The organism is Streptomyces bacillaris (assembly GCF_003268675.1).
In the GTDB taxonomy this organism is placed as follows: domain Bacteria; phylum Actinomycetota; class Actinomycetes; order Streptomycetales; family Streptomycetaceae; genus Streptomyces; species Streptomyces bacillaris.
In genome coordinates this window covers 6,935,540-7,047,777 of record NZ_CP029378.1, presented here as the reverse complement: position 1 = coordinate 7,047,777, position 112,238 = coordinate 6,935,540, and the positions used below count along the sequence as shown (strand labels likewise).

Genomic DNA, 112,238 nt, shown 5'->3' with positions numbered 1-112,238 from the left:
GGCGGCGGGGCGGCGGAGGTTGATGTCGTCGACGACCTCGCGGACCGTCGCCGGTCTGTCCCAGGTCCACAGACGGTCCATGATCTCGGCCTCAAGCTCTCCGAGCCGTCGCATGTCCCGTCCCTACTTCCGTCCCCGCGCCCTCTTCCGATGCGCCCGCGTTCACATTCTAGGTTCGCGCGGCAGCTTCGGGAGTACGCGTCGGACGGGTGCACGCGACGGTCGTCACCGGCGCGCGAGCCGCTTCTCGATGAGCGCGCGGAACTCCTCGTACGAGGCGGGGTTGGGGATCCTGAGCCCGTCGACGAAGAACGTGGGCGTGCCCTGGACCCCGAGGCCGAGGCCGTCGCGCTGGTCGGCCTCGATCCGCTCGGTGGTGGCCGGGTCGTTCAGCGCGGCGGTGAACTTCTCCATGTCGAGGCCGAGTTCGCGGGCGTACTCGCGGAAGAGGGCTTCCTTGGACTCGGTGGCCTCGCCCCACTGGGCCTGGGTGGTGAAGAGCTTGCCGTACATCTCCTCGAACTTGCCCTGCTGGGCGGCCGCCTCGACCGTACGGGCGGCGAGCAGGGCGTTCTTGTGGCCCGGCATCGGGAAGTAGCGGGCGATGAAGGTGACCCGGTCCCCGTACTCCGCGCGCAGCTTCTCCACGGCCGGGTAGACCGCCCCGCACGCCTCGCACTCGAAGTCCAGGAACTCCACCACCGTCAGCTCGCTCCGCTCCGGAGAGGTGAGCCGGTGGCTGGTTTCCCGTACGGGCTGGGCGTGGGCGGCGGCTTCGACCTCCACCATCCCCCGGTCGCGGTCCTCGGGTGCCAGCAGCAGGAAGGAGCCGAGGCCTGCGGCGAAGGCCGCCAGGATCACTGCGGCGATGATCAGATGCTTCTTCACGGTGCGTCCGTCCTCACGGAACTGGCCGGGCACGGCGGTGGTGTTCAGGTGCCCGGCGGGGCAGGACGGGCCCCGTGGGACCCGTCAGGGCAGGCAGAGGCCGCCGACCGGAGCCGGTCCGGTGCGGAAGGGCGGCGCGAGGACGGTGGGCGGCGGGGCCCGCCCCGACCGCAGCCGTGCGAGGACGGCCGACTTCGGGCGCCGGGTGCGCCCCCGGTGCCTGCCGTGCGGCCACGGGACGCGGGGGTCGGAGGCCAGGGGCCGTACGAGGGTGAGGAGGCGGCCGACCGCAGCCAGCAGGGGCCGCCCCCGGCCGAGCAGCAATTGCGTCAGGCCCAGGGCGCGGGCCGCGACGAGCAGGGCGACCAACTGCCCGGAGAGCAGCACGCCCGAGGGGACATGGGTGGTCGCGCCGTGCCCGGTCCAGAGCGGCACCCCTGCCGTACCCACCGCACGGCAGACACCGGGCAGCGCGTACGCGAGGTGGTAGGCCAGCTGGGAGGCGGCGAGGACCCCCACGACCTGGGTGTCCGACAGCCGCCGCCGGGTCAGCACCACCGCCGCCGGGCCCGCGACCATCCCGGCCATCGCGACGAGCACCCACGCGGGAGCCTCGCAGCGGGCGAGCAGATGGGCGGCCAGCGGCAGCGACACGCACAGCACCGCGAGCGCCCCCGCCCGCACCCCGCGCACGACGCCGGCCGCCGGGGAGGCGGGGCCGGGCGGGCGGAGCGGCGGCATACCAGGGCTTTCGGAGAAGTCGGAGAAGTCGGGGGGCGGGGCGACCGAGCCTGCGCCCGCACGGCCGCGCACGCACCGGCAGCGTACTCGCTGCCTCTCCCCCGCCCGTCGACGGGTCGCGGGACCGCCGACCGGTCGGCGGTCCCCAATGTCGGCGGTCTCTAATAGGGATGCGGGGCCGATCGGCCGAATGATCGAATCGTCCGATGCACAGAGATGACGACGGTACGGCCGAGATCCTGGACCGCGGGCGCTTCCCGGACGCCCGGACCCCCTGGGACGACCCGGACCGCCGGGCGGAGGCCCTGGACTGGGTGACGGGGCGGCTGGCGGAGCGCGGGCTGCGCGAGTCCGGCCCCCGGGAGGTGCGGCTGCGCCCCTGGTCGGTGCTCGTGCGGTTCTCCGTCGCCGGTGGCCCCGGTGACCGGCCGGTGTGGTTCAAGGCCGTGCCCCCGGCCGCCGCCTTCGAGGCGTCTCTCGCGGCCGCCCTGGCCGACTGGGTGCCGGACCACGTCCTGGCTCCGCTCGCCGTCGACGCGGAGCGCGGCTGGTGCCTGCTGCCGGACGGCGGGCCGCTGCTGCGGCGGGTGCTGGACGAGGGCGCGGGCACGCTCGCGGACTGGGAGGACGCCCTGCGGAGTTACGCGGTGATGCAGCGGGCGCTCGTCCCGTACGCGGAGAAGGTGGCGGGTCTCGGGGTGCCGAGCGCCCGCCCGGACGAACTGCCGGGCCTCTTCGACACGCTGGTGGCGGAGAACGCGGCGCTGACCGGGGAGGAGCGGGTGGCGCTGGAGGCGCTGCGGCCCCGGCTGGTGGAGTGGTGCGAGGAGCTGGCATCGGTGGGTGTGGCCGCTTCGCTGGACCATGCCGATCTCCACGACAGCCAGCTCTTCCGGCCCGCCCCCGGCCGGTTCGCCTTCTTCGACTGGGGCGACGCCCTGGTCGGCCACCCGTTCTCCAGTCTGCTGGTCCCGGCGCGGTCGGCCGAGGACCGGTTCGGCCCCGCGGCCCTGCCCCGGCTGCGGGACGCCTATCTGGAGCCGTGGACGGGCGACGGGGTGACGGCGGGTGAGCTGCGGCGGGCGGTGAGCCTGGCGTGGCGGCTGGCGGCGCTGGGGCGGGCCGCCTCGTGGGGCCGGATGTTCCCCGTTCCCGGCGCCCAGGCCGCCCCCGGAGGTGCCGAGACGGCCCACTGGCTGCGCGAGCTGCACACCGAGCCGCCCCTGTGATCCCGGCCGCCGCACGTCCACCGTGCGGCGGCCCGTTCACCCCCGCCGGGAGGCGGAGCGGGGTGCATCCGGTGAGGATGAGGAGTGCATCGGCCGGTATACGGGGCAGGCGAGCGCAGAACCACGCAAGCCCGAGAAGGGACGCAGACCGTGGCACCACCCAGGATTCTCGTCGTCGGCGCCGGCTTCGCAGGTGTCGAATGTGTACAACGGCTGGAGCGCAGGCTCGCTCCGGGCGAGGCCGAGATCGCGCTCGTCACGCCGTTCTCGTACCAGCTCTATCTGCCGCTGCTGCCCCAGGTGGCCTCCGGCGTGCTCACCCCCCAGTCGGTGGCGGTCTCGCTGCGCCGCAGCCGCCGCCACCGCACCCGGATCATCCCCGGCGGCGCGATCGGCGTGGACACCAAGGCCAAGGTCTGTGTCATCCGGAAGATCACGGACGAGATCGTCACCGAGCCGTACGACTACATCGTGCTGGCGGCCGGCAGTGTGACCCGGACCTTCGACATCCCCGGGCTGCTGGACCACGCGCGCGGGATGAAGACGCTCGCGGAGGCGGCGTACGTACGCGACCACGTCATCGCCCAGCTCGATCTGGCCGACGCCAGCCAGGACGAGGCGGAGCGGGCGTCCCGGCTCCAGTTCGTCGTGGTCGGCGGCGGTTACGCGGGCACGGAGACGGCCGCCTGCCTCCAGCGCCTGACCACCAACGCGATCCGGCACTATCCGCGGCTGGACCCGAAGCTGATCAAGTGGCATCTGATCGACATCGCGCCCAAGCTCATGCCGGAGCTGGGCGACAAGCTGGGGCGCGCCGCCCTGGACGTGCTGCGCAGGCGGAACATCGAGGTGTCGCTCGGCGTCTCGATCGCCAAGGCCGCCGCCGAGGAGGTCACGTTCACCGACGGCCGGGTGCTGCCCTGCCGGACGCTGATCTGGACCGCGGGGGTGGCCGCCAGCCCGCTGATCGCCACGCTGGGCGCGGAGACCGTACGCGGCCGGCTGGCCGTGACCCCGCAGCTGCGGCTGCCGGGGGCGGACGGGGTGTTCGCGCTCGGGGACGCGGCGGCGGTGCCCGACCTGGCGAAGGGCGACGGGGCGGTCTGCCCGCCGACCGCTCAGCACGCCATGCGCCAGGGCAAGGTGATGGCGGACAACCTGATCGCCTCGCTGCGCCGTCAGCCGCTCAAGGACTACGTCCACAAGGACCTGGGGCTCGTCGTGGACCTCGGCGGCAAGGACGCGGTCTCCAAGCCGCTCGGCGTCGAGCTGCACGGGCTGCCCGCGCAGGCGGTGGCGCGCGGCTACCACTGGTCGGCGCTGCGGACGAACGTGGCGAAGACCCGGGTCATGACGAACTGGCTGCTCAACGCGGTCGCCGGGGACGACTTCGTACGGACCGGGTTCCAGTCGCGCAAACCGGCGACGCTGCGGGACTTCGAGTACACGGACGCCTATCTGACGCCCGAGCAGATCAAGGAGCACACGCAGTCGTCGGTCATCAAGCACTGAGCACACTGAGCACCGGCGTCCGAGCCGCGCCCCCGCTGTCCCGGGGGGCGCGGTTCAGCGCTGCTGCGAGAGGACCGTCTCCACGGTGTCGGCCTCCTGCGCGGTCTTGTCCTCGCGGTAGCGCAGGACGCGGGCGAAGCGGAGGGTGACACCGGCCGGGTAGCGGGTGGAGCGCTGGAGCCCGTCGTGGGCGATCTCCACGACGAGTTCGGGGCGTACGGTCACGACGTGTCCGTCCTCGCCGGTCGCCAGCTCCCGCAGCTTCTCGGTCTGCCACTCCAGCAGGGCGTCGGTGAGCCCCTTGAAGGTCTTGCCGAGCATCGCGAAGGAGCCGTCGGGGCGGCGGGCGCCCAGGTGGAGGTTGGAGAGCTTGCCGGTGCGCCGCCCGCTCCCCCATTCGGCGGCGAGCACCACCAGGTCCAGGGTGTGCACCGGCTTGACCTTCAGCCAGGAGGCGCCTCTGCGGCCCGCGCTGTAGGCGGCGGCCAGGTCCTTGACGACGACGCCCTCGTGGCCGCGTTCCAGGGTCTCGACGAGGAACGCCTCGGCGGCCCGGCGCGCCTCCGCGTCCGCCGGGTCGGGCACGAGCGTGCGCCGGACCCGCAGGGGCTCGGGGACCAGCCGGGCCAGGGCGGCGTGGCGCTCGGCGAAGGAGAGGTCGAGCAGGTCGTCGCCGTCGGCGGAGAGGGCGTCGAAGAAGACGGGCACGATCGGTACGCCGGCGGCAGCGGCGGCCACGTCCCGGCGCGAGCCCACCCGGGAGGCGGTCTCCTGGAAGGGGCGCGGCCTGCCGTCCTCGCCCAGGGCGATCACCTCGCCGTCCAGGATGAACCTCCCGGCCTCCAGCGCGGCGACGGCGGTGACGAGTTCGGGCAGCCGGTCGGTGATGTCGTCGAGGGTCCGGGTGTAGGCGCGGACCCGGTCGCCGTCCCGGTGGACCTGGACCCGGATGCCGTCGAGCTTCTCCTCCACCGCGCAGGGGCCGAGCCTCTCGACCGCCTCGGTCACCGAGGCGGCGGTGTGGGCCAGCATCGGCTGGACGGGCCGCCCCACGGTGAGCCGGAAGGCGGCGAGCGCGCCGGGGCCTTCCGCGAGGAGGGGCCGGGCCACCTCCGGGAGCGATCCGGCGAGCATCACGGCCCGGCGGACGTCGGCGGGCGGGGCCTCGGCGGCCCTGGCCAGCGCGTCGGCGGCGACGGCGTCCAGGGCGCCCTGGCGGACCTCCCCGGTGAGCAGGGCCTTCAGGAAGTGCTGCTCGTCGGCGGTGGCGGCGGCGAACAGGGCCCGCAGCCGTTCGCGCCGCAGCGCCTGGGAGCCGGGGCCGGAGACGGCGGCCAGCGCGGTCAGCTCGGCGTCGACCCCGGTGACGGTGAGGGTGGGCTCGGCGGCCGGTTCGACGGGGTCGCCGAGGGAGCGCCAGCCGACGCCGATCCGCCCCTGGGGCAGCCGCCCGGCGAGGTACGGGATGACGACGGGGACGTCGTCGGGTCCGGCGTCCCGGAAGAGCGCGGCGAGGAGCGCCACCTTGCGGGACCGGGCGGAGGTGGCGGCGACCTCCAGGGAGACCTGGGCGAGCTCGGCGAGCAGCATGCGGCCATGGTGCTACGGGCGGGGGCGGACCGCCCGCCGAAGAGGCATGGGGCGGACCGCGCGCCGGTCGTCCCTATGGCGCCGATTCCGTCATATGAAGTTGAGGGCGGCCGCCGCCCCCACTCCCCCGAGCACCATGAACGCGGGCATCAGGACCTTCATCTCCACCCAGCTGCCGGCCCGGAACCGCATGGCCTTCGGCGGTCCGATCGGGTACCAGCGCTTGCGGCCGATCGGGATGGGCCAGAGGACCGGGCAGCCCGAGACGGTGAGCGCGTCCCCGATGTCGTGGACGAGGGCGCCGAGCACGATGGGCAGGCCGAGCCACAGGTACTCCTGGCCCGGGGCGTCGAAGAGCCAGTTCGCCCCGTGGCCGGGCTGGTCCAGGACGCCCGCGAGGATCCAGGCGCTGGTGGCGCCGAGCAGCCAGACCAGGATGTCGCTGGAGACCCGGGCGGCCCGCCAGAGCAGGCCCTCGACGGCCAGTACGAGGTGGACGAAGAGGATGGCGAGGACGGCCCAGCGGCCGCCGAAGATCGCGGCGGCGGAGCAGCCGGCGCCGACGAGGACGGCCCAGAGCCAGGTGTGGGTCAGGGTGCGGTGGCCGCCGGTGCGGCGGGGGTCGGCCTTGCTCTTCGTGGCCTTGTAGACGGCGAAGGAGAGCTTGTCGACGATCTCGCAGAGGGTCTTGGAGATGGGTCCGAAGGCGCGCGAGATGGTCGCGGACTTGTGGTCCAGGTCGGGGGCGAGGGCGGCGCCCGCGCAGATCAGCGCTCCGACGACCAGGACCGGCCAGGGCATCGTGTGGCCCGCGGCGGCCGCCGCCGCACCCACCCCCAGCCAGGCGGCTGCCCCTGACAGAGAGTGTGCCGGTCCCATCATGGTCGCTTCCGCCCCCAGTTCGTCATGGGCCCATCACCGGTACGGCGTGGGCTGGTTGAGTGCGCAGCGTATCGTCCATGATCTTCGTGGTGTCCGCCGGTTCCCTCATCCGGGCGGAAGACAGGCAAGATGGGGGCGTGACCCTCATCGACCAGCTGCCGCAGACCGCCGACCCGGACGCCCTTTTCGAGGCCTTCTCGTCATGGACCGAGAGCCAGGGCATCACGATGTACCCGGCTCAGGAGGAGGCGCTGATCGAGGTGGTCTCCGGGGCGAACGTGATCCTGTCCACCCCGACCGGCTCGGGCAAGAGCCTGGTGGCGGCGGGGGCACACTTCACCGCGCTGGCCCAGGACAAGGTGACCTTCTACACCGCGCCGATCAAGGCGCTGGTCTCGGAGAAGTTCTTCGACCTGTGCAAGCTCTTCGGCACCGAGAACGTCGGGATGCTGACCGGTGACGCCTCGGTCAACGCGGACGCCCCGGTGATCTGCTGTACGGCCGAGGTGCTGGCCTCCATCGCGCTGCGCGACGGGAAGTACGCCGACATCGGCCAGGTCGTGATGGACGAGTTCCACTTCTACGCCGAGCCGGACCGGGGCTGGGCGTGGCAGATCCCGCTGCTGGAGCTGCCGCAGGCCCAGTTCGTGCTGATGTCCGCGACGCTCGGTGACGTCTCGATGTTCGAGAAGGATCTGACCCGGCGCACCGGCCGCCCGACCTCGGTGGTGCGCTCCGCGACCCGCCCGGTGCCGCTGAGCTACGAGTACCGCTTCACGCCGATCACCGAGACGCTGACCGAGCTGCTGGACACCCGGCAGTCCCCGGTCTACATCGTGCACTTCACGCAGGCGGCGGCCGTCGAGCGGGCGCAGTCGCTGATGAGCATCAACATGTGCACGAAGGAGGAGAAGGAGAAGATCGCCGATCTGATCGGCAGCTTCCGCTTCACCACCAAGTTCGGCCAGAACCTCTCCCGTTACGTCCGCCACGGCATCGGGGTGCACCACGCGGGGATGCTGCCCAAGTACCGCCGCCTGGTGGAGAAGCTGGCCCAGGCGGGGCTGCTGAAGGTGATCTGCGGTACGGACACGCTGGGCGTGGGCGTCAACGTCCCCATCCGTACGGTGCTGTTCACGGCGCTCACGAAGTACGACGGGAACCGGGTGCGGACCCTGCGGGCGCGGGAGTTCCACCAGATCGCGGGCCGCGCCGGGCGGGCCGGGTTCGACACGGCCGGGTTCGTGGTGGCGCAGGCCCCCGAGCACGTCATCGAGAACGAGAAGGCGCTGAAGAAGGCGGGCGACGACCCGAAGAAGAAGCGCAAGGTGGTCCGTAAGAAGGCGCCGGAGGGGTTCGTCGCCTGGTCGGAGACCACGTTCGACAAGCTGATCCAGTCCGAGCCGGAGCCGCTGACCTCGCGGTTCCGGGTCACCCACACGATGCTGCTCGCGGTGATCGCGCGCCCGGGGAACGCCTTCGAGGCGATGCGGAGCCTGCTGGAGGACAACCACGAGCCGCGTCGGGCGCAGTTGCGGCACATCCGGCGGGCCATCGCGATCTACCGTTCGCTGCTGGACGGCGGGGTGGTGGAGCAGTTGGAGACCCCGGACGCGGAGGGGCGGATCGTCCGGCTCACGGTCGATCTCCAGCAGGACTTCGCGCTGAACCAGCCGCTGTCGACGTTCGCACTGGCCGCCTTCGACCTGCTGGACCCCGATTCGCCGTCGTACGCCCTGGACATGGTCTCGGTCGTCGAGTCGACGCTCGACGACCCGCGGCAGATCCTGGCGGCCCAGCAGAACAAGGCGCGCGGCGAGGCCGTGGGCCAGATGAAGGCCGACGGGGTGGAGTACGAGGAGCGGATGGAGCGGCTCCAGGAGGTCACGTACCCCAAGCCGCTGAGCGAGCTGCTGTGGCACGCCTACGACGTGTACCGCCGGAGCCACCCGTGGGTGAGCGACCACCCGGTCTCGCCGAAGTCGGTGATCCGGGACATGTTCGAACGGGCCATGACCTTCACGGAGTTCACCTCGCACTACGAGCTGGCCCGGACCGAGGGCATCGTGCTGCGGTATCTGGCGAGCGCGTACAAGGCACTGGAGCACACGATCCCGGACGACCTGAAGTCGGAGGACCTGGAGGACCTGATCTCCTGGCTGGGCGAGATGGTCCGCCAGGTGGACTCCAGCCTGCTGGACGAGTGGGAGCAGCTGGCCAACCCGGAGGTGGAGACCGCCGAGGAGGCCCAGGAGAAGGCGGACGAGGTCAAGCCGGTCACGGCCAACCCGCGCGCCTTCCGGGTGCTGGTGCGCAACGCGATGTTCCGCCGCGTGGAGCTGGCCGCGCTGGACCGGGTACGGGACCTGGGCGAGCTGGACGGCGACTCCGGGTGGGACGAGGACGCGTGGGGCGACGCCCTGGACGCGTACTGGGACGCGCACGAGGAGATCGGCACCGGCCCGGACGCGCGCGGCCCGAAGCTGATGAAGATCGAGGAGGACCCGGCGCACGGGCTGTGGCGGGTCTGGCAGGCGTTCGCGGACCCGGCGGGCGACCACGACTGGGGCATCCAGGCCGAGGTGGACCTGGCGGCGTCCGACGAGGAGGGCCGGGCGGTCGTCCGGGTCACGAAGGTCGGCCAGCTGTAGGGCACCCCCAACCGGCACGTGGAGAGGCAGCACATGACGAATCCGGCCGAGCGCCTGGTGGACCTTCTCGACCTGGAGCGGATCGAGGTCGACATCTTCCGCGGCCGCAGCCCCGAGGAGTCCCTGCAACGGGTCTTCGGCGGGCAGGTCGCGGGCCAGGCGCTGGTGGCGGCGGGCCGCACCACCGACGGGGAGCGCCCGGTGCACTCGCTGCACGCCTACTTCCTGCGCCCGGGGCGCCCCGGCGTACCGATCGTCTACCAGGTGGAGCGGGTGCGCGACGGCCGCTCCTTCACCACCCGCCGGGTGACGGCCGTCCAGGAGGGCCGGACGATCTTCAACCTGACGGCCTCCTTCCACCGCCCCGAGGAGGCCGGCTTCGAGCACCAGCTGCCGCCCGCCAGGACCGTCCCGGACCCGGAGGAGCTGCCGACGGTCGCCGACGAGGTCCGTGAACACCTGGGCGCGCTGCCGGAGGCCCTGGAGCGGATGGCCCGCCGCCAGCCCTTCGACATCCGGTACGTCGACCGGCTGCGCTGGACCCACGAGGAGATCAAGGACGCCGATCCGCGCAGCGCGGTGTGGATGCGCGCGGTCGGCCCGCTGGGCGACGACCCCCTGGTGCACACCTGCGCGCTGACGTACGCGAGCGACATGACGCTCCTGGACGCGGTCCGCATCCCGGTGGAGCCGCTGTGGGGCCCGCGCGGCTTCGACATGGCGTCCCTGGACCACGCGATGTGGTTCCACCGGCCGTTCCGGGCGGACGAGTGGTTCCTGTACGACCAGGAGTCCCCGATCGCGACGGGCGGGCGCGGTCTGGCCCGTGGCCGGATCTACGACCGGTCGGGGCAGCTGCTGGTGTCGGTGGTGCAGGAGGGGCTGTTCCGGCGGCTGGACGGCAGGTAGCCGCCTCTCCGCGCCTGCCTCTCCGCACCCCCGCCTCTACGTCCCCGGCAGCGGGTCCTGGTCGACCTCGTGGCGGCGGGTGCGGATGTCCGGGGACGGCGGGTGCAGTTTGGCGTCGCAGGACGGGCCGAGGCCGGTGCGGCGGGAGTCGGCGCCGGTGAGCGGGCGGCCGCAGAGGCGGCAGCGGATCAGGCGGCGGGACGGGGTGTCACCGGAATGCTCCTCGCGGTCGAGTGCGGGCAGCGGTTCGGGGAAGGGTTCGGAAGACTGCACGGGGGAGATCCTTCCTCATCGGGGGCCGTACCGGCCCGGCCGGTGTGGCCGTTCCCTGTGACTGTTCCGCTCGAAAGGACCCCGTACCCCATGACCGAGATCGTCCACGTGAGCGCCCCCGAGCTGGTCACGTACGCCGATGAGATGGCCGAGCTGCTGGTGGAGACCGTCGAGGAGGGTTCCTCGGTGGGGTTCCTGGCGCCACTGGACCGGGAGACCGCGGCCGTCTGGTGGCGGGCGCGCGCGGCGGCCGTGGAGAGCGGGGAGGTCTCCATCTGGATCGCCCGCGAGGGGTGCCGGGTCGCCGGGACGATCGCCCTGGTCCGGGCGCCGCTGCCGAACGCCCGCCACCGGGCGGAGGTCGCCAAGCTGATGGTGCGGCCCTCGGCCCGGGGGCAGGGGCTCGGGCGGGCGCTGCTGGCGGCGGTGGAGGCGTACGCGGAGGTGGAGGGCATCACGCTGCTGATCCTGGACACCGAGAGCGGCAGCCTGGCCGAGCAGGTGTACTGCAAGGCGGGGTGGACGGAGGTCGGCTCCGTACCGGGATACGCGGCCGATCCGGCGGGCAGCCTCAAGCCGACCACCTTCTACTACAAGGAGCTCACCGGGCCGTGAGCGGCAGCCGGGGAGCGGCACAATGAGCACCACACGCGATGATCAGGGAGAGAGCTTCATGACGCTGCACGACATTCCGCTGCGCACCCTCACCGGCGAACCGACCACCCTGGGCGCCTGGAGCGGCCGGGCCGTCCTGCTGGTGAACGTGGCGTCCAAGTGCGGGCTCACCCCGCAGTACGAGGGCCTGGAGCGGTTGCAGCAGACGTACGGCGACCGGGGGCTGACCGTGCTCGGCGTGCCCTGCAACCAGTTCGCGGGCCAGGAGCCGGGGAGCGCGGAGGAGATCCAGACCTTCTGCTCGACGACGTACGGGGTCACCTTCCCGCTCCTGGAGAAGGTCGACGTCAACGGGGCCGACCGGCACCCGCTGTACGCCGAGCTGACGAAGCTGGCCGACGCGGACGGGGAGGCCGGGGACGTCCAGTGGAACTTCGAGAAGTTCGTGATCTCCCCGGACGGTGAGCCGGTGGCCCGGATCCGCCCGCGCAGCGAGCCGGAGTCGACGGAGGTCGTGGCGGCGATCGAGGCACAGCTGCCCGGCTGAGCGATGGCGTGAAGGAAGGGGGCCGTCCTGGACGGCCCCCTTCTTTCTTCGACCGATCCGCCAGCGGATCGGCTCTTCTCGGCCTGTCCGCTAGCGGATCGGCATGCCCGAGAGCGTGCGGGCGATCACCAGGCGCTGGATCTCGCTGGTGCCCTCGAAGATGGTGTAGATCGCCGCGTCCCGGTGCATCCGCTCGACCGGGTACTCCCGGGTGAAGCCGTTGCCGCCCAGGATCTGGATCGCCTGGGCCGTGACGCTCTTGGCGGTCTCGCTGGCGTAGAGCTTGGACATGGAGCCCTCGGCCGAGGTGAACGGCTTGCCGGTGGTGGCCATCCAGGAGGCGCGCCAGACCAGTAGCCGGGCCGCGTCGATGCGCGTGCGCATGTCGGCGAGCTGGAAGGCGATGCCCTGGTTGTCGATGATCGGGCGGCCGAACTGGCTGCGGGTCTTGGCGTAGTCGAGGGCGACCTCGTAGGCGGCGCGGGCGGTGCCCACCGCCATGGCTCCGACGGCCGGGCGGGAGGCCTCGAAGGTGGCCATCGCCGCGTTCTTGACGCGCTCGCCGCCCGCCTTGGCGCGCTCCCGGGCGCGGGCGAGGCGCTCCTCGAGCTTCTCCTTGCCGCCGAGCAGGCAGTGGCCGGGGACGCGGACGTCTTCCAGGACCACCTCGGCGGTGTGCGAGGCGCGGATGCCGTGCTTCTTGAACTTCTGGCCCTGGGAGAGGCCGGGGGTGGCGGGCGGCACGATGAAGGAGGCGTGGCCCTTGGAGCCGAGGCCGGGGTCGACGACGGCGACGACCACGTGGACGTTGGCTATGCCGCCGTTGGTCGCCCAGGTCTTGGTGCCGTTGAGGACCCACTCGTCCTTGGCCTCGTCGTAGACGGCGCGGGTGCGCATCGAGGCGACGTCGGAGCCGGCGTCGGGCTCGGAGGAGCAGAAGGCGGCGACCTTCACGTCGTTCGCGTCGCCGTACATCTGCGGGATCCAGGTGCCGATCTGCTCCTCGGTGCCGTTGGCGAGGACGCCGACGGCCGCCAGGCCCGTACCGACGATGGAGAGGGCGATGCCCGCGTCGCCCCAGAACAGCTCTTCCATGGCCATGGGGATGCCGAGCCCCGTAGGGTCGAAGAACTGCTGTGCGTAGAAGTCGAGGGAGTAGATGCCGACCTTGGCCGCCTCCTGGATGACGGGCCAGGGCGTCTCCTCACGCTCGTCCCACTCCGAGGCCGCGGGGCGGATCACGTCCGCCGCGAAGCCGTGAAGCCAGTCACGGACCTGCTTCTGGTCGTCGTTGAGATCGAGCGTGAACTCGGCCATGTTCCCCTCCATGCACTGCCGTGAAAACCATGCGTTACTTGCGGTAACAGCAGTCTGTTACCGGACAGTAGCCGCTGTCAACCGCCCCGGTGCTGATCGACAAGGGCGCCGGGCGTGGTGTTACGTTGCGCAGGCGCGAAGAAGCAGACGTGAAGAAATTGCACGGCCAGGGGCGGGAGAGACGACATGGAGACCACGCGGAGCGCCGAACGACAGCGGACCGCGGCCGAGGCGCGCCGCCGGGAGCTGCTCGAAGCGGCGGACCGGGTGGTGCTCAGGGACGGCCCGCAGGCCTCGATGAACGCGATCGCGGCCGAGGCCGGCATCACCAAGCCCATCCTCTACCGCCACTTCGGGGACAAGGGCGGCCTCTACCGCGCGCTGGCCACCCGCCACACCGACGCCCTCCTCAGCGCCCTGCGCGCGGCCCTGGACGCCCCCGCCGAGCGCCGCGCCCGGGTCGAGTCCACGCTCGACACCTATCTCGCCGCGATCGAGGCCCGCCCCCAGGTCTACCGCTTCCTGATGCACCCCTCCGACGACGGCGCCGACACCGCTCCCGCCCCCGAGCAGGGCTTCGACGTCGGCCGCCACTCCGCCCCGCTGCTGCGCCGCCTCGGCGAGGAGCTGGGCCAGGTGATCGTCGAGCGCGTGGACCTCGGGCCCGAGGGCGAGCAGATGGCGCGCATCTGGGGCCACGGCATCGTCGGCATGATGCACGCGGCGGGCGACTGGTGGCTCGCGGACCGGCCCTGCTCCCGCGAGCGGCTGGTGCGCAGCCTGGCGGACCTGCTGTGGGGGCGGCTGACGGAGGCGGGCGACCGGGACGTGAAGGGCGGTCCGGGGTTCTGACCCGCCCGCGTCCCGTACGGTGATCCGCTCCGTCTTCCGTACGGGGGCGGCCCGGGGCTCCGAGGGCCGGAGCCTCAGTCCTCAGCCCTCAGTCCTTACGGGCCCACGGCGCCCGGCGGGCCGCGCGCAGCGCCCGGGACCGGCGCAGCCCGGTCAGCCGGTCGGTGTAGACCGTCCCCTCCAGGTGGTCGCACTCGTGCTGGAGGCACCGGGCGAACCACCCCGTCCCCGCGATCCGCACCGGCTCCCCCGTCATCGTCAGCCCCTCGACCACCGCGTGGTCGAAGCGTTCCGTGCCCGCTTCCAGACCCGGAAGTGACAGACAGCCTTCCGGTCCGCGTACCGTAAGACCGTCCGCCTCGACCAGTTCGGGGTTGACGACGTGGCCCAGGTGACGGACATCGTCGTCGTCCGGGCAGTCGTAGACGAACACCCTGAGCGGGACGCCGATCTGGTTGGCGGCGAGCCCGACACCCTGTGCGGCGTACATCGTGGCGAACATGTCCTCGACCAGCCGCGCGAGCGACGGGCCGAAATCCGTGACGTCCTCACAGGCGCGGTGGAGCAACGGGTCGCCGAGCAGACTCATCTCACGGACGAGTCCGGAACTGCCGGGGATCGGGCGGTTTCGCATGCGGGCAAGCGTACGTTCCGCCGTCACCGGGGAGTTCCCGTGGTGCCGCGGTGCGGTCGCCGCGGCGGACATCGATAGGCTGGGCGCGGACCGATGCAAGGAGGATCTAGGACGATGGCAGGCAACACGGAGCCGTTGTCGCCGCGGGCCAAGCTGGCCGTGACGGCGGGCAAGGCCGCGGCGGCGGTGTCACGCGCCGCGGGGCGGGGCAGCGGATCGGTGATCGGCGGCCGGGTGGCGCTCAAACTCGACCCCGACCTGCTGGGGCGGCTGGCGCAGCACCTGGACGTGATCCTCGTGTCGGCGACGAACGGCAAGACGACCACCACACGGCTGATCGCGGAGGCGCTGCGGGCCGCCGGGCCCGTCGTGTCGAACGCGCTCGGCGCCAACATGCCCGCGGGCATCACCTCGGCGCTGGCCGGCGGCTCGGACGCGAAGTTCGGGGTGATCGAGGTCGACGAGAAGTATCTGGCCGGGGTCGCCCGGGACACCACCCCCAAGGCGATCGCGCTGCTCAACCTCTCCCGCGACCAGCTGGACCGCGCGGCCGAGACCCGGATGATGGCCGAGCACTGGCGCGAGGGCCTCTCCGGCTCCAAGGCCGTGGTCATCGCCAACGCGGACGACCCGCTGGTCGTCTGGGCGGCCTCCTCCTCGCCCAACGTGGTGTGGGTGGCGGCCGGTCAGGCGTGGAAGGACGACGCCTGGTCCTGCCCGTCCTGCGGCGGTGTGATGCAGCGCCCCGGCGACGACTGGTTCTGCGGGCAGTGCGGCTTCCGCCGTCCCGCCCCGAGCTGGGCGCTCAACGGCGACTACGTCCTGGACCCGCACGGTTCGGCCTGGCCGATCCACCTCCAGCTGCCCGGCCGCGCCAACAAGGCCAACGCCGCCAGCTCGGCCGCCGTCGCCGCCGTCTTCGGTGTGCCGCCGCAGGTCGCGCTGGAGCGGATGTACCAGGTGCAGGCGGTCGCGGGGCGTTACGACGTCGTGAACTTCCAGAACCGTGAGCTGCGGCTGCTGCTGGCGAAGAACCCGGCCGGCTGGCTGGAGACCTTCTCGCTGATCGACCCGCCGCCGACGCCGGTGATCCTCTCCGTCAACGCCCGTGGCGCGGACGGCACCGACACCTCCTGGCTCTGGGACGTGGACTACACCCAGCTCGCCGGTCACCCGATCTTCGTGCTCGGTGACCGCAAGCTCGACCTCGCGGTCCGCCTGGAGGTCGCGGGGCTGGACTTCCGGGTCTGCGAGAACCTCGACGAGGCCGTGCAGTACGCCCCGCCCGGCCGTATCGAGGTCATCGCCAACTACACCGCCTTCCAGGATCTGCGCCGTCGTGTCGGCAACTGACCCCGGCCCCGGCCACCTCCGGAGAGGACGAAGCATGAGCAACAACGGTCTGCGTCTGGTCTGGGTCTACCCCGACCTGCTGAGCACCTACGGCGACCAGGGCAACGCCCTGGTCGTGGAGCGGCGGGCCCGGCAGCGCGGTCTGGACGTGCAGCGCGTCGACGTGCGCAGCGACCAGCCGGTGCCGACGTCCGGCGACATCTATCTGATCGGCGGCGGCGAGGACCGGCCGCAGCGCCTCGCGGCGGAGCGGCTGCGCCGCGACGGCGGGCTGAGCCGGGCCGCCTCCAACGGCGCGATCATCTTCTCGGTCTGCGCGGGGTACCAGATCCTCGGCCACGAGTTCATCAACGACCTCGGTGAGCGCGAGCCGGGTCTCGGACTGCTCGACGTGGTCTCGACCCGGGGCGAGGGTGCCCGGTGCGTCGGTGACGTACTGGCGGACATCGACCCGCAGCTCGGCCTGGAGCCGCTGACCGGGTTCGAGAACCACCAGGGCGTCACCCATCTCGGCCCGACGGCACGGCCGTTCGCCCGGGTGCGGTTCGGCCGGGGCAACGGCACGGGGGACGGCACGGAGGGCGCGTACAACGACACGGTCTTCGGCACGTACATGCACGGTCCCGTGATGGCCCGCAACCCGCAGATCGCGGACCACCTGCTGAAGCTGGCCCTCGATGTGAACGCGCTGCCGCCGACCGACGACCGCTGGTACGAGGCGCTGCGCTCCGAGCGGATCGCCGCCGCGACGCAGCCCGCGTGACGACCGCCTGATGAGGCGTCCTCCGCTCGGTTGAGCGGTGTCCGCCTGAGGGGTTTTCCGCTCGATCGAGCGGAGTCCAGCAGGCGGACGGCCGGTTCGGTCCCGCCACCCTGCGCCGGTAGGGTGGCGGGGATCCAACCGGACGACGTGGTCCGGTCGTCGACTTCACGTTGCAAAGGTTTCCGGGCCATGCGCATTGGCGTACTCACCTCCGGCGGCGACTGCCCCGGCCTCAACGCCGTCATCCGTTCCGTCGTGCACCGCGCGGTGGTGGACCACGGCGACGAGGTCATCGGCTTCCACGACGGTTGGAAGGGCCTGCTGGAGGCCGACTACCGCAAGCTCGACCTCGACGCGGTGAGCGGCATCCTGGCTCTCGGCGGCACGATCCTCGGCTCCTCCCGGGTCCAGCCCGCGCATCTGCGCGACGGTGTGGAGCGGGCCCGGGGCCATGTCGCGGACCTCGGGCTGGACGCCATCATCCCGATCGGCGGCGAGGGCACCCTCAAGGCCGCCAACCTCCTCTCCGAGGCCGGGCTGCCCATCGTCGGCGTCCCCAAGACCATCGACAACGACATCGCCTCCACCGACGTCACCTTCGGTTTCGACACCGCCGTCGGGGTCGCCACCGAGGCGCTCGACCGGCTGAAGACCACCGCCGAATCGCACCAGCGCGTGCTGATCGTCGAGGTCATGGGCCGCCACACCGGCTGGATCGCCCTGCACTCCGGGATGGCCGCCGGTGCCCACGCCATCGTCGTGCCGGAGCGCCCCTTCGACATCGACGAGCTGACCAAGCTGGTCGGCAAGCGGTTCCAGGCGGGCAAGAAGTTCGCCATCGTGGTGGTCGCCGAGGGCGCCAAGCCACGTGAGGGCTCCATGCAGTTCGAGCAGGGCGCCAAGGACATCTACGGCCACGAGCGGTTCGCCGGGGTGGCCACGCAGCTCGCCGGCGAGCTGGAGCAGCGGCTCAGCAAGGAGGCCCGCCCGGTCATCCTCGGCCACGTCCAGCGCGGCGGCACCCCGACCGCGTACGACCGCGTCCTGGCGACCCGGTTCGGCTGGCACGCGGTGGAGGCGGCGCACCGGGGCGAGTTCGGGATGATGACCGCGCTGCGCGGCACCGACATCGCGATGGTCCCGCTGGCGGAGGCGGTCGAGACGCTGAAGACCGTTCCGGCCGACCGGTACGCCGAGGCGGAGTGCGTGCTCTGACGTCCCACGCTCCGAGAACTGCCCCCGCCCGCAACCGCGGTCGGGGGCAGTTCTACGCTGTACCGGACAACCGGCACGAAACGGGGACGTGTCCCCATCGGGAGTGGACAGATGGATCACAGCGGGCACGGCATGAACATGGATCTGCCGCCGTTCACGCTGGGACGGGGGCTGGAGCTCTCCGTGGAGCCGTTCTTCCTGACCGGCAGCCTCCTGGCGCTCGCCCTGTACGGGTACGGCGTGGTGCGGCTGCGCAGGCGCGGGGACGGCTGGCCGGTCGGCCGGATCATCGCCTTCACCGTGGGTGTGCTGAGCATCCTCCTGGTGATGTGCACCAAGCTGAACGACTACGGCATGGTCATGTTCAGCGTGCACATGGTGCAGCACATGGTGATCAGCATGCTCTCCCCCATCCTGCTGCTGCTCGGCGCCCCGGTGACGCTGGCGCTGCGCGCGCTGCCGCCGGCCGGGCGGGGGCGGATCGGGCCGCGTGAGCTGCTGCTGAAGCTGCTGCACAGCCGGTACATCAAGATCGTCACGCATCCGGCGTTCACGATCCCGATCTTCATCGCCAGCCTCTACGCGCTGTACTTCACGCCGCTCTTCGACCTCCTGATGGGCTCCAAGGCCGGTCACCTCGGGATGATGGTGCACTTCCTCGCCGTCGGCCTGGTCTTCTTCTGGCCGATCATGGGCGTCGACCCCGGCCCGCACCGCCCCGGCTATGTGATGCGGATGCTGGAGCTGTTCGCCGGGATGCCGTTCCACGCGTTCTTCGGGATCGCGCTGATGATGGCGACCACGCCGATGGTGGAGACGTACAGCAATCCCCCGGCCTCGCTCGGCATCGACGCGCTCAGCGACCAGAACTGGGCGGGCGGTATCGCCTGGGCCTTCAGCGAGATCCCCTCCGTGCTGGTGCTGATCGCGCTGGTCTACCAGTGGTACCACTCCGAGCAGCGGGCCGCCCGCCGCTCGGACCGGGCCGCCGACCGCGACGGCGACAAGGAGCTGGAGGCGTACAACGCCTATCTCGCGTCATTGCAGGCGCGACAGTAGCGCGAGGGGCGCCCGCGGGGTGACCATGGAGTGAACGGCCGCGCGGCCGACGAGGAGGGTACGCGCATGTCCGGATCGACGAAGACCATGGGATATCTGACCGTCGGGGCCCTGGTGACGGTGACGGCGTACACGGTGGCACTGGGCAGCAGTGGCTGGCTCTGGTTCGGCTGGGTGGTGCTCGGTCTCTGCACCCTCGGCATGCTGGCCACGCAGGACACCTGACCGCGCGCTGCGCGGGCGGGCGGCCGGGGCCTGTACTGTACGCAGCCCCGACGTCGGCCCGGCAGAGCGAGGTGGACGCACACGGTGTTTTATTACGTCCTGAAGTATGTCGTGCTGGGGCCGTTGCTGAGGGTGCTGTTCCGCCCCCGTATCGAGGGGCTGGAGAACATTCCGGAGGAGGGCGCGGCGATCGTCGCGGGCAACCATCTCTCCTTCTCGGACCACTTCCTCATGCCCGCCATCCTCAAGCGACGTATCACCTTCCTGGCCAAGGCCGAGTACTTCACGGGCCCCGGCATCAAGGGCCGGCTGACCGCCTTCTTCTTCCGCAGCGCGGGCCAGATCCCGGTGGACCGCTCCGGCAAGGACGCCGGGCAGGCGGCGATCCGCGAGGGGCTGGGGGTGCTGGGCAAGGGCGAGCTGCTGGGGATCTACCCGGAGGGCACCCGCTCGCACGACGGACGGCTCTACAAGGGCAAGGTCGGGGTGGCGGTCATGGCGATCACCGCGCAGGTGCCGGTGATCCCGTGCGCGATGGTCGGTACGTTCGAGATCCAGCCGCCCGGCCAGGTCGTCCCGAAGATCAAGCGGGTCACGATCCGCTTCGGTGAGCCGCTGGACTTCTCCCGCTACGCGGGCATGGAGAACCAGAAGGCCGCGATCCGGGCCGTGACGGACGAGATCATGTACGCGATCCTCGGACTCTCCGGCCAGGAGTACGTGGACGAGTACGCGGCCAAGGTGAAGGCCGCCGAGCAGGAGGCCGTGCCGCCCAAGAAGTTCCGCAAACTGCGACGCTGACGGCGGATTCGTCGACGGCAGAGCGGCCTGGTCCGGCCGGTCCCGCTCCCCCTAGCTTCGAATCCATGAGCCAGGGACACGCATGGGTGCTGGGAGCGACCGGACAGCTCGGGCGGGCGGCGGTGCGCGCGCTCGCCGGGGACGGCTGGGAGGTGACCGCCGTATCGCGGGGCGGCGGGCGGGACGGACGGTGGGACGACGGGGTGCGGGCGGTGGCGCTCGACCGGGACGAGGAAGGGGCGCTGGAGAGCGCGCTCGGTGAGGGCTGTGACGTCCTGGTCGACATGGTGGCGTTCGGTCCCGCGCACGCGCGGCAGCTGAGATCCCTCTCCGGACGGGTCGGCTCGGCGGTGGTGATCTCCAGCGGTGCGGTGTACGAGGACGACCGGGGCCGCAGCTTCGACACCCAGGGCGAACCGGACGGCTTCCCGCGCTACCCGGTGCCGCTGCCGGAGACCCAGCGCACGGTGGCGGCCGGGGACGCGACGTACGGCACCCGGAAGGTGGCGCTGGAGCGGGAGCTGCCGGCGGCGGGGGAAGCGCTGCCGGTGACGCTGCTGCGGGCGGGCGCGATCCACGGCCCGTACTGCCGCACACCACGTGAGCTGTATTTCGTGAAGCGGCTGCTGGACGGGCGACGGCGGCGGGTCCTCGCGTACGGGGGCGGGTCCCGCTTCCACCCGCTCCATGTGGCGAACGCGGCCGAGCTGATCCGGCTGGCCGCCCGCGGGCCCGGCTCCCGGGTGCTCAACGCGGCGGACCCGGAGGCGCCCACGGTCGCGGAGATCGGGGCGGCGATCGACGCGGTGCTCGGCCGGGCGGCGGAGACGGAGACGGTCCTGCTGGACGGCCCGAGCCCGGGTGGAGGTGTGGGTGACACCCCGTGGAGCGGGGCCCACCCGGTGGTGTACGACATGGCGGCGGCGGAACGGGAGTTGGGGTACCGGCCGGTGACGGGGTACGTGGAGTCGCTGCCGGGGACGGTGGAGTGGCTGGCCGGGGAGCTGGCGGGGCGGGACTGGCGGGAGGCGTTCCCGAAGATGGCGCGGAACTACGGGGAGGCGCTGTTCGACTATGCGGCGGAGGACGCGTGGCTGGCGGCGTACGACCGGGGGCGTGGAGCGTGAGGCGGGCGGCGGGGGCGTACGGGCGGGGTCTCCGCCACGGCTGAGCAGCGGCGGGGCACGACCGGGACCGCCACGCGCGTGAGCTGGGCGGCGGCCCCGGTCGTCCGGTTCACCGGTCGGGCGTCGGGTTCAGCGATCCGTTACGGCTTGGGGGTGGCGTGCGGGGCGCAGGTCACGTCCCGGCGGTCGGTCTTCCCGGTGAGCAGGTAGGTGTCCACCCGGTCGTTGACGCACGGGTTGACGATGCCGGTGACGCCGTGGGAGCCGGCGCCCTTCTCGGTGATGAGCCGGGAGCCCTTGAACCGCCGCTGCAGCTCGACGGCGCCCTCGTACGGGGTGGCGGCGTCGCGCTCGGCCTGCACGATGAGGACCGGCGGGAGGCCCTTGCCGGACTTCACGTTCAGCGATGTCTGCTGCTTGGTGGGCCAGGTGGCGCAGGGCAGGTTCATCCAGGCGTTGGACCAGGTCATGAACGGGTGGTCGCGGTGGAGCCGGGTGTGGTCCCGGTCCCAGGTGCGCCAGTTGGTGGGCCACTTGGCGTCGGCGCACTCGACGGCGGTGTAGACGGCGTTGCCGTTCTCGGCCGACGCGTTGCCCGCCAGGTCGTCCATGTCGGGGGCGGCGGCGTCGATCAGCGCCTGGGTGTCACCGGCCCGGTAGGCGCTCCAGATCTTGGCGGTGGGCGCCCAGGCGGAGTCGTAGTACGGGGCGCTCTGGAAGAAGCCGATCAGCTCGGCGGGGCCGACGACTCCGCCGATGGGCTCCTTCTTGGCGGCCGCGCGGAGCTTGAGCCACTCCTGCTCGACCTTCTGCGGGGTGTCGCCGATGCCGTAGACGGAGTCGTGCTGCGCGACCCAGGCCTTCCAGTCGTCCCAGCGCAGCTGGAAGGCGACGTTCTGGTTGAGGTTGGCCCGGTACCAGATGTTCTCCCGCGCCGGGTTGACCACGCTGTCGACGACCATGCGCCGTACGTGGGTGGGGAAGAGCGTGCCGTAGACGGCGCCCAGGTAGGTGCCGTAGGAGACGCCGAGGAAGTTGAGCTTCTTCTCCCCGAGCGCGGCCCGGATGACGTCGAGGTCGCGGGCGGTGTTGGGCGTGGTCATGTGCGGCAGCATCCAGCCGCTGCGCTCGGCGCACCCCTCGGCGTAGTCGCGGGCCAGCTTCCGCTGGGCGCGCTTGTCGGCCTCGCTGTCCGGCACCGGGTCGGCCTTGGGCGCCTTGACGAACTCCTGCGGGTCGACACAGGAGATGGGCGCCGAGCGGCCCACCCCGCGCGGGTCGAAGCCGACGAAGTCGTAGGCCTTGGCGGTCTTCGTCCAGAGCGGGTTCTTGTTGGTGACCCGGGTGGGGAAGCGCATCCCCGAACCGCCGGGCCCGCCCGGGTTGTAGACCAGGGCACCCTGGCGCTCGCCCTTGGTGCCGGTGCTGACGTGCCGGTCGACGGCCAGCTCGATCTTCCTGCCGTACGGCTTCGCGTAGTCGAGCGGTACGGTCACCCAGCCGCACTGGATGGGGGCGGGCAGCCCCCAGTCCTTCGGGCAGTCCTTCCAGGCGATGCGGGTCCTGGCCGCCCGCTCGGCGGCGATCCTGACCCCGTACGCCTCGGCGCCCGCCCGGTCGTGGTGGCGGCTGTCGGCGCGTGCTGCCCTCGCCTCCGCGGCGGGCGCGGTGACCGTGCCCGCGATGAGTGTGCCCGCTATCAGCGCCCCGGCCGCGCCGAGCACTGCTGTGCGTCCCACGTGGAACCTCCCCCATCGTCGTCCGATGCGCCGCCGGTGGCGGCGTGGTCTCCATCGGAGCGTTCCGGGGATCCTTTCGCCTGTGGGGTTCCCGATGCCAGGGCGTACACCTGTTTCTTTACCGAACCCATAACCGGTGAAGAACGTCCGCTCAGCGGACCCGGTCGCTGTCGGCGCCCTCCTTCAGCCCGTCCAGCAGCTCGCGCAGGGCGTCATCCAGGATCGTGCGCAGCAGGCGCGCGTCGGGGGCCACGGCGGTCACCAGGACGGCGGGGCCGGCGAGCGGGGTGAGGGCGGCGGTGGGGCCGAGGAGACGGGCGGGGTGCGGAGCGCCCTCGAAGGACGGGTCGGCCAGGAGGAGTTGGCCGACCGCGCGGTGGCCGCCGAGGACGGCGGGGCCGTCCCAGCCGCCGGGTGCGCCGGGGCCGTAGGCGAGTTGCTGGTCCAGGAGCGGGCGGCCGGCGCGGTGGACGGTGAGCCGGGTGGTGAGGGCGCCGGTGGGTTCGCCGTGGCGGCCGAGGATCTGTTCCTCGCGCAGCAACAGCCGTGCAGTGGGGGCCAGTTCGACACGGGTGGTCTGGTGGAGGTCGCTGCCGTGGGCGGAGACGAGCTGTTCGGGGAGCCAGTGCAGGGTGGCCCGCTCCCCCACGGTCAGGTGAATGTCGTACGTGGACGGCTCGCCGTCGGGCCGCGCGCCCGGGAGCGCCACGGTGGCCGCCGCCGCGTCGACGGTGAGGCGGGCGCCGTCCGCCACCTCGGCCCCGATCGCCAGCCGGTCGCCGTTGAGCGGGGCGCTCATGGCTCCGACGACGGTGACCCGGGCGCGTTCGGGGAGCGGTGAGCGGGTGCGGCGGAGCGCCAGGGGTCCGGCGCTCTCCAGGAGCGGCAGGGCGGTGGCGCCCCGGCCGTCGGGTTCGGCGCGGAGGCGGGCGGTGGCGTGGACGCTCATGCGGTCCAGGCGGCGAGCTGCGCCCGTACCCAGTCGGCGACCAGCCCAACACCTTCGGCTGAGGTCAACGAGGTGAAGAGGACCGGGAGTTCACCGCGCTGCTCCTTGGCGTCACGGGCCATGCGCTGGAGGTCGGAGCCGACGTGGGGGGCGAGGTCGGTCTTGTTGATCACGAGGAGGTCGGCGGTGGTGACGCCGGGGCCGCCCTTGCGCGGGATGTCGTCGCCGCCCGCCACGTCGATGACGAAGATCTGGGCGTCGACGAGCCCCTTGGAGAAGGTGGCGGTGAGGTTGTCGCCGCCGGACTCGACGAGGATCAGGTCGAGCGGGCCGACCGCGTCCTCCAGGTCCTCGACGGCTTCGAGGTTGGCGGAGATGTCGTCGCGGATCGCGGTGTGCGGGCAGGCGCCGGTCTCCACGGCCTGGATGCGCTCGGGCGGCAGGACGGCGTTGCGGAGGAGGAATTCGGCGTCCTCGCGGGTGTAGATGTCGTTGGTGACGACGGCGATGGAGAGCCGGTCGCGCAGGGCGCGGCAGAGGGCGGCGACGGTGGCCGTCTTGCCGGAGCCGACGGGTCCGCCGAGGCCGATGCGCAGCGCGCGCCGGGTGCCGTCGGGGCGGGTGGCGTCGGCGCTGACGGCTGCGGGGGCATCGTGGGTGTGGCCGAGGTGCATGAGGACTCCAGTGGGTGCGGGTTACGACGCGAAGAGGCGTACGGGCCAGGCGGCGTGGGCCTCGGCGGTGATGTCGAGGAGGGGGGCGGAAGCGGCGGGCAAGGCATCGATGCCGCGCCGGGCGGCCTCCGCGGCCTGCGCGGCGATCCGGTCCAACTCCGGTGCGAGACGGGCGAGTACGGCGGTGGCGTGGAAGGGGTCGAGGGAGAGGAGCCGGACCACGGCGGTGGCCGGGCCGCTGACGGTCTCGTACGCGGCACAGTGCGCCGCGTCCTCGGGCCCGAGCCCGGCCGCCCGTGCGGTGAGGCCGAGGACGACGGGCTGATGGGCGCCGCGCGGCCGGGCCGTGGCGAGGGCGTCGAGTTCGGGGCTCGGCCAGGTGGCGCGGGCGGCCCGCATCAGCTGGCGGCCCAGCCTGCGGGCGGTGGCCCGCAGGGCGGGTGAGGGGGTACGGGCGTCGGCGGCCTCGTCCAGGGCGAGCGGGTCGAGGCCGTGGGCCGCCGCCGCGGCGAGGGCGGCGGCGGTGAGCCCGGTGGTGTGCAGGCGGCCCCGGCAGAAGGCGGCGAGGTCGTCGGCGGTGCGGATGCGCCCCTGGGTGACGGCCGGTTCGGCACCACCGGAGTGGGCGTGGCCTCCGGCGGGGAACCGGCCGTCGGCGAGGACGAGGAGGGCTGCGCGTGACATGACGGGCCCCGGCTCAGAAGAGGAAGTAGCGCTGGGCCATGGGCAGTTCGGCCGCCGGTGCGGGTTCGACCGGTTCGCCGTCGATGGTGACGGCGAAGCTGTCCGGGTCGACCTGGACGTGCGGCATGGCACCGTTCTCCCGCATGTCCGCCTTGGTGACCGTCCGGGTGCTGGTGATGGCCCTGAACTCCTTCTCCAGGCACAGCCGTTCGGGCAGCCCGTCCTCGATCGCCGTACCGGTGACGAAGTTGTACGAGCCGCGCGCCGCCGCCCGGCCCAGCGCGCCGAACATCGGCCGGGGCATGACCGGTTGGGGTGTCGGGATGGAAGCGTTGGCGTCGCCCATCTGCGCGTACGCGATCTGGCCGCCCTTGATGACGGTCTGCGGCTTCACCCCGAAGAACGCCGGGTCCCAGAGCACGAGGTCCGCGAGCTTTCCGCTCTCCACCGAGCCGATCTCCCGGTCCAGGCCCTGCGCGACGGCCGGGTTGATGGTGTATTTGGCGACATAGCGACGGACCCGGTGGTTGTCGGCGCGCCCGTCCCCGGGCAGGGCACCGCGCCGCACCTTCATGACGTGGGCGGTCTGCCAGGTCCGCAGGATCACCTCTCCGATGCGGCCCATCGCCTGGGAGTCCGAGGAGATGATCGAGATGGCACCGAGGTCGTGGAGGATGTCCTCGGCCGCGATGGTGGAGGGCCGGATACGGGACTCCGCGAAGGCGAGGTCCTCGGGGACGGCCGGGTTGAGGTGGTGGCAGACCATCAGCATGTCGAGGTGCTCCTCGATGGTGTTGACGGTGTGCGGCCGGGTCGGGTTGGTCGAGCTGGGCAGGACGTACGGCTCGGAGACGACCGTGATGATGTCGGGTGCGTGGCCGCCGCCCGCGCCCTCGGTGTGGTAGGCGTGGATGGTGCGTCCGGCGATGGCGGCGAGGGTGTCCGCGACGAACCCGGCCTCGTTGAGGGTGTCGGTGTGGATGGCGAGCTGGGCGCCGCTCTCCTCGCAGACGGTGAGGCAGGCGTCGATGGCGGCCGGGGTGGCGCCCCAGTCCTCATGGATCTTGAACCCCAGTGCTCCGCCCCGCAGTTGGGAGTACAGGGCGTCACGGGACATGGTGTTGCCCTTGCCCAGCAGCCCGATGTTGACGGGGAAGGTCTCCAGGGCCTCGAACATCCGGGCAAGGTGCCAGGGGCCGGGGGTGATGGTGGTGGCCTTGGTGCCCTCGGCGGGGCCGGTGCCCCCGCCGACGAGGGTGGTGATGCCGCTGGAGAGCGCCTGGTCGACGAGGGTGGGGGTGATGAAGTGGACGTGCGCGTCGACCGCTCCGGCCGTGAGCAGCTTCCCGTTGCCCGCGATGATCTCGGTCTCGGGGCCGATCACCAGGTCCGGGTGGACTCCGTCCATGGTGTCCGGGTTGCCCGCCTTGCCGATGCCGGTGATCCGGCCGTCGCGGATGCCGATGTCGGCCTTGACGATGCCCCAGTGGTCGATGACGACCGCGCCGGTGATGACGGTGTCGGGGGCGCCCTCGGCCCGGGTGGCGCGGGCCTGGCCCATGGACTCGCGGATCACCTTGCCGCCGCCGAAGACCGCCTCGTCGCCCGCGTGTCCGGGGCCGCCCGAGCGGTCCTCCTCGATCTCGACCAGCAGGCCGGTGTCGGCGAGGCGGATGCGGTCGCCGGTGGTGGGCCCGAACAGGTCGGCGTACACAGCCCTGTCGAGGTCAGGCATCGAGGGGACCTCCGGTCTCGCCGCGCAGGCCGGGGACGATGCGGCGGCCGGCGAGGGGGACGAGTTCGACGTCGACGGGGATGCCGGGCTCGAAGCGGACCGCCGTACCGGCGGCGATGTGCAGCCGCAGCCCGTGGGCGGCCTCCCGGTCGAAGCGGAGCCCGGGGTTGGCCTCCGCGAAGTGGTAGTGGGAGCCGACCTGGACGGGGCGGTCGGCGCCGTTGAGGACGGTGAGGCGGGTGACGGGGCGCCCTTCGTTGAGGGCGATGTCACCGGCCCCGTACAGGATCTCGCCGGGGACGACGGGGGACATCGGCGCCGCCCCGTCAGACGATCGGGTCGTGGACGGTGACGAGCTTGGTGCCGTCCGGGAAGGTGGCCTCGACCTGGACGTCGTGGAGCATCTCGGGGATGCCGTCCATGACCTCGCCCCGGGTGAGCACCGTGCGGCCGGACGCCATGAGTTCGGAGACCGTACGGCCGTCGCGGGCGCCCTCCAGGAGGTGGGCGGTGATGAGGGCGACGGCCTCGGGGTGGTTGAGCCTCAGCCCGCGCGCCCGGCGCTTCTCGGCCACGTCGGCGGCCACATGGATGAGCAGGCGTTCCTGCTCGTGCGGGGTCAGTTGCACGCTTCCACCTCATCGTCTCCCGCCCGGCACCGGCCTCCGGGCGCAGCGGGACCCTATCCCCGTTCAACAGTTCGTTGAACGGCGAACCCGGCTCCCGCGACCAGGCATTGCACGTTAGGGCGGAAGTTTTTCCGTTGCGTTAACTGGCCTTTTGCGGACCCATGGACATCAGCCCGCGCAGGCCGTTCTCCGGAACGTCCGGGCGCACATCGCCGAAGAGCGCCTCCTGCACGATGAAGCCCTGGGCGGTCGCGATCATCGTCCGCGCCACATGGTCGGCCACCACGTCCCCGGAGAGGATCCCGGCGCTCCGGTAGGCCCCGACCAACTCCACCCAGACGCTCCGCATGGTGGCGTACCCCTCGTCGAGCCGTGCGGCGAGCCGCGCGTCGCGCAGGGTCTCGGACCAGAGCTGGACGGCCAGGGCGGCGAAGGTGCGGCGCTCCAGCCCGTACAACTGCTCACCGAGCACGCGGGTGAGCATCCGGCTCAGCAGCACGTCCGGGGTGGGCCCACTCCCCCGAACCGCCGCGCGGTGGCGGTCGTCCTGCTGATACCCGTGGTGGTGACGCTCGCCCTCTGGGCCTTCGCCTGGCCCGCCGCCCGGAGCGCCCCCCGTGACCTGCCGGTGGGCGTGGCCCGTGCCGGTCCGGCGGCCGAGCAGCTGGAGCGGGGGTTCGAGCAGCGGACGGGCGCCTTCGAGGCGCACCGGTTCGACGACGAGGCGGCGGCCCGGGAGGCGATCGAGGACCGGACCGTATACGGAGCCGTGGTCGCCGGATCGGAGGGCCCGCACGTGCTCACGGCGTCGGCCGCGAGCCCCGTCGTCGCCCAGCTTCTGCGGGACGCGGTGACGGCGGCGGCCCCGGAGGGCGCCCAGGTCCGGACCACCGATGTGGTGGCCGCACCTCCCGGGGACCCGCGCGGCAGCGCACTCGGCGCGAGCGTGCTGCCGCTGGCCCTGGCGGGGATGGGCGCGGGCTCGGCCGTCACCCTGCTCGGGCTGCGCGGGACACGGGCGGCGCTGACGCTGACGGGTTCGGCCGCGCTGGTGGGCCTCGCCGCCACGGCAGTGGCGCACAGCCGGCTCGGCGTGATCACGGGTGACTGGTGGACGGAGGCGGGCGTACTCGCCCTGACCGTCCTGGCGATCGGCTCGGCGGTCGCCGGACTCGCCGCCCTGCTCGGCCCGCACGGTCTCGGCCTGGGTGCGCTGCTGATGATCCTGCTGGGCAACTCCTTCTCCGGCGTCACCAGCGCGCCCCAGCTGCCCCCCGAACCGGTCGGCATGATCTGCCAGTGGCTGCCGCCGGGCGCGGGCGGATCCCTGCTGCGCTCGGTCGCCTTCCTCGACGGCAGCGCGGCGGGAGGCCCCGCCCTGACCCTCGCCCTCTGGTCGGCCCTGGGGCTGGCGGCGGTCCTGCTCGCGGGGCGACACGGGACCTCCACCGAGGACGCCCCGACGGCCGCGGCCCCGGCCACGCGGGAGGGGGCGCTGACGGGTTGAGGGCGCGAGGGCGTGAGGGCGGGGCCCCACTCCCCCGCCGCCGGGGTGCTGCTCCTGCTCGGCATCGGGATCGGCACCGCCGGTGAGCAGCCGGAGACCGTGCGGACGGCTACGGCGAAGGCGGTCGCTCCACGCCGGGGGGGCGGACGGCCTGAGGGCGGAGAAGGCCACGGTCACGGCCGGTCCGGAGCCCGCGCCCCCAGCCGCCGGAGCCCGAGGCCCGCGACATGCCCCGGCTCGCGGACGGGTAGTCATCCGGTGACGCCGGTGGACCACGCTGCGGAGAGCCGCACGCCCTCCCGGCCGCCGCATGACGCGAGGTGAACCGCCTATGGAGCCAACGGAGTTCCCGCCCCTGCCCGCGCTGACCCGTGCCGAGGGCGAGTTCATCGACTGTTATCTGGCCGTCCTCGACCAGGTGGGACGCATCAACCCGGCACGCGGCAGCGACACCTACAGCGCCCTCAGGGCCGCCCAGGCCCTGGCCTCCGGGGCGGCGGCCCTGCGCGACGCGCTGGCCCTGATGCACGAGCGAGGCGAGCGGCAGATCCACGCGACAACGCTCGCGCGGGCCCTGCGGGTGCTGGACGGCGAGCGGCGGGCGGGGCGGGTCGCCATGCCGCCGGCCCCGAACTGAGCCGCTGCGTACGCCGGGAGCGCATTACGGGAGCGGGACGCTCGGGGCGGTTGCGACACGCCCGGTCCCGCGATCAATTTTCCTCGCTCGTTCGGCGTAGGCGATCACCCTCACGAGCGATGGCTCAACTTGCGCTCGGCGCGCGGCCCGTACTCGAAATGCCCACTTTCGTCGCTGGTACGAGGGCGTGCGCCCGGCTCGTCGGCGGGGGCGAATCCGCCCTGTCCACCTGAATGGATCAGTGGTGAGGAGACTCACAAATCCCTGTTTCGGCTCGGAAATCCGGCACCGAGTAGGTCAAGATCCCTGGGACGACAAGCCCCCGCCACCCGCGGCGGGGCGGTCCGGGTGGACGCCGAGTCCTGCCGCCTCCCGGATGACTGGTCGACAGGAAGTGGATCGGCAGGAGTGGAGGACCCGAGCAGTACGGGCCGACCGGGAGACCGGGAAGGCCCTCGGGGTGAAGCCGCATCGCGCGGCCGGGCAACTTCGCCAGCCCGAACCCGACAGGTCATCCTTCACAGGCGGCTGACGAAGGGTTGCGCATGTCTGCGCAGGTTCATGTCCCGTCTCTGCTCGCCCGGGTCGGTACGGCCTCGGTCCTCACCTTTGCCGTGACGACCACGATGATGGCACCAGGTCTCGTCAACGACGCCGAGGCCGCCACCGCCCACTCGACGAAGGCGCTCAAGGTCGCCGCGTCGAAGAAGGGGGCTCCCTACAAGTACGGCGCCGCCGGTCCCAGCCGTTTCGACTGCTCGGGGCTGACTGTCTACTCGTTCAAGAAGGCCGGGAAGAAGCTCCCCCGCACGGCACAGCAGCAGTACAACAAGACCAGCAAGGTCGCGAAGTCGAAGCGGAAGCAGGGCGACCTCGTCTTCTTCCACTCCGGCCGGAGCGTCTACCACGTGGGCATCTACGCCGGGAACGGCAAGATCTGGCACAGCCCCAAGTCCGGGGACGTGGTGCGGCTCGCGAAGATCTGGTCCAAGAGCGTCTCGTACGGACGCGTCCGCTGATCCCCTGGCCGGGTGTCCGCTGACCTGCCCGGTCGGACGCTCTCCCCTGTGGATCACATGGGCCCTCCCGCGCCGGCGCGGGAGGGCCCCGGGGACCCGGAACCCCGGAGACCCGGTATGGCCCCTCCGAACCGTTTCGTCAGCCCTGGACCGGTGCCGCCCAGGGCAGCGAGATCCAGACCGTCTTCCCGCCCTCGGCCGTCGGGACGACCGTGAGCCGCCCGCCGTACTCATGGGCCAGCGACCGGATGATCACCATGCCCCGCCCGTTGTCCTGCCGTACGGCGGCAGGCAGCCGCTGGGGCCACCGGGGGTGACTGTCCGTCACTCCCAGGCGCAGTTCCTCGTCACGTTCGAGGCGCAGCTCCACGGTGAAGGTGGGTGACTGGCCGAAGGTGTGCTGCACGGCGTTGGTGGCCAGTTCGGAGATGATCAGCCGGACGGTGTCGGCCAGCTCCGACTCCTCGGAGAGGCCCCATTCGGCCAATGTCCTGGCCACATGTCTGCGGGCCGAGGAGACCGAGACCGGATCGCTCGGCAGGGTGACGGTTGCTTCCTGATGGTCTGCCATGGCGACGCCGTCCCTTTCGCGCCCTGGCCGACCGGCGGCCGGCCAGGATGGTGCTTCGCGCCAGACTGCCACTGTTGAAGCTCCCTGTAACGACGTTCGACCAAGATATGCATATATCTGTCGCTCGAAGCGGTGAATTCGGGTCACGTACGGGCGGGGCGGCGGGCACACTGGCCCCTCTGCGGGCCCGGACCTTGCGGTGCGTACCGGTCCCGTTCCGTTCCGCACAGCGCGAGGAGACCCGGATGCTGCACGCCCCCGTCGTCCGACGGCGGAAGCTCGGCGAGGAGTTACGGAGCCTGCGGCACGCCGCCGGACTGACCAGCCGGGACGCGGCGCGCCTGCTCGGCTGGCACCAGTCGAAGGTGAGCCGCATCGAGACGGGCGCCAGCGGGGTCAGCCCCGGCGACGTGACGCGTCTGCTCGACGTCTACGCCGTGTGCGACACGCAGTTGCGCGCCCTGCTCGAAGTCCTCGCGGGGTCGGCGGGCGGCGGGGGCGCGGGGTGGTGGCACGCCTACCGGGGGCTGATCCCGCCGCAGTACCGTGACTTCATCAGCCTGGAGTCCCAGGCCGCCACGGTGCGGACCCTGGAGACCTCGGTGGTGCCGGGGCTCCTCCAGACCGCCGGTTACGCCCGTGCGGTGACCCGGGCGTCGATCGACGGGTTACCGGCGGAACATCTCGACGCCCTGGTCGAGGTGCGGCTCACCCGCCAGCAGGTGCTGCGCACGCATCCGCCGCTGAGGTTCACCGCCGTACTGGACGAGGCGGTGCTGCACCGGGAGGTGGGTGGGCCCGAGGTGATGCGGGATCAGCTGGACCATCTGACGCAGGTGGCTCAGCTCCCCCACGTACGGCTCCAGTTGCTGCCGTTCTCGGTCGGCGGGTATGTCGGGCTCACCTCCCCTTTCGTCATCTTCTCCTTTCCGAACATCGCGGATCTGGATGTGGTCGTCCTCGACCACCTGACGAGTAGCGTCTATCTGGAGCGGAAAGAAGACCTCGAGGCGTACGGCTCGGCCTTCCGCACCCTCCAGACGCACGCACTGACGCCGGACCGGTCGCTCGAACTCGTCGCCGCGATCCGCCGCGGCTTCCGCTAGCACGGTGATCCGCCGACTCGCCAGGACGTCCGACTGCCCGAGGGGGGCATCATGTCCGACCGTCTCGCACCGCCCGTACCGCGTCCCGCCGCCGAGCCACCGCTCTGGCGCCGCAGCAGCCGCTCCACCGGGATGAACAACTGCGTGGAGGCCGCGCGAATCGGCCACCGCCCGGACTCCGGCGGCGGCCCGCGCACCGGCGGCGCGCGCCTCGCCGTACGCGACTCCAAGGATGTGGAACGGCCGCCGCTCACCTTCTCCGCGACGGCCTGGACCACCTTCGTGGCGGGGCTGGAGCCGCCCCGGTCCGGCTGAGCCCTCGGCCGAACCCTCAGCCGAGCGGAGTGACGGCCTCCCGGGGAGCGGTCGCCGCGATCGTGGCCACCGCGGCGGTGATCTGCTCCTCGGTCAGGTCCGCCCGCGCGGTCAGCCGCAGCCGGGAGATGCCGTCCGGCACGGACGGCGGCCGGAAGCACCCGACCCCCACCCCGTTCGCACGGCAGTCGGCCGCCCACTTCACCGCCGCGTCCGCGGAGGGGGCCCGGACGGAGACGACCGCCGCGTCCGGGCGGACCGCGGTCAGCCCGGCGGCGGTGAGCCGCCCGTACAGCTCGGTGGCGACCTCACCGGCCCTGGCCGCGCGTTCGGGTTCCCGGCGCAGCAGCCGGAGTGCGCCCAGCGCCCCGCCCGCCGCCGCGGGGGCGAGGCCGGTGTCGAAGATGAACGTACGGGCCGTGTTGACCAGATGGTCGATGACCCGGGCCGGTCCGAGGACCGCGCCGCCCTGGCTGCCCAGCGACTTGGAGAGGGTGAGGGTGGCGACCACTCCCGCACCGCCCGCCAGACCCGCCGCCGCAAGCGCGCCGCGTCCGCCCTCGCCGAGCACGCCCAGGCCGTGGGCGTCGTCCACGACGAGGGCCGCGTTCGCTCCGCGGCAGACCTCGGCCAGGGCGGTGAGCGGGGCCGCGTCCCCGTCGACCGAGAAGACCGAGTCGGTGACGGCGAGCGCCCGCCCGTCGTGGGCCGCCAGCGCCTTGGCGACGGCCTCCGGGTCGGCGTGCGGGACGACGGCGGTCTCGGCGCGGGAGAGCCGGCAGCCGTCCACGATGGAGGCGTGGTTCCCGGCGTCGGAGACGATGAGCGAACCGCGCCCGGAGAGTGCGGTGAGGGCCGCCAGATTGGCCGCGTAGCCGGAGGAGAGGACGAGGGCCGCCTCGAAGCCGCAGAAGTCGGCCAGTTCCCGTTCGAGTTCGGCGTGGAGCGTGGTGGTGCCGGTGACGAGCCGCGATCCGGTGGCGCCCGCGCCCCAGCGGTGGGCGGCACCGGCGGCGGCCGCGGTGACCTCCGGGTGCCGGGTGAGGCCCAGGTAGTCGTTGCTCGCGAGGTCGAGGAGGCCGGCTTCCGCGCTCCGGGGACGGAGGGCCCGGACGAGTCCGGCCTCGGCCCGGCGGCGGGCCTCGTCGTCGATCCAGTCGAACGGGGCGGAGGGCGGGGCGAAGGACATAGGGCGGTCCCTTTTGTAGGCAGCTCACAGACCCTAGCGGGGTGCGCAGCAGGTCAGGGTGTGGCAATACACACACCCTCCCCCTCGTCTCCTGTCCGGTTCCTCCTTGGCTGGAGGCGGTGGCGTAAGCCAGGATCATCTTTCATGGACCTGCTGAACACGCTGGTGGACAAGGGGCTGCGGCGCGAACTGCCGACCCGCGAAGAAGCGCTCGCCGTGCTGGCGACCTCCGACGACGATCTGCTCGACGTGGTGGCCGCCGCGGGCAAGGTGCGCCGCCAGTGGTTCGGGCGGCGCGTCAAACTCAACTACCTGGTCAACCTGAAATCGGGGCTCTGCCCCGAGGACTGCTCGTACTGCTCCCAGCGGCTCGGCTCCAAGGCCGGGATCCTCAAGTACACCTGGCTGAAGCCGGACGAGGCGTCGAAGGCCGCCGCCGCCGGGGTGGCGGGCGGGGCCAAGCGGGTCTGTCTGGTGGCGAGCGGGCGCGGGCCGACCGACCGGGACGTCGACCGGGTCTCCAAGACCATCGAGGCGATCAAGGAACAGAACGAGGGCGTCGAGGTCTGCGCCTGCCTGGGTCTGCTCTCCGAGGGCCAGGCCGGCCGGCTGCGCGAGGCGGGCGCCGACGCGTACAACCACAACCTCAACACGTCCGAGGAGACGTACGGGGCCATCACGACCACCCACACCTACGCGGACCGGGTGGAGACCGTGCAGCAGGCCCAGGCCGCCGGGCTCTCCGCGTGCTCCGGGCTGATCGCGGGGATGGGCGAGAGCGACAAGGACCTGGTCGACGTGGTCTTCGCGCTGCGCGACCTGGACCCGGACTCGGTGCCGGTCAACTTCCTGATCCCGTTCGAGGGCACCCCGCTCGCCAAGGAGTGGAACCTCACCCCGCAGCGCTGCCTGCGCATCCTCGCGATGGTCCGCTTCGTCTGCCCGGACGTGGAGGTCCGGCTCGCGGGCGGGCGCGAGGTGCATCTGCGCTCGATGCAGCCGCTGGCGCTGCACCTGGTGAACTCGATCTTCCTGGGCGACTATCTGACGAGTGAGGGGCAGGCCGGTCAGGCCGACCTGGACATGATCGCGGACGCCGGGTTCGAGGTGGAGGGCGCGGGCACGACGACGCTCCCCCGCCACCGGGCCGACGCGCTGACCGGCGGCGGTTGCGGTTCGCAGGCGACCGCGCCGGAGCAGGCGGGCGGCTGCGGGTCGCACGAGGCGTCCGGGGGCGGCGGTTGCGGGTCGCACGGTGGTGGCGGTGGCTGCGGTCCGTGCGGTGGTCATGCGGCGGTCGCGGGCGGCGAGGAGAGTGCTCCTGTCACGGAGACCGTCGGCGCTCCGGCCGCGCCTGCGGGCGGGCCCGCGCGTACGGATCTGGTGGCCGTGCGCCGGCGCGGGGCGGGGACGGATCTCGCGCCCAATGCCTGAGCCGTACGCCCCCGCACTCCCCCGGCCCGCCGAGCCGAAGCCGTACGCCCCCCATGAGCTGCGGGCCCTGGACCGCGCCCACGTCTGGCACCCCTACGGCCCGATGCCGGGCCGGCAGGAGCCGCTGGTCGTGGAGTCGGCCTCCGGGGTACGGCTGCGGCTCGCCGAACCCGTCGAGGGGCAGCGCGAGTTGGTGGACGGCATGTCGTCCTGGTGGTCGGCGGTGCACGGTTACAACCACCCGGTCCTCAACGAGGCCGCGCGCGGCCAGCTGGACCGGATGAGCCATGTGATGTTCGGCGGGCTCACCCATGAGCCCGCCGTCCGGCTGGCGGCCCGGCTGGTGGAGATCACGCCGGAGCCGCTCCAGCACGTCTTCCTGGCCGACTCGGGGTCCGTATCGGTCGAGGTCGCGGTCAAGATGTGTCTGCAGTACTGGCGTTCGGCGGGCCGAACGGAGAAGCACCGCCTGCTGACCTGGCGCGGCGGCTACCACGGGGACACCTGGCAGCCGATGTCGGTGTGCGATCCGGAGGGCGGGATGCACGAGCTGTGGTCCGGCTCGCTGCCCCGCCAGGTCTTCGCCGACGCGCCCCCGGACGGCTTCGACGCGGAGCCGGACCCGGCCTACACCGCCCGGCTGCGGGAGCTGATCGCCCGTCACGCGCACGAGGTGGCCGCCGTGATCGTGGAGCCGGTGGTGCAGGGGGCGGGCGGGATGCGGTTCCACTCCCCCGGCTATCTGCGGGTCCTGCGCGAGGCGTGCGACGAGCTGGACGTGCTGCTGGTGTTCGACGAGATCGCCACCGGTTTCGGGCGGACGGGCGAGCTGTTCGCCGCCGGGCATGCCGGGGTCTCACCGGATGTGATGTGCGTGGGCAAGGCGCTGACCGGCGGATATCTGACGATGGCGGCCACGCTCTGCACCTCGCGGGTGGCCGAGGGCATCTCGCGCGGTGAGGTGCCGGTGCTGGCGCACGGCCCGACGTTCATGGGCAACCCGCTGGCCGCCGCCATCGCCTCGGCCTCCGTGGACCTGCTGCTCGGGCAGGACTGGGCGGGCGAGGTGGCGCGGATCGGCGCGGGGCTGCGCTCCGGTCTGGCGGAGGCGGCGGAACTCCCCGGGGTCGCGGACGTACGCGTCCTGGGAGCGATCGGGGTCGTCCAGCTCGACCACGAGGTGGACATGGCGGCGGCGACCCGGGCGGCCGTGCGCGAGGGCGTGTGGCTGCGGCCGTTCCGCGATCTCGTGTACACGATGCCGCCCTATGTCACCGGGGACGACGACGTACGAAGGATCTGCCGGGCCGTGTGTGCCGCGGCGCGGGAGGGCTGACCCATGGCTGTTGTTCGCGTGGTGCTGTGTGCGGGAGGACCGGCGTGACCGTCCTGGTGGTGTCCGGTACGGGCACGGAGATCGGCAAGACGGTGGTGACCGCCGCCGTGGCGGCCGCCGCGCGGGGGCGCCGGGTCGCGGTGCTGAAGCCCGCGCAGACCGGGCTCGCGCCCGGGGAGCCGGGCGACGCGGCGGAGGTGGCCCGGCTGGCCGGTGCCCATGTGACCCCGGTCGAACTGGCCCGGTTCCCCGAGCCGTTGGCCCCCGCCACCGCGGCCCGGCGGGCGGGGCTGGACCCGGTGCGGCCGTACGAGGTGGCCGAGGCGGCGCAGAAGCTGGCCACCGAGCACGACCTGGTGCTGGTGGAGGGGGCGGGCGGGCTGCTCGTGCGCTTCGACGACGAGGGCGCCACGCTCGCGGACGCCGCCCGGCTGCTGGCCGCCCCGGTGCTGGTGGTGGCGCCCGCCGGGCTCGGCACGCTGAACGCCACGGCGCTCACGGCCGAGGCGCTGCGCACCCGTGGGCTGGAGTGCCGGGGCGTGGTGGTGGGCTCCCTGCCGGACCGGCCCGACCTGGCGTCCCGCTGCAACATCGAGGACCTGCCGGTGGCGGCGGGCGCCCCGCTGCTCGGGGCCGTACCGGCCGGTGCTGGGGCGCTGCCCGCCGCCGATTTCGCGGCACGGGCGGCCGGATGGCTGGCGCCGGAGCTGGGCGGGGCGTGGCGGGTGCCGTCGCTGTGAGGTGAGGGGCCGCGCGTCGGTCCCGTACCCGTACGGAGACATGCCTGTACCGCTCCGTACGGGGGAGAATCGTCGAGGAGAGCCGTACGCCCTCTCCTCCCGGAGGTCCGCCATGCAGCTGCGCAGCAGGAAGCTCCCCCGCGACGCCGTCCACCATCCGGTCTTCGCCCGCGTCTACGCCCGGATGAGCGTGACGGCCGACCTCAGGGGCGGCGTCGCCGCGTACCGCGAGGAGCTGCTCGCGGGGCTCTCCGGCCGGGTCATCGAGATCGGTGCGGGCAACGGGCTGAACTTCCCGCACTACCCGCGCGCCGTCTCGGAGGTCGTGGCGCTGGAGCCCGAGCGTTCGCTGCGGCAGCTCGCCGTCCGCGCGGGGCTGCGCGCCGAGGTGCCGGTGGACGTGGTGCCGGGGGCGGCGGAGGCGCTGCCGGTGAAGAGCGAGGCGTTCGACGCGGCGGTGGCGTCGCTGGTGCTGTGCACGGTACGGGAGTTGCCGAAGGCGCTCGCCGAGATCATGCGGGTCCTGCGCCCGGGCGGTGAGCTGCGGTTCTTCGAACACGGGCGGGCGCCGGGCAGGGCCCTGGCAGCCGTCCAGCGCACGGCGGACCGGACGGTGTGGCCGCTCCTCTTCGGCGGCTGTCATACGGCGCGGGACCCGCTGGCCGCGATCGAGGCGGCGGGCTTCGAGCTGGGGACGTACCGCAGGCTGCGGATCCCGGAGAAGGGGGTGCAGTTCCCTTCGTCGCCGTGTGTGCTGGGCGTGGCCCGTAAGCCGTTCACGGCGGAGTGAGCGGGCCGCGTCCCCTCCGTTCCACCTGCACGGAAAGCGGTCGACCTGCCGCTCTGGCGGGTGGTGGGATGGCCGCCATGAACGATCTCTCGACACGGTCCGCGACCGCGGCCGATCTGGACCGGGTGCTCGCCTTCTGGAAGGTGTCCGCGGAGGGCACCAGCATCAGCGACGACGGCGACGGGGTCGCACGCCTGGTGGAACGGGACCCGGACGCCCTGATCCTGGCGGAGCGGGACGGGGAGCTGGTGGGCACGGTGATCGCGGGCTTCGACGGCTGGCGCTGTCACCTCTACCGGCTGGCGGTCCATCCGGAGCAGCGCCGCCAGGGCGTGGGCGGCGCCCTTCTCGCGGCGGCGGAGGAACGGTTCGCCACGCTCGGCGGCCGCCGGGCGGACGCCATGGTGCTGGACCGCAACGACCTGGCCCACCGTGCCTGGCGCGCGGCGGGGTACGGGCCCGAGCCGCAGTGGAGCCGGTGGGTGAAGCACCTCTGAGGCGGTCCGGGCGGTAGAGGCGGGCCCGGCCGGGCAGACGCTCCACGGTGAGATCCGATTCCGCTTGCTCGATTACTCCCGGCCCACGATGCCGCGCGCTCCCGCCGCCCCTGCCCGATCATGGGACGGAGGTGAACCGATGACCGAAGTGCTTCTGCTGCTCGTCGCCCTGCTGCTCTGTGTCGCGTGCGGTGCCTTCGTCGCGGCGGAGTTCTCGCTGACCACGGTGGAGCGCGGCGAGCTGGAACGGGCCGTCGAGCGCGGCGACCGGGGTGCGTCCAGCGCCTTGAAGGCCGTACGGAGCCTGACGTTCCAGCTCTCGGGCGCGCAGCTCGGCATCACCGTCACCAACCTGGTGATCGGCATGCTCGCGGAACCGTCGATCGCCCGGCTGATCCGGAGCCCGGTGGAGGCTGCGGGGCTCCATCCCGCCGCCGCGTCCACGCTGGCCCTGGTCATCGGTACGGCCCTGTCCACGGTGGTCCTGATGGTGGTCGGGGAGCTGGTGCCGAAGAACTGGGCGATCTCCTCGCCGCTGACCGTGGCCCGGGCGGTCGCCACCCCGCAGCGGGTGTTCACCGCCGTGTTCCGGCCCTTCATCAGCCATCTCAACAACACGGCCAACCGGATCGTGCGCCGTCTCGGACTGGAGCCGACCGAGGAGCTGGCCTCCGCGCGCAGCCCGCAGGAGCTGGTCGCGCTGGCCCGGCACTCCGCGAAGGAGGGGGCGCTGGAGGCGGACACCGCCGAACTCTTCGTCCGCACCCTGAACCTGGCGGAGCTGACCGCGGAGAACGTGATGACCCCTCGGGTGCAGGTGACGGCCCTCGACGTACGGGCCACCGCCGAGGACGTGGCGAACGCGACCCGGGCCACCGGGCTCTCCCGCTTCCCGGTCTACCGCGGCAGCCTGGACACCGTGGTCGGGGTCGCCCACATCAAGGACGTGCTGGCGGTCCCGGCCGACGAGCGCCCCCGTAAGAGGGTCTCGGAGATGCTGCGCGAACCCCTGCTCGTACCGGAGACGCTCACCGTCGACCGGCTGCTGGACCAGCTCTCGGGCAAGCTCGCGATGGCGGTGGTGATCGACGAGTACGGCGGTACGGCGGGGGTCGTGACGCTGGAGGACATCGTGGAGGAGGTCGTCGGGGAGGTCCGCGACGAGCACGATCCGCACGAGACGCCCGATCTGGCGGCGGCCGGTGAGGACGCGGACGGCCGCACCCTGTGGTCGGCGGACGGGGCCGCCCGTACCGACCAGCTGAGCCGGATCGGGCTGCGGGTGCCCGAGGGGCCGTACGAGACGCTGGCCGGGCTGATCGCGGCGGAGCTGGGGCGGATCCCGACGGTGGACGACACGGTCGAGCTGGCGGGGTGGCGGATCGAGGTGGTGGACGCGACGGGCCGGAGGGCGGCACGGGCGCTGCTGCACGCACCGCTGCCCGGTGGCGACGAGCGAGAGGAGGGGGCACGGTGACTGCCCTTCAGCTCTTCATCGGCCTGCTGATGGTGCTGGTGAACGCCTTCTTCGTAGGCGCCGAGTTCGCTCTGATCTCTGTCCGGCGCAGTCAGATCGAGCCCGAGGCCGAAGCCGGAAGCGGGCGGGCCAGGAGCGTCATCTGGGGCTTGGAGCACGTCTCGGCTCTGCTGGCGGCAGCCCAGCTCGGCATCACTCTGAGCACTCTGGTGCTGGGCGTCGTGGCCGAACCCGCCATCGCCCATCTGCTGGAGCCGGTCTTCGAGGCAGTCGGGGTGCCACACGCGCTGGTGCACCCGATCTCCTTCGTGATCGCGCTGACCGTCGCGACCTATCTGCACATGCTGCTGGGCGAGATGGTGCCGAAGAACATCGCGCTCGCGGAACCGGCTCGCAGCGCGCTGCTCCTGGGGCCGCCGCTGGTCGCTCTGGCCCGGGCGCTGCGTCCGGTGATCTTCGCGGTCAACTCCTTCGCCAACGCGCTGCTGAAACTGCTGCGGGTGGAGACGAAGGACGAGGTCTCGGCGACGTTCTCGGACGACCAGCTTGCGCGGCTGGTCGAGGACGCAGGGGACGCGGGGCTGGTCGACGACCGCTCGGCCGAGCGGCTGCACCACGCCCTGGAGCTGGGCCGCCGGCCCGTACGGGATGTGGTCATGCCGGTGGACCGGGTGCTGTTCACCCGGGTCGGCACCACCCCCGAGGAGCTGGAGCGGCTCTCGCACGAGTCGGGGTTCTCCCGCTTCCCGGTGATGGACAGCGAGGGCCGCATCCTGGGCTATCTCCATGTGAAGGACGCCCTGGACGCCACGCCCCGGGACGCTCCCTTCCCGGTGACGGCGCTGCGCCCGATCGCCCGGGTCCGCGCGGCGACCCCGCTCGACGACGTACTGACCGCGATGCGGCGCAGCCGGACCCATCTGGCGGCGGTCCTCGACGAGGGAGACGGACTGGTCGGCATGGTCACGATGGAGGACGTCCTGCGGGAACTGGTCGGCCGCGCGCAGCCGCGCTGACCAGCGTGAGCGGCCCCCGGGAGCCGGGGCCGCCACGGTAGGATCGGCGGGCCATGGAATTGAATGCCTCATACACCAGTCTCGTCGCGGTGGGCGACTCGTTCACCGAGGGCATGTCTGATCTGCTGCCCGACGGTACGTACCGGGGCTGGGCCGATGTCCTGGCCACCCGGCTCGCGGGCCGCTCCCCCGGCTTCCGGTACGCCAACCTCGCCGTGCGCGGCAAGCTCATCGGCCAGATCGTCGACGAGCAGGTGGCCGCGGCGGCGGCGATGCAGGCGGATGTGGTGACCCTCGTCGGCGGGCTCAACGACACGCTGCGCCCGAAGTGCGACATGGGCATGGTCCGGGGGCGGCTGGAGGAGGCGGTGGAGCGGCTCGCACCGTCCTGCAAGCAGCTGGTGCTGATGCGCAGCCCCGGGCGGAGCGGCCCGGTGTTCGACCGGTTCCGCCCCCGGGTGGAGGCGCTGTTCGCCCTGATCGAGGAGCTGGCCGACCGGCACGGCGCCTCGGTGGTCGACCTCTACTCCGCGCCCTCGCTCGGTGACCCCCGCATGTGGGACGCCGACCGGCTGCACCTGACGGCCGAGGGGCACCGGCGGGTGGCCGAGGCGGTCTGGCAGACCCTGGGGCTCCCGCCCGAGCTGGACTGGCGGGCACCGGTCCCCGCCTCCCCGCCGCCGCGCTGGGCGGACCGGCGGATCGAGGACATCCGCTTCGCCCGCCGCCACCTGGGCCCCTGGATCGGCCGCCGGCTCACCGGCCGGTCCTCCGGGGACGGCCGCTGGGGCGCCCAGTTCGACGCGGCGACCTCCTCGGCCTTCTGGATCACCCCCGCGGACGCCACGGCCCCGGGCCCGGTGACGGGGTGGCGCCGGGCCGCCGCCGGGGAGGGCAGGGACCCGGGGGTGCGGTAGCCGTACGTACCGTTGCGGATGCTCGGGGCCGGGGGCGTACGAAGGGGGTCGTCGGGGCCGCGCCCCGCGTGGCCGGTTCTGTTCGCCGCCGGGACGGCCCGCCGCCGGGCTCTCGTAGCAAGCCACAAACCGGACCGCGGCGCTGGCCTGCAGAAACCGACAGTAGAATCTGTGCACGTGACTGCTGTGTCTGCGAAGCCTCGCATCCCCAATGTCCTGGCCGGCCGCTACGCCTCCACGGAGCTGGCCGTCCTCTGGTCCCCCGAGCAGAAGGTGAAGCTGGAGCGTCAGCTGTGGCTGGCGGTGCTGCGCGCTCAGAAGGACCTCGGGATCGAGGTGCCGGACGAGGCGCTGGCCGATTACGAGCGGGTGCTCGACCAGGTCGACCTGGCGTCGATCGCCGAGCGCGAGAAGATCACCCGGCACGACGTGAAGGCCCGGATCGAGGAGTTCAACGCCCTCGCCGGTCATGAGCAGGTCCACAAGGGCATGACCTCCCGGGACCTGACGGAGAACGTCGAGCAGCTCCAGATCCGCCTCTCGCTGGAGCTGATGCGCGACCGCACCGTGGCCGTGCTGGCCCGGCTCGGCAAGCTCGCCGCGGAGTACCGCGAGCTGGTGCTCGCCGGCCGCTCGCACAACGTCGCCGCGCAGGCCACGACGCTCGGCAAGCGCTTCGCGACGGCGGCCGACGAACTTCTGGTGGCCTACGGGCGGCTGGAGGACCTGCTCTCGCGCTATCCGCTGCGCGGGATCAAGGGCCCGGTCGGCACGGCCCAGGACATGCTGGACCTGCTGGGCGGCGACGCGGACAAGCTCGCCGACCTGGAACAGCGCATCGCCGCCCACCTCGGCTTCGCCGAGGCCTTCACCTCGGTCGGCCAGGTCTACCCCCGCTCGCTCGACTACGACGTGGTGACCGCCCTGGTGCAGCTCGCCGCGGCGCCCTCCTCGGTGGCGAAGACCATCCGACTGATGGCCGGCCACGAGCTGGTGACCGAGGGCTTCAAGCCCGGCCAGGTCGGCTCGTCCGCGATGCCGCACAAGATGAACACGCGCTCCTGCGAGCGGGTCAACGGTCTGATGGTGATCCTGCGGGGCTACGCCTCGATGACCGGTGAGCTGGCGGGCGACCAGTGGAACGAGGGCGACGTGTCCTGCTCCGTGGTCCGCCGGGTGGCGCTGCCGGACGCGTTCTTCGCGTTCGACGGGCTGCTGGAGACCTTCCTGACGGTGCTGGACGAGTTCGGCGCGTTCCCCGCCGTCGTGGCGCGCGAGCTGGACCGCTACCTGCCGTTCCTGGCCACCACCAAGGTCCTCATGGGGGCCGTACGGGCCGGGGTCGGCCGCGAGCTGGCCCACGAGGCGATCAAGGAGAACGCGGTCGCCTCCGCGCTGGCGATGCGGGAGCAGGGGGCCGAGCGCAACGAGCTGCTCGACAAGCTCGCCGCCGACGAGCGCATCCCGCTGGACCGTGCGCAGTTGGACGCCCTGATGGCAGACAAGCTCTCCTTCACGGGCGCGGCGGGCGACCAGGTGACGGCGCTGGTCTCGCGGATCGAGGAAATCACCAAGCAGCACCCGCAGGCCGCGGCCTACACCCCCGGCTCGATCCTCTGACCGGCGGCCCTCCGCACCGTATGACGCCCGAGGAGCTGAACGCCGCCCGCGACCGCACCGTTCCGGATGTGGCCGCGGGCGGCCTCCGCGTGCTCTTCTGCGGGATCAACCCGAGCCTGACGACCGCCGCCACGGGCCATCACTTCGCCCACCCGGGCAACCGCTTCTGGCCGGTCCTCCACCGCTCGGGCTTCACGCCCCGCAGGCTCCTCCCCTCGGAACAGTCCGAACTGCTGTCCCTCGGCCTCGGCATCACCAATGTGGTGGCCCGGGCGACGGCGCGGGCGGACGAGGTGGACGCCGAGGAGTTCCGGACGGGCGGGGTGGCCCTCACCGAGCGGGTCGAACGCCTGTCACCGGCATGGCTCGCGGTCGTCGGCATCACCGCGTACCGCACGGCCTTCGGGGAGCCGCGGGCCCGGATCGGCCGTCAGGAACGCACGATCGGCGGGGCGCGGGTGTGGGGGCTGCCCAACCCCAGTGGGCTCAACGCCCATTGGACGATCGAGACGATGGCCGAGGAGTACGCCCGGCTGCGCGAGGCGGCCTCGGAAACGGCGTAGAGCCCTCCCAGACGTTGTCGCCTCCCCTCCGGGCCGCCACTCCCTCCTGCCCTCCCGGCCGCCGTGCCACCTTCGCCTCCTGCTGCGGCCGGAGCGGTCTGCCGGTCGGACGGGGCTCCCGGTCAGGGTGGGTCGACGACCGTCACCAGCACCGTCAGTTCGCAGCCCGGTCCCCCGTCCTCCAGGACCAGCCCGACCGCGATCCACCGCTCCTCGACCCGCCACAGCCGCAGGAACTCGCATCCGGCCACCGGATCCGCCCAGGGGTCGGCCACCATTTCGCCCGCCGTCATCCGCTCCTGCGCACTCCACAGACTCATCACCTGCGGTTCGCCCCAGCGGGCGGCGAGGAGGGTGAGCAGCGCGTCGTGCTCCGCCAGACACTGCGCCCGGTGCTCGGGGGCGGACGGCTCGTCGTCGCCCCACGGTTGGTGGTCGGCGCGCAGGAACGCCGTGTGGTAGCCGGGTCCGCTGACTCCCCAGTCCGACGGCGTGCGCTCCAGGGGGAAGTCCCTGGTGCGCATCCCGTCGATGAGGCGGAGATGGTGTGCGGTCGTCATGACGTCAGTAAACCGTCCGCCACCGACAGCGGAAGGTGCGGGTGCGTGGTGAACCGGGGGCGTCCGGACGCCGTGGCCATGGATGTACGGGTGCCGTCGACGGACCGGCGGGGCAGCGGCGGAAATGCTCCGGTTGGCGGTCCGGGGGACCGTCGGACGCGGAGATCGAGCCGCGCCGGACGTCGGTATCGAGACAGCGGGGCCCATGTCAGTTCGATTCCGGTGCAGTTGGGGGCGGGACCCCGTACACGGGCGGTCGGCGGGGTGCGCTCGTCCGGTTCCGTGGCTCCGAGAAGGCGCAGGTTGCGGCTCGATACCGGCTTGCGGTGCTGCTCGCAGGGCCTGCGAGCAGCGAGTACGATCCGGCAGACATGCGCAAGAGCTGGGAGGACGCACCGTGAGCCGGCTGACCGGGGGAGATCCGTCGCTGCTGCGGCGGATCAATTCAGCGGTGGTACTGCACGCCCTGCGAGGTGCCGGCTCGCCGACGCTGACGGACCTGACCCGGATCACGGGTCTCTCCCGGCCGACGGTGGAGGGCGTGGTCGAGGGGCTGTTCGAGGCCGGTCTGGTGGTCGAGGCCCACCCCGACGAGAGCGAGGCGCGGCGCCAGGGCCGGCCCGCCCGCCGATTCCGCTTCCGGGCGGAGGCGGGGTATCTGCTGGGCGTCGAGATCGGCCCGCACCGGGTGTCGGCGCTTCTGTCGGGGCTGGACGGCCGGGTGACCGGGGCGGGTTCCCGTACGGTGTCGGAGACGGCCGAGGCGGACGAGCGGCTCGACCAGGTGAGGGCCGTGATCGCGGATCTCCTGCGCCGCAGCGGGGTGGCCCGGAGCAGTCTGCGGGCCGTCGGTGTCGGCAGCCCGGGCATCGTGGAGGCCGACGGGACCGTACGGCTGGGGACGGCGCTGCCGGGGTGGACGGGGCTCCCCCTGGGGGAGCGGCTGCGGCGTTCGTTCCGCTGCCCGGTCCTCGTGGAGAACGACGCCAACGCCGCCGCCGTCGCCGAGCACTGGAAGGGCGCGGCCACCGAGTCCGACGACATCGTGTTCGTCCTGGCGGGGCTGAGCCCGGGGGCGGGTTCGCTGATCGGCGGGCGGCTGCACCGGGGGTTCGGCGGGGCGGCCGGGGAGATCGGCGCCCTGCATCTGCTGGGCAGGGACGTGACTCCGGAGCATCTGCTGTCGACCACGGGGACCCCGCTGGAGCCGCTGGACGAGCAGGCGGTGGCCGTGGTGTTCGCCAAGGCCCGGCAGGGTGACGCGGAGGCGCGGGCGGCCGTCGAGCGGTTCCTCCAGCGGCTGGTGCACGATGTGGCGGCGCTGGCGCTGGCGCTCGACCCGGAGCTGGTGGTGGTCGGTGGCTGGGCCGCCGGTCTGGACGGGGTGCTGGAGCCGCTGCGCAGGGAGCTGGCCCGCTACTGTCTGCGCCCGCCGCGGGTGACGCTGTCCCTGCTCGGTGAGGCCGCCGTCGCGACGGGGGCCCTGCGGCTGGCGCTGGACCACGTCGAGGAGCAGCTGTTCGCCGTGGAGGGCGCGGTGACGACCCGGCGCTGAGCACGGGCGTTACGGGGCCGGGGGCCCGGGGCGCGGGGCGCGGGACGTCTCGGGACCCGGGACCCGGGGCGCGGATGGCACGGGACCTGACGGGGCCCGGGGCGCGGGTCGGCCGTACGGAATGACGGCGGCCGGGCCGGGCGGCGCTCGCCGCGAGATAGGCGCGCTCCGGCCGGGAAACGCGCCGATGGCGGCCCGGCCGGTTTCCGGCGGACCGCCATCGGGTGAGGCGTAGGACGGTGGACGTCCGTGCGTGAACCGTCCGTCCTGCGCCGGTGGGTCCCGTGTCAGGAGGCCCGGCGCCGGCAGACCCGGCCTCAGGAAGCCTGGCGCTGCTGCTGCTCGTCGTGGCTGATCTCCAGCGCGCCGGAGTCCCCGAAGGTGAGCCGGCAGGTGTCCGCCCGGTAGGTGGCGACGGAGACGGCCGCCGTGCCGCCCGAGGCGAAGTAGCGGGTGGTGACCACGAGGACGGGGGCGCCGGGGAGCCGGTCCAGCTCCTTGGCGTCGTCCGCGCGCGCCGAGCCCAGCTCCACGGAACGGTCCTGGCCCTCCACGCCCAGCCGGTGCAGCTCGCGCAGCACGGCGCGGGCGCGCACGGTGCCGGAGGGCGCGTCGATCGCGGAGAGGTCGGGGACCGAGGAGGCGGGCACGTAGAGCAGTTCGGCCGCCACCGCCTGGCCGTGGGTGTCGCGGATGCGGCGCACCACGTGGACGGGCTCGGTGCCGGTGCCGAGCATGGCGGCGACGGCGCCCGGGGCCGCCTCGCTGACGCAGTCGACCGGCTGCCAGGCCTCGCCGGCCACTCCGCCCTCCCACTCGTGCTGGGAGGTGGAGACGGCCACACCGACGCGCGGCGGGGCCACCGTCGTACCGACGCCTCGGCGGCGCTGCAGCCTGCCTTCGAGTTCGAGCTGCTCCAGAGCCTGCCGGAGCGTGGCGCGCGCGACTCCGAACCGTGCCGCGAGGTCCCGCTCGTTGGGCAGGATCTCACCCACCGCGAAGTCCGAGTCGAGCGCCTCACTGAGCACGGTCTTGAGGTGCCAGTACTTCGGCTCCTGTACCGATTCGAGCTGCGTGGTCCCCACCACTGTCCTCCGCAATCGCCCAGCGACTTCCACGACGCTATTTATTAAAGGTTCCTGTCTTAAGTTGAGACCCTAGGGCGGCGCACCCCCTTGGTCAAGACCAATCCTTATTCCGTAACGGAACGAAACGGGACTTTGGCGCAGAGCGTTCACAAGACGTTCGTGGTGCCGTGAGCCGCGCGCAGCATGAAGCCCCACCACCAGGGTGGTGACGGGGTTGTGGGCAGGCGGTCGCGGCGCGGCAGCAGCCGGATTCCAGTTGGCTTGAAAGCGCTCCCAGCCGGAGAACGACTAGAGATCGAATAGCGCGGACAGACCGGAGAGCTTGTCCGGATTACGAACGATATAGATGCATTGAATGACACCGTCCCGGACTTCGAGCTGGAGAAATGTGTCCGGCTTTCCTCCGACAAAGCACGCCACAGCGGGTCCCCCGTTGAACTCCGCGACCCGCATGTCCCAGTCGGGCCCCACCTCCTGGGCCACCGCGGCGAGGAACCGGCCGACCTTGTCGGCGGACTCGATGGTCCGCAGCGCCGCCTTCGCCTTCCCGCCCGCGTCACTGACGAGCCGGACGTCCGGCGCCAGGAGGGCCATCAGCTCCCCGATGGAGCCGCCGGACGCGGCGGCCAGGAACCGTTCGGTGAGGTCCCGGCGCTCGGCCGGGTCCACGTCGTAGCGCGGCCTGCGCTCCTCCACATGGCGCCTGGCGCGCCCGGCGAGCTGCCGGACGGCCGGCTCGGTCCGGTCGAGGGCGGCGGCGATGTCGGCGTACGGGAATCCGAAGGCCTCCCGCAGCACGAAGACGGCGCGCTCCAGCGGGGAGAGCGATTCGAGGACGACCAGCACGGCGAAGGAGACGGAGTCGGCCAGGACCGCCCGCTCGGCGGCGTCCGGGACGGGCGGCGTCCCGACGGCTTCCTCCGTGGTCAGCGGTTCGGGCAGCCAGGGGCCCACGTACGCCTCCCGGCGCGAGCGCAGGTGGCGCAGCCGGTCGACGGCCAGCCGGGTGGTGATCCGTACCAGGTACGCCCTCGGCTCGCGGACCTCCTCCCGGTCCGCGGACGACCACCGCAGCCACGCCTCCTGCACCACGTCCTCGGCGTCGGTGATCCGGCCGAGCATGCGGTAGGCGACACCGGTGAGGACGGGGCGGTGCTCTTCGAAGACGTCGGTCGCGGGGTCGGCGTTCACCGGCCCATCCCAGCCGGTGCGCCCGGCGGTGTCCAGCGGGAATCGCCCCAGCCCTTGAACTCCAAGCTACCGGGCGGTAATTGTTGTTGACGCGATGTCTACCCACTTCAGGGAGCGGCTCCATGGCCACCACGGTCTCCTTCACCGTCGATACGGCGCACGGCCCCCGTCCGGTCTCGGTGGAGTACGAACGGACCGGTACGGGAGAGCCGCTGGTGCTGCTCCACGGCATCGGCCACCACCACCAGGCCTGGGAGCCGGTGACGCGGATCCTGGCCGCCGAGCGGGAGGTGATAGCCGTCGACCTGCCCGGCTTCGGTGCGTCCCCGGGGCTGCCGAACGGAGTCGCGTACAGCCTGGAGACGGTCCCCGCGATCTTCGGGGCCCTCTTCGGGACGCTGGGCCTGGACCGCCCGCATGTGGCCGGGAACTCCCTCGGGGGCCTGTTCGCCCTGGAGTTGGGGCGGACGGAGCTGGTCCGCTCGGTGACCGCCCTCTCCCCCGCGGGCTTCTGGAACGAGCCCGAGCGCCGTTACGCCTTCGCCACCCTGCGGGCGATGCGCCGCGCCGCGCTGGCCCTGCCGGTGCCGGCGATCGAGCGGCTCTCCCGCAGCACGGCCGGGCGTACGGCGCTGACCAGCACCATCTACGCCCGGCCCGGCCGCCGTTCGCCCGAGGCCGTCGTGGCCGAGACCCTGGCCCTGCGCGGAGCGACCGGCTTCCACCAGACGCTGGCCGCCGGCGGGAACGTCCTCTTCACCGACGATGTGAAGGGCGTCCCCGTCACCGTCGCCTGGGGCACCCGCGACCGCATCCTGCTGCGCCGGCAGGGGATCCGCGCCAAGCATGTGATCCCGGACGCGCGGCTGGTGCGACTGCCCGGCTGCGGGCACGTCCCGATGAACGACGACCCGGCTCTGGTGGCCCGCGTCATCCTCGACACCAGCCGCTGAGGGGGCGCGGGCGCGTTCCAGGGGCGTGGGGACGGACTCCCGTAGTCCGGGCACGGGTTGCGGTGGCGCGGGTTCCGGGGCCCTGGGGCGGGTTCCGCGGCACAGGGGCAGGTTCCGGTGCCTGCGGGTGCCACTGTCGGGCCCCGTTCACCTGGGGTTGGGGCGGCGGCTTCCACCGGCCACTAGGCATGGACACGGGGACCGGCACGGCCCTGCGGAGAAGCGCGGGTGGACCGGCCGGCGTCCGCCCGTCCGTTCGCCCACCGCCCTGCCCTGGAGGCGCCCCGATGCCGCACCGCCCGCGTATCCCCTCGCCCGGCCGCCGTACCGTTCTGCGCGGCTCGCTGCTCGTCCCCGTGGCGGCCGCCGTGCCCGTGGCCCTCGGCGTGGCTCCGGCCCTGGCGCTGGCGGGGCGGCCTGAGGCGGCGTGGGGGGTGCAGGTGGGGAGCGTCACCGCCTCCTCGGCGCTGGTGTGGGTGCGTTCCGACCGGCCCGCCCGGATGCTGGTGGAGACCTCCGCGACCGAGTCCTTCCGCCGGACCCGGCGCTGGTACGGGCCGCTGGTCGGCCCGGGGACGGACTTCACCGCCACCACGCCCCTGTACGGCCTTCCGGCGGGCGAGCAGGTGCACTACCGGGTCACCCTGGCCGACCCGTACGACCCCCGCCGTACCGGAAAACCGGTGTACGGAACGTTCCGTACCGCTCCGGCCCGGCGGCGCGACGGGGTGCGCTTCCTGTGGTCCGGGGACATCGCGGGACAGGGCTGGGGCATCAACCCGGACATCGGCGGCTACCGGGTCTACGAGGAGATGCGCCGCCTCGACCCGGACTTCTTCCTGTGCAGCGGTGACACCGTCTACGCGGACGGGCCGCTCCAGCCGAGCGTGCCCCTGCCCGACGGCCGGATCTGGCGCAACGTCATGACCGAGGAGAAGGCCAAGGTCGCGGAGACGCTGGACGAGTACCGGGGGAACTTCCGCTACAACCTGCTCGACCGGAACGTGCGCCGCTTCAACGCCCAGGTCCCCTCCGTCGTCCAGTGGGACGACCACGAGGTGCGCAACAACTGGTACCCGGGCCAGATCCTCGACGACCCGCGCTACACCGAGAAGAACGTCGACCTGCTCGCCGCCCGCTCCGCGCGCGCCTTCCAGGAGTACTTCCCGGTCTCGGCGCCGCACGGCCCGTTCGGCTCCTCCGGGCGGCCGTCCCGGATGTACCGCACCGTCCACCACGGGCCGCTGCTGGACGTCTTCGTGCTCGACATGCGCTCGCACCGCAACCGGAACTCCCCCAACCGGCAGGCCGACGACACCACCGGCATCCTCGGGGCCGAGCAGCTGCGGTGGCTCAAACGCGCCCTCGCGCAGTCCCGTGCGGTGTGGAAGGTGATCGCGGCCGACATGCCGCTCGGCCTGGTGGTCCCGGACGGGGCGACGGACTTCGAGGCGGTGGCCCAGGGCGACCCGGGCGCCCCGCTCGGCCGTGAGCTGCAGATCGCGGAGTTGCTGCGGTTCATCAAGCACCGCAAGGTGACCGGCACGCTCTGGCTGACGGCCGACGTGCACTACACCTCGGCACAGCACTACGCCCCCGAGCGGGCGGCGTTCAAGGACTTCGCACCGTTCTGGGAGTTCGTCTCCGGCCCGCTGGCCGCAGGGGGATTTCCGGCCAACGCGCTGGACGGCACGTTCGGACCCGACCGGGTCTTCGTCCGGGCGCCGGACCGGGCCAATGTGTCGCCGATGGAGTCGCCCCAGTTCTTTGGGGAGGTCGCGATCGACGGCGACAGTGCGGAGCTGACGGTCCGTCTGCGGGCGGAGGGCGGCGGGGTGCTGTTCACCAAGGTGCTGCGGCCGGGGCGCGTCGGCCAGTGAGCGCGTGCGCCCGGGCCGGGCGGGTGGAGAGCCCCGAGGTACGCCTCTGACCTGCAAGGACGGCTGCGCGAGGGGCCGTTGTCAGTGGTGGGTCCTACCGTTTTCTCCATGACCCGATCCGTTCAGGCCTTGGCCTACGCACGCCCGTCCGCCCTGGAGTCCTCGCAGGTGGGAGCCTCCCTGGGGCTGGAGACCGCGGGCGGTCTCACCCCGCGCGGGGCGGAGGCGCATCCGCGGTTCTTCGCCGGATTCCTCTCCGCCCCGCGCATAGCCGCCCGTGGACTGCTGGCGGTGGCCGACGTGGCCGCCGCCCGCTACTACCAGCGCACTCTGGCCTCCTCCCTCGACCCGGTGGTGACGGGGAACGGGGACCGGCTCCGCTTCGAGTCGTTCTCCGGCTGCTGCGGGGTGTACGCCCGCCTCGATGTGCTCCAGGAAGGGTTGGAGGGCGAGCGGACGGGCCACGGCACGACCAATGTGGACGTCAACAATCCGCTCCGGGACGCCCTGTCCCGGATCACGGCGGACGACCCGCTGCATCTGCGGGTGGGCCCCGAGGAACTGGCGGTCACGACGGTGGACGGGCCGCTGGTGGAGAAGAAGGTTCCGCTGCCGGACCGGTGGCTGCGGGGGTTCGCGGAGGCACAGGTGGCCTCGGCGGGGTTCGATCTGCGGGCCGAGCTGTCGGCGGCGCAGGCGGTGGCGTTCCTGCGCTCGCTGCCCCGCCGTTCGGGGAACGCGGCGCGGGGCGCCCAGTGGGTGGTGGCCTCCGGCTCCGCCCTGCGGCCGACGACCCGGCCGGCGCCGGGCGCGGTCTGTCTGCCGGGGCCGGAGCGGCTGGTGGCCCTGGAGCGGGTGCTGCGCCATGCGACGGCCCTGCGGGTGTACGGGCCTCCGGTGGCCGACGGGGCCCCGGTGGCGAGCGCCTGGGAGGTGGTGCTGCCGGGGATGCGGCTCACGCTGACGCTGTCGCCTGACGCGGCGCGCGGGTTCTCGGGCGAGGGCGGTGTCCTGGAGGCGCTGGCCACGGACGAGGCGGCGGCCGACGCCGAGCTGGTCTCCGTACTCCTCGCGTGGGAGCCCACGATCGAACCGGCCTCGCTGGCCGAGCAGTCGGGGCTGAGCGTCGAGCGCGTACGGGCCGCGCTCACCCGGCTCGGTACGGCGGGCCGGGTCGGCTACGACCTGGCGGACGCGGCGTACTTCCACCGTGAGCTGCCGTACGACGCGGACCGGGCCGAGCGGCACAACCCGCGGCTGGTGGCGGCCCGTGAGCTGGCCGGTGCGGGGGTGGTCTCGCTGGACGGCGCGGTGGCCTCCGTGGCCTCGGGCGACCGGCGGTATCAGGTGCGCGAGAGCGACGGAAGACTCACCTGCACCTGTCAGTGGTGGGCGGACTACCGGGGGAAGCGGGGCCCGTGCAAGCACGCCCTGGCCGTGACGATGGTCCGGCGCGGCGCGACGGTCGCCGGGGGTGTGCGATGAACGACCTTCTCACCGCTGTACGCGCGGGAGCGCACCGCGACGTCCCCGCCCTGGTGCTCGGGCTGGACCCGGCCGGGCGCAAGGCGGCGCTGGCCGAACTGAAGGAGCTGCGCAAGGAGGTCCGGGGCTGGGACTGGCAGCGCCAGGACAGGATCCGCAAGGCGCTCCACGTGGCCGGGGCCGGGTGCCACACGGGGGCGGCGGGCTGCGCCACCTGGATCGGCGGCCGGGATCTGCGCGGCTGGTCCCGGTCCCCGTATCCGCTGATCCTGGTGGCGCTGGGGGACCGCGATCCGGCCTGGCTCGGTGACCTCGCCCGGCGGCTGGCGGCGAAGTCGCTCAACTCCGAGGCGGAGTTCACGTTCATCAGCGAGCTGGCCCGGATGGCCGGCAGCCCGATCCCGGTGACGGACAGTATCGTCGAGGGCTGGGTGGAGCGGATCGGCACGGCGCGGTGGCACGGCAGATCCGGCCGGACCCCCCTGATCGGCATCCTCCGCTCCGACCCGCATGTCGCGGTGCTCGCGCCCCGGCTGTTCGAGATGGCGGAGCTTCCGGGGCAGGTCAGCTGGTACGAGACGGCGGACTCGACGGACCACTGGCCGGGCGCGCTCCGCACCCTGGCGGAGGAGGGGGTGCTCGACCGGTCGCGGCTGGCCGAGCGGTGCGTGACGCGGCTGGTGCGCGGGGGCAAGACGGGTGACCAGCGGTTCTTCCTCACCGTGCTCCAGCAGTTGGGCATCACGGAGGCCGAGGAGCGCGAGCACCTCCGCGACTGGATGGGGATGGCGGCGGACGGCATCTCGGTGGTCGCCGGCCACGCCCAGGACGTGCTGACGCGGCTGGACGCCCGGGGCGAGCTGTCCACCCGGGACCTGGCGGAGGCGTCGGGCGCGGTGCTCTTCCGTCGGGAGAAGAAGCTGGTGCGCGGCCAGTTGATCCTGCTGGGCAAGGTGCTGGGCCGGGACGCCTCGACGGCGGGTGAGCTGCTGCCGGTGGTCGCGGAGGCGTTCGGGAACGAGGACGTCGCGCTTCAGGAGCGGGCCCTCAAGCTGATCGCCCGCCACCTTCCGGCCGACGACGCCGCGCTGCGGGAGGAGCTGTCCTTCGCGGCCCAGCAGTTGGGGCCGATCCACCGGGAGGCGGTCACCGCGCTCTTCGGGGCGGTGGACGAGGGCGATGCGGTGGAGGGACCGTACGAGGAGCTGCTGCCGCCGGTGCCGGAGCCGGTCCGCCTCGATCCGGCGCCGGGGAGCGTGGCAGAGCTGGTCGAGGAGGTGTCGGCCCAGCTCAAGTCCCGCTCCTGGCAGGGGACCACGCCCGGCGCCCTGGCCGCCGCGTCCGGGATCTCTCCCTTCGAGCGCGCTCTGGATGGACTCGTCCGGGTGGCCCGCACCGACCGGGCCGAGCTGACGGAGGCCATGCGGGAGGCCCTGGCCGGTACGTGGTACGCCGAGCACGGCATCGACCAGCAGCCGGAACCGGCGTACATGACGACGGACCACGCGCTCGCCCTGGTGGTGGGCTCGCTGCTGGGCCGGGTGTCGTACCAGTCCGTGGTCGAGGGGAAGAGCCGCTGGACCGGCACCGGCACGTGTGCCCACGCGGCGCTGAACGGGGTGCTGCTCGCCCGCGCCTGGGAGGCGGCCGGCGACGTGGCGACCGACCGGGTCCCCTTCCTGCTCGCCACCCCCACCTGGCACACCGGATCGCTGGACCCGGCGGAGCTGGTCGAGCGGCTGCGGACGTACCAGCGGCTCGGGATCACCCCGGGGCCCGCCGACTTCTCCCAGGCCCTGCTGCGGGTGCGCCGGAGCGGCGCGGAGGAGGCCGCCGATGCCGCCGCGGCGCTCGGCACACCGGAGGGCGACCGGCTGGCCGCGTGGATACGGGCCGACGAGCCGCTGGTGCCCGTCCTGCGCCACGGGCTGACCAGCGACCGGCCCTCGGCGGGCAACTGGTGGCAGCGGTCCGCGTCCGGGGTGCGGCAGGTGCTGCTCGCCACCAAGGAACGGCCGCTGATCGAGCGGGAGTTCCCGCGCTCCTTCCACTGGCTGGGCCGCCCGCACATCCCCAGCTCCCGGGACTGCTACCACTGGGGCGCGGACCAGAGCCCGCACTGGACCGCGACGCTGCCCGTGGACGGGGAGACCCTGGCGGCCTGGCTGATGCCGGATCTGCTGCGCACCGCCGACGAGGGGCCCCGGGGCAGTGCCTGGTGCCTGCCACGGCTGGTGGAGGCGGGCGGCGAGGCCGGTGTCGCCCTGCACCTCGCCCTGGCGTACGGGCTGGGCGCGCGCCACCCCGAGGACCGGATATCCGCCGTGGACGCGCTCCTCGTGCTGGCCGCCCAGGGGCGGCTGGACACCGTACTGCTCGGCCGGGAGCTGGGGGTCCTCGTGGACCACGATCTGGTCAAGGTCAACCGGCTGGCCGACTCCGCCCGGACGGCCGCCGCCACCGGTGCGTACCGGACCGTGCTCGGCGTGCTGGCCCGGGTGCTGCCCACCCTGCTGGCGTACGAGAAGGCGCCCCGCGGCATCGGGGACCTGCTGGCCGTGGCGGCGGAGTGCGCCGAGCGCTGCGGTACGGAGGGGATCGAGCCGATCGCCGGGCTGGCCGCGACGGCCGGGCGCAAGGGGTCCTCGCAGACCGTCCGGCAGGCCGTCCGCCTGGCGAAGACCTTCAAGGAGTGACGGCTTTCAAGGGGTGATGACCTTCAAGAGGCGATGACCTCGAGGAGTGCAGAATACGGCCGAAAACCGACGATAGGCGATCAGATCCACACTTAACCCATCAGTCACAAGGTGTTCGTGATCAGGCAACACCAGGCGTTCACAGTAAGGATATGACTGATGTGACGGATGCGATGACCACCCTGTTCGGGCACCGGCCCGACGGAAGCCACCTGCTCCTGGCCGCCCTGATCCTGGCGTCGACCGTGGCCCTGGTGGCCATGGCCGCGTTCCACACCTGGAGGGCCAGGCGCCACAGCAACGATCCCCCGCCCAAGGATCCGGGCAGCTCCGATCCGACGCCGGACGGGGCCACCGGTTCGGCGGACGGCGCCGAGGCCGGGGGCGGGTCCGGCGGCGGGGAGACCGTGCTGTGGCGGATGCGGACGACCGTGCGGGACGCCCCGGGCAGTCTGGCCGCGCTGTGCCTGGTGATCGCCCGGTTCCGTATCGACATCCTGACGCTCCAGACCCACCCGCTGGCGGAGGGGACGGTCGACGAGTTCCTGCTGCGGGCGCCCGCCTCGCTCCCGTCGCAGGAGCTGACCGGGCAGATCGAGGCCGCGGGCGGCACGGCCACCTGGATCGAGCGGGCGGACACCCACGATCTGGTCGACACCCCGACCCGGGTGCTCTCCCTGGCCACCCGCACGGCACTGGACGCGGCGGAACTGCCCCTGGCCCTGCGCCAGTTGCTGGGCCGCTGCACCATCCACTCGCTGCCCGCCGTCTCCGTCACCGGCCGCCCGACCGGGCAGAGCGCCCCGGTCGAAGGCGTCCTGGAGGAGACCGTCATGCGGCTGCGCGACCCGTCCGGCGGGGTCATCTCCGTCGAGCGGCCCTATCTGCCGTTCACGCCGACCGAGTTCGCCCGGGCCCGCGCCCTGGTGGAGCTGGACGCCCGGCTCGGCCCGCGGGTGCCCCGGAGCACCGACATCCTCACCCTCCCCGAGGGCAACGAGATCACCGTGCGCCGCGCGGACCGCAGCGACCTCGCCGCGGCCCGCGCCATGCACGACCGGTGCTCCCCCGACACCCTGGGGCTGCGCTACCACGGCCCGGTGGGCGACGCCGACCGCTATCTCAACCACCTGCTGAGCCCGCGGTTCGGCCGCACCCTGGCCGTCCAGACCGCCTCCGGCAAGCTGGTGGCGCTGGGCCACCTGCTCTGGGACGGCGACGAGACCGAGGTGGCCCTCCTCGTCGAGGACGACTGGCAGCGCCGGGGCATCGGCTCGGAGCTGCTCGGCCGGCTGGTGCAGCTCGCGGAGGAGGCGGGGTGCGACAGCGTGTACGCCGTCACCCAGTCCCGTAACACCGGCATGGTCGCCGCGATGCGCGCCCTGGGGCTCCCCCTCGACTACCAGATCGAGGAGGGCACCCTCGTCATCACGGCACGGCTGAGCGCCACTGCGGCGGAGCCGACGGGCACTACGGGCGAACGGACTGCCCGGCCGTCGGACGAGCGGATCGTTCGGCCGTCCGGGCCTGCGGAAGGGGCCCGTCGCTGAGCGCCTGACACAGGTCGGCCCACAGGTCCTCGACGTCCTCCAGGCCCACCGACATCCGCAGCAGCCGGTCACCGACCCCGGCCGCCTGCCGGTCGCCCTCGTCCACGATGCGGTGGCTGATGGAGGCCGGGTGCTGGATCAGCGAGTCCACGCTGCCCAGGCTGACGGCGGGCGTGATGAGCCGGACGCCCGCGATCACGGCGTGGGGGTCCCCGTACACCTCGAAGGAGACCATCGCCCCGCCGATCTCCGGGTAGTGCACCCGGGCGATCCGCGGGTCGGCGGTGAGCCGGCGGGAGAGTTCGGCGGCGGAGGCGGACGCGGCCCGGACGCGTACCGGAAGGGTGGACAGCCCCCGCAGCAGCAGATATCCGGCCAGCGGGTGCAGCACCCCGCCGGTGGCGAACCGCACCTGGCGGAGCGTGGCGGCGAACTCCTCGTCGCAGGCGACGACCCCGCCCATCACATCGCCGTGGCCGCCGAGGTACTTGGTGGCGCTGTGCAGGACGATCCGGGCGCCGTGTTCGACGGGCCGCTGGAGCACGGGGGTGGCGAAGGTGTTGTCGACGAGCAGCGGCACGGAGCCGCAGGAGTGGGCGACGGCCCGGATGTCGATCTCGGCGAGGGTGGGGTTGGCCGGGGTCTCGACCATGACCAGGCCGGTGTCCGGGCGGATCGCGTCCGCGATGCCCGCCGGGTCGGTCCAGGTGACCTCGGTGCCGAGCAGCCCGGCGCCCAGGAGGTGGTCGCTGCACCCGTAGAGGGGGCGAACGGCGACGACATGGCGCAGCCCCATGCTCGCGCGGGCCAGCAGGACGGCGGTGAGGGCCGCCATGCCGCTGGCGAACGCGACGGCGCTGTCGGTCCCCTCCAGCCGGGCGAGCGCGGTCTCGAAGCGGCCGGTGGTCGGGTTGTCGAGCCGCGCGTAGACGGGCGGGCCGTCCGGGCGGGCGCCCGTGGTGGCGAAGGCGTCGATGCGCTCGGCCTCGGCCCGCGAGTCGTAGGAGGGGTAGGTGGTGGACAGGTCGAGCGGAGGGGCGTGCAGGCCGAGGGAGGCGAGGTCGTCGCGTCCGGCGTGCACGGCTTCGGTGGCCAGCGCCCTGGCCGGGGTGGGGGCAGGGGGCGTCATCGAGACTTCGTTGTCCATGACAACAGGCTGAACAGTTACCGGCTCGTAGCGGAAAAAGACCGTGCTACGTTCGCCGTATGGCTGATTCTGTCGCTCTGGATCCGGTGGATCTGCACATTCTGCGGCTGCTGCAGAACGACGCACGGACCACCTACCGGGAGCTGGCCGCCGAGGTCGGGGTGGCTCCCTCGACCTGTCTGGACCGGGTGACCCGGCTCCGCCGCTCCGGGGTCATCCTCGGTGATCAGCTGCGGCTGGATCCGGCGAAGCTCGGCCGGGGGCTCCAGGCGCTGCTCCTGGTGCAGGTCCGGCCGCACCGCCGGGAGCTGATCGGCCCGTTCGTCGACCGGGTCCGGGCGCTGCCGGAGTCGCGGGCGCTCTTCCACCTCACCGGGCCGGACGACTATCTGGTGCAGGTGGCGGTGGCGGACACGGCTGATCTGCAGCGGCTGGTGCTGGACGAGTTCACCTCGCGCCGGGAGGTGGCCCGGGTGGAGACCCGGCTGATCTTCCAGCAGTGGGAGTGCGGGCCCCTGCTGCCACCGGGGGACCCGGCCCGCGCCTGACCGTCGCGCGAAGCCCCGGGCCCGTGATCGTCTTTCGGACGCGGCCGCCGTATCGGTGGTGACGGAGAGGGGCCCTCCGTTGGAGGATGTCCGCATGTCAGACACTTCGAGCAGTGCGCTGCCCCGTCAGATCGCCGACGCCTACGTCGACGCCCTCATCGAACTCGACCCCATCACCGGCACCTATCTGGGGGTCCCGGAAAGCTCGCGCCGCCTGCCCGATCTCTCACCGGCGGGCCAGGACGCCTCCGCCGGCCTCATCCGCGCCACGCTGCTGAAGCTGGACGACGCGGAGCGGCTGCCGGGCGCCGACAGCGACGAGGAGCGGCGGTGCGCACGGCTCCTGCGGGAACGGCTGACGGCGGAACTCGCCGTGCACGAGGCGGAGGAGGGGTTGCGGGCCGTCTCCAACCTCCACTCGCCCGCCCACAGCCTCGTCCAGGTCTTCACGCTCACGCCCACCGCGACGGAGGAGGACTGGGCGGCGGTGCTGGAACGGCTGGGCGCCGTCCCGGCCGCCGTCGAGGGGTACCGGGCCTCGCTCGGCCTCGGCCTGGAGCGCAAGCTGTACGCCGGTCCCCGTGCGACCGCCACCTTCATCGGGCAGCTCACCGAGTGGAGCGGTGAGGGCGGGAGCGCGGCGTTCTTCGCGGACCTCGTCGGCCCGGCACCGGAGGCGCTGCGTCCGCGACTGACCGAGGCGGCCCGGCTCGCGACGGAGTCCCTCGCCTCCCTGCGCGACTGGGTGCGAGACGTCTACGCCCCGGCGATCGAGGGCGCGCCCGACACCGTGGGCCGGGAGCGGTACGCCCGCTGGTCGCGCTACTACAACGGTACGGATCTGGATCTCGACGAGGCCTACGCGTACGGGTGGTCGGAGTACCACCGTCTGCTGGCCGAGATGAAGGCCGAGGCGGCGAAGATCCTTCCCGGCGCGAGCCCCTGGGAGGCGCTCGCCCACCTCGATGTGCACGGCAAGCACATCGAAGGAGTGGACGAGGTACGCGAGTGGCTCCAGGGCCTGATGGACGAGGCGATCGAGAAGCTGGACGGCACCCACTTCGACCTGGCCGAGCGGGTCCGCAAGGTGGAGTCGCACATCGCCCCGCCCGGCGGTGCGGCGGCCCCGTACTACACGGGCCCCTCCGAGGACTTCTCGCGCCCCGGCCGCACCTGGCTGCCCACCATGGGCGAGACCCGTTTCCCCGTGTACGACCTGGTCTCGACCTGGTACCACGAGGGCGTGCCCGGCCACCACCTCCAGATCGCGCAGTGGACGCACGTCGCGGACAGCCTCTCCCGCTACCAGGCGTCGGTCGGCATGGTCAGCGCCAACGCGGAGGGGTGGGCGCTCTACGCGGAGCGGCTCATGGACGAGCTGGGCTTCCTCTCCGACGCGGAACGGCGCCTGGGCTATCTCGACGCGCAGATGATGCGGGCCTGCAGGGTCATCGTGGACATCGGTATGCACCTGGAGCTGGAGATCCCGGCGGACTCTCCGTTCCACCCGGGCGAGCGCTGGACGCCCGCCCTGGCGCAGGAGTTCTTCGGCAACCACAGCGGGCGGCCGGCGGACTTCGTGGAGAGCGAGCTGACCCGCTACCTCTCGATGCCGGGCCAGGCCATCGGCTACAAGCTGGGCGAGCGCGCCTGGCTGCTCGGCCGGGAGAACGCGCGGGCCGCCCACGGTGATGCGTTCGACCTCAAGTCCTGGCACATGGCGGCGCTTTCGCAGGGTTCGCTGGGCCTGGACGACCTGGTGGACGAGCTGTCCCGGCTCTGACCCGGCCCGGCGCCCCGGCCGGCCCGCTTCCTCCGAGCGGATGCCCACAGGGGCACCGGGCCCGGAGAGAGGAGCTGCGGCAACCACGGTCGGCGGTGCCGACCGGCGCGGTGGGAGGGTAGAGGGCGCGCTGCTCGTCGCCACGGGCGTCGTCCGCCCCTCCTCCGCGCGCCCTGCCGGGGAAGTAATATACGCGGTTTGAACTCTTCCCTATCGAGGCGGATGAATGAGACAGGCGATAAGCCGCTTTACCGTGCTGCTTTCCGTGCTGTTCACGGTGATGGCGATGTCCACCGTGCAGTCGCACGCGGCGGAGGCACGCCCGGTGCCCGTCACCGCGAGCGACAAGTACGCCCTCAGGGCCGTGAGCAACGGCCTCTACGTATCGACGGAGGTCAACACCGGCGGCGCCCGGCAGGCCATGCTCCGGGCCCGCGCGGCCGCCCCGACCCACCGGGATCTGGGCTCCTGGGAGAAGTTCACGCTGCACACCGGTGACAAGGGGTGGACCACCACCCTCCGTTCGGAGGCGAACGGGAACTACGTCACGACCGAGCGGAACTACACCGGCAGCCACGAGAATCTACTCCGGGCCCGCGGCACTAGCGTCGGCGAGTGGGAGAAGCTTCAGCTCGAGAAGCAGCCGGACAACACGTACGCCATCAAGGCCTGGACGAACAACGGCTACAAGTACGTGACCGCCGAGGTGCAGGACGCCGGAAGCGACAACGGTCTGCTGCGGGCACGGGCGGACGCGGTGGGGTCCTGGCAGAAGTTCGAGCTCGTCTTCCTCGGTGAGGAGAACGCGAGCGACGAGGGCGGGCGCCCCGCACCCGCGTCTCCCGCCCCGGCGGCGGACTTCCGTGTGATGTCGTGGAACGTCTGCGCCAACAACAACAGCGGGTGCCGCAATCACCTGGTGGGAGGCCCCTCCCTGGGCGCCCAGGTCACCGCCCGGATGGGCAATCAGGCGTCGGAGTACCGTGCCGTGTTCCTCCAGGAACTCTGCGAGTCGCACGCCAAGGAGATCGAGAAGGCCTTGGAGGTCATCACGGGCACCGGATGGGACGTGCGCTTCGCCCCCATCAAATACACCGTCGACGGGTCCTCCGTGAAGGCCGCCAAGTCGTGTGACAGGGCCGGATCGGCCGCATCCGGCTGGCAGGACCGGGGCGCCTACGGCGTCGCCCTGGCCCTGCCCGACTCCAACGTCTGGTACACCTCGTACGATCTGCCCTCGCCGCAGAACCGGACCATCGGCAGCACCTGGGTGCGCATGGAGCAGCGGACCGCCCTGTGTGCCGTTCTCCCGGCCCAGGCCCTGCAGTTCTGCACGTCCCACTTCAGCGCCGGCATCACCAACGACGACCCTGACGGAACGAAGCGCAAGGAGCAGGCCGCGAAGCTCCAGGAGATCGTCCGCTCGTACACCCCGGCCGGATACCGGACCGTGTACGGCGGCGACTTCAACGCAACCCCCCCGGACTCCGCCTCGGAGGAGGACAAACCCAAGGACGTCCTGACGGCCGCCTATCTGGCGGACACGGAGTGCGACGAGGGGCGGTGGAGCGCACGGCCGCATGACGGCCGGGCAACGAAGCCGCTGAGCAACCGCAGCATCAAGATCGACTACCTGTTCGCGCCGTCCTCCGCGACCGTCGAGTCGTGCGACGTGCCGACCGACACGGGGCCGTCGGACCACTATCCGATCAAGGGGCGCTTCCGCTTCTGAGCCGACCCGGAGCCTGGCCCTCAGCCGGACCGCCATGACATTGGCGGTCGGGCCTGCCCGGCACGGCACAGGGCCGTGCCGGGCTCACAGCCGGTGGTGGACCGTCGAGCCGTGCCGTTCCTTGACCACTTCGAGCCGGGCGGGGATGCGGCGGCGGAGATCGGCCACGTGGCTGACGATCCCGACGCTGCGGTCCCGCTCCCGCAGCGAGTCCAGCACGTCGAGCACCTCGTCCAGGGTCTGGTCGTCCAGGCTGCCGAAGCCCTCGTCGATGAAGAGGGTGTCCAGGCGCACGCCCCCCGCCTCCTCGGTGACGACATCCGCGAGCCCGAGCGCCAGGGCCAGCGAGGCGAAGAACGTCTCGCCGCCGGAGAGCGTGGCCGTGTCCCGTTCGCTGCCGGTCCAGGCGTCCACGACATGGAGTCCGAGCCCGGCCCGGCGGCCGCCCGTGCGGGCGTCGGAGTGGACGAGGGTGTAGCGGCCCGCGGACATCCGCTGCAGCCGGGCGGTGGCCGCGGCCGCCACCTGCTCCAGGCGGGCGGCGAGGACGTACGCCTCCAGGCGCATCTTTCGCTCGTTGTCGGCCGAGGTCCCGGCGGTCAGTCCGGCGAGCCGGGCGACCCGCTCGTACTCCTCGCGCACCGGTCCCAGCCGCCGTACCTCTTCCGCAACTCGCCTGGAGAGCCGGTCGAGTTCGGCGCAGCGCTCGCGGGCGGTCGCGTGGGCCGACGCGGCCTCGCGCAGCAGCCACTCCGCCGTGTCGTGGGCGCTCGACGCCTCCGCGGGCCGGGCGGGCGGGCGTTCGGCGGCCTCCCGCGCGTCCTGCTCGGCGCGGCGGTCCGCGACGGCCGCCGCCTCCGCCTGCCAGGCGTCGATGCGGTGCTGGAGGTCGCGCTGGGCGGCCGCGTCGAGGAGCGTGGCGGCAGCGGCCTGCGGGGTGTCGAACCCGGCCCTGAACGCCGCGTCGGAGAGCCGGTCGTCGGCCTCCTTCCGGCGCAGGGCCGCGTCCTGTTCGGCGCGTACGGCCTCGGCGGCGCCCGCGAGGAGCGCCACCCGGCGGGTGAGCCGTTCGGCGTGCGCGGCGACGGACGCCGACTCGCCCCGGGCGGCGGCGATCTGCTCCGCCAGCCGGGCCTGATCACTGTCGAGCGCCTCACGCGCGGCGGTACGGGCGGCGATCCGCTCGCCGGCCTCCTGGCGCTGCGCCAGCCGCCCGGCGTACTCGCCCTCGGCCATGGCGAACGCTTCCCGCGCGGCATGCGTCCCCGCGGCGAGGCGGTGGGCCTCGGCGTGTTCGTCGGTCAACCGGTCGACGAGGGTGCGGAGTTCGGTCACGGTGGGCGCCTCGGCCTCGGAGGCGGGCTCGTCGCCCAGCGCCTCCGTCTCCGCCGCCGCGTACCGTTCGCGTACGAGACCGAGCTGCTGTTCCGTCCGGGCGCGGGTCTCCTCGGCGGACCGCTGGGCGGCGAGGGCCTGCTCCTCCGTGGCCCGGTCCACATGGCCGTCGCCGGGGCTGGCGGGGGCCGGGTGTTCGGCCGAGCCGCAGACCGTGCAGGGCTCACCGGCGACCAGACCGGCGGCCAGCTCGGCGGCGATGCCCCGTAGTCGGCGCTCCTTCAGTTCGAGCCAGAACTCACGCGCGGCCAGGGCCTGTTCGTGTGCGGCGGTGAGCTGCCGCTCGGCCTGCTGTACGTCGGTGGCGAGGGCGTCACGGCGGCGGGCGGCGTCCAGTCGGCGGCGGGCCGGGGCGAGGAGTCCGGCGAGCTGCTCGGCGCGGGTGGCGGCCTCCTGAGCCGCGTCGATGCGCGCCTTCAGGGCCGTACGGGTGGCGTCCCAGTCGGCCAGCCACGCGTCCGCGTCCCGGATCAGCTCCTCGTCGGCCCGCGCCTCCCGGTCGAGCAGGTCGCGCTCCTCGTCGATCCGCGCACTGCGTTCCTCGGCCGCGCGGGCCGCTTCGAGCGCGTACAGCTCCTGCTGGAACCGCCGCTCCAGCTCGGCCAGTTGGTCGGCACCCGCGTCGGAGAGGTCCCGGGGCAGCAGCGCCCGGGCCCGGTTCAGGCCGTCGCTCGCGGCCCGGTAGGCCCGCTCGGCCTCCTCGCGCAGCTCCAGCGCCGGGGCCACCCGGTCCGCCTTGCGGGCGCGCTCCAACCGCTCCTGGCAGGCGTCGTGTTCGGGGCGCCGTTCCTCCAACTCCTCGGCGCGCCGCCGGGTCTCGGCGTACCGCTGCTGGAGGCGGGCCAGTTCACGTTCGGCCTCCAGGGCGCGGGCGGCGGCGAGTTGGCGGCCCTCGGCGGCCGCGACCACCGCACCGGCGATGTCGAGCCGTTCCCGGGCGGCGCTGCGGGCGAGGGCGGCCCACTCCAGGACCGCTTCGGCCAGGCCCGGTTCGCCCGCCCGGACCGTGGGCTGCGAGGCCTCGGCGGCCGCCGGGCCGCCCGCCTGGGCGATGCGCTGGGCGAGAGCGAGGATCTCCTCGTCGCCCGCCTTCACCCGAGCCTCGGCCCCCCGGCGCAGCTCCGCGAGGCGTTCCTCCACGGCGGCGAACCGGCGGGTGTCGAAGAGCCGGCCGAGCAGCTTGCCGCGCGCCTCGGCATCGGCGCGCAGGAAGCGGGCGAAGTCGCCCTGGGGCAACAGCACGACCTGGCAGAACTGCTCCCGGCTCATCCCGATGAGCTGGACCAGCTCCTCACCGATCTCCTGGTGCGACTTGCTGAGCGCCTTCCAGGCGCCCTCGGGGTCGCGCTCGCGCAGCCGGCTCTGGGCCTTCTCCTGGGTGAAGCCGTCGCCGCGCCTCTTGGGCCGGGGCTGGGCGGGGCTGCGGGTGACTTCGAGGCGCCGGCCGCCGACCGTCAGCTCCAGCTGCACCTCGGTGGGCAGGCCGGCGGGGGCGTGGTCGCTGCGCAGGGTGGCGCCGGGGCTCTGGCGGGCGCCGGGGACGGCTCCGTACAGCGCGTAGCAGACGGCGTCCAGGACGGAGGTCTTCCCGGCGCCGGTCGGGCCGTGGAGCAGGAAGAGCCCGGCGGAGGAGAGGCCGTCGAAGTCGACTTCCTGGGTGGCGCCGAAGGGCCCGAAGGCGGTGAGGGTGAGGCGGTGCAGTCTCATCGGGACACCTCGCGCACGCCCTCGTCCACCCGTACGTCGTCGAACGCGGCGCGCAGCACGGTGCGTTCGGGGTCGCTGGGGCCGCTGCCGCCGCGCACATGGGCCACGAAGTCCTCCGCGATCTGGTGGTCGTCGCGGCCCCGGAGGCGCTGGGCGTAGGAGGCCAGCGGGTCCTCGGGCGGCCGCTCGGGGTCGAAGACCAGGCTCAGGGTGTGCGGGAAGCGGGCGGCGAGGCGGGCCATGGGGTCGGCGGGGCGGACCGGGTCGGTGAGGGTGGCCTCCACCCAGGCCTGCTCGTGACGGTCCAGGGCCGGGTCCTCCAGGAGGGTGTCGAGGCGGCCCCGGAGCCGGGCGAGGGGACGTTCGACCGGGCAGTCGATCCGCTCGTCGGCGGTGATGGCGCCGCTGCCGTCCAGCTCGATCAGCCACATGGTCTTGCGGTGGTCGGCCTCGGAGAAGGAGTAGGCGAGCGGGGAGCCGGAGTAGCGGACGCGTTCGGTGACCCGCTGGGAGCCGTGGAGGTGGCCGAGGGCGACGTAGTCGACGCCGTCGAAGACCCCGGCCGGGACGGCGGAGACCCCGCCGACGGTGATGTCCCGTTCGCTGTCGCTGGGTTCGCCGCCCGCCACGAAGGCGTGGGCGAGGACGACGGAGCGGGTGGTGGCGGGGCGGGCGGCGAGGTCGGCGCGGACCCGGTCCATGGCGGCGGTGAGCACCGCCTCGTGCCCGGCCTTGGCGGCGCGGAGGGTGTCCTTGACCAGGGCCGGTTCCAGATACGGGAGGCCGTAGAGGGCGACGTCGCCATGGGCGTCGGTGAGGACGACGGGGGTGGCGCAGCTCTCGGGGTCGGTACGGAGGTGGATGCCCGAGCGTTCGAAGAGGCCCGCGCCGACGCCGAGCCGGCGGGCCGAGTCGTGGTTGCCGGAGATCATGACGGTCGGGACGCCGACGGCGGCGAGCCGGTGCAGCGCCCGGTCGAAGAGTTCGACGGCGGCGAGCGGCGGGACGGCCCGGTCGTAGACGTCACCGGAGACGAGGACGGCGTCCACCTCGCGGGCCTCGACGGTGGCCACCAGGTGGTCGAGGAAGGCGGCCTGGGCGTCCAGCAGGGGGACGCGGTGGAAGGACCGGCCCAGGTGCCAGTCCGAGGTGTGCAGCAGCTTCACGCGACCGCTCCGCCGGTGGGACGGGTGGTGCGCCGCGCCCGCCCGGGCGCCCCGCGCGGCGTGCGCCGTGTGTACGTGGCTCCGCGCCCTGTGCGCTGCATGTCTACGTCGTCCTCCACCCCGTGGGCCGCACCGGGCGGCCCGTGATCCCGCGACCGGCTCGGACCACGCTAACGCCGCCGGGCCGCCGATCCCGCATCGATCAGGAATTCGCCACCCGTGGGATTCCCCTCACCGCAGGCGGCCGTCACACGTCTCCGTACGCCTCGCCGCCCAGCTCCAGCGTCGCGGACCCGGCGGTGGCGTCGGCCAGCCAGGCGGTGAAGGCGGGGACATCGGCGTCCGGCAGCCCGATCTCGATGGTCACGGCCTCCGCGTACCGCACCTCGCGCACGTCCCGCCCGGTAGCCCGCAGGTCGTTCTCCAGCTTGCCCGCCCGCTGGTGGTCGACGCGGACGGTGGCCAGCCGGAACCGCTGCCGGGTGATGGTGCCCAGCGCGTCCAGGGCTTCGCCGACCACTCCCCCGTACGCACGGATCAGTCCGCCCGCCCCGAGCTTGACCCCGCCGTAGTAGCGGGTGACGACCGCCGCGACGTACCGCACCTCCCGGCGCATCAGCATCTGGAGCATCGGGACACCGGCGGTGCCGCCCGGTTCACCGTCGTCGCTGGCCTTCTGTACGGCGGCGTCGGCGCCGATCACGTACGCGAAGCAGTTGTGGGTGGCGGTGGGATGCTCCTTGCGGACGCGTGCGACGAAGTCCTGCGCCTCCTGTTCGGTGGCGGCGGGGGCGAGCGAGCAGAGGAAGCGCGATCGGTTGATCTCGCTCTCGTGCACGCCCGCGCGGGCGACGGTCCGGTACTGCTCCTGCATCCGTCCACCCTATGCGCCGCGTCGTCCGTGGGTTCCGGCGGGAATGACGGGACCGGAACCGGCGGTTGTCCCGGCATGGACAACGAGACAGAGACGATCCGGCGGATTCTCCAGGAGACGGGCGGCACCTGGGCGGTGGTGGGCCTCTCCACCAACCGCGCCCGCGCCGCCTACGGGGTGGCGGAGGTCCTCCAGCGGTTCGGCAAGCGGGTCGTACCGGTGCACCCCAAGGCCGAGCCGGTGCACGGGGAGCAGGGGTACGCCTCGCTGGCGGAGATCCCGTTCCCGGTGGACGTGGTGGACGTGTTCGTCAACAGCGAGCTGGCGGGCGGGGTCGCGGACGAGGCGGTGGCGGTGGGGGCGAAGGCGGTCTGGTTCCAGCTCGGCGTGGTGGACGAGGAGGCGTACGAGCGGACGCGGGCGGCCGGGCTGGAGATGGTGATGGACCGGTGCCCGGCGATCGAGATCCCACGGCTGGGGTGAGGGGGGCGCGGCCGGGGGTGAGGGTGTGCGGGCCGCCCGCATGGGGGCCGCCCGGCATGGGCAGGGATCCCCGCCGTGAGCGCCCCTCCTGACGCGGTCCCTCCCGACAGCCTCCCTCTCGACGGTGAGCGGCTGACCGCCGCACTGTCCGCGCTGGGCGTGCGCCCCGGCGACATCCTGCTGGTGCACGCCTCCCTGCGGACGGTCGGGCCGACAGCGGGCGGGCCCGCCACCGTGGTGGCTGCCCTGCGCCGGGCGGTGGGACGGGACGGGGCGCTGGTGGTCCCCTCCTTCACCCCGGAGAACTCGGACACCTCACCGCAGTACCGCGCCCGGGTGCGGGGCCTGGACGCGGCGGCGCGCGAGGCGGTCCGCTCGTCGATGGAGCCGTTCGACCCGGCGCTCACCCCGGCCCCCTCGGTGGGCGCCCTGGCGGAGACCGTACGGAGAACGGCGGGCGCGGAGCGCAGCGCCCATCCCCAGACCTCCTTCGCCGCCCTCGGCCCCGCGGCCGGAAAGCTGCTCACCGGGCACCGGCCGGACTGCCACCTCGGCGAGGACTCCCCGCTCGCCCGGCTGTACGAGGCCGACGCCCGGGTCCTCCTCCTCGGCACCGGCTACGCCACCTGCACCGCCTTCCACCTGGCCGAGTACCGCACCCCCGCCCCTCCCCGCCGCACCTACCGCTGTGTGGTGGCGCCGGGGGGTGTGCGGCAGTGGTGGGAGTACGAGGATGTCGCCCTGGACGACAGCGACTTCGCGGCCCTGGGCGCGGCGTTCGAGGAGACCGCCGCCCCCGGTGACGTACGGCAGGCGCTCGTCGGTTCGGCCCCGTGCAGGCTGCTCCGGCTGCGGGCGGCCGTCGACTTCGCCACCGGGTGGCTCACGGCCCACCGGTAGCCTTCTCAGCCCCCCGACCGCCTCAGACCCCCAGCCCCTCCACGACCACCGCGCCCGGGAGGGCGGCGAGTGCCTTGCCGGGCACGATGAGCTTGCCCCGGCGGCTGCCGCTGCCGATCAGGACCCACTCCTCGTCCACCACGGCGGGGTCGAGGAGGAGGGGCCAGGCGGCGGGCAGGCCGATGGGCGTGATGCCGCCGTACTCCATGCCGGTCTCGCCGACCGCCGTGTCCATCGCGGCGAAGGACGCCTTGCGGGCGCCCAGGTGCTTGCGCACGGCGCCGTTGACGTCGACCCGGGTGCGGGAGAGCACCACGCACGCGGCCAGGGCGGTCTCGCCGCCGCGCTTGCCCGCCACGACGACGCAGTTGGCCGAGGTGTCCAGCAGGTCCCGCCCGTGGTGCTCGACGAAGACGGCGGTGTCGGCCACGGCCGGGTCGGTGTCGACGTGGATGATCCGGTCGGCGGTGATGTCGCCCCACCCGGCGGCGAGGGCCGTCGCGACGGGGGCGGGGAGCAGGTCGAGCCGTTCGGAGGCCGGGGAGGCGTCCTCGAAGGTGCCGATGGGTGCGCGCATACGGCCTACCGTATCGGCGGCGTCCCTTCCCCCGGCGGGGCCTCGGGGCCTGGACCCGCTGTCACGGGGCGTCCGGTCCCGCCTCGCCCTCCAGTTCGGCCAGGGCCAGCAGTTGTTCCGGGGTGACGCCCTTGGGGATCGGGACGGGAGCGGGCGTGCGCAGGGGCGGCTGCCAGCCGCGTTCCGGGTCCCAGCTCCGTACGACACGGGCGGGCGCCCCCGCGACCACCGCGTGGTCGGGGACCTCGCCGCGCACCACCGCGCCCGCCGCGACCACCACGTTCCGGCCGAGCCGGGCGCCGGGCAGGATCACCGCGCCGGTGCCGATCCAGCAGCCGGGGCCGATCTCGACCGGCTCCATGCGGGGCCACTGCTTGCCGACGGGCTCGTGCGGGTCGTCGTAGCTGTGGTTGGTCGAGGTGATGTAGACGTACGGACCGCAGTACGTGTCCGAGCCGATGGTCACCGTCGTGTCCGCGATCACATGGCTGCCGCGCCCCAGCACCACCCCGTCGCCCAGCGTGAGGATCGGGTCGGGCCCCAGGTCCAGGTCCGGCATCATCCCGGCGGTCAGGGTCACCTGCTCCGCGATGATGCAGTGGCCGCCCAGTTCGATCCACGGCTCCCCGAACACGGTGCCCTGCGGGAACGCCAGCCGGGTCCCCTCCCCGATCGCGCCGAAGCGCAGCCGGCCGGGGTGCTCGGCGGTGACGGCACCCGCCTGCCGCGCCCACTCCCAGCCGCGGTGGACCAGCCAGGAGGCGGCGCTGCGGCCCCGGCGGGCGAGGAAGGAGAACGTGTTGCGGTTTTTCGGCACGGGCTCACGGTAGTCGGCGCGGCGGGCGGCGCTCCGTGCGGTGACCTGTGATGTTCACCCCACCGCCGGGCAGGTGCGGGGAGCCGTCGCCTACCGTGTCAGACGGCCCGATCCCGATCGAAGGCCCCAGCGCAACACCATCAGGAGCACCACCCCCGAGCAGTACCCCGAGCAGCACCGGACCACCGAGGAGCAGGCCATGGCGGAGCAGGCGTTGATCACGGGCATGGGCGGCAAGGAGCCGGTCATCGACGCGGACGCGTTCGTGGCCCCGACCTCCGTGGTCATCGGAGAGGTCACCCTGGCTCCCGGTTCCAGCGTCTGGTACCAGGCCGTGCTGCGCGCCGACTGCGGCCCGATCTCCCTCGGCCCGGACAGCAACATCCAGGACAACTGCAGCGTCCACACCGACCCCGGCTTCCCGCTCACCGTGGGCGCACGGGTCTCGGTGGGCCACAACGCGGTCCTGCACGGCTGTGTCATCGAGGACGACGTGCTGGTGGGGATGGGCGCCACGGTGCTCAACGGCGCGCACATCGGCGCCGGCTCCCTGGTGGCGGCGCAGGCGCTCGTACCGCAGGGGATGCAGGTGCCGCCCGGGTCGCTGGTCGCGGGCGTGCCCGCCAAGGTCAAGCGGCCGCTGACGGCCGAGGAGCTGGAGGGCATCCGGTTCAACGCGGCCGGTTACGTGGAGCTGGCCAAGGCCCACCGCGCGGCACACGAGGGCTGAGCCCCGCCCGACCCCGCGCATACCGGAGGCCGCCGCTCCCTCCCCGACCGGAGGGGGCGGCGGCCCCGGGAACGTACGCCCGCGGGCGTCAGCTGTTGGGGCGCAGGGTCCAGACGACGGTCATCTCGCCGGTGACCGCGCCGTCCGCGCGCCGGATCTCGATGGCGACCGGGAACTCGGGGCGCTCCCCGGCATCCAGCTCGGCCACGACGTCCGCGATCGGGCGGCCGAGGGTGGCGGTCGCGGTGACCTCGCCCATGGCCAGCTTCTTGTAGCCGATCTCGGCCCTGACGGCGAGCGGCACGGCGCGGGACATCTGGTCCCCGAAGGCGGCGATGACGATGGCGCCACTGGCGGACTCGGCGAGCGTGAACATCGCTCCGGCGTGCGGTCCGCCGACGTGGTTGTGGTAGTCCGCCTGGTCCGGCAGCCGGACGACGGCCCGCTCGGGGGTCGTCTCCAGGAATTCGAGGTTGAGGGTCCGGGCCATCGGAACGGTCGCGACGAGCATCTCGCCCACGGTCATCTGTTCAGCGCTCATGGACCGAAGGTTACTCATGAGTAGCGAGGTTTGACCATCCCCCTGTTACGGCACCGGGACAGCACTGGGACAGGGGCGGGCGTGGCAGTGCACACGCCACCCATCTATGGTTACTGGCCATGTGGCCAGGACAGCAGCCGCCCGGGGGCGAGCAGAACCCGCAGGACCCGAATCAGAACCCGTACCAGCAGCCGGGGTACCAGCAGCCGAATCCCTATCAGCAACCGGGATATCCGCAGCAGGGCCAGCAGCCCGGTCAGCAACCGGGGCAGTCCGGCGCGCCCGGATACCCGCCGGGGCAGCCCGGTCAGCCGCCGACCCAGCCCGGCTACGGACAGCCGGGATACGGCCAGCCCCCGTACGGGCAGCCGGGGTACGGCCAGCCCAACCCGTACCAGCAGCCGACCGTTCCGCAGTACGCCGTCGGGGGCCCGCCCGGCGCACCGAAGCCGGACGGCGACAAGAAGAAGACGACCGTCATCGCCATCGTGGCGGCGACCGCCGTCGTGATCGCCGCGGTCGTCACCGGCGTCGTCCTGCTGACCGGCAACGACGACGACAAGAGCAAGGACGTCGCGGACGACAAGAAGTCCGCCTCCCCCAGCGCGAAGCCGAGCACCTCGGAGGAGCCCAGCTCCGCACCGGCGGAGAACCCGCGCGGCTCCGAGAACGACCCCAAGCCCCTCATCCCGGGGTGGAAGGTCGTCACCAACCCCAAGTGGGGCACGCAGTTCGACGTACCCGGTGACTGGGAGGTCTCCAGCTCGGGTGTGTTCGCCGGCTTCGAGGACGCCAAGGACCCCACGGGCAAGCCCGTCGCCGGTTTCTCGGCGCCCGCGTACTACAAGAGCAAGTGGTGCGTCGACGACTCCGACAAGGACGGCCGCGACGAGGAGACCGAGCTGGCGGGCGTCGGTACGAAGGGTGCGCGCGGGGCGAAGAACTCCGACGAGGCCGCCAAGGCCGAGGCGGGCACCTGGGTGTGGGCCGCGTACGCCCAGACCGACTCGAAGGACAAGGTCAAGGTCGGTGACCCCAAGCCGTTCACCACGAAGTCGGGTCTCTCCGGCAGCGTCGTGACGGCCACCGCGACCGGTCTGGCCAAGAAGGAGAAGTGCGACACCGACGGCAAGTCGATCGCGTTCTCCTTCAAGAACGGCAACGACGAGTTCTCGACCTGGATCCTCTACGGCCCCAAGGGCGTCGACGGCGAGCTGCCGGACACCACCATCCAGCAGATCCTGAGCACGGTCCGCCTCTCGGCCGACAAGCCGACCGGCTGACACTCCCTCACACCCTCGTACCCTCATGTTCGCGATACCGCCGACGCCCGTGCGGCCCGCTCCGGGAACGCTGTCCCCCGGAACGGGCCGCGCGGCTTTCGTATGACCGTCCGCCTGTGGGTGCTCAGCCGATGGTGAAGGCCCCGTCCGGCGGTTCCGGCGAGGCGACGGCGTCCGCGTCCGGCACCGGACGCGCCCCGGCGATGAGCCGCACCAGCGCGTCCCCGTCGGTGACCCGGGCCGGAAAGGCGTCGGCGGCGCAGCGGCGGGTGAGCGGGGCCGTGTCGACCGGGGCGTGCGAGGCGAGCAGCACGACGTTGCCGAAGCGCCGACCGCGCAGCACGGCCGGTTCACCGATCAGGGCGAGCCCGGCGAAGACGGCGGCGAAGTTGGCCAGTTGGGACCGGAGGAAGGCGAAGGGCGCGCTGTCCGCCAGGTTGGCGGCGTAGATCCCGTCGGGCCGCAGCGCCCGCGCGGCGGCCCGCGCGTACTCCACGGATGTGAGGTGGGCCGGGACCCGGGAGCCGCCGAAGACATCCGCGACGACGAGGTCGGCCGACGCGGGCGGGGCCGCCTCCAGCCGTTCCCGGGCGTCGGCGGCGTGCACGGTGATGCCGCTGTCGTCGGGCAGCGGCAGCTGGTCCCGTACCAGCCGCAGCAGCCCCCTGTCCGCCTCGATCACCTCCTGCCGTGAGCCGGGGCGGGTGGCGGCGACATACCGGGGCAGGGTGAGCGCCCCGCCGCCCAGGTGCAGGACGTCCAGCGGGGCGCCGTCGGGTGCCGCGCAGTCCAGGACGTGCGCGAGGCGCCGTACGTACTCGAATTCCAGGTACGTCGGATCGTCGAGGTCCACATAGGACTGGGGTGCGTCGTCGACCGTGAGCAGCCAGGCCCGGTCGCGGTCCACATCGGGCAGCAGCCGGGCGGTGCCGCAGTCGACGTCGCGGATGACGGGTATCGGCTCGTTCACCCCTCCATTCTCGTTCACCTCGCCATGGTCGCCGCCGCCGCTGCCCGCCACCCCCCGGACCGAGGGGTGGCGGGCGGCGGGCGGTACTCAGAGCAGGCCGGTGACCGTGCCCGCGCCGACCGTGCGGCCGCCCTCGCGGATCGCGAAGCCGAGGCCGGACTCCAGCGGGACGTCACGGCCCAGCTCCACGGTCATGGTGACCGTGTCCCCGGGGCGCGCGACGGCGGTCTCCCCGAGGTCGACGTCACCGACGACGTCCGCCGTACGGATGTAGAACTGCGGCCGGTAGCCGGTGGTGACCGGGGTCGACCGGCCGCCCTCCTTCGCCGACAGCACGTACACCTGCGCGGTGAACCGACGGCTCGGCGTGACGCTGCCGGGCGCGGCCACGACATGGCCGCGGCGGACGCGGTCGCGCTCCACCCCGCGCAGCAGCAGCGCCACGTTGTCCCCGGCCTCGGCGGACTCCATCGGCTTGCCGAAGGTCTCCAGACCGGTGACGACCGTCTCGATGTCCGCGCCCAGCACCTGGACCTTGTCGCCCACGCGGACGGTGCCGCGCTCGACGGCGCCGGTGACGACCGTGCCCCGGCCGGTGATGGTCAGGACGTTCTCCACGGAGAGCAGGAACGGCGCGTCGGTGTAGCGCACCGGCATCGGTACGTACGTGTCGACGGCGTCCAGCAGCCCCTCGATCGCCGCCGTCCACCGTGGGTCGCCCTCCAGCGCCCTGAGCCCGGAGACCCGGACCACGGGGACGGAGTCACCGCCGTACCCGTGCGCGGAGAGCAGCTCACGGACCTCCAGCTCGACCAGGTCGGTCAGCTCGGGGTCGCCCGCGTCGGCCTTGTTGAGCGCCACGACGATGTGGTCGACGCCCACCTGACGGGCCAGCAGGACGTGCTCGGCGGTCTGCGGCATGATCCCGTCGAGCGCGGAGACGACGAGGATCGCCCCGTCGAGCTGCGCCGCGCCCGTCACCATGTTCTTGATGTAGTCGGCGTGGCCGGGCATGTCGACGTGCGCGTAGTGGCGGGTGTCGGTCTCGTACTCGACGTGCGCGATGTTGATGGTGATCCCGCGCTGGGCCTCCTCGGGGGCCCGGTCGATCCGGTCGAAGGACACGTAGGAGGTGGAGCTGCCCCCGCGCTCGCTGAGGACCTTGGTGATGGCGGCGGTGAGGGTGGTCTTGCCGTGGTCGACGTGGCCCATGGTGCCGATGTTGAGGTGCGGCTTGGTGCGTACGTATGCCGTCTTGGACATGGCGCGTTCCTTTGAGAACTCGAAGCCGGGCACAGCCTCGAAGCCGGGAAGAGGGCTCGAAGCCGGGAAGAGGGCTCGAAGCTGAGAAGAGAGAAGACCCCAGGGCCCTGCCGACCCTCCCCTTGCGGGGTCCGCCGGACTGTCGGGGGAGGGTCAGCTTCGGGCGCCGCCGAGGGGCGCTGCGGCAGCGACGAAGGCTGCGGTGGTGGCTGCGACGGCGGCTGCGGCCATGTCGTTCACGGCAGCCTTCGGCGCGTCCGCGACTGCGGACGGCGCTGCGAGGAAGGCGTACCGGAACATGCCTCTGATCATGGCGGGGCGGGACGGCCGCGTCGAATGGTTTTCGGCGGGCCCCGCCCTGCGGGCTCAGAGGTTCGGGCTCAGAGGTTCTTGAGCGCCTCGCGCACGGAGAGCGGGGAGAGCCGGGCCCGCGCGCCCTCGACGAAGTCGCGTACGGCGGCGGGGTCGGTCTTGGCGTACTCCCGCAGCGCCCAGCCGATCGCCTTGCGGATGAAGAAGTCCGGGTGGTCCGCGCGGCGCAGGCAGTAGCCGAAGAGCCGGTCGGTGTCGGTGGCTTCCTTGTAGCGCAGCTGGTGGAGCAAGGCGGTACGGGCGACCCACAGGTCGTCGTCGTCGATCCACCGGTCCATGGCGCGGGCGAGCGCCGGATCGGCGGTGACCAGCGGCCCCGCGACATGCGCGGCGAGCGCGTCGATCGTGTCCCACCAGGGGACGGTGGTGACCAGGTGGCGCAGGACGGGCAGGAAGCCGGAGGAGCAGGAGGAGACGTACCGGCGGAGGTAGTCGACGGCGAAGTAGTGGTACTCGCGCTCGGGCAGCTGCCAGCAGCGCAGCGCGATCGCGGTGCAGTCCCGCTCGTCCGGCCGCCCGGTGCCCGCCAGCACGGTCCTCGCCAGGGCCCGGCGCTCGGGAGTGGGGATGCCGAGGAACGGGGCGATGTGCTTCATGTACGCGGCGGCGCCCTCGGCCCGTTCGGGGTCGGCGGCCGGGGCGTACACCTCGGTCAGCCGCGCGAGGACGGTGTCGGCGAGCGGACTGTCCGGTACGGCGGGGGCGCCCGGTACGGCGTCGGGAGGCGGGCCGTCCGGTTCGGCGGGGGCGGAGGCTGCTGCGGGGTCCACGCGACGCACATTACGGCGATCACACACCGTTTTCGGTTAGTCTCCCCGAATGTTCGACCCCGTCCCCACCGCCCGGCCCGCCGGCGCCACGGCCCTCCGCCGCTCCAAGGCACTGCTCTCCCCCTGGTCCCGGTTCTCGCTGCTGGTCGCGGTGCTGCTGGCCGCCGCGTCGACGATGCTGCTGTTCGAACCACAGCGGCTGCTGGCGTCGGGCTGGCCGGAGCAGCTGACGGGCGGCGGTGCGGCGATGCTGTTCGGGCTCGCGTACGGGGCGCTCACCGTGGCGTTCGTGCCGCGCCCGCTCCTCAACCTGGCGGCGGGGGCCCTCTTCGGTACGCAGACGGGGCTGGCGGCGGCCCTGGCGGGCACGGTCCTCGGCGCGGGCGTGTCGTTCATGCTGGGCCGGGTCCTGGGCCAGGACGCGCTGCGCACGCTGCTGCGCGGCAAGGTGCTGACGGCCGCCGACGGGGTGCTGAGCCGGCACGGCTTCCGCTCGGTGCTGGCGCTCCGGCTCTTCCCCGGCATCCCGTTCGCCGCCGCCAACTACTGCGCGGCGACCTCACGGATGGGCTATCCGCCCTTTCTCCTGGCCACCGGGATCGGCTCCATCCCCAACACGGCGGCGTACGTCATAGCGGGCAGCGAGGCCGCCTCACCGACCTCGCCCCTCTTCCTGGCGGCGACGGGATTCATCGTGGTGTCCGGTATCGGCGGCGCGCTGGTCGCCTGGCGCAAGCGCCACCGGCTCGGCCGGGACACGCCGGACAACTGAGCGCACGGCGGCACGTGGATGACCCTCGCGGTCATCCTTACGTTCACTTTCGGGCGATACGCTGCCCGCGATCTTCTTCTCGTCGATCCCCCGACTCCCCGCCCCTTTCTCTGCTCCTCTGTTTCTCTGCTCCTCTGTTCCCCTGTTCCTTGACCGCACTCCGCACGCAGCCGACGGGCCCCGTGTCCACGGCCGATGCACGATCACCCTCGGGATGGCCAAAGCCCCATGAGCTGGTTCGAATCATTCGTCCTGGGACTCGTTCAGGGACTGACCGAGTTCCTGCCGATCTCCTCCAGCGCCCATCTGCGGCTGACCGCCGCGTTCGCCGGCTGGCACGACCCGGGGGCCGCCTTCACCGCCATCAGCCAGATCGGCACGGAGGCCGCGGTGCTGATCTACTTCCGCAAGGACATCGCGCGGATCCTGTCGGCCTGGTTCCGCTCGCTGACGAACAAGGAGATGCGGAGCGACCACGACGCCCAGATGGGGTGGCTGGTCATCGTGGGCTCGATCCCCATCGGGGTGCTCGGTATCACGCTCAAGGACCAGATCGAGGGCCCGTTCCGGGACCTGCGGCTGATCGCGACGACGCTGATCGTCATGGGCATCGTCCTCGGCATCGCGGACCGCCTCGCCGCGCGCGACGAGGCGGGCGGCAAGCACCGCGCGGTGAAGGAGCGCAAGACGCTCAAGGACCTCGGCGTCCGGGACGGCCTGATCTACGGCTTCTGCCAGGCGATGGCGCTGGTCCCCGGCGTCTCCCGCTCGGGCGCGACCATCAGCGGCGGTCTGCTGATGGGCTACACCCGCGAGTCGGCCGCCCGCTACTCCTTCCTCCTGGCGATCCCCGCAGTGCTCGCCTCGGGTGTGTACGAGCTCAAGGACGTGGGCGAGGGTCATGTCTCCTGGGGGCCGACGATCTTCGCGACGCTGGTCGCCTTCTTCGTCGGCTACGCCGTCATCGCCTGGTTCATGAAGTTCATCACCACGAAGTCCTTCATGCCCTTCGTCATCTACCGGGTGGCGCTCGGCATTCTCATCTTCATCCTCGTCTCGGCCGGTGTCCTGAGCCCTCACGCGGGTGAGTCCGCGGGCTGACCCCTCGGTTGTGCGGCCCTGCCCGGCGGACAGCCGGGCAGGGCCCGATCCAGCAGCGCAGCAGCCAGCAGCGCGGATAGATGTCACCACCGTAGAGCGAGGGTCTGACAACGCCGGTCCGGCGGACCGTTCCCCGCAGGTCGTTCCCGGTGCAGCGGGCTCAGTGAGGCGGGCTGAGCGAGTCATTCTCAGCGGACCGCTTCAGCAGGCCGTGAGCCCCGTCGCCGCCAGGACCGCGTCCACCGTCTCCGCCACCGTCAGCTCGGCGTTGTCGATCCAGACGCCCTCACCGGCCAGTTCGGTCCGCATTGCCGTGTCCAGGAACGACCAGTCCGTCGTCAGGGTCTTGTCCCGGGCGAGGTTGCGCTCCCCCGCCTTCGCCGCGCCCGGGGCGAGGACCACGAAGTGCAGCGGCCCGCCGGCGATCTGCCGCCGGTAGAAGGCGAGGTGGGCCCGGCGGACGACCACGTCGTCGACGACCGGCAGGAACCCCGCGCCGACGAAGCTGTCGGCCAGCAGGCAGGCGTTGCGGGCCCGCAGGAAGATCTGCCGGTCCGCCTCCGCGTCCCGCTCCGGGGAGGGCCATCGCCCGCCCCGGACGATCAGTTCCTGGAGGGCGTCGACCTCGATGTGTGCCGAGGCGGCGAACCGGGCCGCCAGCGCGGCGGCCACCGTGGACTTGCCGCTGCCGGGGATACCGCTCAGCAGAACGGCCCCCGCCGCCGGTTCGGTGTCCACCGGCACCTCGCTCCAGGTCATGGTCTCCCGCTCCCTCTCCGGTCACGCCGGGCCATCCGGTCTCCTCCGGCCGTCGGCCGTCCGGCCGCCCGCCGGTGATCGTAGGTCAACGCCGGTGCCGGGAACTTCCCGGCACCGGCCCCCGACTACCTGGAGAACAGCCCCGGCGACCGACACCGACACGGCACAGCACGGCGGCCCCACGAGGGCCGGGAGGAGACCGAGAAGCATGCACTGGTACGAGGACGACGCGCTCTGGTCCGATTTCGCCCCGACGATGTTCCCGCCCGCCCGGGCGCAGTCAGCCGCCGCCCTCGTCGCCTCCTCGCCCCTGCTGGACTTCCCACCGGGATCACGGGTGCTGGACCTGGCCTGCGGGCCGGGGCTGTTCGTGGTGCCGCTGGCGGCGCGCGGATACGCGGTGACGGGCGTCGACCTCTCGCCGACGATGCTGGAGCGGGCCCGCGGCGCGTGCGAGGCGGCGGGGGCCGAGGTCCGGCTGGAGCGGGCCGACATGCTCACGTACACCGAGCCCGGCGCCTTCGACGTGATCCTCAACGTCTTCACCTCGTTCGGCTACTTCGAGGCCGCCGAGGACAACCTCCAGGTGCTCCGCAACGCCTGCGAGAGCCTCGCGCCGGGCGGGCAGCTGGTGGTGGACGTGATGGGCAAGGAGGTGCTGGCGGGCTGGATCGGCCGGCCCAAGGCCGTGGACCTGCCGGACGGTTCGTACGTCGTCCAGCGCGACACCGTCCTCGACAGCTGGCGGCGGCTGCGCACCGACTGGACACTGGTGCGCGGGGACACGGCCCGTACGGCCTCCATCCACTCCTGGCTCTACTCCGCCGCCGAACTGCACGCCCTCTTCGAGGAGGCGGGCCTCACCGACGTGGAGTGCTTCGGCGGCTTCGACGGCTCGGGCTACGACCAGCACTCCGACCGGCTCATCGTCCGCGGGCGGCGCAAGTGAGGGCGGGGGCGCGGCAGTCGGCCGCCGCCGCGACCGTGCACGAGCACATCACCGACGCCGTGAAGGCCCCGGACCTGATCAGGCTGGACGGTGACCTGGTGCTCGCGCGGTTCGAGACGATGAAGGTGTACGCGGCGCTCGGCGCGGTCCGTACGCTGCTGCGCCGGGGTCGGGTGGTGCCGGGGCAGACCCTGGTCGACAGCTCCAGCGGCATCTACGCGGTGGCGCTGGCGATGGCCTGCCACCGTTACGGGCTGCGCTGCCACATCGTGGCGTCCACCACCGTCGACGCCACGATGCTCGCCCAGTTGGAGGTGCTGGGCGCGACCGTCGACCGGATGCCGCCCTCCCAGAGCCTCCGCCTGGACCAGGAGCTGCGCGTCCGGCACGTCCGGCAACTCCTCGCGGACCGGCCGGACTTCCACTGGATGCGGCAGTACCACGACGCCGTGCACCACGAGGGGTACCGGGAGTTCGCCGACCTGCTGACCGCCTCGCTGCCCGAGGGCCCGCTGACCGTGGTGGGCGCGGTCGGCACAGGGGCGTCCACCGGTGGACTGGCCCGTGCGCTACGGGAGTCGGGGCGGGCGGTGCGACTGGTGGGGATCCAGCCGTTCGGCAGCGTCACCTTCGGCAGCGAGCAGTTCAGCGACCCGGAGGCGATCATCGCGGGCATCGGCAGCTCGATCCCGTTCGGCAACGTCCACCACGAGCTGTACGACACCGTGCACTGGCTGGACTTCCGCCACGCGATGGCCGGTGCGGTCGGACTGCTGCGCCGGCACGCGGTGTTCGCCGGGCTCTCCACCGGAGCGGCCCATCTGGCGGCCTCCTGGGAGGCGGCGCGCGATCCCGGCCGACTGCATCTGGTGCTGGGCGCCGACACCGGACACCGTTACGCCGAGCGGGTGTTCGCCCGCCACGCCGAGGCCCTGGACCCGGCCGGCCTGCGGCCCCGGCCGATCACGTCCCTGGAGGCCCTGCGGCCGCCGTGGTCGGTGATGGAGTGGGGGCGGCGCGCCGCGCCCGCGGCCGCCCGCCTGCCCGAACAGGGCGGTGCCCCCGCCCCCGTACCGACCGTGGAGATGCAGCCGTGACGATCGCCGCCCTGGAGTCCCTGTCCTTCGGGCTCGGCCGGATGGCCGAGGCCGCCGAGGAGTCCGGTCACCGGCTCTGCCTGCTGACCGGTGACCGCTCGGTGTACCGGCACGAGCTGGCCACCCTGCCGCCCGACGCGCTGGACGTGGTGGACGTCGATACGGACGACCCGGCGGCGGTCCGCCGGGCGCTGGCCGCGCTCCCCTCGCTCGCCGGGCTCATCAACACCACCGACACCTGGAGCGTCCCGGCCGCCGGACTCGCCGCCGAACTGGGGCTCCCGGGTCCGGATCCGGCGGCGGTCCGGCTGCTGCGGGACAAGCGCCGGGTCCGGGAGGCGCTGCACGCGCGAGGGCTGAGCCGGTCGACCGCCGTGGCCGTACCGCCCGGTCCGGAGGGCGTGGAGACGGTCCTGCGGACGGTCGACCTGCCCGCCGTCCTCAAGGACTCGTCGGGCACCTCGTCGCGCTCGGTCTGGATCGCGCACGACGAGGAGGCGCTGCACCGGGCGCTGGCGGAGGCGGCTCAACAGCCTTTGACGGGCGAGCTGTTCGCGGAGGCGTTCCTCGCCGGCCCGCTGTACAGCGCGGAGACCCTGAGCTGGGAGGGGAGCACCCGGCTGCTCGGGGTGCTGAGCCGTCAGACGTCCCGGACGGCGGTGGTGCGGGAGGAGGTCGCGGCCTTCCCGGTGGCGCTGCCGGACGGGGAGCGGGCCGCGATCGAGGCGTGGGTGGGGCGCGTGCTCGAAGTGGCCGGTCACCGAAGGGGGTTCGCCCATGTGGAGTTCATTCTGACCGCCGGGGGGCCGGAGTTGGTGGAGATCAACCGGCGGATCGGGGGCGCGCTGGTGGGTGAGGTGCTCTGCCGGTCGCTGGGCACCAATGTGTACACGGCGATGATGGACGAGGCGCTCGGCCGCCGCCCCGCGCTGCTGGACGCCCCGCTCGACGGCGGTCGGGGCCCCGCGTACGGCTTCGTCCTCGTCTACGCCGACCGGCCCGGGGTGCTGAAGGGCTGGCACGGTCTCGGTGAACTCGCCGCCTTCCCGGGGTCAGTGGAGTGGTTCCCCGTACGCGTACCGGGCGAGCACCTGGCGCACGTGGGCGATCAGCGCGGGTGCACGGGGATGGTGCTGGCCCAGGCGCCGACGGCGGAGCTGGCGCAGCACCGGGCGTGGAGTGCGGCGGTCCGGGTGCGTCCGGTGATCGCGGACACGCCGTGAGGCGAGCCGGGTGAGCACCGAACGGACCGCTGTGCGGGGGCGGTTCACCGGTCCGCAGGGGTTCCTGCTGGCGGGCTCGTTCCTCATCACGCTCGGCAGCTTCGCCGTGCTGCCGTACATGTCGGTCCTGCTCCACCAGCGGCTCGGCCTCGGGCTGGGGACGGTCGGCACCGTGCTGGCCGTGGCCTCGCTGATCCAGTTCGCCGGGGGCGTGGTCGCGGGACCGGTGGCCGCGCGGATCGGACTGCGGCGGTCGATGCTGCTGGCGCTGGGGTTACGGACGGCCGGATTCGCCGCGTTCGTACCGGGGTTGACCAGCCCCGTCCTGGCCATCGGCGCGCTGCTGCTGGTGTCGGCGGGCGCGGCGCTCTACCTCCCGGCCAACAAGGCCTATCTGGTGGACGGTTCGCCGGAGACGGACCGTCCACGGCTGCTGGCGGCGAGCAGTTCGGCGTTCAACGCGGGGATGGCGCTGGGCCCACCGGCGGCGGCCCCGCTGGTGATGGGCTCCCCCGGGGTCCTGTTCACGTGCGTGGCCGGGCTGTTCGCGGTGGTCGGGGTGGGACACGCCTTCCTGCCGCGCGACGCGGTACGGCCGGAGGCGGCCGAGGCGCCACCGCCCGCGACCGGCGAACGGCGCTCCGGACTCTCGCCGTTCCTGGTCACGGTGGCGAGCGTCTACGCGTTCATGTTCTTCCAGCACTACCTGGCGCTGTACGCGGTCCCCCGGACCTCGGCCGGGTTCTACGGCGTGGTCCTGATGGGGTACGCGGCCCTCCTCGTCGTCGCCCAGCCGCTGCTGGCGGAGCGGGTCGCCGCCCTGAGCTATCCGGCGGCGCTGCGGTGGGGGTTCGGGGCCATGGCGGCGGGCATGGCGGCCATCGCCGGGGGCGGGCACACGGGGATCGCGGCGGGCGGGGTGCTGATCTGTCTGGGCGAGATCGTGCTCTTCCTCAAGAACGACCTGGAGGCGCTGGCCCGCAGCTCCGCACCCCCGGCCACCGTGTTCGGCAGGCAGCGGCTGGCGGCGGGCATCGGGGCGTTCGCCAGCGGGGTGGTGGGCGGTCAGCTGTACGCGGCGGCCGAATCGGCGGGTTCGGCGCGGGCGTTCTGGGTGACCGTCGTCCTCCAGTGCGTGCTGCTCCCGGTGCTCCTGCTGAGCCTGGGCCGCCGTACCGCCCGGGGCCGGTCGGAGCCCCGGGCGGAGACGACTGCCGGCTAGACCCCGGCCGGCACGGCGGTGACGGGTACGGCAGTGCGGGATGCGGCGGGGGCGGAGGCGGAGGTGCCGGACACGGCGGTGCGCGACGCGGCAGTACGGGAGGTGGCGGGGGCCGGGGCGCTCACCGGCCCACCCGGCCCGCCCCGCTCCCCCGGCTCCGTACGCCACTGCCCCGCCAGCTCCCGGCGGGCGCGCGCCACCCGGGAGCGGACCGTACCGACGGGGCAGCCCGCGGCGTCCGCGGCCTCCTCGTAGGAGAGCCCCACCACCTGGGTGAGGACGAAGGCCTGGCGGCGCGCCGGGTCCAGGTGGCGCAGGGCGTCGAAGACCGCGACCGACTCGTCGAAACCGGGGAGGTGGCGCGGCTGGGCCCGCTCCGCCGCACCCTGCCAGTCGGCGGTGTCGGCGGTCCGGGGGCGTACGGCGGCCGTGCGGTGGCGGTCGATGACCACGCGCCGGGCGATGGAGAGGAGCCAGGTGCGGGCGCAGGAGCGTCCGGCGAAGCGGGCGAGGCCGCTCATGGCCCGTACATAGGTCTCCTGGGCGAGGTCGTCGGCGCCGGGGAGATCGGCGCTGAGGTAGGCGACGAACCTCCGGACGTCCTCGTAGGTCGCCCGGACGAACCGGTCGGCGGCCTCCAGGTCACCGCCGCCGGCGGCCAGGGCCCAGTCGGTGATCTGCCCGTCGTTCTGCCGGGCGGCGTACACCCGGGGCCGGGGCGCGGGGACGGTCGGCGGCGGTGCGGGGAGGCCCGATCCGGCGAGACCCGGTGCGGGGGCGGGGGGCAGTGAGGGGGTGGCAGTTGGGGTCACAGCTGTCCTTCGCGTCCTGGCGGAGCCGTGGTGCGGTCGTCGCCCGGCTCCGCGTGGCCGGCCGTCCGGGGCCCTGGGGCGGTCCGGCGGCAACGGCATGCCTGTCACGGGTGTGGGCGCGGGAGCGCACACCCGTAGCGCCCCCGGCGGGTCGCAGAGGACCGGCCGGGCGGCTGGGGATCACAGGGAGGGGACGGGAAGCGGCGGACCGCGCCGGGAGAGGACGTGCGGGGCGAGCAGCCCCTGGGGGCGGCGGCCCGGCCTGCGGCGGGCGCGCGGCCGGACGGGCCGCCCGGTGGCGGGCGGTGCCGCCGACCAGAGGCGCCAGGCCGTCCGCAGCGGCGCCCGTACGAAGAGGGCGAGGCTGCGGCCCAGCCGGGCGAGGGCGACCTCGCCGCGCCAGAGCCACCAGCCGCAGATCACCCCGGCGAGGGCGTGGGCGGCGGCCATGGGACCGGTGAACACCGAGCTGCTGAAGGCCCCGAGAAGCTCCGTCAGCAAGGAGGTGTCGGCGACCGGATGCGGAACGGGAGCGTGGGGCAGCTCGTGCGCGTGGTGCACATGCTCCGCCGCAGCCGTCGGCGCGCCGGTCGCGGAGTCCGCCGACGGGTGGGCCCCCGTCACGGCGAAGTAGGCGTGCAGCCCCAACTGGCCCAGGACATGGGCCGCGACGGTGACCGGGGCGCCCCGTGCGCGGCGGCCGAGCCACCAGCCCGCACCGGCGACGGGCACGAGGACGGCCGCCAGGGGCAGGAGCGGCAGAGGGCCGCCGGACATCAGGGCATGGCCGAGCCCGGACACGGCGACGCACACGACCGCGAACAGCGCGGTGCGGGCGAGGCGGAGTGCGGTTCCGGCTCCCATGGCGGCCATCGTGCCAGCCGTACCCGCCCCGTGGAGAAGACCAGCAGATGCGGAAACAACAGGAGTTCACCCCGTTTGCCCCACGCGTTACCCCTGTGATTCATGTCACACGTCATTCGCGGGAACTTCCCCCTCTCTCCCACCGACTGCTCCAACAGCACGCCTGCACACGCCTCGTGGCCCGGGGCCGACGCAGCCGCCCCGCCAGCCGACGCCCCCACGAAGAGGCCGCATGACGAACCAGCCCCCCGCACCCGAACCGGCAGCGGCCGCCGAACTCCCCATCGACTCCACCGAGATCACCGGGACCGACGCCCAACTGCCCAGCACGGAAAAGCCCCGTACCGCCAAACGCATCACCCTCCGGTCCGATCTGCGGGCCTCCTGGCTCGACGGACTGGTGGCGCTCCTGGTGACGGCGGCGGTCTTCGTCCTCCTCTACATACGCATCCGCAACAAGACCTCCTCCACGGTCTCCGTGATGCCGTTCATGGCCGACGTGGGCGGCTTCTGGATGTACTTCCTCAGCCAGGCGTTCGGCTGGTCCGCACTGTTCTGGGCCTGGGGCACGGTCGTCCTCGGGCTCCTGCTCTCCGGCTCCCGCCCGCGGTGGCTGCGGATATCCGGCCCGCGCCTCGAGCGGCTGCACCGCACCACGAGCCTCAACACCATCGCGCTGATCTTCGCCCACGCGCTCTTCTTCGGCGCCGAGCTGTTCCGGCACGACACGGCGGCCTGGAACTCCGCGCTGGCCACCGCCTTCGTCGAGACGTTCGTGCCGGGCGGCTACACCTCGGGGACCGGGCAGATCGCCATCCCGATCGGCCAGGCGGCCCTGTACCTCGCGATCCCGCTCGGCCTGCTCTTCTACGTACGCCACCGCTTCGGCCCGAGGACCTGGCGGGTCCTGCACCGCTTCGTGATCGTCGTGTACGTGCTGAGCGTCTGGCACACCCTGCTGTACGGGACGAACGTCTGGTACGACGGCTGGTTCCGCACCAGCATCTGGCTGCTCCAGCTGCCGATCGCCGCCCTGCTCCTCGTCCGGCTGCTGCGCCCGGCCCGCCGCTCCGAGAAGCTGCCCCTCTCGCCGGGCGCCGCCCCCTCCCGGACCGGCTGGGGCCTGCGGCTGGCGGGCCGGCTGGCGGTGGTGGGCGTCATGGTGGCGCTGGTCGTGGTGGTGGTCAGCGGAAGCGACGGCGGCCGGACGGTACCGCCGGACGACACCTCGTCGACGCACAACCACGACTGACGGGCACGGCCGGCCCAGGGCGTGGGGCGCGGGGGCATGAAGTCCGGCGGCGGGGGTCCGGCACCGTACGCTCGGGTCCATGACCACCCATGATCTTCCCGTGATCGCCGCCGTCGACGGTTCCACGCACAGTTGGCAGGCGCTCGACTGGGCCACCCACGAGGCCGTACGGCGCCGCCTTCCGCTGCTGATCGTCCACGTCAGGCCGCTCACCCGGACCGCCGACGAGGAGACCCGGCTGCGGGAGGCGGACGAGCTGCTCGCCGAGGCCGTGCGCCGGAGCGGGGCGCTCGCTCCGGCGCTGAACCCGTCGACGCTGGCCCCGCTGGACTTCCCGGCGGCCGCCCTGGTCTCGCTCGGCCGCGACGCGTCGATGGTCGTGGTCGGCTCGCGCGGACTCGGCGGTTTCCGCTCGCTGCTGATCGGCTCCAACAGCCTGGCCACCGCGTCGATGGCGAGCTGCCCGGTCGTCGTCGTGCAGGACGCCGGCCCCGACGAGGACGACCAGCCGGAGGAGGCCGGGACCTCCTCCGACATCGTGGCGGGGGTGGCCGCCGACGAGAGCAGCGAGGCGGTCCTGGAGTTCGCCTTCGCCACCGCGGCCACCCGGCCCGGGGCGCGGCTGCGGATCGTGCACGGCTGGACGATGTTCTCGTCCATGCTCGCCGGCGGGCCGGTCTTCGACCGGGAGACCGCTGCGGACTCGGCCCGGCGCGGGCTGGCCGAGCTGACGTCGGGGTGGCAGGAGCGGTATCCGCAGGTGGAGGTCGTACGGGAGCCGGTCAACGGCTCCGCCTCGCGCACCCTGGTGACAGCCTCCGCCACGGCGGCGCTGACCGTGATCGGCCGCCGCAGGGGCGGGGAGTCGCTCGGCCTGGGCCTCTCCCCGGTGGCGCAGACGACGCTCACGCACGCACTGGGACCGGTCGCCGTCGTGCCCTGCTGAAGGTCCCGCGCCCGTCAACCTCCCTGCCGTGCAGCCCTCTTGGCGGGACGGGCGGCTTGGCCGAGACTTGACCGATGACACAGCGTGTGGCACTCGCGACCGTGATGGACCGGCTCGCCATCGATGATGTGATCACCGGGTACGCCGTGACCGTGGACGACGGCGACTGGAGCGCGTACGAGGCCCTGTTCACCCCGGACGGCCGCGCGGACTACACGGGCGCGGGCGGGGTGGAGGGCCCGGCGGGCGAGATCGCGCGGTGGCTCACCGGGACGATGCGCCTCTTCCCGGTCCGCCAGCACCTGATCGTCAACCGCCGCATCGACCTGGAGGACCTGGGCGGCTACCCGGGCGACCGGGCGCGGGTGCGGGCCGACTACCTCAACCCGATGCGCCTGGCCCGGGAGGGCGAGACCGCGGGGACCGGTGACACGGCCCCCGACTTCGTCTCCGGCGGGCGGTACGTCTTCGAGCTGGACCGTACGGAGCCGGGCTGGCGGATCCGTACGGTCACCGTCCACGAGAAGTGGCGCCGCACCCCCGGCCCGGCCTGATCCGCACGCCTCGGGTGAGCCTCGGCCACGTCCCGCCTCCGGTGGGGATCACCTCCCCCACACTGGGTACAGAGAGCTGACCCGGCAGGTCACGCGGCTGCTCACCCGCGCGGGACGAGGAGGCACGGCATGCGGAGGTGGTGGGCCGGAGAGCGCCCCGCGTCCGGCGGACGGACGGGGAGCGGGCCCGCGGAGGACGGGACTCCAGCAGGCGCGCCACCGCTGGGCAGGGCGTCGGAAGACGGGCCTCCGCCGGACGGGTCCGACGGGTGGGAGGAGAACGGGACGACCGGGGCGCCACCACCGAGCGAGCCTCCGCCGTACGGAACACCACCGGACGGGACACCAGCAGGCGCGCCATCCCCGGACAGGTCCCCTGAAGAGGGACCACCCCTCGGCGCCTCCACCCACAGGGCCCTCCCCGCCTCCGGCTGGGCCCGTTGGGTGGCCGCCCTGCTCGCCGGGGCGCTGCCCGCGCTCACGTTCCCCGCGCCCTCGCTCTGGTGGCTGGCCTACGTCGCGCTCGTCCCCTGGCTGCTGCTGATCCGCTCGGCGGGCACCGTGCGGCGGGCGGCGCTGGACGGCTGGATCGGCGGGATCGGCTTCGTCGTCGCCGTGCACCACTGGCTGATGCCGAGCCTGCACGTCTTCATCGTGCTCCTGGGTGCGCTGCTCGGGCTGCTGTGGGCCCCTTGGGGCGTCTTGGCCTGGCGGCTGCTCGGGGGCAGGCCCTCGGCGCGGCGGGCCGCCGCCGCGGTGGTGGCCGTGCCCTCGGGGTGGCTGGCGATCGAACTGGTCCGCTCCTGGGAGGGGCTCGGCGGGCCCTGGGGGCTGCTCGGGGCGAGCCAGTGGGAGGTCGCCCCGGCGCTGCGGGTGGCGTCGGTGGGCGGGGTGTGGCTGGTGAGCCTGCTGGTGGTGGCGGTCAACACCGCGCTCGTCCTGCTGGCGACCGCGCGGACCGGCGCCCGGACGGCGGCCGGGGTGCTGCTGGTCGCGTGTGCCCTGGCCGTGACCGGAGTGTGGGCCTGGGCCCCGCAGCCGGTGACCACGGGGACGGCCAGGATCGCCGTTGTACAGCCGGGTGTCATCGCGGGCCCGGACAGCGTCGAGCGGCGTCTCGCCCGGGGCGAGGAGCTGACCCGTACGGTCGCGGGCCGGGATGTGGACCTCGTCGTCTGGGGCGAGAGCAGCATCGGGGCGGGCGCCTGGCAGGACCCGGGGACCGCCCGGCGGCTCGCGGTGCTCTCCCGGGAGACCGGGGCCGACCTGCTGGTCAATGTGGACGCCCGGCAGACGGACGGCTCGGGCCGGAGCGGGATCTTCAAGTCGGCGGTGCTCGTGGGGCCGGACGGACCGACCGGGGACCGGTACGACAAGATGCGCCTGGTGCCGTTCGGTGAGTACGTCCCGGCGCGCGCCCTGCTCGGCTGGGCGACCTCCGTGGGCAGGGCGGCGGGCGAGGACCGGCTGCGCGGCGACCGGCAGGTGGTGATGGTCCTGCCCGACGGCGACCGGGGGCTGCGGATCGGCCCGCTGGTCTGCTTCGAGTCGGCGTTCCCCGACATGAGCAGGCGGCTGGTCCGGGACGGCGCCCAGGTGCTCGTCGCCCAGTCCGCCACCTCCACCTTCCAGGAGAGCTGGGCCCCCGCCCAGCACGCCTCCCTGGGCGCCCTGCGCGCCGCCGAGAACGGGCGCCCCATGGTGCATGCGACGCTCACCGGCATCAGCGCCGTCTACGGGCCGCGCGGGGAGCGGATCGGTGAGCCGCTCGGTACGGAGGCGAGCACGGCGGCCGTGTACGACGTACCGCTGACGCGCGGCACCACGCTCTACGGCCGCTTCGGCGACTGGGCGGTGTACGGGGCGCTGGCGGCGCTGGCCGCCCTGTGCGCGGCCGAGGGGCTGCGGGCGCTCAGGAGGAGGCCTGCTCCAGGGCGTCCCTGACGATCCGCTCGCACAGCTCGTGGGTGGCCAGGGCGTCCCGGGCGCTGAGCACTTCGCCCGCGCGGACCGCGTCCAGGAAGGCGTGGACGCACGCCTCGATGCCGCGCTGGCGGGCCACCGGCACCCAGTCGCCGCGCCGGCGCACGCTGGGCTGGCCCTTGTGGTCGACGATGTCGGCCAGGTTGAGGACCTGGCGCTTGGTGTCGCGGCCGGAGACCTCGAGGATCTCCTCGGTGGAGCCGTTCAGCCGGTTCATCATCCCGATCGCGGTGAAGCCGTCGCCGGAGAGCTGGAGCACGACGTGGTGCATCAGCCCGTCGACGATCCGGGCGCGGACGCTGGTGTGGTCGACGGGCCCGGGGACCAGGAAGCGCAGGGTGTCGACGACATGGATGAAGTCGTCGAGCACCAGGGCGCGGGGGTCCTCGGGCAGCCCGACCCGGTTCTTCTGCATGAGGATCAGCTCGCGCGGGTGCTCGGCGCACTGGGCGTAGCTCGGCGCGAAGCGGCGGTTGAAGCCGACGGCGAGGCCGGCCCCGCGCTCCTCGGCGAGGTTCACCAGCCGCTCGGACTCGGCGTACTCGTACGCGATCGGCTTGTCGACATAGGTGGCGACCCCGGCGTCGAGGAGCCGCTCCACGATCTCCGGGTGCACGGCGGTCGGGGCGTGCACGAAGGCCGCGTCCAGCCCCTGGGCGAGCAGCGAGTCCAGGGTGGTGTGGCGGGCACCCTCCGGGATGCGGTGGGTGTCACCGACCGCGTCGAGCGTGGCGGGCGTACGGGTCTGGAGGTGCAGCTCGACCCCCGGGACGGCCGTCAGCACCGGCAGATACGCCTTCTGCGCGATGTCGCCGAGCCCGATGCAACCGACCTTCACAGGGGTCTCCCTCTCGCCGTGCCGAAGTTCCGGAGGTGCGTTTCCCGGCAGCATACGGGGCGGCCGGCGGCCCTCTCCCGGCGGCCGTCCTGCGAGGAAATACCTGGCCAGGATCGTGATCATGATCCAGGATGACCGGCATGACTCCCGCAGAACGCTCCGAACCCGCCATCGACGCCGCCGAACGCCCCATGCTGGAAGGGTGGCTGGACTACCACCGCGAGACGCTCGCCACGAAGTGCGCGGGGCTGACGGACGCGCAACTGCGCGAGGCGTCGGTCCCGCCCTCCCCGTTCACCCTGCTCGGTCTCGTACGGCACCTGGCCGAGGTGGAGCGCTTCTGGTTCCGGGAGATACTGGCGGGCGAGGAGCTGCCGGACCTCTACTGCACGGAGGAGGACCCGGACGGGGACTTCACCGTGACGGAGTCCGACACCTGGGCCGTGACCGAGTCCGTCTGGCGGGCGGAGATGGCCGCGGCCCGGAAGGTGGCGGCCGGCTACCGGCTGGACGACCTCTCCCAGGGCGTCGGCTCGGCGGGCAAGCCGTTCAACCTGCGCTGGATCTACACGCACATGATCGAGGAGTACGCCCGGCACAACGGCCACGCGGACCTCGTACGGGAGCGCGTCGACGGCGCCACGGGCGTCTGACCGTTTCCGGCGGCCCGGCGCGTTCCAGGCCGCCCAGCCCATTTGCGGCGGCCCGGGTCCGGAGCGTGGCGCCGTGCTGACCGGGTCACTCGTGCGGGCCATTCCTCGCCCTCGGGCTGCCCGAGTGGCTGCCCGCACCGCAGAGTTGCCCGTGTGCAGCGAACCAGATTCACCACGAGTCTCCTGGTCGGGGTGGCCGTGGCCGCCGCCTCCGGGTGTGTGTCGGTCGATCCGCAGCCGGGGCCTTCGCGTCCGCCGCGGGCGGAGAGCGGCGGACCGGCGCAGGACGTGATCCCGCAGATCGTGCAGCCGCCCGGCCGCGAGGCGCTGGAGACCATCGTGGAGCCGAGCCCGTCGCCCGGCAGGCCCGCCCGGCCCGCGCCGCCCTCCGGGGCCGCTTCGGAGGCCCGGCGTGCGGGGCCCCCGTCGGCGCCCCGGTCACCGGAGCGGGCGGCACCGCCACCACGCCGGACACCGTCCCCCCGGGTCCCGGGCCTCACTCCGCCTCTCCTCGCCCCGTCCGGCGTCCTCCCGGCCCTCCCCCGGGCCCGCGGCGGTCTGCACGACGTGTGCGCGCTGGGCCGGGGGTACGGGGGCTGGCCCGCGGGCTCCCGGGAGAACCGGATCTGCGAGAAGACGTACGGCCGCTGAGGGACGTACGAGGCGTACGGGACGGCCGACGGCCCCGTCCGGAACCGGCGTCACATCTCCCGCATCCGCAGCTCCAACTGCTCGATGGCGGCCCGGACACCCTCGCCGTGCCCCTCATGACCGGCACCGCCGCCGTCCTCGTCCAGCGCGTCCGCCGCGTCGCGGGCCTGGCGGAGGTGGATACGGGCCGCGTCGGGGCGCTGGAGCTTCAGATAGTCCGCCGCCAGATTGAGGTGCAGCGAGGGGGTGAAGGCCCTTACCGCCAGGGCGTCCGGGTGGTCGGCGGGCCGCTCGCCCCGCAGCGCCTCGGCGGCCGTCAGGGCCCGCAGGTCCCAGGCCAGCTCGTCGCCGGGGTCGTCCTGGGTGTCGGCCAGGTAGTGCGCGAGGGTGCAGCGGTGCAGGGCGTCGCCGTCGGCGCCCAGCTCCGTCCAGAGGAGGCCGAAGCGGTTGCGGGCCTCCTCCCGGTCGCCGCCGTGGAGCAGCATGACCGCCTGGCCGATCCTGGTCATGACGGCGTCCTCGGACGCCTCCTGCTGCTCCACCACTGCGGTCTCCTCTGGCCCGTCCAGGTCGCGGTCCTTCGACGCTAGCGCCGGTGGTCCGCAATCCCGCTCAGACACGGGCGGTACGGCCCGGCCCGTCGCGCCGGTCCGATCCGCACCGCCCCCGTGACTCGGCCCGCTCAGCCGCTCAGCCCGCCGAGCCGAGGTTCGGGATGCGCCAGTCGATCGGCTGGTGCCCCTGGGCGGCGACGGCCTCGTTGATCTGGGTGAAGGGCTGGGAGCCGAAGAACTTCTTCGCGGAGAGCGGCGAGGGGTGGGCGCCCTTCACCACGACGTGGCGCTCCTCGTCGATCAGGGGGAGCTTCTTCTGGGCGTAGTTCCCCCAGAGCACGAAGACGGCGGGGTCGGGCCGCTCGGCGACGGCGCGGATCACCGCGTCGGTGATCTTCTCCCAGCCCTTGCCCTTGTGGGAGTTGGCCTCGCCCGCGCGCACGGTGAGAACCGCGTTCAGCAGGAGGACGCCCTGCTCGGCCCACGGCATCAGATAGCCGTTGTCCGGGATGGGCAGGCCCAGCTCCTGCTGCATCTCCTTGTAGATGTTGCGCAGGGAGGGCGGCGTCTTCACACCGGGCCGCACGGAGAAGCAGAGCCCGTGCCCCTGGCCCTCGCCGTGGTAGGGGTCCTGGCCGAGGATGAGGACCTTGACCTTCTCGTACGGAGTGGCGTCCAGGGCGGCGAAGACCTGCTCGCGGGGCGGGTAGACGGGTCCCTTGGCCCGCTCCTCCTCGACGAAGTCCGCCAGCTCCTTGACGTACGGCTTCTGCAGTTCTTCGCCGAGGACGCCGCGCCAGGACTCGGGCAGCAGGTCGATATCGGTCACGTCCACAACCTCCGGTGAGCAACAAGTTCTTGATCCCAGAACCTACCGGCCGCCACTGACAACGGGCCCGGGGGAGGGAACTCCCCGGGCCCGTACGCTTACCGCCGACCGGTATTACCAGCTGGCCTTGCGGTACAGCTCCCACATCTGCATGACGGTCTGCGGGTCCAGTGCGCGCTCGCCGCCGCCGATGTCCTCGCCCGAGGCGACGTACAGCTTGCCCTGCCAGAGCGGCAGCAGCCGGACGTCCTCGACCAGGATCTGCTGCGCCCGCTCGAACTGCCTGCTGACCGCACCCCGGTCGCTCTCCTGCCGCGTGGCGGGGATCAGCTGCTGGGTGATCTCCTTGTTGCGGTACGGGGTTCCGGTGACGCTCTCCTCGCCGACGAAGGGGGCGATGAAGTTGTCCGGGTCCGGGAAGTCCGGGAACCAGCCACGGCCGAAGACCGGGTACTCGCCCTGGGTGAAGCCCTCCTGGAAGGTCTTCCAGGGTGCGCTCTCCAGCGTGATGTCGAAGAGCCCGGAGTCCTCCAGCTGCCGCTCCAGCTCCTCGAACTCGGGCTGGGTGGAGGAGCCGTAGCGGTCGGTGGTGTACCAGAAGGTCATCTTCACCGGCTCGGTGATCCCGGCCTCGGTGAGAAGTTCCTTCGCCTTCTTCACGTTCGGGTCGCCGAAGGTGTCGAAGAAGCTGGTGGTGTGGCCCGAGATGCCCTTGGGGATCATCGAGTAGAGGGGCTCGGCGGTGCCCCGGTAGACCTTGGCGACCAGGGCGTCGCGGTCCACGACGTGGGCGATGGCCTTGCGGACGGCGGGCTTGGAGGCGGCCGGGTCCTTGGGGTTGAAGACGAGGAAGCGGATGTCCGCGCCGGTGGTCTCGATGATCTGGAGGCCGTCGTTGCCCTCCTTCTTGTCCTCCAGGCCGACGACCTCCTCGGCGGTCAGACCGCGGTAGGTGGCGTCGATCTCCTTGGCCTTGAGCGCGGCCACCATCTGGGCGGACTTCTCGAAGTACTTGATGGTGACGGCGTTGTTCTTCCGGTTGGCGAAGCCCTTGTAGTCGGGGTTCTTCGTCAGCCCGGCGCTGACCCCGGCCTCGTAGGAGTCCAGGAGGTAGGGCCCGGAGCCGGTGACCTTGCCGTCGTCGCGGATCTTGTCCTTGGGGTAGTCGCCGGGGGCGACGAGCGACATGGCAGGCGTGGCGAGGATGAACGGGAAGGTGGCGTCGGACTTGTTCAGGTGGAAGATGACGGTGTCGTCACCCTTGGTCTCGATCCGGTCGAGGGAGCCGAGCAGGCCGGCCGGGCCGCCCTTGAAGTGGATGTCCACGACCCGGTCGATGGAGTACTTCACGGCCTGGGCGTCGAGCTTCTCGCCGTTGGAGAACTTGAGGTTCTTCTTGAGCGTGCACCGGTAGGCCATGCTCGTGGCGTCGGTGAAGGTGCAGGTGTCGGCAGCGTCCGGCTCGGGGCTCGTACTGCCGGTCGGGAAGCTCATCAGAGTCTGGTAGATGTTCCGCATCAGCTCCCAGGAGCCGTCCCAGGCCGCGGCGGGATCCAGCGTCGACGGGGAGCTGGTCGTCCCGACGGTTATCTTCTGATTTTCTTCCGATCCGCTGTCGGAAAGAAGACCGCAGCCGGCCAGCAGAGAAAGGGAAGCTAGGGCTGCAGCGGCCTGCAGACTGGCCCGGTAGAACACGTGCACGCTCCTCGATCAGCCATGGGTCGGCAGACCATACCGCAGCGCCCCGCCGGATCGATCCGTCGGTCCGGCGGGGCACCCGAGTCAATCAGGCCAAACCGGTTCAGGCCACTCTCAGCCCACACCGGCGTTGAGGAAAATTCCTCCGTCGACCACCAGGGTCTGCCCGGTGATCCAGTCCGACTGCGCCGAGGTCAGGAAGGCGGCGGCGCCCCCGATGTCCTCGGGCACACCGAGCCGGCCCAGCGGATAGGCGGCGGCCGCCTCCGCCTCACGGCCGTCGTAGAGCGCCTGGGCGAACTTCGTCTTGACCACGGCGGGCGCGATCGCGTTGACGCGGACGACCGGCGCGAACTCGTGCGCCAGCTGGAGCGTCAGGTTGATCATGGCCGCCTTGGACATCCCGTACGCGCCGATGAACGGCGAGGGCGAGACCCCGGCGACGGAGGCGATGTTGACGATCGCCCCGCCGTTCTCCTTCTGCCAGGCCTTCCAGGTCTGCTGGGCGAAGCCGAGCGCCGAGATCACGTTGGTCTCGTAGACCTTGCGGGCCACATTGAGGTCCATCTCGGCCATGGGGCCGAAGACCGGGTTGGTGCCCGCGTTGTTCACCAGGTAGTCGACCCGGCCGAACGCCTCCATGGTCCGCTCGACCGCGGCCGCCTGGTGGGCCTCGTCGTGGGCCTTGCCGGGGATGGCGATGACCCGGTCGGCGCCGAGCCGCTCCACGGCCTCCTTGAGGGCATCCTCGCCCCGTCCCGTGATGGCGACCCGGTCCCCGCGCGCGACGAGCGCCTCGGCGACCCCGTAGCCGATGCCCCGGCTGGCGCCCGTGATGAGGGCGACTTTCCCGCTGTCCTGCACCGTCATGATGTCCGCTGCCCTTCGGATCAGTTGAGGGGTCCGCCGGCCACGTACATGACCTGGCCGGAGACGAAGCCGGCGTCGTCGCCGGCGAAGAAGGCGATCGCGTTGGCGACGTCCTCGGGGCGGCCGACGCGCTGCACGGGGATCTGGGTGGCGGCGGCCGCCTGGAACTCCTCGAAGCCCATGCCGACGCGGGCGGCGGTCTGCGCGGTCATCTCGGTGACGATGAAGCCGGGGGCGACGGCGTTGGCGGTGACGCCGAACTTGCCCAGCTCCTTGGCGAGGGTCTTGGTGAGCCCCTGGAGCCCCGCCTTCACGGCGGAGTAGTTGGCCTGGCCGCGGTTGCCGAGGGCCGAGGAGGAGGAGAGCGAGACGATCCGGCCGAACTTGGCCTCCACCATGTGCGCCTGGACGGCCTTCGCCATCAGGAACGCGCCCTTGAGGTGGACGTTCATCACGATGTCCCAGTCGGACTCGCTCATCTTGAACAGCAGGTTGTCACGGAGCACGCCCGCGTTGTTCACGAGGATCGTCGGGGCACCCAGCTCGGCGGCGACCCGCGCGACGGCGGCTTCCACCTGGGCGCCGTCCGACACGTCGCAGCCGACGGCGAGCGCGGTGCCCCCGGCGGCGGTGATCTTCTCGACGGTGTCCTTGCAGGCCGCCTCGTCGAGGTCGAGTACGGCGACGGCGCGGCCCTCGGCCGCCAGGCGTACGGCGGTGGCGGCGCCGATGCCCCGCGCCGCTCCCGTCACGATGGCGACGCGCTGCTCGGTGGTGGACATGCTTGGTTCTCCTCGCCCTTGGAATCGCGGCTCAGCGGACGTCGGAGCACCTCCCGGCCCGGGAGGCCCCGATGACTGAGCAACCGCTTAGTACCTTCAGCAGACGAGACGCTAGAAGCCCTGGCACCCGGTGTCAACGGCACGCGACGCAGGGGGCCGCACGTCACACCGGGCGGCGCCCCCTTCCCGTACCGAGGGGGACACGCGGCCCATGCCACCCGGCACCCGGCACCAGACGTCGAACACCCGTCACCCGCACCCGCACCCGGGACCGAGGACCAAGCACCGGGCAGCGGACACCAAGCCCCCGGAACGCGACTCAGCGCACCAGCAGATCGAGCAGCCGCTCCACCTCACCGGCCGGGTCGGTGGTGAGCCCGCTGTGCACGGCCCCGGGCTGGACCACCGTGGAGCGCGGGGCGATCAGCCAGCGGAAGCGCCGCCCGGGATCGTCACCGGCCGCCTGCCCGGCCCCCTCACCGCCGCCGCAGACCCCTTCCACGGCGCGGAGGGCGGCGCGGACGCCCACGACGTCGGCGTCCGGGTCCAGCGCCCTGAGCTTCGCCTCGTCCAGATGCGTCCGGGCGGCGACGAACGAGTGGGCCCGGCAGTAGACGATCACCCCCGCGTTGAAGCACTCCCCCCGCTCGACCCGGGGGACGACCCGCAGGAGCGCGTACTCGAAGACATCGCGGCGCGTCATCGGCCCCCCTCCCGGCCGGTACGGGCGGCGGCCCCGGCACCATCGCCCTCGGCCGGTTTCGGCCGGGGCGGCAGCCGGTCGGTGAGCCAGCCGGGGGCCTGGGAGGGCCGGTCCGCGGTCGGCGCGCCGAGGGTGATCCGCTCGTGGATGGTGGCGGCGCGGGCGAGCAGCGGAGCCACGTAGGCCCGGCGCACCTCGTCGGCGGAGGAGAACCCTGGCTCGCCCTCCAGCCAGACGTCGGGGACGTCGGCGGCCACGTCGGTGAGCAGCTCCTCGGTGACCAGCGGGGCGAGTTCGGCGGCCGCCGAGGCGATGTCCGGGGCGAAGGGCGCCAGCACATGGTCGGAGGCGTTGTACGGCTTCGCCGCCGAGGCCTCGGCGCCCGGCCAGTTGTGGTGCCAGATCATGGTGGCGCCGTGGTCGATCAGCCAGAGGTCGCCGTGCCAGACCAGCAGGTTGGGGTTGCGCCACGACCGGTCGACGTTGTTGATCAGCGCGTCGAACCAGACGACCCGCCCCGCCTCGGCCGCGCCCACCTCGTAGGCGAGCGGGTCGAACCCGAGCGAGCCCGGCAGGTAGTCCATCCCCAGGTTCAGCCCGCCGCTCGCCTTCAGCAGCTCCTGCACCTCCTGGTCGGGCTCGGCGAGCCCGATGACCGGGTCCAGCTCGATGGTCACCAACTCCGGCACCCGCAGCCCCAGCCGCCGCCCCAGCTCGCCGCAGATGACCTCCGCGACGAGCGTCTTGCGGCCCTGACCGGCCCCGGTGAACTTCATGACGTACGTACCGAGGTCGTCGGCCTCGACGATCCCCGGGAGCGACCCGCCCTCCCGCAGGGGCGTGACATAGCGGGTCGCTACGACTTCTTCCAGCACTTTCCCAGGCCACCCATCTCTTCAGCCTTACGCTCCACGAGCGGACCGTCGGCGGTGGCACGCCCCTTGCTGCCGGGTTCCGGCATGAAGTGAGCATAGTAGCCGAGGGATTTCATCGGCGGGGAGCGTTCCGGGCCGGGGGCACGACGGTCCCCGGCTTTCCTCACGGCAACTCCACCTCCACCGGCGGGAATGAGCTGTACCAGGATTTATAAAGTCCCCGATGGCGCATAGACGCGGATTTCACTTCACCTATTACCGGCAGACCTCGACAACACCCCACCCTTGCGTCCCAGGCCAGGCGAACAGAGCCACAATCACACCGGAGGCCCGTCATCAACCTCACAAACCGAACGGCCCTTCGGCGAACCGACGGGCCGTGACGAAGGATCGAGGTCAGTCGAGCACCTCGTCACTCAACTCGACCACGACCGCTTCTGGAATCTCAAGCGCTCCAATGACCCGCTCCACCGCTTCCGCGGAGAAGAGAGCCTTGGTCGCGCTGAGGAGGAACCCGGGCGTAGGCGGATTGTAGGCCTCCCGCTGCAGGACGAACTTGCTTCCGTCGGACAACGCGAAGGCGAAGCACAACCACTCGCCCAAGTCGTCGATCCCAACGTCGGGTCGCCCCCAACGGCGATACAGCGCCATGAGATCAACCCGAACCAGCGCCAGATAACGAATGTCCTTCGTCGACAGCTCTTCATCCGCGACTCTTCGCAGGCCCGTAAAGTCCAGGCTCATCTGCACACCCCGCCTTTCCTCCACGATCACCATGAGAATGGAAACCCAATCTTCGCCATCAGAGGTGAGTTCTCTTTGATTTCTCCCACTCGCCAGCTTCCCAGGAGACATAGTCGGCCCGCAAATGGCCGCTCATAGCTCCGGGAACGGTGGGGTGCCATCCATCACCTGCCGCAACTTCCGCGCAGGCGTCGCATCGCGCGGCCCTCTCCAACCGACGCCGGAGACGCCCCCCAGCAGACTTCCCACGTCCTGCTCCTCACCAGATCCGCACCCGGCCAGCGGATGAGGACCTCACCCGGCGCTCCGTGGCCCAGGTTGCGATCGAACGGTGGGGCCCGGGTGGGGTGTCGTTCCGGGTCGGCGCCGACCCGGAACGTTCCGCTGCCCAGGAAGCCGGGGCCCGTCGGCCGATGGTCACCGGGTCACCCCGCTCCCTCTTCCGGGGCCGGCGTCGGCGTGCCCCGACGTGGCCCAGCAGCATGGGGGAAGCGTTCCGCGAGCCGCTGGAGCAGGTGGGCGTAGGCCTCGCGGTGCGGCCGCCGGGGGTGGGACTGGCCCAGCTCCCAGCGCACCACGGCGAGGCGCTGCACGCCGACCGCGTCCGCGACGTCCTTCTGTGTGAGGCCGGCCGCGAGGCGCAGTTGGGCGCGCACGCGCGGCGGAGGCAAGACGTTGTCCAGCAGGGCATCGACCCGCTTCAGGGCTTCCAGCTCGGACATAGTGCAACTCCCCATGCTCGGTGGATCTCTGAAAACATGCACGCACACTGCGTCCGGTGTACGGACGCGTGGTCCTGCGGCGTGATTCTCTTCTCCCAGCACCTGTTCTCGGCCTGGGGCACGGACTGGTGACCTGTCTGGGATACGGCTTGTCTACGGCTTGTCGAGATGTGCGAGGGCGTACCGGATCGCGGCGAGCGCTTCGTCGTTGGTGGCGTTGAGCTGTCTGGCGGCGGCCGCGTAGGTGCTTGCGTGCTCCGCGAGCTTCGCCTCGATGTCGGTGGTGGCCGACGGGGCGATGACCTGGGTACCGGAGCCTCGGCGGCTTCTGACAAGGCCCGCGGCCTCGAGTTCGCGGTAGGCCCGCACCACGGTGTTGTTGGCCAGTCCGAGGTCGGAGGCCAGCTGGCGTACGGATGGCAGTCTGGCCCCCTGCCCCAGCCGGCCGACCGCGATGAGATCGGCCAGCTGTGCGCGGAGTTGCTCGTACGGAGGCACGGGGGACGCATGGTTCACGCTGATACTGATGCCGTTGGCCGTCATGACCGAGCCTTGACGTAGGCCTGCGGCAGCAACAGGACGCACAGACAGTGCCCCGCGGTCGTCGCGGAGATGAGGACGGCGACCGCCAGCCCCGAGATCGCTCCGCCGTTCGTCGCGCCCTGGCAGGGCACGCTCAGCGCCCCGAGGCCCATCATCGCGGAGACAGCGAAGAGAGGAGCGCTCACCAGCACTCCCCAAGCTCCCACAGCCGCCCGGGCCCTGACGCGGCGTCGACCGTCGTCCCCCGAGCGTGCGGTGATCCGGCGCAGGAGCAGTGCGCAGGCGACGGTACCGAGGGCGAGACCGCCCAGGACCGGCCAGGCGTGGACGGAGCCGGGCCAAGGCGAGAGCAGGTAGGTGCCCGCCGGACAGGTGACGGACAGGACCCGCCCGGGGCGGCCCTCGGAGTCCGCCGAGGCCATCGCGACGGCGACGGCCAGCAGGACCAGCAGGGCGACGGCCTGTACGGCCAGTGCGATCGTCAGGGATCGGGGCACGTAGTCCCGAATGCGGCGCGGAGTCATGTCGGCTGCTCGCAGCCAACGAGGCTCCGGCCGCGCGATCATGTCCGCCGCGAACAGACCGGCCATGACACACAGACCGAACACGGGAAACCCGTAGAGCAGGTCCACAACAGGCTCAGGACTGAAGGTCACCAGCACGTTGGCAGCAAGGCCGGTCGCCACGCCGGCCCATCGAACAGGGGTGTCCAGCCCCGACCGCCGGATGCCTTCCGTACCCGCGGCAGCCGACATGTCACTCCCCTTCCCCAGCGTCAACTGTATCAACTACCTGACACAATCACTCAAAGAATCCAACTGCGTCAACCAGTTGACACGCTTGGCGCCAGGTCACCGCCGCCCGGGCGCACGACGGGGCCCGGCTTCCTGTCGAGCCGTTCCTACCGGATTCCGGCAGGAAGCGAGGACAGTGATCACGGGGAATGGACCCGGAACCGACACTGTCCCCGCCGGCGGACCGGGCGGGGACAGTGCTCAGGGCCGACGGTGAAGGCCCCTGTTCGGTGCGGGAATCAGATGATGCTCACACCGTAGACGCTGAGCGCCTCGGTGACGGGCTGGTAGAACGTGGTGCCGCCGGAGGAGCAGTTGCCGCTGCCGCCGGAGGTGAGGCCGAGAGCGGTGCTCCCGGAGAAGAGCGCGCCGCCGCTGTCGCCGGGCTCGGCGCAGACGTTGGTCTGGATCAGACCGGTGACGATGCCGTCGGCGCCGTAGTTGACGGTGGCGTTGAGGCCGGTGACCGAACCGCCGTGCAGGCCGGTGGTGGAGCCGCTGCGCTGGACGGACTGGCCGACCGAGGGGTCCGCGGCGCCGTCGATCTCCTGGTAGCTGCCGTTGTAGAGGTAGACACGGCCGTCGGCCGCGCTGGGGTCGGAGTGCCGGATGATGCCGTAGTCGTTGCCGGGGAAGCTGGATCCGGTCGTGGTGCCGATGGACCACGAGCTGCCGATGTTGGTGCAGTGGCCCGCGGTCAGGGCGAACTTGGTGCCCGCGCCGTCCTGCACGTTGAAGCCGAGGGAGCACCGGGCCCCGCCGGTGGTGATGGCCTCGCCGCCCGCGATGAGCTTGCTGAACTTGCCGGGCGTGTGTTTGACCTCGAGCGCGTCGGCGTTCGCACCGGCCTCGCTCCGGATCTTCTCGATCTCGGCCTCGGTAACCGTGCTGTCGACGGTGACGACGACCTTGCCCGACTCGGCATCGACGTACCAAGCGGTGCCGCCGATGTCCGCGGTACGGACGGAGTCGGCCGTCTGGCTGAGCTGGGTGGCACTGAACGTCTTCGGAGCCGGCTGGGCGGACGCCGTGGCGGCGGGTACGGCGAGTGCCGCGGCGGCGGCGAGGGCGGTTGCCCCGGCCATGAGTCGTGCTCGTCTCGACATGCTGTGGGGGTGGGAGAGTCGCACTGCAAGTCCTCCAGATCGTGGGGGGAACTCGGGGCGTTGGGTGGACGCCCATGACACGTCATCAGGAGTCACGCGATCAGGACGACGTGTCCCTGACAACGTTGTTTTCATGCTGGACAGGCCTGTACGCCCACACAAGACCCCCGGGACGGGACTGGCTGAAATACAGCTGCTCAACAGGGCACCGAAACCGTCAAATCGGCGGATTGGCGACTGCGCGAGAAGAGGGATGGCCTGAATCAGGTTGATCCTTCGACGAGCTGACGCCTTTACGGAGCGCGCGCCAGGGGCGAGCCGGAGACAGGCCGGAGACGAGCCACCGGAACTACCGCCCGGTACTCGCGGATGTTATGGGCCGCCGACATTGGCGCACCCGCACGGCCCCTCACATACTCCTGTGGACGGCAGGTTGACGGGCCACGAACAACCCCGAACGACCAGTGGACCCATCGCCTCCGCACCTCCCACACCTCCCACACGAAGGACCCCCCATGCCTCTCCCCAGGCCCCTGCTCGCCGCCGGCCTCGCCCTCGGCATGGCCGTCGCCGCCCCGGCCTTCACCGGCACCGCGACCGCCGCCCCGAACCCCATCGTCGGCGGCGGACAGGCCACCACCACGTACTCCTTCATGGGCTCCATCCAGGTCAACGGCGGCCACTACTGCGGCGCTTCGCTGATCTCCCCGGGCTGGATGGTGACGGCGCTGCACTGTACGTACGGCAACGGCGCGCTCCCGCCCTCCGCCCTCCGCGTCCGGATCGGCTCCAACGACCACCTCAGCGGCGGCACCCTGGCGAGCGTCTCGCAGATCGTCCGCCCCTCCAACAGCCAGAGCATGGCCGGCCAGGACATAGCCCTGCTCCGCCTCAGCAGCCAGGTCGCCAACACCCCCGTACCCATCACCGCCACCACCCCGCCCGACAACACCGCCACCCGGCTGCTCGGCTGGGGCCAGACCTGCCCGCAGCGCGGCTGCTCCACCGGCGCACCCCGCTACCTCAAGCAGCTCGACACCAAGGTGCTGCCCGACAGCTCCTGCCTCGGCATGGTGAACAGCCGCGAGCTGTGCATCGCGGGCACCACCTCCAACACCGCCTGCTACGGCGACTCCGGCGGCCCCGCCCTGGTCAACCGGAACGGCCGCCTCGAACTGGCCGGCGCCACCAGCCGCAGCGGCTCCAACAGCAGCACCTGCGGAGTCGGCGGCGCGGTCTACACGGACCTGGCCGCCTGGCGCTCCTGGATCCAGCAGTACACCGGGGCGCTCTGAGCCCGGCCCCGGCACCGCAGTTCCCCGGGCGCTCCGACCCCGGACCCGGCACAGCGGCTCCCCGAGCCCTCTGAGCCCGGGCCCGGCAAGGCGGTTCCCGGGGCACTCCGAGCCCGGGCCCGGCCTGGCGGTTCCCGGGGCGGTCGGGCCCCCACCCCGGCCACCCCGGAACCGCCGCGAACCACCCCATGTCTCGCGCATGGACATGCCATACGTGAGTGAACTAGCCTCAATCAGCCATGGACCTGGAACTGCGGCACCTCCGCATTCTGCTGGCGATCGCCGAGGCGGGCAGCCTGACCAGGGCAGCCGCCGCCCTGATGCTGTCCCAGCCGGCCATGACCACACAACTCCGGCGGATCGAGGCGTCGTTCGGCCAGCCGCTCTTCGAGCGGTCGGCGCGCGGAGTGGTGCCCACCCGGGCAGGCGAACTCGTCATCTCGCACGCCCGGGACGCGGTGGTCAGCGCCGACCGGATCCGCAGCTACCGGCTCCGGCCCGCGCCGGGCCCGGAGCCGGTGACGGTCGGCGGCAGTTCGGGTCCGATGCTGAGCCATCTGACGCTCCACCTGCCCGCCGTCCTGAGCAACCCGGTCACCTTCGTGCAGTTCCCGGCCACGGGGGACGCCATGAGCCGCCTCGGTGACCGGTCCATCGACGCGGCGTGCCTGGTGGATCTGGAGGGCTTCGGTACGACACCGGCCGACGGGGTCGTCGTCGACGTCATCGGCCTCGAACCGGTGGTGGTGATCCTCCCGGCCGGGCACGCCCTCGCCGGCGAGGCCCGGATCGATCTGGCGGGCCTGGCCGACGAGACCTGGCTCCTGCCCCCGCACGACCCCGGCTGCGACGACTACGGGGCGCTGGTCCACGCCTGTGCGGCGGCCGGATTCGTACCACGGTTCTCCCCGCACCGGATCGGCGATCTGAGCATCCTGTGCGACCTGGTGGCCCAGGGCGTCGGCCTGACCCTGGCCCAGGGGTCGGCCCGGGCGCGCGAGGGGGTGGTCATGCGAAGACTCGCGGGTGACCCCCTGCTCGGGAGACATCTGCTGGCCCTGCACCGCGAATCGCCCCTCATCACCTCCCGTCCCCTCCTGCTCGGTCTCGTCCGGGACGCCTTCGGCGCCCGCTGCGTCAAGCCCGGCTGAGCGGACCGGCCGGACAACGGCCACGAACCGGCCATCCACGCATGTGATGGCCGGCCGACATGAGCACAAGCCGGTGGGAGACCCGCATACTCCCGACCAGGTTGACTTGACAGTCCACCGACAACATCGTCAGCGACCGAGACCGGGAGAGGGCCCCCCGCCCTCCCGCCGGGGAACAACCCAGCGAAAGGACAGCCATGCCCCGCTCCAAGTGGTTCGCGGCGGCCGGTACCGCCGCCGCCATCACCATGATCATGGCACCGGCGACCCACGCCGCCTCCGCACCCTCACCGACCGCACCGGCCCGCGCCGCCGCGGTCACGACCCTGTACTACGACTCCACCCGGGCCCCCGGCTGGGAAGCGGCCATCACCGCCGGGGTCGCCTCGTGGAACGCGAACGTCGCCAACGTGAAGCTGGCCAAGGTACGGCCCGGCACTCGCGCCGAGATCCAGATCATCGCCACCAACGGCTGGCCGCAGGCGACGCTCGGCCCGGTCCGCCCCGGCGGCCAGGCCCGGGTGGAACTCGGCAGCCTCGCGGTCACCGAGGGACACGACAAGACCCGCATCGCCGCCCACGAGATCGGCCACAACCTCGGCCTGCCGGACACCAAGCCCGGCCCGTGCTCCCAGCTGATGTCGGGCTCCAGCGCCGGGATCGGCTGCAAGAACTCGGTGCCCAACGCGGCCGAGCGGTCCCGCGTCGAGTCCGCGTACGCGGGCCGTGGAGCCGCTTCGCTCACCCCGGCCGACGGACGCGTGCTGGTCGACGCGCACTGACCGGCGCGCAGGGGGAAGGCCGGGCGGCGGGGCAGGGTGACCCGCCGCCCGGCCGCATGCCCGTATCCGCGCCTGCGCCCGTCCCCGTACCCGCGCGTCGGCACCCGCCCCCGCACCCGTACCTGCGCGTCGGCCCCCGTCCCGTCCCCGCACCCACGCCCGTATCCGTACGCGATCAACCACGGCCCCGATGAACACCCGCGCCCCCTCCCCCGTATCCATGGCCGAAGCCACAGCCATGGATATGGATACCGATGAAGGGAATGGCCGCGATGAGCGCAGCGCAGGAGCACCGGGTCGTCGAACGCCGCACCGTCGTCCTGGCGGTGGGGGCGGTCGGGGCGGCCGCCGCACTCACCGCCTGCGGAGGTTCGGACGGGTCGGGCGGCGGTTCGGGCGGCACAGGCGGTACGGACCCGGTCGAGCAGCCGGGGAGCGGCGGGGCGGGCGGTGCCGTCCTGGCGAAAACGGCGGACATCCCCGAGGGCGGCGGCATCGTCTTCGCCGCGCAGAAAGTCGTGGTGACCCAGCCGAGGGCCGGCGAGTTCAAGGCGTTCTCGGCCACGTGCACCCACCAGGGCTGCGCGGTCAAGGACGTCACGGACAACGTGATCACCTGCCCGTGCCACAACTCGACGTTCGACGCGGCGACCGGCAGCCCCACCGCCGGACCCGCCACCCAGCCGCTGCCCGCGCGCGAGATCTCGGTGGAGGGCGGGGCGATCACCCTGGCGTAGGGGCGGGGCCGCTCCGTCTGCGGGGCGCCTTCCAACTGCCCAGGATGGCGTCGGTGGTCGTGATGGTGGCGACCAGGGCCAGGGTGTTGCGGATCATCGCGGGGGTGTAGTCGGCGGGCACCCCCGCGATGGCGTCGGACGGGACGACCGCCGTATAGCCGAGGTTGACGGCGTCGAACACGGCGTTGGGTATAGCGACGTTGGCCGAGACCCCGGTGACGACGAGCGTGCGGCAGCCGAGGTTACGGAGGAGGGCGTCCACATCGGTCCCGGCGAGCGGCGAGAGCCCGTGCAGCCGTCGTACGACGAGGTCCTCGTCCGCCACCTCGATGGGCGGCGCGATCCGTACGGCGGTGGTGCCGGTGTGCTGCTGTACGGGAAGCCGGGCGGCGGCCCGGAAGAGGCGGGCGTTGCGGCTGGCCCCGCGCCCGTCGGGGCGGCGCTCCGCGACGGCGTGCATGACCTGGACCCCGCTCCCGTGGGCGGCGGCGACCAGTCGGGCGATGTTGCCGAGGGCGCCCGACGACCGTGCCACGCGCGCGAGTTCGGGCAGGGCGCTGTCCGGCCCCACGACCCCCTGCTGGCATTCGACGGTCAGCAGTACGGTGGTGGCGGGGTCGAGCAGGGCGGCGAACTGTTCCCGGGACTGACCGGACACCACGACACTCCTCCTGCTGATCCTGCTGGCTGCTCCCGTTGCGTCGGGGAGAGGGAGGCACCATGATTTCTGACAGTGCGTCAGATGACAAGGTAGAAGGGGAGGGCAGCGCGTGACCGACACCCAGCGACGCGGCCGCCGGATCATGATGACCCGCGAGGAGCGGGACGCCTACCTGCGCGAGCAGCGCACCTGCCGGGTCGCCACGCTCGCCGCCGACGGCCCGCCGCACATCGGCGCGCTCTGGTTCGTCTGGGACGGCACCTCGCTCTGGCTGTACTCCATCACCCGCAGCCTGCGCTGGTCCCAGCTGCGCGAGGACCCGCGGATCGCCGTGGTGGTCGACGACGGGGAGGCGTACGACGAGCTGCGCGGCGTGGAGCTGTCCGGTACGGCGGAGTTCGTCGGCGAGGCCCCGCGCACGGGTGAGCCGTGCCCCGAACTCGACGTACCGGAGCAGCTGTTCCCGGCGAAGTACTTCGGGATGACGGAGATGCCGCACGACGGGCGGCACGCCTGGCTGCGGCTCACCCCGTCCACGGTCACCTCGTGGGACTTCCGCAAACTGGCGGGCCTGGGGCGGTAGTCGACCCGTGCCGCCGGGGCCGCAGTCACCCGCCGGTGGAGGACCCGGAGGCTTCGGAGGACCCGGAGGCCGCGGACGCCACCCGCTCCGCCGCCGCCCGCAGCGCGTCGACCGCGGCCCGGACGGAGGGGCGGCGGTCGGCGTCCGTACGCCAGACGGCGTGGATGTGGCGGCGCATGGTCTGCCGTACGGGGACCAGGGAGACGCCCTCGGGAACGGGGCCCCGGCCCAGCCGTGGCGCCACACAGACGCCGAACCCGGCCGCGATCAGAGCAAGTTGGGTGTGATGCTCACCGGCCAGATGGGAGATGCGCGGCTCGATCCCCCGGGAGCGCAGGGTGAACATGAGCCACTCGTAACAGAATTCGCCCTCCGGCCAGGAGACCCACTCGTCCTGCGCGAAGTCCTCCAGCTCCACTTCGGCCCGGTCGGCCAGCGGATGTCCGGCCGGCATGGCGATGTCCGGTGCGTCGTCGAGGAGTTCGACCTTGGAGAGGCCACCGGGGACGGGCAGCCGCTTGTTGCTCCAGTCGAGCGCCACGGCCACGTCGACATCGCCGCGCAGCACGGCCTGGAGCCCCTGCTCGGGCTCCAACTCCCGCGTCCGCACCTTCAGTTCCGGGTGATCCGTGCGCAGGGCGGTGAGAGTGGCGGGCAGCAGCCCGCGGGCCGCCGTGGGGAACGCGGAGAGCGTCACCTGACCGACCACCTCGCCGCGCTGGGCCTCGATGTCGGACTGGGCCAGCTCCACCTGCGACAGGATCCGCGCCGCGTGATCCGCGAGGAGGCGTCCCGCGTCGGTGAGACGCACCCCCCGGCCGTTCCTGGCGAGCAGTTGCTGCCCGACCTCGCGCTCCAGCTTGGCCATCTGCTGCGAGACCGCCGATGTGGTGACATGCAGCCCCCCGGCGGCCCCGCTCACCGAGCCGTGCCGGGCGAGGGCGTCCAGGGTGCGCAGCCGCTCCAGATTCAACATGTCCACTCCAGGTTCGACATATAAGCGATGCTACGCGAACAAGCACAGAAACTCTCGCTTGTTCTAAGGAGTGCTGTTCGTCATCGTGGAGCCATGAGCGCCCCCTGCCAGCAGCCCACCACCCCTGCGGCCGCCCCCGTCCCCTCGCCCGCCGCGGCCGTCCCCTCGCCCACCACCCCCACCGCCACCCCCCGGCGCCCGGCCGTCGACTGGCGGATCCGGTTCGCCGTGCTCTCCCTCATCTGGGGGTTCAGCTTCCTGCTCATCAAGGTGGGAACGCAGGGGTTCGCGCCGTTCCAGGTCACCCTGGGCCGACTGCTGGCCGGGACCGCCGTCCTGGCCGTCGCGATGGCGATGCGCCGGGAGCGGCTGCCGCGCTCGGCCCGCACCTGGGGGCACATCACGGTGGCGGCGTTCTTCCTCAACGCCCTGCCGTTCTCGCTCTTCTCCTACGCCGAGCTGACCATCCCGTCCACCCTTGCCGGGATCTGCAACGCGACCTCGCCCCTGTGGGGCATGGCCCTCTCGGTGGTCGCCCTCTCCGAGGACCGCCCGACCCGCCGCCGCGTCGCGGGCCTGGGCGTGGGCTTCCTCGGGGTGCTGACCGTGCTGGGCGCCTGGCAGGGCTTCTCCGGCCTGGATCTGCCCGGTACGGGGATGGCGCTGCTGGCCTCGTTCAGCTACGCGGTCGGCTGGATCTACGTCCGCCGTACGCTGGCGGGCACCGGCTCCTCGACGCTGACGCTCACCGGCAGCCAGCTCTTCGTCGGCACGCTGCAACTGGCCGTGGTGACCCCGGCGTTCACCTCCGCCCCGGACACGTTCCCGCTGCTGCCCACGCTCTCCGTGCTGGCGCTCGGCGCACTCGGTACGGGGCTGGCGGTGCTGCTCCAGTACGGACTCGTCCAGGAGGTCGGCCCGACGACCGGGCAGATGGTCACGTACTTCATCCCGGTGATCGCCACCGCGGCGGGCGTCGCCCTGCTCGGCGAGCAGCTGACCTGGAACACCCCGGTGGGCGCGGTGATCGTGCTGGCCGGAGCGGCCCTCACCCAGAGCCGCCCGCCGACCACGACCGCCCGCCCCGGCCCCCGGATCCGGTCCCGAACCCTGATCCGGTCCCGTACGGCAGAGACCCGGCCGGAGCGTCTCAGCCGTACGTGACAGCGGTACGCGAAACGAGGAGGCGACAGAGGCACGGCCGGGCGCGCCCCGGGCAAACGGAGGCAGAAGCAACCGGACACACGGGCACCGGACGCAGAGACGCCCACCCGCCCCCGCGCCTCAGCCGTACGTGACCGGCCGCGCGGGTCCGGCCGCCGACGCCACCGCGTCCGCCAGCGGCCCGATGTCCGCCGCCGTCAGCCGGGAGACGGTGAGCCGCACCGCCTGGGGCGTGGACATCCGGAAGCGCGCCCCGGGGGCCACCGCCCAGCCCGCGTGGAGGAGCCGCGCGATGGCCCCGGTCTCGTCGCTGACGGGCACCCACACGTTCATCCCGCTCCGCCCGTACGCCGTCACCCCGCGCTCGGCCAGGGCGTGGACGAGGGCGTCACGGCGCTCCCCGTAGGACCGGGCGACGGCGGCGGTGTCGACGGCGCCCGAGGTCCACAGGTGGAGCACGGCGCGCTGGAGCAGCCGGCTGACCCACCCGGGGCCCAGCCGCTGCCGGCCCGCCACCCGGTCGACCGTGACCGCGTCCCCGGTGAGCACGGCGACCCGCAGGTCGGGGCCGTACGCCTTGGCGGCCGAGCGGACGAAGGCCCAGTGGTCCGTCGTACCCGCCAGCGGATGCAGCGGCAGGTCGACGATGGCGTGGCCGTGGTCGTCCTCGATCAGCAGCACGTCCGGGTGGCGGGCGAGCACGGCCCGCAGCTCCCGGGCGCGCCCTGCGCTCACCGAGGCGCCGGTCGGGTTCTGCGCGCGGTCGGTGACGACGAGCGCCCGCGCCCCGGCCCGCAGCACCCGCTCCACATCCGCGACCACCGGCCCGTCGTCGTCCACCCCGACCGGCACGGCGCGCAGCCCGAGCGCGGGGACGAGGTCGAGCACGCTGCCCCACCCCGGGTCCTCCACCGCCACCGCGTCACCCGGCCGCAGATGCGCCGCGAGCACCCGCTCGATGGCGTCGAGGGAGCCCGAGGTCACCGCGACGGCCCCCTCCGGCACCCCGTCGGCGTCCATCGCGGTACGCGCGTACGCGGCGAACTCGGGGACCACGGGCGCCTCCCCGTACAGCCCGGGGTGCTCCGCGTCGACCGCGGCCGCCACGGCGAGCGCCGGGCCGAGCGTGGGCAGCAGCTCCGGATCGGGGTTGCCCTTGCCGAGGTCGCGTACGCCCGGCGGCGCCTCGATGCGCAGGGAGCCGCGGGGGGTGCTGGCCGGACGCGGCCGCACCCGGCTCCCCCGGCGGCCCGCCGTCTCGATCACCCCGCGCTCGCGCAGCGTCCGGTAGGCGGCCGCCACCGTATTGGGGTTGACCTCCAGACGGGCGGCCAACTCCCGCATCGGGGGCAGGACATGGCCGGGCGGCAGCTCGCCGGAGCCGACCCCGCGCTCCACACTGGCGGCGATTTCCGATGCGCGCCGCCCACTGATCCGATACCCTCCTAGCACAAACAACAGTATGCACTAGTGCAATCAGATCGGCAAGGGAACGCATCATGCAGGACACCGCCCCGCCCACCGCCACGGGCCCGGAGAGCGCCACCGCCTACACCCCCACCGCCCGCACGGTACCGACCCGGGCCAAGGAGCGCGCCTCCTACGACCGCGAGCTGGTCCACTCGATACTCGACGCGGCCTGCCTCTGCCACCTCGGCTTCGTCCGGGACGCGGCGCCCGTCGTGCTGCCGACCCTGTACGGGCGGGTCGGAGAGCGCCTGTACGTCCACGGGTCGACCGGCTCCCGCCCACTGCGCAACGCCCGGGCCGCCGCCGACCCGGGGCTGCCGGTCTGTCTGACCGTCACCCATGTCGACGCCCTGGTGCTGGCCCGGTCCGCCTTCCACCACTCGATCAACTACCGCTCGGTGGTGGTCCACGGCACGGCGACCACCGTGACCGACCCCGAGGAGCGGCGCATCGCCCTCGACGCGATCGTCGACCAGGCCGTCCCCGGCCGATCGCGGGACGCCCGCCCGGCCAACACCAAGGAACTGGCCGCCACGGCGGTGATCCGGCTGGACCTCGACGAGGTCTCCGCGAAGGTCCGCACCGGCGGCCCCAACGACGAGCCGGAGGACCTCACCCTCCCCCACTGGACCGGCATCGTGCCGCTCACCCGGGGCTACGGGTCCCCGGTCCCGGCGGACGACCTGGACCCGGCCGTCGGCGTACCGGAGTACCTGCGTGCGCTCTGACGCCGATCGGCCGCGAAAGGTCAGGGACAGGGCCCGGAGCCTCGGCACCCGGCTCCGGGCCCTTTGCCGCTGAACCGCCTACACCGCTACGGCCTCAGCCTCGGCTTCAGCCGCCCGCCTGCGCGTGACAGCCGCCCCCCGCGCCTCGGCCAGCGCCAGCCCGGTCACGGCGGTCAGCAGGAGCAGGGTGCCGACGACGGTGGCCGCCGTCAGCCGCTCCCCCAGGACGGTCACCGCGATGACGGCCGCGCTCACCGGCTCCAGGAGCATGATCACGGAGACGGTGGCCGAGCGGACGGCGGCCGCCCCCGCGAAGTAGAGGGCGTACGCGAGTGCGGTGGGCACCGCGGCCACGTAGACGAGCAGCCACAGCACCTGCCCGGTCTCGGCGGTGTGCGGCACGAGCCCTTCGGCCGCCGCCATGGGCAGCAGCCCCACCGCTCCGATGCCGA

Annotated in this window: 112 protein-coding genes and 1 pseudogene (2 of these 113 running past the window's edge); 61 read left to right on the top strand and 52 right to left on the bottom strand. The window is 72.7% G+C overall.

Annotation, left to right across the window (positions count from 1 at the left end; genetic code table 11):
• The 3 genes from DJ476_RS30835 to DJ476_RS30825 all read right to left on the bottom strand — a co-directional run.
• A protein-coding gene (locus tag DJ476_RS30835) for a BlaI/MecI/CopY family transcriptional regulator (RefSeq protein ID WP_018492542.1) crosses the window boundary here: on the bottom strand, positions 1-114 show its 5' end (the start). It extends 255 nt beyond the left edge of the window; only the first 114 of its 369 coding nucleotides appear in the window; its start codon is at positions 112-114; its stop codon lies beyond the left edge, outside the window.
• Positions 115-225: 111 nt separating this feature from the next.
• Positions 226-888, bottom strand: a complete 663-nt coding sequence (locus DJ476_RS30830) for a DsbA family protein (protein ID WP_112492664.1) — start codon at positions 886-888, stop codon at positions 226-228.
• A gap of 84 nt (positions 889-972) precedes the next feature.
• The gene (locus DJ476_RS30825) at positions 973-1,701 is read right to left on the bottom strand and encodes a hypothetical protein (protein ID WP_318294816.1); all 729 of its coding nucleotides are present in this window, start codon (positions 1,699-1,701) and stop codon (positions 973-975) included.
• 134 nt (positions 1,702-1,835) lie between these two features.
• Between DJ476_RS30825 and DJ476_RS30820 the strand changes: the two genes are divergently transcribed.
• Together DJ476_RS30820 and DJ476_RS30815 are read left to right on the top strand one after the other, a co-directional pair.
• A complete protein-coding gene (locus DJ476_RS30820; RefSeq protein ID WP_112492030.1) occupies positions 1,836-2,858 on the top strand; it encodes an aminoglycoside phosphotransferase family protein in 1,023 nt (340 codons plus the stop codon).
• Positions 2,859-3,008: 150 nt separating this feature from the next.
• On the top strand, positions 3,009-4,370 hold the full coding sequence (locus DJ476_RS30815; protein ID WP_070202570.1) for an NAD(P)/FAD-dependent oxidoreductase: 1,362 nt from the start codon (positions 3,009-3,011) through the stop codon (positions 4,368-4,370).
• A 54-nt stretch (positions 4,371-4,424) separates the two neighbouring features.
• Here DJ476_RS30815 and DJ476_RS30810 read toward each other — a convergent pair whose 3' ends face one another.
• Positions 4,425-5,960, bottom strand: coding sequence for an ATP-dependent DNA ligase (locus DJ476_RS30810; protein WP_112492029.1), 1,536 nt, complete (start codon positions 5,958-5,960; stop codon positions 4,425-4,427).
• A gap of 90 nt (positions 5,961-6,050) precedes the next feature.
• Positions 6,051-6,842, bottom strand: a complete 792-nt coding sequence (locus tag DJ476_RS30805; RefSeq protein WP_103417861.1) for a metal-dependent hydrolase — start codon at positions 6,840-6,842, stop codon at positions 6,051-6,053.
• A 77-nt stretch (positions 6,843-6,919) separates the two neighbouring features.
• Here DJ476_RS30805 and DJ476_RS30800 point away from each other — a divergent pair, with 77 nt between their 5' ends.
• Positions 6,920-9,493, top strand: coding sequence for a DEAD/DEAH box helicase (locus DJ476_RS30800; protein WP_208853546.1), 2,574 nt, complete (start codon positions 6,920-6,922; stop codon positions 9,491-9,493).
• A 33-nt stretch (positions 9,494-9,526) separates the two neighbouring features.
• The gene (locus DJ476_RS30795) at positions 9,527-10,402 is read left to right on the top strand and encodes an acyl-CoA thioesterase (RefSeq protein WP_053562146.1); all 876 of its coding nucleotides are present in this window, start codon (positions 9,527-9,529) and stop codon (positions 10,400-10,402) included.
• Positions 10,403-10,438: 36 nt separating this feature from the next.
• Here DJ476_RS30795 and DJ476_RS30790 read toward each other — a convergent pair whose 3' ends face one another.
• Positions 10,439-10,675, bottom strand: a complete 237-nt coding sequence (locus DJ476_RS30790; RefSeq protein WP_019766255.1) for a DUF6011 domain-containing protein — start codon at positions 10,673-10,675, stop codon at positions 10,439-10,441.
• A gap of 90 nt (positions 10,676-10,765) precedes the next feature.
• Here DJ476_RS30790 and DJ476_RS30785 point away from each other — a divergent pair, with 90 nt between their 5' ends.
• Both DJ476_RS30785 and DJ476_RS30780 read left to right on the top strand, forming a co-directional pair.
• A complete protein-coding gene (locus DJ476_RS30785; RefSeq protein WP_019766254.1) occupies positions 10,766-11,290 on the top strand; it encodes a GNAT family N-acetyltransferase in 525 nt (174 codons plus the stop codon).
• A 58-nt stretch (positions 11,291-11,348) separates the two neighbouring features.
• Positions 11,349-11,837, top strand: coding sequence for a glutathione peroxidase (locus DJ476_RS30780; protein WP_103417860.1), 489 nt, complete (start codon positions 11,349-11,351; stop codon positions 11,835-11,837).
• A gap of 90 nt (positions 11,838-11,927) precedes the next feature.
• Here the strand turns inward: DJ476_RS30780 and DJ476_RS30775 are convergent, their stop codons facing one another.
• The gene (locus tag DJ476_RS30775; protein WP_112492027.1) at positions 11,928-13,154 is read right to left on the bottom strand and encodes an acyl-CoA dehydrogenase family protein; all 1,227 of its coding nucleotides are present in this window, start codon (positions 13,152-13,154) and stop codon (positions 11,928-11,930) included.
• Between the two features lie 186 nt (positions 13,155-13,340).
• On the opposite strand from DJ476_RS30775, the gene DJ476_RS30770 reads away from it, so the two are divergent.
• The gene (locus DJ476_RS30770) at positions 13,341-14,006 is read left to right on the top strand and encodes a TetR family transcriptional regulator (protein ID WP_103417859.1); all 666 of its coding nucleotides are present in this window, start codon (positions 13,341-13,343) and stop codon (positions 14,004-14,006) included.
• A gap of 88 nt (positions 14,007-14,094) precedes the next feature.
• On the opposite strand, the gene def is transcribed toward DJ476_RS30770, so the two are convergent.
• Positions 14,095-14,640, bottom strand: coding sequence for a peptide deformylase (gene def / locus DJ476_RS30765; protein WP_053562136.1), 546 nt, complete (start codon positions 14,638-14,640; stop codon positions 14,095-14,097).
• 114 nt (positions 14,641-14,754) lie between these two features.
• Here def and DJ476_RS30760 point away from each other — a divergent pair, with 114 nt between their 5' ends.
• The 7 genes from DJ476_RS30760 to DJ476_RS30730 all read left to right on the top strand — a co-directional run bounded on the left by DJ476_RS30760 (position 14,755) and on the right by DJ476_RS30730 (position 21,183).
• Complete coding sequence (locus tag DJ476_RS30760; protein ID WP_019766250.1) at positions 14,755-15,993, top strand: MurT ligase domain-containing protein; 1,239 nt, start codon at positions 14,755-14,757, stop codon at positions 15,991-15,993.
• A gap of 34 nt (positions 15,994-16,027) precedes the next feature.
• Positions 16,028-16,756: a type 1 glutamine amidotransferase gene (locus DJ476_RS30755; protein WP_019766249.1), complete on the top strand. Its 729-nt coding sequence runs from the start codon at positions 16,028-16,030 to the stop codon at positions 16,754-16,756.
• A gap of 189 nt (positions 16,757-16,945) precedes the next feature.
• Positions 16,946-17,971 carry a 6-phosphofructokinase gene (locus DJ476_RS30750; protein ID WP_103417858.1) on the top strand — a complete coding sequence of 342 codons (1,026 nt, stop codon included), beginning with the start codon at positions 16,946-16,948 and terminating at the stop codon, positions 17,969-17,971.
• A gap of 111 nt (positions 17,972-18,082) precedes the next feature.
• Positions 18,083-19,030 (top strand): cytochrome c oxidase assembly protein, encoded by a 948-nt coding sequence (locus DJ476_RS30745; protein ID WP_028418922.1) that lies wholly within the window; start codon positions 18,083-18,085, stop codon positions 19,028-19,030.
• A gap of 66 nt (positions 19,031-19,096) precedes the next feature.
• Positions 19,097-19,255 carry a hypothetical protein gene (locus DJ476_RS35030; RefSeq protein WP_015607149.1) on the top strand — a complete coding sequence of 53 codons (159 nt, stop codon included), beginning with the start codon at positions 19,097-19,099 and terminating at the stop codon, positions 19,253-19,255.
• Between the two features lie 84 nt (positions 19,256-19,339).
• Entirely contained in the window at positions 19,340-20,056 is a 717-nt protein-coding gene (locus DJ476_RS30735) for a lysophospholipid acyltransferase family protein (protein WP_103417857.1), read from the top strand.
• Between the two features lie 86 nt (positions 20,057-20,142).
• Positions 20,143-21,183 carry an NAD-dependent epimerase/dehydratase family protein gene (locus tag DJ476_RS30730; RefSeq protein WP_112492026.1) on the top strand — a complete coding sequence of 347 codons (1,041 nt, stop codon included), beginning with the start codon at positions 20,143-20,145 and terminating at the stop codon, positions 21,181-21,183.
• Positions 21,184-21,323: 140 nt separating this feature from the next.
• On the opposite strand, the gene DJ476_RS30725 is transcribed toward DJ476_RS30730, so the two are convergent.
• The 8 genes and pseudogenes from DJ476_RS30725 to DJ476_RS30690 all read right to left on the bottom strand — a co-directional run.
• Entirely contained in the window at positions 21,324-22,922 is a 1,599-nt protein-coding gene (locus DJ476_RS30725; RefSeq protein ID WP_208853545.1) for an alpha/beta hydrolase, read from the bottom strand.
• 151 nt (positions 22,923-23,073) lie between these two features.
• Positions 23,074-23,871, bottom strand: a complete 798-nt coding sequence (locus DJ476_RS30720) for an urease accessory protein UreD (protein WP_103417854.1) — start codon at positions 23,869-23,871, stop codon at positions 23,074-23,076.
• On the bottom strand, positions 23,868-24,545 hold the full coding sequence (gene ureG / locus DJ476_RS30715) for an urease accessory protein UreG (RefSeq protein WP_103417853.1): 678 nt from the start codon (positions 24,543-24,545) through the stop codon (positions 23,868-23,870). The genes DJ476_RS30720 and ureG overlap by 4 nt, the downstream gene beginning before the upstream one ends.
• Positions 24,546-24,566: 21 nt before the next feature.
• Positions 24,567-25,229: an urease accessory protein UreF gene (locus DJ476_RS30710; protein ID WP_103417852.1), complete on the bottom strand. Its 663-nt coding sequence runs from the start codon at positions 25,227-25,229 to the stop codon at positions 24,567-24,569.
• A gap of 13 nt (positions 25,230-25,242) precedes the next feature.
• Positions 25,243-26,964, bottom strand: coding sequence for an urease subunit alpha (locus DJ476_RS30705; protein ID WP_103417851.1), 1,722 nt, complete (start codon positions 26,962-26,964; stop codon positions 25,243-25,245).
• Complete coding sequence (locus DJ476_RS30700; protein ID WP_112492024.1) at positions 26,957-27,277, bottom strand: urease subunit beta; 321 nt, start codon at positions 27,275-27,277, stop codon at positions 26,957-26,959. Before DJ476_RS30700 ends, DJ476_RS30705 begins: the two co-directional genes overlap by 8 nt.
• Before the next feature lie 13 nt (positions 27,278-27,290).
• Positions 27,291-27,593 carry an urease subunit gamma gene (locus DJ476_RS30695; RefSeq protein ID WP_070202554.1) on the bottom strand — a complete coding sequence of 101 codons (303 nt, stop codon included), beginning with the start codon at positions 27,591-27,593 and terminating at the stop codon, positions 27,291-27,293.
• 139 nt (positions 27,594-27,732) lie between these two features.
• A pseudogene (locus DJ476_RS30690) lies at positions 27,733-28,104 on the bottom strand (TetR family transcriptional regulator C-terminal domain-containing protein); the annotation flags it as partial.
• A gap of 24 nt (positions 28,105-28,128) precedes the next feature.
• Between DJ476_RS30690 and DJ476_RS30685 the strand changes: the two are divergent.
• From DJ476_RS30685 to DJ476_RS30670, 3 genes are all read left to right on the top strand, one after another.
• Positions 28,129-29,100, top strand: a complete 972-nt coding sequence (locus DJ476_RS30685) for an ABC transporter permease (protein ID WP_112492023.1) — start codon at positions 28,129-28,131, stop codon at positions 29,098-29,100.
• A gap of 331 nt (positions 29,101-29,431) precedes the next feature.
• Positions 29,432-29,737, top strand: a complete 306-nt coding sequence (locus DJ476_RS30675; protein ID WP_053562127.1) for a hypothetical protein — start codon at positions 29,432-29,434, stop codon at positions 29,735-29,737.
• 545 nt (positions 29,738-30,282) lie between these two features.
• Entirely contained in the window at positions 30,283-30,756 is a 474-nt protein-coding gene (locus DJ476_RS30670; protein WP_103417848.1) for a C40 family peptidase, read from the top strand.
• 139 nt (positions 30,757-30,895) lie between these two features.
• On the opposite strand, the gene DJ476_RS30665 is transcribed toward DJ476_RS30670, so the two are convergent.
• A complete protein-coding gene (locus DJ476_RS30665; RefSeq protein WP_026238328.1) occupies positions 30,896-31,327 on the bottom strand; it encodes an ATP-binding protein in 432 nt (143 codons plus the stop codon).
• 245 nt (positions 31,328-31,572) lie between these two features.
• Between DJ476_RS30665 and DJ476_RS30660 the strand changes: the two genes are divergently transcribed.
• Complete coding sequence (locus DJ476_RS30660; protein WP_103417847.1) at positions 31,573-32,433, top strand: helix-turn-helix domain-containing protein; 861 nt, start codon at positions 31,573-31,575, stop codon at positions 32,431-32,433.
• A gap of 51 nt (positions 32,434-32,484) precedes the next feature.
• Positions 32,485-32,748 (top strand): DUF397 domain-containing protein, encoded by a 264-nt coding sequence (locus DJ476_RS30655; RefSeq protein WP_112492021.1) that lies wholly within the window; start codon positions 32,485-32,487, stop codon positions 32,746-32,748.
• Between the two features lie 16 nt (positions 32,749-32,764).
• On the opposite strand, the gene DJ476_RS30650 is transcribed toward DJ476_RS30655, so the two are convergent.
• A complete protein-coding gene (locus DJ476_RS30650; RefSeq protein ID WP_112492020.1) occupies positions 32,765-33,937 on the bottom strand; it encodes an 8-amino-7-oxononanoate synthase in 1,173 nt (390 codons plus the stop codon).
• A gap of 144 nt (positions 33,938-34,081) precedes the next feature.
• Here DJ476_RS30650 and bioB point away from each other — a divergent pair, with 144 nt between their 5' ends.
• The 10 genes from bioB to mug all read left to right on the top strand — a co-directional run bounded on the left by bioB (position 34,082) and on the right by mug (position 44,327).
• Positions 34,082-35,371 (top strand): biotin synthase BioB, encoded by a 1,290-nt coding sequence (gene bioB / locus DJ476_RS30645; RefSeq protein ID WP_112492019.1) that lies wholly within the window; start codon positions 34,082-34,084, stop codon positions 35,369-35,371.
• Complete coding sequence (locus tag DJ476_RS30640; protein ID WP_112492018.1) at positions 35,364-36,707, top strand: adenosylmethionine--8-amino-7-oxononanoate transaminase; 1,344 nt, start codon at positions 35,364-35,366, stop codon at positions 36,705-36,707. The genes bioB and DJ476_RS30640 overlap by 8 nt, the downstream gene beginning before the upstream one ends.
• 44 nt (positions 36,708-36,751) lie before the next feature.
• Positions 36,752-37,447 carry a dethiobiotin synthase gene (gene bioD, locus DJ476_RS30635; RefSeq protein WP_103417842.1) on the top strand — a complete coding sequence of 232 codons (696 nt, stop codon included), beginning with the start codon at positions 36,752-36,754 and terminating at the stop codon, positions 37,445-37,447.
• Between the two features lie 112 nt (positions 37,448-37,559).
• Positions 37,560-38,237: a class I SAM-dependent methyltransferase gene (locus DJ476_RS30630; RefSeq protein ID WP_103417841.1), complete on the top strand. Its 678-nt coding sequence runs from the start codon at positions 37,560-37,562 to the stop codon at positions 38,235-38,237.
• 68 nt (positions 38,238-38,305) lie between these two features.
• Positions 38,306-38,734: a GNAT family N-acetyltransferase gene (locus tag DJ476_RS30625; protein WP_103417840.1), complete on the top strand. Its 429-nt coding sequence runs from the start codon at positions 38,306-38,308 to the stop codon at positions 38,732-38,734.
• Between the two features lie 139 nt (positions 38,735-38,873).
• Complete coding sequence (locus DJ476_RS30620; RefSeq protein WP_070202544.1) at positions 38,874-40,211, top strand: hemolysin family protein; 1,338 nt, start codon at positions 38,874-38,876, stop codon at positions 40,209-40,211.
• On the top strand, positions 40,208-41,227 hold the full coding sequence (locus DJ476_RS30615) for a hemolysin family protein (protein ID WP_103417839.1): 1,020 nt from the start codon (positions 40,208-40,210) through the stop codon (positions 41,225-41,227). Before DJ476_RS30620 ends, DJ476_RS30615 begins: the two co-directional genes overlap by 4 nt.
• A 53-nt stretch (positions 41,228-41,280) precedes the next feature.
• The gene (locus DJ476_RS30610) at positions 41,281-42,144 is read left to right on the top strand and encodes an SGNH/GDSL hydrolase family protein (RefSeq protein WP_103417838.1); all 864 of its coding nucleotides are present in this window, start codon (positions 41,281-41,283) and stop codon (positions 42,142-42,144) included.
• Between the two features lie 177 nt (positions 42,145-42,321).
• Positions 42,322-43,764 carry an adenylosuccinate lyase gene (purB, locus tag DJ476_RS30605; RefSeq protein ID WP_070202541.1) on the top strand — a complete coding sequence of 481 codons (1,443 nt, stop codon included), beginning with the start codon at positions 42,322-42,324 and terminating at the stop codon, positions 43,762-43,764.
• Positions 43,765-43,784: 20 nt separating this feature from the next.
• Entirely contained in the window at positions 43,785-44,327 is a 543-nt protein-coding gene (gene mug / locus DJ476_RS30600) for a G/U mismatch-specific DNA glycosylase (protein ID WP_112492017.1), read from the top strand.
• 122 nt (positions 44,328-44,449) lie between these two features.
• On the opposite strand, the gene DJ476_RS30595 is transcribed toward mug, so the two are convergent.
• A complete protein-coding gene (locus DJ476_RS30595; RefSeq protein WP_103417836.1) occupies positions 44,450-44,887 on the bottom strand; it encodes a hypothetical protein in 438 nt (145 codons plus the stop codon).
• 397 nt (positions 44,888-45,284) lie between these two features.
• Here DJ476_RS30595 and DJ476_RS30590 point away from each other — a divergent pair, with 397 nt between their 5' ends.
• Positions 45,285-46,442, top strand: a complete 1,158-nt coding sequence (locus DJ476_RS30590) for an ROK family protein (protein WP_070202538.1) — start codon at positions 45,285-45,287, stop codon at positions 46,440-46,442.
• A gap of 317 nt (positions 46,443-46,759) precedes the next feature.
• Here the strand turns inward: DJ476_RS30590 and DJ476_RS30585 are convergent, their stop codons facing one another.
• Both DJ476_RS30585 and DJ476_RS30580 read right to left on the bottom strand, forming a co-directional pair.
• Complete coding sequence (locus tag DJ476_RS30585; RefSeq protein ID WP_112492016.1) at positions 46,760-47,527, bottom strand: GntR family transcriptional regulator; 768 nt, start codon at positions 47,525-47,527, stop codon at positions 46,760-46,762.
• Between the two features lie 291 nt (positions 47,528-47,818).
• A complete protein-coding gene (locus DJ476_RS30580; protein ID WP_112492015.1) occupies positions 47,819-48,721 on the bottom strand; it encodes an RNA polymerase sigma-70 factor in 903 nt (300 codons plus the stop codon).
• Between the two features lie 122 nt (positions 48,722-48,843).
• Between DJ476_RS30580 and DJ476_RS30575 the strand changes: the two genes are divergently transcribed.
• The 5 genes from DJ476_RS30575 (at position 48,844) to DJ476_RS30555 (ending at position 57,285) form a co-directional block, all read left to right on the top strand.
• Positions 48,844-49,674, top strand: a complete 831-nt coding sequence (locus DJ476_RS30575; protein ID WP_112492014.1) for an alpha/beta fold hydrolase — start codon at positions 48,844-48,846, stop codon at positions 49,672-49,674.
• A 287-nt stretch (positions 49,675-49,961) separates the two neighbouring features.
• Positions 49,962-51,554, top strand: coding sequence for an alkaline phosphatase D family protein (locus DJ476_RS30570; protein WP_112492013.1), 1,593 nt, complete (start codon positions 49,962-49,964; stop codon positions 51,552-51,554).
• 108 nt (positions 51,555-51,662) lie between these two features.
• The gene (locus DJ476_RS30565; protein ID WP_112492012.1) at positions 51,663-53,039 is read left to right on the top strand and encodes an SWIM zinc finger family protein; all 1,377 of its coding nucleotides are present in this window, start codon (positions 51,663-51,665) and stop codon (positions 53,037-53,039) included.
• Positions 53,036-55,735, top strand: coding sequence for a DUF7824 domain-containing protein (locus DJ476_RS30560; RefSeq protein ID WP_112492011.1), 2,700 nt, complete (start codon positions 53,036-53,038; stop codon positions 55,733-55,735). Before DJ476_RS30565 ends, DJ476_RS30560 begins: the two co-directional genes overlap by 4 nt.
• A 152-nt stretch (positions 55,736-55,887) precedes the next feature.
• A complete protein-coding gene (locus tag DJ476_RS30555; RefSeq protein ID WP_318294815.1) occupies positions 55,888-57,285 on the top strand; it encodes a GNAT family N-acetyltransferase in 1,398 nt (465 codons plus the stop codon).
• Here the strand turns inward: DJ476_RS30555 and DJ476_RS30550 are convergent.
• Complete coding sequence (locus tag DJ476_RS30550; protein ID WP_112492009.1) at positions 57,206-58,432, bottom strand: PLP-dependent transferase; 1,227 nt, start codon at positions 58,430-58,432, stop codon at positions 57,206-57,208. The genes DJ476_RS30555 and DJ476_RS30550 overlap by 80 nt on opposite strands.
• 59 nt (positions 58,433-58,491) lie before the next feature.
• Here DJ476_RS30550 and DJ476_RS30545 point away from each other — a divergent pair, with 59 nt between their 5' ends.
• The 3 genes from DJ476_RS30545 (at position 58,492) to DJ476_RS30535 (ending at position 62,495) form a co-directional block, all read left to right on the top strand.
• Positions 58,492-58,980 carry an Lrp/AsnC family transcriptional regulator gene (locus tag DJ476_RS30545; RefSeq protein ID WP_029395509.1) on the top strand — a complete coding sequence of 163 codons (489 nt, stop codon included), beginning with the start codon at positions 58,492-58,494 and terminating at the stop codon, positions 58,978-58,980.
• Between the two features lie 94 nt (positions 58,981-59,074).
• On the top strand, positions 59,075-60,763 hold the full coding sequence (locus tag DJ476_RS30540) for a DUF885 domain-containing protein (protein ID WP_112492008.1): 1,689 nt from the start codon (positions 59,075-59,077) through the stop codon (positions 60,761-60,763).
• A 253-nt stretch (positions 60,764-61,016) separates the two neighbouring features.
• Positions 61,017-62,495 carry an endonuclease/exonuclease/phosphatase family protein gene (locus DJ476_RS30535; RefSeq protein ID WP_103417825.1) on the top strand — a complete coding sequence of 493 codons (1,479 nt, stop codon included), beginning with the start codon at positions 61,017-61,019 and terminating at the stop codon, positions 62,493-62,495.
• Positions 62,496-62,579: 84 nt separating this feature from the next.
• On the opposite strand, the gene DJ476_RS30530 is transcribed toward DJ476_RS30535, so the two are convergent.
• The 3 genes from DJ476_RS30530 to DJ476_RS30520 all read right to left on the bottom strand — a co-directional run bounded on the left by DJ476_RS30530 (position 62,580) and on the right by DJ476_RS30520 (position 67,637).
• Positions 62,580-65,597 (bottom strand): AAA family ATPase, encoded by a 3,018-nt coding sequence (locus tag DJ476_RS30530; RefSeq protein WP_112492007.1) that lies wholly within the window; start codon positions 65,595-65,597, stop codon positions 62,580-62,582.
• Positions 65,594-66,763: an exonuclease SbcCD subunit D gene (locus DJ476_RS30525; protein ID WP_103417823.1), complete on the bottom strand. Its 1,170-nt coding sequence runs from the start codon at positions 66,761-66,763 to the stop codon at positions 65,594-65,596. The genes DJ476_RS30530 and DJ476_RS30525 overlap by 4 nt, the downstream gene beginning before the upstream one ends.
• Positions 66,764-67,010: 247 nt before the next feature.
• Positions 67,011-67,637, bottom strand: a complete 627-nt coding sequence (locus DJ476_RS30520; RefSeq protein WP_103417822.1) for a YigZ family protein — start codon at positions 67,635-67,637, stop codon at positions 67,011-67,013.
• Positions 67,638-67,712: 75 nt separating this feature from the next.
• Here DJ476_RS30520 and DJ476_RS30515 point away from each other — a divergent pair, with 75 nt between their 5' ends.
• Together DJ476_RS30515 and DJ476_RS30510 are read left to right on the top strand one after the other, a co-directional pair.
• Complete coding sequence (locus DJ476_RS30515; protein ID WP_112492006.1) at positions 67,713-68,120, top strand: CoA-binding protein; 408 nt, start codon at positions 67,713-67,715, stop codon at positions 68,118-68,120.
• A gap of 75 nt (positions 68,121-68,195) precedes the next feature.
• Positions 68,196-69,020 carry an aminoglycoside N(3)-acetyltransferase gene (locus DJ476_RS30510; protein WP_112492005.1) on the top strand — a complete coding sequence of 275 codons (825 nt, stop codon included), beginning with the start codon at positions 68,196-68,198 and terminating at the stop codon, positions 69,018-69,020.
• A gap of 22 nt (positions 69,021-69,042) precedes the next feature.
• Here DJ476_RS30510 and DJ476_RS30505 read toward each other — a convergent pair whose 3' ends face one another.
• On the bottom strand, positions 69,043-69,597 hold the full coding sequence (locus DJ476_RS30505) for a YbaK/EbsC family protein (RefSeq protein ID WP_103417820.1): 555 nt from the start codon (positions 69,595-69,597) through the stop codon (positions 69,043-69,045).
• A 61-nt stretch (positions 69,598-69,658) separates the two neighbouring features.
• Complete coding sequence (locus DJ476_RS30500; protein ID WP_103417819.1) at positions 69,659-70,414, bottom strand: acyltransferase; 756 nt, start codon at positions 70,412-70,414, stop codon at positions 69,659-69,661.
• 199 nt (positions 70,415-70,613) lie between these two features.
• On the opposite strand from DJ476_RS30500, the gene DJ476_RS30495 reads away from it, so the two are divergent.
• On the top strand, positions 70,614-71,144 hold the full coding sequence (locus DJ476_RS30495) for a gamma carbonic anhydrase family protein (RefSeq protein ID WP_103417818.1): 531 nt from the start codon (positions 70,614-70,616) through the stop codon (positions 71,142-71,144).
• Positions 71,145-71,232: 88 nt separating this feature from the next.
• Here the strand turns inward: DJ476_RS30495 and DJ476_RS30490 are convergent, their stop codons facing one another.
• Positions 71,233-71,670 carry a DUF4442 domain-containing protein gene (locus tag DJ476_RS30490; RefSeq protein ID WP_019766498.1) on the bottom strand — a complete coding sequence of 146 codons (438 nt, stop codon included), beginning with the start codon at positions 71,668-71,670 and terminating at the stop codon, positions 71,233-71,235.
• Positions 71,671-71,804: 134 nt separating this feature from the next.
• Between DJ476_RS30490 and DJ476_RS30485 the strand changes: the two genes are divergently transcribed.
• Entirely contained in the window at positions 71,805-72,968 is a 1,164-nt protein-coding gene (locus DJ476_RS30485) for a hypothetical protein (RefSeq protein WP_103417817.1), read from the top strand.
• 124 nt (positions 72,969-73,092) lie between these two features.
• On the opposite strand, the gene DJ476_RS30480 is transcribed toward DJ476_RS30485, so the two are convergent.
• From DJ476_RS30480 to DJ476_RS30470, 4 genes are all read right to left on the bottom strand, one after another.
• Positions 73,093-73,938: a spermidine synthase gene (locus DJ476_RS30480; protein WP_112492004.1), complete on the bottom strand. Its 846-nt coding sequence runs from the start codon at positions 73,936-73,938 to the stop codon at positions 73,093-73,095.
• 87 nt (positions 73,939-74,025) lie between these two features.
• Positions 74,026-75,201, bottom strand: coding sequence for an elongation factor Tu (tuf, locus tag DJ476_RS30475; protein WP_103417815.1), 1,176 nt, complete (start codon positions 75,199-75,201; stop codon positions 74,026-74,028).
• Positions 75,202-75,354: 153 nt separating this feature from the next.
• Positions 75,355-75,501, bottom strand: a complete 147-nt coding sequence (locus DJ476_RS34680; RefSeq protein ID WP_162638562.1) for a hypothetical protein — start codon at positions 75,499-75,501, stop codon at positions 75,355-75,357.
• Positions 75,502-75,581: 80 nt separating this feature from the next.
• Positions 75,582-76,343 (bottom strand): DNA alkylation repair protein, encoded by a 762-nt coding sequence (locus tag DJ476_RS30470; protein ID WP_112492003.1) that lies wholly within the window; start codon positions 76,341-76,343, stop codon positions 75,582-75,584.
• Between the two features lie 49 nt (positions 76,344-76,392).
• On the opposite strand from DJ476_RS30470, the gene DJ476_RS30465 reads away from it, so the two are divergent.
• Entirely contained in the window at positions 76,393-77,115 is a 723-nt protein-coding gene (locus DJ476_RS30465; protein ID WP_053562092.1) for a TVP38/TMEM64 family protein, read from the top strand.
• Positions 77,116-77,343: 228 nt separating this feature from the next.
• Positions 77,344-78,216: an undecaprenyl-diphosphate phosphatase gene (locus tag DJ476_RS30460; RefSeq protein WP_103417813.1), complete on the top strand. Its 873-nt coding sequence runs from the start codon at positions 77,344-77,346 to the stop codon at positions 78,214-78,216.
• 201 nt (positions 78,217-78,417) lie between these two features.
• On the opposite strand, the gene DJ476_RS30455 is transcribed toward DJ476_RS30460, so the two are convergent.
• Complete coding sequence (locus tag DJ476_RS30455) at positions 78,418-78,975, bottom strand: AAA family ATPase (RefSeq protein ID WP_112492002.1); 558 nt, start codon at positions 78,973-78,975, stop codon at positions 78,418-78,420.
• 208 nt (positions 78,976-79,183) lie between these two features.
• Between DJ476_RS30455 and DJ476_RS30450 the strand changes: the two genes are divergently transcribed.
• Genes DJ476_RS30450 through DJ476_RS30435 form a run of 4 tightly spaced genes read left to right on the top strand, consistent with a single transcriptional unit; the run spans position 79,184 to position 83,466 of the window.
• A complete protein-coding gene (locus DJ476_RS30450) occupies positions 79,184-79,924 on the top strand; it encodes a class I SAM-dependent methyltransferase (RefSeq protein WP_112492001.1) in 741 nt (246 codons plus the stop codon).
• Positions 79,921-81,021, top strand: coding sequence for a pyridoxal-phosphate dependent enzyme (locus DJ476_RS30445; protein WP_103417811.1), 1,101 nt, complete (start codon positions 79,921-79,923; stop codon positions 81,019-81,021). Before DJ476_RS30450 ends, DJ476_RS30445 begins: the two co-directional genes overlap by 4 nt.
• Entirely contained in the window at positions 81,018-82,244 is a 1,227-nt protein-coding gene (locus DJ476_RS30440) for an ATP-grasp domain-containing protein (RefSeq protein WP_112492000.1), read from the top strand. Before DJ476_RS30445 ends, DJ476_RS30440 begins: the two co-directional genes overlap by 4 nt.
• 10 nt (positions 82,245-82,254) lie before the next feature.
• The gene (locus DJ476_RS30435; protein ID WP_112491999.1) at positions 82,255-83,466 is read left to right on the top strand and encodes an MFS transporter; all 1,212 of its coding nucleotides are present in this window, start codon (positions 82,255-82,257) and stop codon (positions 83,464-83,466) included.
• Here DJ476_RS30435 and DJ476_RS30430 read toward each other — a convergent pair.
• Positions 83,463-84,173, bottom strand: coding sequence for a sigma-70 family RNA polymerase sigma factor (locus tag DJ476_RS30430; protein WP_112491998.1), 711 nt, complete (start codon positions 84,171-84,173; stop codon positions 83,463-83,465). The genes DJ476_RS30435 and DJ476_RS30430 overlap by 4 nt on opposite strands.
• A gap of 285 nt (positions 84,174-84,458) precedes the next feature.
• A complete protein-coding gene (locus DJ476_RS30425; RefSeq protein WP_112491997.1) occupies positions 84,459-85,142 on the bottom strand; it encodes a hypothetical protein in 684 nt (227 codons plus the stop codon).
• A 232-nt stretch (positions 85,143-85,374) separates the two neighbouring features.
• Here DJ476_RS30425 and DJ476_RS30420 point away from each other — a divergent pair, with 232 nt between their 5' ends.
• The 4 genes from DJ476_RS30420 to lnt all read left to right on the top strand — a co-directional run bounded on the left by DJ476_RS30420 (position 85,375) and on the right by lnt (position 89,838).
• Positions 85,375-86,394, top strand: a complete 1,020-nt coding sequence (locus tag DJ476_RS30420; protein WP_112491996.1) for a ferric reductase-like transmembrane domain-containing protein — start codon at positions 85,375-85,377, stop codon at positions 86,392-86,394.
• Between the two features lie 79 nt (positions 86,395-86,473).
• Entirely contained in the window at positions 86,474-87,340 is an 867-nt protein-coding gene (locus tag DJ476_RS30415; protein WP_112491995.1) for a universal stress protein, read from the top strand.
• A gap of 74 nt (positions 87,341-87,414) precedes the next feature.
• Positions 87,415-87,894: a nuclear transport factor 2 family protein gene (locus tag DJ476_RS30410; protein ID WP_070202510.1), complete on the top strand. Its 480-nt coding sequence runs from the start codon at positions 87,415-87,417 to the stop codon at positions 87,892-87,894.
• Between the two features lie 444 nt (positions 87,895-88,338).
• Entirely contained in the window at positions 88,339-89,838 is a 1,500-nt protein-coding gene (gene lnt, locus DJ476_RS30405) for an apolipoprotein N-acyltransferase (protein WP_112491994.1), read from the top strand.
• Here lnt and DJ476_RS30400 read toward each other — a convergent pair.
• Positions 89,807-90,715, bottom strand: coding sequence for a Gfo/Idh/MocA family protein (locus DJ476_RS30400; RefSeq protein ID WP_112491993.1), 909 nt, complete (start codon positions 90,713-90,715; stop codon positions 89,807-89,809). The genes lnt and DJ476_RS30400 overlap by 32 nt on opposite strands.
• Before the next feature lie 131 nt (positions 90,716-90,846).
• On the opposite strand from DJ476_RS30400, the gene DJ476_RS30395 reads away from it, so the two are divergent.
• Both DJ476_RS30395 and DJ476_RS30390 read left to right on the top strand, forming a co-directional pair.
• Complete coding sequence (locus DJ476_RS30395; protein WP_404827556.1) at positions 90,847-91,368, top strand: DinB family protein; 522 nt, start codon at positions 90,847-90,849, stop codon at positions 91,366-91,368.
• A gap of 153 nt (positions 91,369-91,521) precedes the next feature.
• A complete protein-coding gene (locus tag DJ476_RS30390) occupies positions 91,522-92,019 on the top strand; it encodes a hypothetical protein (protein ID WP_103417801.1) in 498 nt (165 codons plus the stop codon).
• Between the two features lie 50 nt (positions 92,020-92,069).
• On the opposite strand, the gene DJ476_RS30385 is transcribed toward DJ476_RS30390, so the two are convergent.
• From DJ476_RS30385 to DJ476_RS30330, 12 genes are all read right to left on the bottom strand, one after another.
• Positions 92,070-92,564: a hypothetical protein gene (locus tag DJ476_RS30385; RefSeq protein WP_103417800.1), complete on the bottom strand. Its 495-nt coding sequence runs from the start codon at positions 92,562-92,564 to the stop codon at positions 92,070-92,072.
• 145 nt (positions 92,565-92,709) lie between these two features.
• A complete protein-coding gene (locus DJ476_RS30380) occupies positions 92,710-93,402 on the bottom strand; it encodes a uracil-DNA glycosylase (protein WP_103417915.1) in 693 nt (230 codons plus the stop codon).
• 114 nt (positions 93,403-93,516) lie between these two features.
• The gene (locus DJ476_RS30375; RefSeq protein ID WP_248869637.1) at positions 93,517-94,920 is read right to left on the bottom strand and encodes an ABC transporter substrate-binding protein; all 1,404 of its coding nucleotides are present in this window, start codon (positions 94,918-94,920) and stop codon (positions 93,517-93,519) included.
• A 294-nt stretch (positions 94,921-95,214) separates the two neighbouring features.
• Positions 95,215-95,970 (bottom strand): SDR family oxidoreductase, encoded by a 756-nt coding sequence (locus DJ476_RS30370; RefSeq protein WP_070202504.1) that lies wholly within the window; start codon positions 95,968-95,970, stop codon positions 95,215-95,217.
• 20 nt (positions 95,971-95,990) lie between these two features.
• Positions 95,991-96,752 carry a 3-oxoacyl-ACP reductase FabG gene (fabG, locus tag DJ476_RS30365; protein ID WP_018492638.1) on the bottom strand — a complete coding sequence of 254 codons (762 nt, stop codon included), beginning with the start codon at positions 96,750-96,752 and terminating at the stop codon, positions 95,991-95,993.
• Positions 96,753-97,071: 319 nt separating this feature from the next.
• Complete coding sequence (locus DJ476_RS30360) at positions 97,072-97,455, bottom strand: DUF3037 domain-containing protein (RefSeq protein ID WP_018492639.1); 384 nt, start codon at positions 97,453-97,455, stop codon at positions 97,072-97,074.
• On the bottom strand, positions 97,452-98,330 hold the full coding sequence (locus DJ476_RS30355; RefSeq protein WP_208853544.1) for a HipA family kinase: 879 nt from the start codon (positions 98,328-98,330) through the stop codon (positions 97,452-97,454). The genes DJ476_RS30360 and DJ476_RS30355 overlap by 4 nt, the downstream gene beginning before the upstream one ends.
• A gap of 396 nt (positions 98,331-98,726) precedes the next feature.
• Positions 98,727-99,107, bottom strand: coding sequence for a hypothetical protein (locus DJ476_RS30350; protein ID WP_318294814.1), 381 nt, complete (start codon positions 99,105-99,107; stop codon positions 98,727-98,729).
• Positions 99,108-99,499: 392 nt separating this feature from the next.
• Positions 99,500-99,796, bottom strand: a complete 297-nt coding sequence (locus tag DJ476_RS30345) for a helix-turn-helix transcriptional regulator (protein ID WP_112491990.1) — start codon at positions 99,794-99,796, stop codon at positions 99,500-99,502.
• Between the two features lie 153 nt (positions 99,797-99,949).
• The gene (locus DJ476_RS30340; RefSeq protein ID WP_112491989.1) at positions 99,950-100,339 is read right to left on the bottom strand and encodes a GntR family transcriptional regulator; all 390 of its coding nucleotides are present in this window, start codon (positions 100,337-100,339) and stop codon (positions 99,950-99,952) included.
• Positions 100,336-101,094 carry a hypothetical protein gene (locus DJ476_RS30335; protein ID WP_318294813.1) on the bottom strand — a complete coding sequence of 253 codons (759 nt, stop codon included), beginning with the start codon at positions 101,092-101,094 and terminating at the stop codon, positions 100,336-100,338. The genes DJ476_RS30340 and DJ476_RS30335 overlap by 4 nt, the downstream gene beginning before the upstream one ends.
• Before the next feature lie 278 nt (positions 101,095-101,372).
• Positions 101,373-102,263 (bottom strand): S1 family peptidase, encoded by an 891-nt coding sequence (locus tag DJ476_RS30330; protein ID WP_079167437.1) that lies wholly within the window; start codon positions 102,261-102,263, stop codon positions 101,373-101,375.
• A gap of 491 nt (positions 102,264-102,754) precedes the next feature.
• Between DJ476_RS30330 and DJ476_RS30325 the strand changes: the two genes are divergently transcribed.
• From DJ476_RS30325 to DJ476_RS30310, 4 genes are all read left to right on the top strand, one after another.
• On the top strand, positions 102,755-103,534 hold the full coding sequence (locus DJ476_RS30325) for a S1 family peptidase (protein WP_103417795.1): 780 nt from the start codon (positions 102,755-102,757) through the stop codon (positions 103,532-103,534).
• A gap of 239 nt (positions 103,535-103,773) precedes the next feature.
• Positions 103,774-104,685 (top strand): LysR family transcriptional regulator, encoded by a 912-nt coding sequence (locus DJ476_RS30320; protein WP_103417794.1) that lies wholly within the window; start codon positions 103,774-103,776, stop codon positions 104,683-104,685.
• Positions 104,686-104,882: 197 nt separating this feature from the next.
• Positions 104,883-105,467: a snapalysin family zinc-dependent metalloprotease gene (locus DJ476_RS30315; protein WP_103417793.1), complete on the top strand. Its 585-nt coding sequence runs from the start codon at positions 104,883-104,885 to the stop codon at positions 105,465-105,467.
• Positions 105,468-105,739: 272 nt separating this feature from the next.
• On the top strand, positions 105,740-106,204 hold the full coding sequence (locus DJ476_RS30310) for a Rieske (2Fe-2S) protein (RefSeq protein WP_103417911.1): 465 nt from the start codon (positions 105,740-105,742) through the stop codon (positions 106,202-106,204).
• Here the strand turns inward: DJ476_RS30310 and DJ476_RS30305 are convergent.
• A complete protein-coding gene (locus DJ476_RS30305; protein WP_112491988.1) occupies positions 106,191-106,865 on the bottom strand; it encodes a cysteine hydrolase in 675 nt (224 codons plus the stop codon). The two genes, DJ476_RS30310 and DJ476_RS30305, sit on opposite strands and share 14 nt — an antisense overlap.
• Positions 106,866-106,974: 109 nt before the next feature.
• On the opposite strand from DJ476_RS30305, the gene DJ476_RS30300 reads away from it, so the two are divergent.
• Positions 106,975-107,448, top strand: a complete 474-nt coding sequence (locus tag DJ476_RS30300) for a pyridoxamine 5'-phosphate oxidase family protein (protein WP_112491987.1) — start codon at positions 106,975-106,977, stop codon at positions 107,446-107,448.
• A gap of 25 nt (positions 107,449-107,473) precedes the next feature.
• Here DJ476_RS30300 and DJ476_RS30295 read toward each other — a convergent pair whose 3' ends face one another.
• Positions 107,474-108,424 (bottom strand): LysR family transcriptional regulator, encoded by a 951-nt coding sequence (locus DJ476_RS30295; protein WP_103417790.1) that lies wholly within the window; start codon positions 108,422-108,424, stop codon positions 107,474-107,476.
• 93 nt (positions 108,425-108,517) lie between these two features.
• Between DJ476_RS30295 and DJ476_RS30290 the strand changes: the two genes are divergently transcribed.
• Positions 108,518-109,588, top strand: coding sequence for a DMT family transporter (locus tag DJ476_RS30290; RefSeq protein ID WP_112491986.1), 1,071 nt, complete (start codon positions 108,518-108,520; stop codon positions 109,586-109,588).
• A gap of 120 nt (positions 109,589-109,708) precedes the next feature.
• On the opposite strand, the gene DJ476_RS30285 is transcribed toward DJ476_RS30290, so the two are convergent.
• Positions 109,709-111,040 carry an aminotransferase class I/II-fold pyridoxal phosphate-dependent enzyme gene (locus DJ476_RS30285; RefSeq protein WP_112491985.1) on the bottom strand — a complete coding sequence of 444 codons (1,332 nt, stop codon included), beginning with the start codon at positions 111,038-111,040 and terminating at the stop codon, positions 109,709-109,711.
• 47 nt (positions 111,041-111,087) lie between these two features.
• Here DJ476_RS30285 and DJ476_RS30280 point away from each other — a divergent pair, with 47 nt between their 5' ends.
• Positions 111,088-111,786 (top strand): pyridoxamine 5'-phosphate oxidase family protein, encoded by a 699-nt coding sequence (locus DJ476_RS30280; RefSeq protein WP_112491984.1) that lies wholly within the window; start codon positions 111,088-111,090, stop codon positions 111,784-111,786.
• Positions 111,787-111,864: 78 nt separating this feature from the next.
• Here DJ476_RS30280 and DJ476_RS30275 read toward each other — a convergent pair whose 3' ends face one another.
• A protein-coding gene (locus tag DJ476_RS30275) for a DMT family transporter (protein WP_112491983.1) crosses the window boundary here: on the bottom strand, positions 111,865-112,238 show its 3' end. The gene runs 604 nt beyond the window's last position; the window shows 374 of its 978 coding nt (coding positions 605-978); its start codon lies beyond the right edge, outside the window; its stop codon occupies positions 111,865-111,867.

Coding starts and splice junctions, on each gene's coding strand:
- DJ476_RS30325 (WP_103417795.1), top strand. CDS start 102,755: ATGCCTCTCCCCAGGCCCCTGCTCGCCGCCGGCCTCGCCCTCGGCATG.
- DJ476_RS30705 (WP_103417851.1), bottom strand. CDS start 26,964: ATGCCTGACCTCGACAGGGCTGTGTACGCCGACCTGTTCGGGCCCACC.
- DJ476_RS30315 (WP_103417793.1), top strand. CDS start 104,883: ATGCCCCGCTCCAAGTGGTTCGCGGCGGCCGGTACCGCCGCCGCCATC.
- DJ476_RS30465 (WP_053562092.1), top strand. CDS start 76,393: ATGTTCGACCCCGTCCCCACCGCCCGGCCCGCCGGCGCCACGGCCCTC.
- DJ476_RS30375 (WP_248869637.1), bottom strand. CDS start 94,920: ATGCGGAACATCTACCAGACTCTGATGAGCTTCCCGACCGGCAGTACG.
- DJ476_RS30595 (WP_103417836.1), bottom strand. CDS start 44,887: ATGACGACCGCACACCATCTCCGCCTCATCGACGGGATGCGCACCAGG.
- DJ476_RS30805 (WP_103417861.1), bottom strand. CDS start 6,842: ATGATGGGACCGGCACACTCTCTGTCAGGGGCAGCCGCCTGGCTGGGG.
- DJ476_RS30515 (WP_112492006.1), top strand. CDS start 67,713: ATGGACAACGAGACAGAGACGATCCGGCGGATTCTCCAGGAGACGGGC.
- DJ476_RS30370 (WP_070202504.1), bottom strand. CDS start 95,970: ATGACGGTGCAGGACAGCGGGAAAGTCGCCCTCATCACGGGCGCCAGC.
- tuf (WP_103417815.1), bottom strand. CDS start 75,201: ATGTCCAAGACGGCATACGTACGCACCAAGCCGCACCTCAACATCGGC.
- DJ476_RS30450 (WP_112492001.1), top strand. CDS start 79,184: ATGCACTGGTACGAGGACGACGCGCTCTGGTCCGATTTCGCCCCGACG.
- DJ476_RS30785 (WP_019766254.1), top strand. CDS start 10,766: ATGACCGAGATCGTCCACGTGAGCGCCCCCGAGCTGGTCACGTACGCC.
- DJ476_RS30760 (WP_019766250.1), top strand. CDS start 14,755: ATGGCAGGCAACACGGAGCCGTTGTCGCCGCGGGCCAAGCTGGCCGTG.
- DJ476_RS30345 (WP_112491990.1), bottom strand. CDS start 99,796: ATGTCCGAGCTGGAAGCCCTGAAGCGGGTCGATGCCCTGCTGGACAAC.
- DJ476_RS30550 (WP_112492009.1), bottom strand. CDS start 58,432: ATGGACAACGAAGTCTCGATGACGCCCCCTGCCCCCACCCCGGCCAGG.
- DJ476_RS30570 (WP_112492013.1), top strand. CDS start 49,962: ATGCCGCACCGCCCGCGTATCCCCTCGCCCGGCCGCCGTACCGTTCTG.
- mug (WP_112492017.1), top strand. CDS start 43,785: ATGACGCCCGAGGAGCTGAACGCCGCCCGCGACCGCACCGTTCCGGAT.
- DJ476_RS30420 (WP_112491996.1), top strand. CDS start 85,375: ATGACGAACCAGCCCCCCGCACCCGAACCGGCAGCGGCCGCCGAACTC.
- DJ476_RS30310 (WP_103417911.1), top strand. CDS start 105,740: ATGAGCGCAGCGCAGGAGCACCGGGTCGTCGAACGCCGCACCGTCGTC.
- DJ476_RS30780 (WP_103417860.1), top strand. CDS start 11,349: ATGACGCTGCACGACATTCCGCTGCGCACCCTCACCGGCGAACCGACC.
- DJ476_RS30415 (WP_112491995.1), top strand. CDS start 86,474: ATGACCACCCATGATCTTCCCGTGATCGCCGCCGTCGACGGTTCCACG.
- DJ476_RS35030 (WP_015607149.1), top strand. CDS start 19,097: ATGTCCGGATCGACGAAGACCATGGGATATCTGACCGTCGGGGCCCTG.
- def (WP_053562136.1), bottom strand. CDS start 14,640: ATGCGAAACCGCCCGATCCCCGGCAGTTCCGGACTCGTCCGTGAGATG.
- DJ476_RS30505 (WP_103417820.1), bottom strand. CDS start 69,597: ATGCGCGCACCCATCGGCACCTTCGAGGACGCCTCCCCGGCCTCCGAA.
- DJ476_RS30410 (WP_070202510.1), top strand. CDS start 87,415: ATGACACAGCGTGTGGCACTCGCGACCGTGATGGACCGGCTCGCCATC.
- DJ476_RS30630 (WP_103417841.1), top strand. CDS start 37,560: ATGCAGCTGCGCAGCAGGAAGCTCCCCCGCGACGCCGTCCACCATCCG.
- DJ476_RS30700 (WP_112492024.1), bottom strand. CDS start 27,277: ATGTCCCCCGTCGTCCCCGGCGAGATCCTGTACGGGGCCGGTGACATC.
- DJ476_RS30750 (WP_103417858.1), top strand. CDS start 16,946: ATGCGCATTGGCGTACTCACCTCCGGCGGCGACTGCCCCGGCCTCAAC.
- DJ476_RS30745 (WP_028418922.1), top strand. CDS start 18,083: ATGGATCACAGCGGGCACGGCATGAACATGGATCTGCCGCCGTTCACG.
- DJ476_RS30460 (WP_103417813.1), top strand. CDS start 77,344: ATGAGCTGGTTCGAATCATTCGTCCTGGGACTCGTTCAGGGACTGACC.
- DJ476_RS30650 (WP_112492020.1), bottom strand. CDS start 33,937: ATGTCCTTCGCCCCGCCCTCCGCCCCGTTCGACTGGATCGACGACGAG.
- DJ476_RS30625 (WP_103417840.1), top strand. CDS start 38,306: ATGGCCGCCATGAACGATCTCTCGACACGGTCCGCGACCGCGGCCGAT.
- DJ476_RS30395 (WP_404827556.1), top strand. CDS start 90,847: ATGACCGGCATGACTCCCGCAGAACGCTCCGAACCCGCCATCGACGCC.
- DJ476_RS30610 (WP_103417838.1), top strand. CDS start 41,281: ATGGAATTGAATGCCTCATACACCAGTCTCGTCGCGGTGGGCGACTCG.
- DJ476_RS30530 (WP_112492007.1), bottom strand. CDS start 65,597: ATGAGACTGCACCGCCTCACCCTCACCGCCTTCGGGCCCTTCGGCGCC.
- DJ476_RS30295 (WP_103417790.1), bottom strand. CDS start 108,424: ATGTTGAATCTGGAGCGGCTGCGCACCCTGGACGCCCTCGCCCGGCAC.
- DJ476_RS30810 (WP_112492029.1), bottom strand. CDS start 5,960: ATGCTGCTCGCCGAGCTCGCCCAGGTCTCCCTGGAGGTCGCCGCCACC.
- DJ476_RS30675 (WP_053562127.1), top strand. CDS start 29,432: ATGGAGCCAACGGAGTTCCCGCCCCTGCCCGCGCTGACCCGTGCCGAG.
- DJ476_RS30795 (WP_053562146.1), top strand. CDS start 9,527: ATGACGAATCCGGCCGAGCGCCTGGTGGACCTTCTCGACCTGGAGCGG.
- DJ476_RS30555 (WP_318294815.1), top strand. CDS start 55,888: ATGACTGATGTGACGGATGCGATGACCACCCTGTTCGGGCACCGGCCC.
- DJ476_RS30360 (WP_018492639.1), bottom strand. CDS start 97,455: ATGACGCGCCGCGATGTCTTCGAGTACGCGCTCCTGCGGGTCGTCCCC.
- DJ476_RS30350 (WP_318294814.1), bottom strand. CDS start 99,107: ATGGTGATCGTGGAGGAAAGGCGGGGTGTGCAGATGAGCCTGGACTTT.
- DJ476_RS30770 (WP_103417859.1), top strand. CDS start 13,341: ATGGAGACCACGCGGAGCGCCGAACGACAGCGGACCGCGGCCGAGGCG.
- DJ476_RS30520 (WP_103417822.1), bottom strand. CDS start 67,637: ATGCAGGAGCAGTACCGGACCGTCGCCCGCGCGGGCGTGCACGAGAGC.
- DJ476_RS30720 (WP_103417854.1), bottom strand. CDS start 23,871: ATGAGCGTCCACGCCACCGCCCGCCTCCGCGCCGAACCCGACGGCCGG.
- DJ476_RS30455 (WP_112492002.1), bottom strand. CDS start 78,975: ATGACCTGGAGCGAGGTGCCGGTGGACACCGAACCGGCGGCGGGGGCC.
- DJ476_RS30755 (WP_019766249.1), top strand. CDS start 16,028: ATGAGCAACAACGGTCTGCGTCTGGTCTGGGTCTACCCCGACCTGCTG.
- DJ476_RS34680 (WP_162638562.1), bottom strand. CDS start 75,501: ATGTTCCGGTACGCCTTCCTCGCAGCGCCGTCCGCAGTCGCGGACGCG.
- DJ476_RS30335 (WP_318294813.1), bottom strand. CDS start 101,094: ATGTCGGCTGCCGCGGGTACGGAAGGCATCCGGCGGTCGGGGCTGGAC.
- DJ476_RS30800 (WP_208853546.1), top strand. CDS start 6,920: ATGATCTTCGTGGTGTCCGCCGGTTCCCTCATCCGGGCGGAAGACAGG.
- DJ476_RS30340 (WP_112491989.1), bottom strand. CDS start 100,339: ATGACGGCCAACGGCATCAGTATCAGCGTGAACCATGCGTCCCCCGTG.
- DJ476_RS30775 (WP_112492027.1), bottom strand. CDS start 13,154: ATGGCCGAGTTCACGCTCGATCTCAACGACGACCAGAAGCAGGTCCGT.
- bioB (WP_112492019.1), top strand. CDS start 34,082: ATGGACCTGCTGAACACGCTGGTGGACAAGGGGCTGCGGCGCGAACTG.
- DJ476_RS30320 (WP_103417794.1), top strand. CDS start 103,774: ATGGACCTGGAACTGCGGCACCTCCGCATTCTGCTGGCGATCGCCGAG.
- DJ476_RS30565 (WP_112492012.1), top strand. CDS start 51,663: ATGACCCGATCCGTTCAGGCCTTGGCCTACGCACGCCCGTCCGCCCTG.
- DJ476_RS30545 (WP_029395509.1), top strand. CDS start 58,492: ATGGCTGATTCTGTCGCTCTGGATCCGGTGGATCTGCACATTCTGCGG.
- DJ476_RS30280 (WP_112491984.1), top strand. CDS start 111,088: ATGCAGGACACCGCCCCGCCCACCGCCACGGGCCCGGAGAGCGCCACC.
- fabG (WP_018492638.1), bottom strand. CDS start 96,752: ATGTCCACCACCGAGCAGCGCGTCGCCATCGTGACGGGAGCGGCGCGG.
- DJ476_RS30670 (WP_103417848.1), top strand. CDS start 30,283: ATGTCTGCGCAGGTTCATGTCCCGTCTCTGCTCGCCCGGGTCGGTACG.
- DJ476_RS30495 (WP_103417818.1), top strand. CDS start 70,614: ATGGCGGAGCAGGCGTTGATCACGGGCATGGGCGGCAAGGAGCCGGTC.
- DJ476_RS30655 (WP_112492021.1), top strand. CDS start 32,485: ATGTCCGACCGTCTCGCACCGCCCGTACCGCGTCCCGCCGCCGAGCCA.
- DJ476_RS30620 (WP_070202544.1), top strand. CDS start 38,874: ATGACCGAAGTGCTTCTGCTGCTCGTCGCCCTGCTGCTCTGTGTCGCG.
- DJ476_RS30290 (WP_112491986.1), top strand. CDS start 108,518: ATGAGCGCCCCCTGCCAGCAGCCCACCACCCCTGCGGCCGCCCCCGTC.
- ureG (WP_103417853.1), bottom strand. CDS start 24,545: ATGCACCTCGGCCACACCCACGATGCCCCCGCAGCCGTCAGCGCCGAC.
- DJ476_RS30575 (WP_112492014.1), top strand. CDS start 48,844: ATGGCCACCACGGTCTCCTTCACCGTCGATACGGCGCACGGCCCCCGT.
- DJ476_RS30540 (WP_112492008.1), top strand. CDS start 59,075: ATGTCAGACACTTCGAGCAGTGCGCTGCCCCGTCAGATCGCCGACGCC.
- DJ476_RS30820 (WP_112492030.1), top strand. CDS start 1,836: ATGCACAGAGATGACGACGGTACGGCCGAGATCCTGGACCGCGGGCGC.
- DJ476_RS30490 (WP_019766498.1), bottom strand. CDS start 71,670: ATGACCGTGGGCGAGATGCTCGTCGCGACCGTTCCGATGGCCCGGACC.
- DJ476_RS30640 (WP_112492018.1), top strand. CDS start 35,364: ATGCCTGAGCCGTACGCCCCCGCACTCCCCCGGCCCGCCGAGCCGAAG.
- DJ476_RS30560 (WP_112492011.1), top strand. CDS start 53,036: ATGAACGACCTTCTCACCGCTGTACGCGCGGGAGCGCACCGCGACGTC.
- DJ476_RS30660 (WP_103417847.1), top strand. CDS start 31,573: ATGCTGCACGCCCCCGTCGTCCGACGGCGGAAGCTCGGCGAGGAGTTA.
- DJ476_RS30710 (WP_103417852.1), bottom strand. CDS start 25,229: ATGTCACGCGCAGCCCTCCTCGTCCTCGCCGACGGCCGGTTCCCCGCC.
- DJ476_RS30485 (WP_103417817.1), top strand. CDS start 71,805: ATGTGGCCAGGACAGCAGCCGCCCGGGGGCGAGCAGAACCCGCAGGAC.
- DJ476_RS30425 (WP_112491997.1), bottom strand. CDS start 85,142: ATGGGAGCCGGAACCGCACTCCGCCTCGCCCGCACCGCGCTGTTCGCG.
- DJ476_RS30665 (WP_026238328.1), bottom strand. CDS start 31,327: ATGGCAGACCATCAGGAAGCAACCGTCACCCTGCCGAGCGATCCGGTC.